Source organism: Weissella kandleri (assembly GCF_045504165.1).
GTDB classification, from domain to species: domain Bacteria; phylum Bacillota; class Bacilli; order Lactobacillales; family Lactobacillaceae; genus Weissella; species Weissella kandleri_A.
Genome location: NZ_JBJJNY010000004.1, coordinates 1 through 115,169 on the forward strand (window position 1 = coordinate 1; position 115,169 = coordinate 115,169).

General features: G+C 39.4%; 99 protein-coding genes, 2 tRNA genes and 1 other annotated feature. Of the genes, 11 read left to right on the top strand and 90 right to left on the bottom strand.

Annotated features, from left to right (window positions below):
• Positions 1–134: 134 nt before the first annotated feature.
• From ACJQWY_RS03025 to ACJQWY_RS03055, 7 genes are all read right to left on the bottom strand, one after another.
• Positions 135–4,709: a PolC-type DNA polymerase III gene (locus tag ACJQWY_RS03025; RefSeq protein WP_407076280.1), complete on the bottom strand. Its 4,575-nt coding sequence runs from the start codon at positions 4,707–4,709 to the stop codon at positions 135–137.
• A 9-nt stretch (positions 4,710–4,718) separates the two neighbouring features.
• Positions 4,719–5,351: a DUF1361 domain-containing protein gene (locus ACJQWY_RS03030; RefSeq protein WP_407076281.1), complete on the bottom strand. Its 633-nt coding sequence runs from the start codon at positions 5,349–5,351 to the stop codon at positions 4,719–4,721.
• Positions 5,352–5,572: 221 nt separating this feature from the next.
• A complete protein-coding gene (locus ACJQWY_RS03035; protein WP_407076282.1) occupies positions 5,573–7,291 on the bottom strand; it encodes a proline--tRNA ligase in 1,719 nt (572 codons plus the stop codon).
• Between the two features lie 225 nt (positions 7,292–7,516).
• The gene (locus tag ACJQWY_RS03040; RefSeq protein WP_407076283.1) at positions 7,517–8,317 is read right to left on the bottom strand and encodes a phosphatidate cytidylyltransferase; all 801 of its coding nucleotides are present in this window, start codon (positions 8,315–8,317) and stop codon (positions 7,517–7,519) included.
• A gap of 22 nt (positions 8,318–8,339) precedes the next feature.
• Positions 8,340–9,110, bottom strand: a complete 771-nt coding sequence (locus ACJQWY_RS03045; protein WP_407076284.1) for an isoprenyl transferase — start codon at positions 9,108–9,110, stop codon at positions 8,340–8,342.
• 11 nt (positions 9,111–9,121) lie between these two features.
• Positions 9,122–9,952 carry an HAD-IIB family hydrolase gene (locus ACJQWY_RS03050; RefSeq protein ID WP_407076285.1) on the bottom strand — a complete coding sequence of 277 codons (831 nt, stop codon included), beginning with the start codon at positions 9,950–9,952 and terminating at the stop codon, positions 9,122–9,124.
• Positions 9,953–9,957: 5 nt separating this feature from the next.
• Positions 9,958–10,371 (bottom strand): GtrA family protein, encoded by a 414-nt coding sequence (locus ACJQWY_RS03055; protein ID WP_407076286.1) that lies wholly within the window; start codon positions 10,369–10,371, stop codon positions 9,958–9,960.
• A 207-nt stretch (positions 10,372–10,578) separates the two neighbouring features.
• Between ACJQWY_RS03055 and ACJQWY_RS03060 the strand changes: the two genes are divergently transcribed.
• Positions 10,579–11,379, top strand: coding sequence for a hypothetical protein (locus tag ACJQWY_RS03060; protein ID WP_407076287.1), 801 nt, complete (start codon positions 10,579–10,581; stop codon positions 11,377–11,379).
• 49 nt (positions 11,380–11,428) lie between these two features.
• On the opposite strand, the gene hpt is transcribed toward ACJQWY_RS03060, so the two are convergent.
• Together hpt and ACJQWY_RS03070 are read right to left on the bottom strand one after the other, a co-directional pair.
• On the bottom strand, positions 11,429–11,968 hold the full coding sequence (gene hpt / locus ACJQWY_RS03065) for a hypoxanthine phosphoribosyltransferase (RefSeq protein WP_407076288.1): 540 nt from the start codon (positions 11,966–11,968) through the stop codon (positions 11,429–11,431).
• The gene (locus ACJQWY_RS03070; RefSeq protein WP_407076289.1) at positions 11,965–13,263 is read right to left on the bottom strand and encodes an adenylosuccinate synthase; all 1,299 of its coding nucleotides are present in this window, start codon (positions 13,261–13,263) and stop codon (positions 11,965–11,967) included. The genes hpt and ACJQWY_RS03070 overlap by 4 nt, the downstream gene beginning before the upstream one ends.
• Positions 13,264–13,531: 268 nt before the next feature.
• Here ACJQWY_RS03070 and ACJQWY_RS03075 point away from each other — a divergent pair, with 268 nt between their 5' ends.
• Entirely contained in the window at positions 13,532–14,839 is a 1,308-nt protein-coding gene (locus ACJQWY_RS03075; RefSeq protein ID WP_407076290.1) for an NCS2 family permease, read from the top strand.
• A gap of 64 nt (positions 14,840–14,903) precedes the next feature.
• Here ACJQWY_RS03075 and ACJQWY_RS03080 read toward each other — a convergent pair whose 3' ends face one another.
• The 7 genes from ACJQWY_RS03080 to ACJQWY_RS03110 all read right to left on the bottom strand — a co-directional run bounded on the left by ACJQWY_RS03080 (position 14,904) and on the right by ACJQWY_RS03110 (position 22,161).
• Positions 14,904–16,082 carry a DUF998 domain-containing protein gene (locus ACJQWY_RS03080; RefSeq protein ID WP_407076291.1) on the bottom strand — a complete coding sequence of 393 codons (1,179 nt, stop codon included), beginning with the start codon at positions 16,080–16,082 and terminating at the stop codon, positions 14,904–14,906.
• 195 nt (positions 16,083–16,277) lie between these two features.
• The gene (gene rpsD, locus ACJQWY_RS03085) at positions 16,278–16,889 is read right to left on the bottom strand and encodes a 30S ribosomal protein S4 (RefSeq protein ID WP_407076292.1); all 612 of its coding nucleotides are present in this window, start codon (positions 16,887–16,889) and stop codon (positions 16,278–16,280) included.
• A 219-nt stretch (positions 16,890–17,108) separates the two neighbouring features.
• Positions 17,109–17,801, bottom strand: coding sequence for a GntR family transcriptional regulator (locus ACJQWY_RS03090; protein ID WP_407076293.1), 693 nt, complete (start codon positions 17,799–17,801; stop codon positions 17,109–17,111).
• Between the two features lie 11 nt (positions 17,802–17,812).
• Positions 17,813–18,988, bottom strand: coding sequence for an N-acetylglucosamine-6-phosphate deacetylase (gene nagA, locus ACJQWY_RS03095; RefSeq protein ID WP_407076294.1), 1,176 nt, complete (start codon positions 18,986–18,988; stop codon positions 17,813–17,815).
• An 89-nt stretch (positions 18,989–19,077) separates the two neighbouring features.
• On the bottom strand, positions 19,078–19,935 hold the full coding sequence (gene ispE, locus ACJQWY_RS03100; RefSeq protein WP_407076295.1) for a 4-(cytidine 5'-diphospho)-2-C-methyl-D-erythritol kinase: 858 nt from the start codon (positions 19,933–19,935) through the stop codon (positions 19,078–19,080).
• Positions 19,936–20,053: 118 nt separating this feature from the next.
• Positions 20,054–20,614 carry an XRE family transcriptional regulator gene (locus ACJQWY_RS03105; protein WP_407076296.1) on the bottom strand — a complete coding sequence of 187 codons (561 nt, stop codon included), beginning with the start codon at positions 20,612–20,614 and terminating at the stop codon, positions 20,054–20,056.
• Positions 20,615–20,814: 200 nt separating this feature from the next.
• Positions 20,815–22,161, bottom strand: coding sequence for an ATP-binding cassette domain-containing protein (locus tag ACJQWY_RS03110; protein ID WP_407076297.1), 1,347 nt, complete (start codon positions 22,159–22,161; stop codon positions 20,815–20,817).
• Positions 22,162–22,455: 294 nt separating this feature from the next.
• Between ACJQWY_RS03110 and ACJQWY_RS03115 the strand changes: the two genes are divergently transcribed.
• A tRNA-Arg gene (locus ACJQWY_RS03115) sits at positions 22,456–22,527 on the top strand.
• 274 nt (positions 22,528–22,801) lie between these two features.
• Here the strand turns inward: ACJQWY_RS03115 and ACJQWY_RS03120 are convergent.
• The 5 genes from ACJQWY_RS03120 to ACJQWY_RS03140 form a co-directional block, all read right to left on the bottom strand.
• Positions 22,802–22,936, bottom strand: a complete 135-nt coding sequence (locus tag ACJQWY_RS03120; RefSeq protein ID WP_407076298.1) for a hypothetical protein — start codon at positions 22,934–22,936, stop codon at positions 22,802–22,804.
• Between the two features lie 382 nt (positions 22,937–23,318).
• Complete coding sequence (locus ACJQWY_RS03125) at positions 23,319–23,756, bottom strand: GNAT family N-acetyltransferase (protein ID WP_407076299.1); 438 nt, start codon at positions 23,754–23,756, stop codon at positions 23,319–23,321.
• A 60-nt stretch (positions 23,757–23,816) separates the two neighbouring features.
• The gene (locus ACJQWY_RS03130) at positions 23,817–23,972 is read right to left on the bottom strand and encodes a hypothetical protein (protein ID WP_407076300.1); all 156 of its coding nucleotides are present in this window, start codon (positions 23,970–23,972) and stop codon (positions 23,817–23,819) included.
• A gap of 295 nt (positions 23,973–24,267) precedes the next feature.
• Positions 24,268–24,999 (bottom strand): 3-oxoacyl-ACP reductase, encoded by a 732-nt coding sequence (locus tag ACJQWY_RS03135; protein WP_407076301.1) that lies wholly within the window; start codon positions 24,997–24,999, stop codon positions 24,268–24,270.
• 9 nt (positions 25,000–25,008) lie between these two features.
• Positions 25,009–25,500: a QueT transporter family protein gene (locus ACJQWY_RS03140; protein WP_407076302.1), complete on the bottom strand. Its 492-nt coding sequence runs from the start codon at positions 25,498–25,500 to the stop codon at positions 25,009–25,011.
• Positions 25,501–25,718: 218 nt separating this feature from the next.
• On the opposite strand from ACJQWY_RS03140, the gene ACJQWY_RS03145 reads away from it, so the two are divergent.
• Complete coding sequence (locus ACJQWY_RS03145; RefSeq protein WP_407076303.1) at positions 25,719–26,627, top strand: DMT family transporter; 909 nt, start codon at positions 25,719–25,721, stop codon at positions 26,625–26,627.
• 83 nt (positions 26,628–26,710) lie between these two features.
• Here ACJQWY_RS03145 and ACJQWY_RS03150 read toward each other — a convergent pair whose 3' ends face one another.
• The 6 genes from ACJQWY_RS03150 to miaA form a co-directional block, all read right to left on the bottom strand.
• Positions 26,711–27,214: a dUTPase gene (locus ACJQWY_RS03150; protein WP_407076304.1), complete on the bottom strand. Its 504-nt coding sequence runs from the start codon at positions 27,212–27,214 to the stop codon at positions 26,711–26,713.
• On the bottom strand, positions 27,214–28,194 hold the full coding sequence (locus tag ACJQWY_RS03155; RefSeq protein WP_407076305.1) for a hypothetical protein: 981 nt from the start codon (positions 28,192–28,194) through the stop codon (positions 27,214–27,216). Before ACJQWY_RS03155 ends, ACJQWY_RS03150 begins: the two co-directional genes overlap by 1 nt.
• Positions 28,187–29,080: a hypothetical protein gene (locus ACJQWY_RS03160; protein ID WP_407076306.1), complete on the bottom strand. Its 894-nt coding sequence runs from the start codon at positions 29,078–29,080 to the stop codon at positions 28,187–28,189. The genes ACJQWY_RS03155 and ACJQWY_RS03160 overlap by 8 nt, the downstream gene beginning before the upstream one ends.
• A gap of 203 nt (positions 29,081–29,283) precedes the next feature.
• Positions 29,284–30,630 (bottom strand): type I glutamate--ammonia ligase, encoded by a 1,347-nt coding sequence (gene glnA, locus ACJQWY_RS03165; RefSeq protein WP_407076307.1) that lies wholly within the window; start codon positions 30,628–30,630, stop codon positions 29,284–29,286.
• Positions 30,631–30,649: 19 nt separating this feature from the next.
• Entirely contained in the window at positions 30,650–30,985 is a 336-nt protein-coding gene (locus ACJQWY_RS03170; RefSeq protein WP_407076308.1) for a MerR family transcriptional regulator, read from the bottom strand.
• A 100-nt stretch (positions 30,986–31,085) separates the two neighbouring features.
• The gene (gene miaA / locus ACJQWY_RS03175; protein WP_407076309.1) at positions 31,086–32,009 is read right to left on the bottom strand and encodes a tRNA (adenosine(37)-N6)-dimethylallyltransferase MiaA; all 924 of its coding nucleotides are present in this window, start codon (positions 32,007–32,009) and stop codon (positions 31,086–31,088) included.
• A gap of 78 nt (positions 32,010–32,087) precedes the next feature.
• Here miaA and ACJQWY_RS03180 point away from each other — a divergent pair, with 78 nt between their 5' ends.
• Positions 32,088–32,267 (top strand): DUF3042 family protein, encoded by a 180-nt coding sequence (locus tag ACJQWY_RS03180; protein ID WP_407076310.1) that lies wholly within the window; start codon positions 32,088–32,090, stop codon positions 32,265–32,267.
• A gap of 107 nt (positions 32,268–32,374) precedes the next feature.
• Here the strand turns inward: ACJQWY_RS03180 and ACJQWY_RS03185 are convergent, their stop codons facing one another.
• The 48 genes from ACJQWY_RS03185 to ACJQWY_RS03420 form a co-directional block, all read right to left on the bottom strand.
• Positions 32,375–32,755, bottom strand: coding sequence for a rhodanese-like domain-containing protein (locus ACJQWY_RS03185; protein WP_407076311.1), 381 nt, complete (start codon positions 32,753–32,755; stop codon positions 32,375–32,377).
• A gap of 68 nt (positions 32,756–32,823) precedes the next feature.
• Positions 32,824–33,342: an NUDIX domain-containing protein gene (locus ACJQWY_RS03190; protein WP_407076312.1), complete on the bottom strand. Its 519-nt coding sequence runs from the start codon at positions 33,340–33,342 to the stop codon at positions 32,824–32,826.
• Positions 33,343–33,504: 162 nt separating this feature from the next.
• On the bottom strand, positions 33,505–34,857 hold the full coding sequence (locus ACJQWY_RS03195; RefSeq protein ID WP_407076313.1) for a CAP domain-containing protein: 1,353 nt from the start codon (positions 34,855–34,857) through the stop codon (positions 33,505–33,507).
• 33 nt (positions 34,858–34,890) lie between these two features.
• Entirely contained in the window at positions 34,891–35,928 is a 1,038-nt protein-coding gene (locus ACJQWY_RS03200; protein ID WP_407076314.1) for a LysM peptidoglycan-binding domain-containing protein, read from the bottom strand.
• Positions 35,929–36,344: 416 nt separating this feature from the next.
• Positions 36,345–37,319, bottom strand: coding sequence for an ROK family glucokinase (locus ACJQWY_RS03205; protein ID WP_407076315.1), 975 nt, complete (start codon positions 37,317–37,319; stop codon positions 36,345–36,347).
• An 88-nt stretch (positions 37,320–37,407) separates the two neighbouring features.
• Positions 37,408–37,641, bottom strand: coding sequence for a YqgQ family protein (locus ACJQWY_RS03210; protein ID WP_407076316.1), 234 nt, complete (start codon positions 37,639–37,641; stop codon positions 37,408–37,410).
• 23 nt (positions 37,642–37,664) lie between these two features.
• Positions 37,665–38,210 carry a 5-formyltetrahydrofolate cyclo-ligase gene (locus ACJQWY_RS03215; protein ID WP_407076317.1) on the bottom strand — a complete coding sequence of 182 codons (546 nt, stop codon included), beginning with the start codon at positions 38,208–38,210 and terminating at the stop codon, positions 37,665–37,667.
• 224 nt (positions 38,211–38,434) lie between these two features.
• A complete protein-coding gene (locus tag ACJQWY_RS03220; protein WP_407076318.1) occupies positions 38,435–40,480 on the bottom strand; it encodes a peptidoglycan D,D-transpeptidase FtsI family protein in 2,046 nt (681 codons plus the stop codon).
• Positions 40,481–40,668: 188 nt separating this feature from the next.
• Positions 40,669–41,151: a transcription elongation factor GreA gene (gene greA / locus ACJQWY_RS03225; protein ID WP_407076319.1), complete on the bottom strand. Its 483-nt coding sequence runs from the start codon at positions 41,149–41,151 to the stop codon at positions 40,669–40,671.
• Positions 41,152–41,252: 101 nt separating this feature from the next.
• The gene (locus ACJQWY_RS03230; protein ID WP_407076320.1) at positions 41,253–43,925 is read right to left on the bottom strand and encodes a YfhO family protein; all 2,673 of its coding nucleotides are present in this window, start codon (positions 43,923–43,925) and stop codon (positions 41,253–41,255) included.
• 17 nt (positions 43,926–43,942) lie between these two features.
• Positions 43,943–45,535 (bottom strand): endolytic transglycosylase MltG, encoded by a 1,593-nt coding sequence (mltG, locus tag ACJQWY_RS03235; RefSeq protein ID WP_407076321.1) that lies wholly within the window; start codon positions 45,533–45,535, stop codon positions 43,943–43,945.
• Positions 45,536–45,696: 161 nt separating this feature from the next.
• On the bottom strand, positions 45,697–48,126 hold the full coding sequence (gene pheT / locus ACJQWY_RS03240) for a phenylalanine--tRNA ligase subunit beta (protein WP_407076322.1): 2,430 nt from the start codon (positions 48,124–48,126) through the stop codon (positions 45,697–45,699).
• A gap of 6 nt (positions 48,127–48,132) precedes the next feature.
• On the bottom strand, positions 48,133–49,176 hold the full coding sequence (pheS, locus tag ACJQWY_RS03245) for a phenylalanine--tRNA ligase subunit alpha (RefSeq protein ID WP_407076323.1): 1,044 nt from the start codon (positions 49,174–49,176) through the stop codon (positions 48,133–48,135).
• 99 nt (positions 49,177–49,275) lie between these two features.
• Positions 49,276–49,480, bottom strand: a binding site (T-box leader).
• 78 nt (positions 49,481–49,558) lie between these two features.
• A complete protein-coding gene (gltX, locus tag ACJQWY_RS03250) occupies positions 49,559–51,055 on the bottom strand; it encodes a glutamate--tRNA ligase (protein WP_407076324.1) in 1,497 nt (498 codons plus the stop codon).
• A 162-nt stretch (positions 51,056–51,217) separates the two neighbouring features.
• Entirely contained in the window at positions 51,218–52,336 is a 1,119-nt protein-coding gene (locus ACJQWY_RS03255) for a PIN/TRAM domain-containing protein (protein WP_407076325.1), read from the bottom strand.
• A gap of 34 nt (positions 52,337–52,370) precedes the next feature.
• Entirely contained in the window at positions 52,371–53,741 is a 1,371-nt protein-coding gene (gene radA, locus ACJQWY_RS03260; protein WP_407076326.1) for a DNA repair protein RadA, read from the bottom strand.
• Between the two features lie 3 nt (positions 53,742–53,744).
• On the bottom strand, positions 53,745–54,284 hold the full coding sequence (locus tag ACJQWY_RS03265) for a dCTP deaminase/dUTPase family protein (RefSeq protein WP_407076376.1): 540 nt from the start codon (positions 54,282–54,284) through the stop codon (positions 53,745–53,747).
• 15 nt (positions 54,285–54,299) lie between these two features.
• The gene (locus ACJQWY_RS03270; RefSeq protein WP_407076327.1) at positions 54,300–54,596 is read right to left on the bottom strand and encodes a GNAT family N-acetyltransferase; all 297 of its coding nucleotides are present in this window, start codon (positions 54,594–54,596) and stop codon (positions 54,300–54,302) included.
• A gap of 171 nt (positions 54,597–54,767) precedes the next feature.
• A complete protein-coding gene (locus ACJQWY_RS03275; protein WP_407076328.1) occupies positions 54,768–56,822 on the bottom strand; it encodes an ATP-dependent Clp protease ATP-binding subunit in 2,055 nt (684 codons plus the stop codon).
• A gap of 365 nt (positions 56,823–57,187) precedes the next feature.
• Entirely contained in the window at positions 57,188–57,361 is a 174-nt protein-coding gene (rpmF, locus tag ACJQWY_RS03280) for a 50S ribosomal protein L32 (protein ID WP_407076329.1), read from the bottom strand.
• A gap of 390 nt (positions 57,362–57,751) precedes the next feature.
• Positions 57,752–58,531, bottom strand: a complete 780-nt coding sequence (locus tag ACJQWY_RS03285) for an ABC transporter permease (protein WP_407076330.1) — start codon at positions 58,529–58,531, stop codon at positions 57,752–57,754.
• Positions 58,528–59,169: an ABC transporter ATP-binding protein gene (locus ACJQWY_RS03290; RefSeq protein ID WP_407076331.1), complete on the bottom strand. Its 642-nt coding sequence runs from the start codon at positions 59,167–59,169 to the stop codon at positions 58,528–58,530. Before ACJQWY_RS03290 ends, ACJQWY_RS03285 begins: the two co-directional genes overlap by 4 nt.
• Positions 59,170–59,183: 14 nt before the next feature.
• The gene (locus ACJQWY_RS03295; protein ID WP_407076332.1) at positions 59,184–60,122 is read right to left on the bottom strand and encodes a Dyp-type peroxidase; all 939 of its coding nucleotides are present in this window, start codon (positions 60,120–60,122) and stop codon (positions 59,184–59,186) included.
• Positions 60,123–60,777: 655 nt separating this feature from the next.
• Entirely contained in the window at positions 60,778–61,164 is a 387-nt protein-coding gene (locus ACJQWY_RS03300; protein WP_407076333.1) for a hypothetical protein, read from the bottom strand.
• 490 nt (positions 61,165–61,654) lie between these two features.
• Positions 61,655–62,617, bottom strand: coding sequence for a cation:proton antiporter (locus ACJQWY_RS03305; protein ID WP_407076377.1), 963 nt, complete (start codon positions 62,615–62,617; stop codon positions 61,655–61,657).
• A gap of 471 nt (positions 62,618–63,088) precedes the next feature.
• On the bottom strand, positions 63,089–63,679 hold the full coding sequence (locus ACJQWY_RS03310; protein ID WP_407076334.1) for a TMEM175 family protein: 591 nt from the start codon (positions 63,677–63,679) through the stop codon (positions 63,089–63,091).
• A 226-nt stretch (positions 63,680–63,905) separates the two neighbouring features.
• Positions 63,906–63,977, bottom strand: a tRNA-Gln gene (locus ACJQWY_RS03315).
• A 68-nt stretch (positions 63,978–64,045) separates the two neighbouring features.
• Positions 64,046–64,432: an SMU1112c/YaeR family gloxylase I-like metalloprotein gene (gene gloA2, locus ACJQWY_RS03320; protein ID WP_407076335.1), complete on the bottom strand. Its 387-nt coding sequence runs from the start codon at positions 64,430–64,432 to the stop codon at positions 64,046–64,048.
• A 41-nt stretch (positions 64,433–64,473) separates the two neighbouring features.
• On the bottom strand, positions 64,474–64,731 hold the full coding sequence (locus ACJQWY_RS03325; RefSeq protein WP_407076336.1) for a hypothetical protein: 258 nt from the start codon (positions 64,729–64,731) through the stop codon (positions 64,474–64,476).
• A 68-nt stretch (positions 64,732–64,799) separates the two neighbouring features.
• The gene (locus tag ACJQWY_RS03330; RefSeq protein WP_407076337.1) at positions 64,800–65,390 is read right to left on the bottom strand and encodes an ATP-dependent Clp protease proteolytic subunit; all 591 of its coding nucleotides are present in this window, start codon (positions 65,388–65,390) and stop codon (positions 64,800–64,802) included.
• Between the two features lie 62 nt (positions 65,391–65,452).
• Positions 65,453–66,409 (bottom strand): DNA-binding protein WhiA, encoded by a 957-nt coding sequence (whiA, locus tag ACJQWY_RS03335; RefSeq protein WP_407076338.1) that lies wholly within the window; start codon positions 66,407–66,409, stop codon positions 65,453–65,455.
• A 23-nt stretch (positions 66,410–66,432) separates the two neighbouring features.
• A complete protein-coding gene (locus tag ACJQWY_RS03340; protein ID WP_407076339.1) occupies positions 66,433–67,446 on the bottom strand; it encodes a gluconeogenesis factor YvcK family protein in 1,014 nt (337 codons plus the stop codon).
• On the bottom strand, positions 67,443–68,339 hold the full coding sequence (gene rapZ, locus ACJQWY_RS03345; protein ID WP_407076340.1) for an RNase adapter RapZ: 897 nt from the start codon (positions 68,337–68,339) through the stop codon (positions 67,443–67,445). The genes ACJQWY_RS03340 and rapZ overlap by 4 nt, the downstream gene beginning before the upstream one ends.
• Before the next feature lie 117 nt (positions 68,340–68,456).
• On the bottom strand, positions 68,457–69,851 hold the full coding sequence (locus tag ACJQWY_RS03350) for an Nramp family divalent metal transporter (protein ID WP_407076341.1): 1,395 nt from the start codon (positions 69,849–69,851) through the stop codon (positions 68,457–68,459).
• A 414-nt stretch (positions 69,852–70,265) separates the two neighbouring features.
• A complete protein-coding gene (locus ACJQWY_RS03355; protein WP_407076342.1) occupies positions 70,266–70,739 on the bottom strand; it encodes a universal stress protein in 474 nt (157 codons plus the stop codon).
• 56 nt (positions 70,740–70,795) lie between these two features.
• A complete protein-coding gene (locus ACJQWY_RS03360) occupies positions 70,796–72,184 on the bottom strand; it encodes an Nramp family divalent metal transporter (RefSeq protein WP_407076343.1) in 1,389 nt (462 codons plus the stop codon).
• A gap of 478 nt (positions 72,185–72,662) precedes the next feature.
• A complete protein-coding gene (locus tag ACJQWY_RS03365; RefSeq protein ID WP_407076344.1) occupies positions 72,663–73,811 on the bottom strand; it encodes a D-alanine--D-alanine ligase family protein in 1,149 nt (382 codons plus the stop codon).
• 62 nt (positions 73,812–73,873) lie between these two features.
• Positions 73,874–74,857 carry a DUF2785 domain-containing protein gene (locus tag ACJQWY_RS03370; protein WP_407076345.1) on the bottom strand — a complete coding sequence of 328 codons (984 nt, stop codon included), beginning with the start codon at positions 74,855–74,857 and terminating at the stop codon, positions 73,874–73,876.
• Between the two features lie 155 nt (positions 74,858–75,012).
• Positions 75,013–76,845, bottom strand: a complete 1,833-nt coding sequence (locus tag ACJQWY_RS03375) for an APC family permease (protein ID WP_407076346.1) — start codon at positions 76,843–76,845, stop codon at positions 75,013–75,015.
• A 329-nt stretch (positions 76,846–77,174) separates the two neighbouring features.
• Positions 77,175–77,291 carry a putative metal homeostasis protein gene (locus ACJQWY_RS03380; RefSeq protein ID WP_407076347.1) on the bottom strand — a complete coding sequence of 39 codons (117 nt, stop codon included), beginning with the start codon at positions 77,289–77,291 and terminating at the stop codon, positions 77,175–77,177.
• A 122-nt stretch (positions 77,292–77,413) separates the two neighbouring features.
• Positions 77,414–80,266: an excinuclease ABC subunit UvrA gene (gene uvrA, locus ACJQWY_RS03385; protein ID WP_407076348.1), complete on the bottom strand. Its 2,853-nt coding sequence runs from the start codon at positions 80,264–80,266 to the stop codon at positions 77,414–77,416.
• Positions 80,267–80,486: 220 nt separating this feature from the next.
• Positions 80,487–80,804, bottom strand: a complete 318-nt coding sequence (locus ACJQWY_RS03390; protein ID WP_407076349.1) for a hypothetical protein — start codon at positions 80,802–80,804, stop codon at positions 80,487–80,489.
• Between the two features lie 34 nt (positions 80,805–80,838).
• Positions 80,839–81,225: a hypothetical protein gene (locus tag ACJQWY_RS03395; protein WP_407076350.1), complete on the bottom strand. Its 387-nt coding sequence runs from the start codon at positions 81,223–81,225 to the stop codon at positions 80,839–80,841.
• Positions 81,226–81,511: 286 nt separating this feature from the next.
• Entirely contained in the window at positions 81,512–81,868 is a 357-nt protein-coding gene (locus ACJQWY_RS03400) for a TatD family hydrolase (RefSeq protein WP_407076378.1), read from the bottom strand.
• Positions 81,869–81,880: 12 nt separating this feature from the next.
• Entirely contained in the window at positions 81,881–82,096 is a 216-nt protein-coding gene (locus ACJQWY_RS03405) for a hypothetical protein (RefSeq protein ID WP_407076351.1), read from the bottom strand.
• A 154-nt stretch (positions 82,097–82,250) separates the two neighbouring features.
• On the bottom strand, positions 82,251–83,762 hold the full coding sequence (gene xylB, locus ACJQWY_RS03410; protein ID WP_407076352.1) for a xylulokinase: 1,512 nt from the start codon (positions 83,760–83,762) through the stop codon (positions 82,251–82,253).
• A gap of 106 nt (positions 83,763–83,868) precedes the next feature.
• On the bottom strand, positions 83,869–85,254 hold the full coding sequence (xylA, locus tag ACJQWY_RS03415; protein WP_407076353.1) for a xylose isomerase: 1,386 nt from the start codon (positions 85,252–85,254) through the stop codon (positions 83,869–83,871).
• Between the two features lie 120 nt (positions 85,255–85,374).
• A complete protein-coding gene (locus tag ACJQWY_RS03420) occupies positions 85,375–86,811 on the bottom strand; it encodes an MFS transporter (protein ID WP_407076354.1) in 1,437 nt (478 codons plus the stop codon).
• A gap of 295 nt (positions 86,812–87,106) precedes the next feature.
• On the opposite strand from ACJQWY_RS03420, the gene ACJQWY_RS03425 reads away from it, so the two are divergent.
• Positions 87,107–88,285 carry an ROK family protein gene (locus ACJQWY_RS03425; RefSeq protein WP_407076355.1) on the top strand — a complete coding sequence of 393 codons (1,179 nt, stop codon included), beginning with the start codon at positions 87,107–87,109 and terminating at the stop codon, positions 88,283–88,285.
• A gap of 122 nt (positions 88,286–88,407) precedes the next feature.
• Positions 88,408–90,099, top strand: coding sequence for a glycoside hydrolase family 43 protein (locus ACJQWY_RS03430; RefSeq protein WP_407076356.1), 1,692 nt, complete (start codon positions 88,408–88,410; stop codon positions 90,097–90,099).
• A gap of 198 nt (positions 90,100–90,297) precedes the next feature.
• Here the strand turns inward: ACJQWY_RS03430 and ACJQWY_RS03435 are convergent, their stop codons facing one another.
• The 8 genes from ACJQWY_RS03435 to ACJQWY_RS03470 form a co-directional block, all read right to left on the bottom strand.
• Positions 90,298–91,746 carry a sugar porter family MFS transporter gene (locus tag ACJQWY_RS03435; protein WP_407076357.1) on the bottom strand — a complete coding sequence of 483 codons (1,449 nt, stop codon included), beginning with the start codon at positions 91,744–91,746 and terminating at the stop codon, positions 90,298–90,300.
• Between the two features lie 251 nt (positions 91,747–91,997).
• Positions 91,998–92,822: an AraC family transcriptional regulator gene (locus ACJQWY_RS03440; protein ID WP_407076358.1), complete on the bottom strand. Its 825-nt coding sequence runs from the start codon at positions 92,820–92,822 to the stop codon at positions 91,998–92,000.
• A 17-nt stretch (positions 92,823–92,839) separates the two neighbouring features.
• Complete coding sequence (gene yicI / locus ACJQWY_RS03445; protein ID WP_407076359.1) at positions 92,840–94,978, bottom strand: alpha-xylosidase; 2,139 nt, start codon at positions 94,976–94,978, stop codon at positions 92,840–92,842.
• Positions 94,979–95,003: 25 nt separating this feature from the next.
• The gene (locus ACJQWY_RS03450) at positions 95,004–96,413 is read right to left on the bottom strand and encodes a glycoside-pentoside-hexuronide (GPH):cation symporter (RefSeq protein ID WP_407076360.1); all 1,410 of its coding nucleotides are present in this window, start codon (positions 96,411–96,413) and stop codon (positions 95,004–95,006) included.
• A gap of 243 nt (positions 96,414–96,656) precedes the next feature.
• Positions 96,657–98,633 (bottom strand): transketolase, encoded by a 1,977-nt coding sequence (gene tkt / locus ACJQWY_RS03455; protein WP_407076361.1) that lies wholly within the window; start codon positions 98,631–98,633, stop codon positions 96,657–96,659.
• Between the two features lie 3 nt (positions 98,634–98,636).
• Complete coding sequence (locus ACJQWY_RS03460; protein ID WP_407076362.1) at positions 98,637–100,013, bottom strand: PTS ascorbate transporter subunit IIC; 1,377 nt, start codon at positions 100,011–100,013, stop codon at positions 98,637–98,639.
• A 28-nt stretch (positions 100,014–100,041) separates the two neighbouring features.
• Positions 100,042–100,338, bottom strand: a complete 297-nt coding sequence (locus tag ACJQWY_RS03465) for a PTS sugar transporter subunit IIB (protein ID WP_407076363.1) — start codon at positions 100,336–100,338, stop codon at positions 100,042–100,044.
• A gap of 28 nt (positions 100,339–100,366) precedes the next feature.
• Complete coding sequence (locus ACJQWY_RS03470; RefSeq protein WP_407076364.1) at positions 100,367–100,816, bottom strand: PTS sugar transporter subunit IIA; 450 nt, start codon at positions 100,814–100,816, stop codon at positions 100,367–100,369.
• A gap of 170 nt (positions 100,817–100,986) precedes the next feature.
• Here ACJQWY_RS03470 and ACJQWY_RS03475 point away from each other — a divergent pair, with 170 nt between their 5' ends.
• Entirely contained in the window at positions 100,987–102,975 is a 1,989-nt protein-coding gene (locus tag ACJQWY_RS03475; protein WP_407076365.1) for a PTS sugar transporter subunit IIA, read from the top strand.
• 112 nt (positions 102,976–103,087) lie between these two features.
• Here the strand turns inward: ACJQWY_RS03475 and ACJQWY_RS03480 are convergent, their stop codons facing one another.
• The gene (locus ACJQWY_RS03480) at positions 103,088–103,570 is read right to left on the bottom strand and encodes a sigma-70 RNA polymerase sigma factor region 4 domain-containing protein (protein ID WP_407076366.1); all 483 of its coding nucleotides are present in this window, start codon (positions 103,568–103,570) and stop codon (positions 103,088–103,090) included.
• A 211-nt stretch (positions 103,571–103,781) separates the two neighbouring features.
• On the opposite strand from ACJQWY_RS03480, the gene ACJQWY_RS03485 reads away from it, so the two are divergent.
• Positions 103,782–104,543 (top strand): (S)-acetoin forming diacetyl reductase, encoded by a 762-nt coding sequence (locus ACJQWY_RS03485; RefSeq protein WP_407076367.1) that lies wholly within the window; start codon positions 103,782–103,784, stop codon positions 104,541–104,543.
• A gap of 159 nt (positions 104,544–104,702) precedes the next feature.
• Here ACJQWY_RS03485 and ACJQWY_RS03490 read toward each other — a convergent pair whose 3' ends face one another.
• From ACJQWY_RS03490 to ACJQWY_RS03515, 6 genes are all read right to left on the bottom strand, one after another.
• A complete protein-coding gene (locus ACJQWY_RS03490; RefSeq protein WP_407076368.1) occupies positions 104,703–105,452 on the bottom strand; it encodes a sulfite exporter TauE/SafE family protein in 750 nt (249 codons plus the stop codon).
• 47 nt (positions 105,453–105,499) lie between these two features.
• On the bottom strand, positions 105,500–106,381 hold the full coding sequence (locus ACJQWY_RS03495; protein WP_407076369.1) for an aldose 1-epimerase family protein: 882 nt from the start codon (positions 106,379–106,381) through the stop codon (positions 105,500–105,502).
• 85 nt (positions 106,382–106,466) lie between these two features.
• A complete protein-coding gene (locus tag ACJQWY_RS03500) occupies positions 106,467–108,095 on the bottom strand; it encodes a mannitol dehydrogenase family protein (RefSeq protein ID WP_407076370.1) in 1,629 nt (542 codons plus the stop codon).
• 27 nt (positions 108,096–108,122) lie between these two features.
• The gene (uxaC, locus tag ACJQWY_RS03505; protein ID WP_407076371.1) at positions 108,123–109,523 is read right to left on the bottom strand and encodes a glucuronate isomerase; all 1,401 of its coding nucleotides are present in this window, start codon (positions 109,521–109,523) and stop codon (positions 108,123–108,125) included.
• A 32-nt stretch (positions 109,524–109,555) separates the two neighbouring features.
• Positions 109,556–111,094 (bottom strand): MFS transporter, encoded by a 1,539-nt coding sequence (locus ACJQWY_RS03510; protein WP_407076372.1) that lies wholly within the window; start codon positions 111,092–111,094, stop codon positions 109,556–109,558.
• Positions 111,095–111,301: 207 nt separating this feature from the next.
• Complete coding sequence (locus tag ACJQWY_RS03515) at positions 111,302–111,970, bottom strand: GntR family transcriptional regulator (RefSeq protein WP_407076373.1); 669 nt, start codon at positions 111,968–111,970, stop codon at positions 111,302–111,304.
• Positions 111,971–112,251: 281 nt separating this feature from the next.
• Between ACJQWY_RS03515 and gntK the strand changes: the two genes are divergently transcribed.
• Complete coding sequence (gene gntK, locus ACJQWY_RS03520) at positions 112,252–113,790, top strand: gluconokinase (protein WP_407076374.1); 1,539 nt, start codon at positions 112,252–112,254, stop codon at positions 113,788–113,790.
• A gap of 30 nt (positions 113,791–113,820) precedes the next feature.
• Entirely contained in the window at positions 113,821–114,831 is a 1,011-nt protein-coding gene (locus tag ACJQWY_RS03525; RefSeq protein WP_407076375.1) for a D-isomer specific 2-hydroxyacid dehydrogenase family protein, read from the top strand.
• The last annotated feature ends 338 nt before the right edge of the window (positions 114,832–115,169 follow it).

The following is a 115,169-nucleotide window of genomic DNA, read 5'->3' on the forward strand; positions in this document are numbered from 1 at the left end:
GAACGTTTTGTTCGTAATCGACTTAATTAATATACAACATCTCCGAATGTTCGTCAACTCCTAATATTAAAAGATTTACCCGAACAATAAAAAAAGGTCGTGAATTTATCATCCACAACCTAAACCATTTCATTTTAAAACAATGCCATTTGATTCTCATCAGACATGCCATCTACCACACCATTATCTTCAAAGAATTGCATTAAACTTTGCGAAACACCACCACGTTTAGCTAAATCTTCTTTAGACAAAAACTCACCTTCTGCTCGGGCTGCGATAATCCGTTTGGCCACGTTATCCCCCAAACTAGGTACCGCATTAAATGGAGCGATCAACCGTTGTCCATCAATAATCCACTCTTCAGAATCCGACTTATACAAGTCAACCATGCCAAAGGTGATTCCACGCTCAGTCGCCTCGTTTGCAATTTCCAAAACAGTAACTAAGTCGCGATCTTTAGCTGAGGCATCCAAACCTTGTGCTTTAATATCTGTGATTCGTGCTTTTAAGGCCTGACCACCACGGGCCATAGTAACAATATCAAAATTGCTAGCCCGTACTGAAAAGTATGCTGCGTAATACAAAATAGGGAAATAAACTTTAAAGTAAGCAATCCGTAAAGCCATTAAAACATAAGCTGCCGCGTGCGCTAAAGGGAACATATACTGAATTTTTTGTAATGATTCAATATACCACTCCTCCACCCCAGCTTCACGCAACTCAGCTTGGTATGCTTCTGACACACCTTTTCCTTTTCGAACTTTTTCCATAATTTGGAAGGCTGATTCAGAATTAACCCCCCAATTGATCAAGTCCGTCATAATTTTATCACGCGTTCCAATCACCGTTGAAATATCAGCTAGGCCTTGTTCAATTAACTCATCCGCATTTCCACGCCACACATCAGTTCCGTGTGAAAGCCCAGAAATTTGAAGAAGGTCTGCATACGTCTTAGGCTTGGTTTCTTGTAACATTCCCCGCACAAACTCAGTCCCAAATTCCGGCACCCCGAGCGTTCCAGTTTTAGAAAAGATATTTTCTGCTTTCACACCTAAAATATCTGGTGATTGGAACAAACTCATCACACCTTCATCATTCATCGGAATCGTCGTTGGATCAATCCCAGACATATCCTGTAAAGCACGAATCATCGTTGGATCATCATGCCCCAAAATATCCATTTTCAAAATGTTATCGTGAATTGAGTGGAAATCAAAGTGCGTTGTTTTCCATTTTGCTTTAACATCATCTGCTGGATATTGAATGGGTGTAAAATCATAAATTTCCATGTCATCGGGCACAATCAAAATTCCGGCAGGATGTTGCCCAGTCGTCCGCTTCACTCCGGTTGATCCCGCTGCTAACCGCTCAATTTCAGCAGTCTTAAAACTTACGACCTCTTCTTCAGATAAATGCACGTCTTCAAGACTAGCAATCCCCAAATCTTTTTGCTTTTGTTTCCGCACAGCTTCGTTTAGATCACGCTCATATGCTTTAACATATCCAAACGCGGTTTTATCTGCCACCGTCGCAATCGTCCCAGCTCGAAAAACATTATTCTCTCCAAACAATGACTTCATATAATTATGCGCAAACGGTTGATAATCACCTGAGAAGTTCAAATCAATATCTGGAACTTTATTTCCCTTAAAGCCCAAGAAAGTTTCAAACGGAATATTATGTCCATCCCCAATCAAAGACGTCTGATCAATTGGCGAATTTTTCAACGGAATCGAGTACCCTGACCCATACATTCGTGGATCTACAAACTCTACATAATCACCAGCTTTACTATAGTAATGTGGTGCCAATGCATTAACTTCCGTAATTCCAACTAAAAGCGCTACCAAAGAAGAACCGACTGATCCTCGCGAACCAACCAGGTATCCATCTTTATTTGATTTAGCAACTAAGCGCTGTGCCACCAGGTAAATCACCGAAAACCCATTCCCAATGATCGAAGTTAGTTCACGTTCAATCCGGGCTTCAATCTGCAAAGGTAAGGGATTACCATACATCTGATGCGCCGTCGCATAAGTTTTAGCCCGAATTTCTTCTTCAGCGTTTGACATATTAGGTGGATAATTGCCAGTCTTGATCGCTTCAACATCGTCAATTTGATTAGCCACCAAATGCGTATTATGCACGACTACCGCTTGTGCTGTTTGCGCCCCAAGAAAGGCAAAATCATCTAACAATTCTTGTGTCGTCCGGAAATGAACCTCCGGCAAGGGATAGCGATTCAACGAATTCGCACCACCTTGAGAGTTTACTAAAATTTTACGATAAATCGCATCTTGCGGATCCAAATAATGAGCATCACCCGTTACCACAACTGGCTTATTTAATTCTGCCCCAATCTGAACCGCATCAGCAATAATTTCATGGAGCCGTTCTTCACCTTTAATCATTTCACGAGCTAGCTCTTGTGAATAGTTACCCGTCGGCTGAATCTCAATATAATCATAAAATTCAGCTACTTTCTTTGCTGCTGCTGGACCTTTACGTTCCAAAGTTTCAAAGAACTCACCACTCGCATCACCAGTTCCAACTAAAAGTCCTTCTCGATAGTTTTCCAAAACAGCCCGAGGCGTTTTAGGCACGCGATCCAAATAATCCACATTCGCCGCTGAAATCATTTTATATAGGTTCTTAACCCCTACCTGATTTTTCACCAAAACCATCGCATGCATCGGACGTCCACGTCGCCATGGTTCACCCTCTGTGATATGTTGATTTAAATCCAGGGCCGTCTTAACACCATACCGTTCTGCAGCATCTTGGATTAATTTTCGTGCCACTTGTCCCGTTGCCGTCGCGTCGTAAATCGCATTATGCGCGTGATCTAAAGGAATGCCTAATTTTTTAGCCAAAGTACTTAACGTAAAACGTCGCATTTCTGGATGTAAAAAGCGCGCCAAAGGTAACGTATCAATAACTACACTCTCAACTTGGGGCATCCCCAATCGTTGATAAGTGATATTTAACATTGGAATATCAAAATCAATCACGTTATGCCCAACTAAAATCGCATCACCACAGAAAGCCTTAAAATCAGCAAAAACTTCAGCCTCATCCCGCGCATTTTCTAACATTGCATCAGTAATATGCGTAATTTCCATAATAATCGGGCGCAAAGGTTCATGCGGATTCACATATTCGTTAAATTCACCAATCACATTTCCGCGTTGCATCTTCACCGCAGATAATTGAATTACCTTATCATAGCGAGGCGCTAATCCGGTCGTCTCCACGTCAAAAGAAACATATTCAGCCGTATCTAAAATTTGATCATCGGGATTTAGCGCAAAGGGCGTCGAATCATCCACTAAATTTAACTCTAAGCCATAAATCATCTTAAAATGTTTTTGCTTTTTTAATTTAAAATCAGCAAATGCATCTGCTTCATCCTGTAACAACTGTTTCACTGCTGCGTCATCGTTTGGATCAATGGCATGTTCGTGCACAAATTGTTTTTCCGCTTGTTTTTGATATTTTTGATTAATTTTTTTAGCTGCACCTGCTGCCTCAGGGAAAGCTTGTGCGCCCGCAGTATCAGTTACCGCTAAAGCCGGCATACCCCAACCGGCTGCTGTTTGCACATAATCACTAATTCCATTGGTCGCGTCCATGGTCGACATCAACGAATGAACGTGTAGATCAACCCGCTTTTCGGCACCTGGATAAGAATCTTTCCGTGCTTTCTTACCTGGAATCATCTCGATATCACGAAACATCATCGTTAAATCATGCGTAAATGAATCTTCACGGATATTACCGCGAACACGGTACCAACCACCATTCTTCAAATCTTGTAACCATGGTTCTTCCGCTTCTTGATTTAAAAACTTTTTCAAGACAAACGAATCAGTATAGTCCGACATTTTTAAAATGGCGAGTTTCCGACCGTTACGTAATTCCCGAATCTCACTATCAAAAACATAACCTTCAAAAGTTACCAAATCGGCTTCCATGTGTACATCAGTCATTCGCGTGACCACAACGTTATTAGGGATTCCCTTGCCAATCGCCTGATTCGTAACCTTAGAGCGCATATGGCTCTTTTGCCGGTCTTCCGCTTTTTCCACCGCTTGCTGATGCTTACGCGCATTCGCTTGATATTCTGCCATCTGCGCTTGCGCTTTTTGGGCCAAAGCAGCTTCGTCTTCAGCACGTTGCCGTTGTCCCGCTGCCATCGACGCCTGTACTAAATCTTGATCTAAAACTAATTGAAATGGTACGGGTGCCGTAACGCCTAAACTTTGAATTTGTTCTTTAATTAATTGCATCCCTGTATTCTGCGCATATTGTAACCATGGCGTTGAATTAAATTTCAAAATAATTGCCTGATCCGTAAGTTCCGCTTGGACATTTTGAAACGCCGGACGAAAGGCGCCCTGATCATTTTGATGCTGCGCTAAAATCCAAGGCCAATAGGCATAAATTTCGGCGAGCTGCGGTTGACTTTGTAAATTAAACTGCCAACTGGTCTGCGCAATCATTTCAAATTCACGTTGTAACCGTTGGCTAAAAGCTACTGTTTCAGCAACTTTAGGTAATTCTGACAATCCAATTTGAAATTGCCATATCTTTGACTGTTCATGCACAACCAAGCGTTCTAATTCCGCTTGTTGGAAACCATCAGGAATATTTTCAAATTTTAACTGTTGCGCCAAAACTCGAAATTGTTCTGCTGCATTTAATCCCATGTGTTCCTCCTAACTTTGTCGACTTTGCCAAATAATATGAAATGTCAGCATAATAAATAACTGGGCCACCATAAAGCTTAAAACAAAGACTTTAAAATCGGCCGTCAATAACCAGCTGTGTTGACGAACAACGGCCAATGGGTTGGCTAACAAATCCCATGAATTTAATCGAGCAAAGCGCCCAATATACATTGCCGTTGCCGAAATTCCACTCATACCAATATAAAAAAGCACCTGTAAATACCACTTATGTAAAAAGTTAATTGAATCAGCAATCACTTCTAAACTGATTAATCCAATTAAAATTCCCATTATGATTCCAGCACATAAAATCCCGTAATTCATATATTGAATACCCGTTGCCAAAGCGGTTCCAATGGCAGATAAGTGACTAAAATCAGTTAATAAATACATCGCATTGGGGAAGAAAATCAGCCAGAGAACAAACATCACTAACGCCATCACTTTATGCTGTTGCTGTTTCATTTGCTGATATATCAAAGCAAAGTCTAACGGCAGCAAAGCTAAAAAGACATTCCAAATTAAAAAATCAAAGCGCGAAGGTACGACATAGACCATCGCCCAAAATAAAATTACCAACAGATGCAAACCACCTACTAAATATTTTTCTGATTTCTTCATAAAATACCACCATTATTAAATTCATCATGTCTCTTTAGATAACTATCATACCATAATCATTAACATGCCAACACGTGTTTCAAACAATCAAGTTGTCTGTCCCAATATCTCATAAATTTAAAAATTCAAATTAAAAAGAACACCATAAATCTAATGAATTACGGCATTCCAATTAATAAATAATTAACCATCACATCTACTCGGTTAAATGGTCATTAAGACTATTGTTCATCTTCAGCTGGGTGTAATAAAATGGCCACAGTTTCATTTAATTCTTCAACCCGTACTTCAATGGCCTCTTCAGCCGTCCGCACCTTGACTTCAATAATTCCTTCTGCAGCTTTCTTTCCAACCGTCACACGGATTGGCAAACCAATCAAATCTGAATCAGCGAATTTAACTCCTGGACGCTCATTGCGATCATCTAAGAGCACTTCATAACCCGCCGCCGTCAATTGAGCATAAATTTGATCAGCCAAAGCGCCTTGTTCGGCATTAGTGTACTTAATCGGTACCAAATGAACATCCCAAGGAGCAATTGCCTTGGGCCAAACGAGCCCATGTTCATCAGCATTTTGCTCAGCAATCGCTGACAATAAACGTGAAACCCCGATTCCATATGAGCCCATAATGATGTCTTGTTGACGCCCATTAGCATCCAAAACTTGTGCGCCCAACGCCTTAGAGTAGCGAGTCCCAAGCTTGAAGATGTGTCCAATTTCAATCCCCTTAGTAAAGACCAAGTGACCTTGACCATCAATAGTTGGATTACCTTCTAGAGCAACTCGAATATCTGCTACTTCATCAATTCTAAAGTCCCGATCAATATTAGCGTTCAAATAATGGAACCCTGATTCATTAGCCCCCACGGCCACATTAACCATATCTTGAACCCACTCATCAGCAATAATTTTAACATCTTCACCAACACCCACGGGTCCAAGTGAACCAAATGTAGCTCCCAACAATTGTTGAACTTCTTGTTCGGTCGCCATCCGCAATTCAGTTGCTCCAGTAATATGGGTCACTTTCACTTCATTAACTTCATAATCGCCACGTACTAGCAACATCACGGGTTGATCATCAGCCATCATCAAAATCGTTTTCACTAATTGTTGTGGTTCACGTTTCAAATATTGCGCTAATTCATCAATAGTTTTCACTTCAGGTGTCGCAATTTTCTCAAGCTCACCCATTGGCGCATGTGACTTATCTGACGTGTATAGGTCCTTGGCCATTTCTAGATTGGCAGCATAATCCGATTGGTCAGAATAAGCAATAATATCTTCACCCGCACTGGCAGGCGCTGAGAATTCCTTTGAGTCCGATCCACCCATGGCACCAGCATCACCCACAATGACTCGATAATTCACGCCAACGCGATCAAAAATATTAATATACGCTTGTTCCATCTGCTTATAAGCTTCATCTAAACCAGCTTGATCAACTGAAAATGAATAAGCATCCTTCATGATAAACTCACGTCCCCGAAGCAGACCTGAACGTGGGCGCCGTTCGTCACGTAACTTATTTTGAATTTGATAAACCGTCAGCGGCAACCGTTTATAAGATTTAATATCATCCCGAATTAATGAAGTCATTAATTCCTCATGTGTAGGCGCTAAAATCATATTCCGTTCATGCCGATTTTGTAATTTAAACAAATCCGGACCATAGCTTTCATAACGTCCTGATTCTTGCCATAATTCAGCAGGCAACAACGTTGGTGCCAACATTTCAATTGCATCAATGTGTTCCATTTCTTCGCGAATGATGGTCTCAACCTTTTGGAGTACCCGCTGCGCTAATGGCAAATAGGCGTAGACTCCAGCTGAAACGGGCCGAATATATCCAGCACGTAACATCATTTGATGTGAGATTACCTCCGCATCAGCGGGCGCTTCCCGCAATGTTGGAATGAACACTTTTGATTGTTTCATAATTACCTTCCCTCTGCTTCACTAACTAGCATTTTGCTTTAGCCATATTTTACCATATCCCACCAGCCCTTGCTGAAGAACTTCCTGGCGTCAACAGGTCCCACGGCTACAAGTCGCTAAGCGCAATTGTCCGAAAATATGATTTTAAATATCAGTATTTTCAAAGATATTAAAAAGCTATGAATTGGAAAGCATCCTCGTTCATAGCTTCTCATATCACTAACATTACCGCATACCACCTAATAGATATAGTAGGGGCATCACAATTAACATTGAATCAAAACGGTCTAAAATTCCACCGTGTCCTGGTAAGATACTTCCCGAATCTTTAACTTTATAATAACGCTTCAATCCAGATTCAATCAAATCGCCAAACTGTCCAGCGACTGATAAAATCAAAATCAAGCCTAACATAATTGGTAAACTATAAGCTTGTGGGAAAAAGTAAACATAAATCCCCATAATTACAATCGTTGCAAGCGTTCCTCCGACTGAGCCTTCCACTGTTTTATTGGGACTTAAACGAGGAGCCAACGGCGTTTTACCAATTTTACGACCAATCATATACGCTCCAGAATCAGTCAGCCAAACAATCAACATGGCAAAGAAAATCACACTCAAACCAGCCGTCCGGGCTTGAACTAGGAAATGGAACCCCATTCCGATATACATCATTGCTAAGGTAAAGACCCCCGCATCTTCAAAACTAAACTGGTTCTTGCTGATCACGGTATGGAATAACATTAATAAGATAAATACATATAATAATGATGAATAACTTAATTCACCTGGCAAATATTGATCCCATTGTTGCCAAGTTGATGAAGGCAAAGTCATACATACTACTCCCAACATCGAAATAATGGCTTCAAATGAAACTAATAATTTTTTACGCATTAAAATAATTTCACTCATGGCGATGATGGCCAACACAGCCCCCATGATATCTAACCAAATTCCACCAGCTAAGACGGTGGGAATAAAAATCAATAAGGCCACAATCGCCGTAATCACTCGTGTTCGCATAACACTCTCCTCAAATATTTAATTAACTTTCTTTAATTCCACCAAAACGGCGATCCCGCTTTTGATAAATTAAAATCGCTTCTTTTAAAGCCTCAGCTGTCATATCAGGCCAGTGCTGGGGCAAAAAGACAAATTCACTATATGCCAATTGCCACAGCAAAAAATTCGAAATTCGCTCTTCACCACTAGTTCGAATTAAGAGGTCCGGATTCTGATGTGGGCTCAAATCAGCCGTCATCAAATTTTGATCGATCAACGTTTCGCTAATATCAGAGACTTGTAGCTTGCCATCCGCAACCTGTTGAGCAATTGTTTGAATTCCCGTCACGATTTCGGCTCGTCCACCATAATTTAAGGCGAAATTTAAAACCATTCCCGTATTTTGAGCCGTTTTTGCCATCGCATCTTGTACGGCTTTTTGTGTTTCACTCGGTAATTGATCTATGTACCCCATCACATTTACCCGGACATTATTAGCAATCAATTCAGGCACAAAGGTATCAAAAAATTTGGTCGGTAAGCCCATTAAGAATGTCACTTCACTCGCCGGCCGCTTCCAATTTTCCGTGGAAAACGCATAGACAGTTAAGACTTTGACTCCTAAATCACTCGCCGCTTTCGTGATTGTCTTAACAACCTCCATCCCCCGCTGATGTCCAGCAATCCGAGGTAGGCCTTTTGCTTTCGCCCAACGGCCATTCCCGTCCATAATAATAGCGATATGTTGTGGCATTAGATCAGCTCGTAAGGTTTCAGAAGCTGGCTCGCTGGCTGCTTTTTTATTAAAAAACATGCGCTATCCTCCTACTTCTTTTGATTTTCTTGCTCAATTAATCGTTCAATAGTTGCTAGCACTCCATCGTGTTCGTTATCAGCCACAGCTGTTGCTGGAATACGTTCATGCATGAACGCTTCAGCATTTGGCATTACATATGGGTGACCCACATACCGTAACATCTCCAAATCATTGCTATTATCACCAAACGCTGCCATTTCATCGGGCTGAATACCATAAATATCACTTAACGCTTTTAACCCGGTACTCTTATCGGTATGCGCCGCCAAAATTGACACTGATCCAAAACCAGATCCCGTCGTATGTAGTTCTTCGCCAAATGTTTGCCGAAGCTCTTTGACATATTCTTTAACATTGGCATTCTCGGGCCAGATTAATTCCATGACCAAAATATCATCATCAACTTCAACTAACTTATCAACTTGTTCCACACGCGGATAAAATTGACTAACCGCTTGAATCATTTCAGGCGTGGCATGATTAGAAACATAAGCCGCTTTAGCCCCAGAAAGGATAATCAAGTTTTCCATTTTCGCTTTCGTTGAAGCATTCCAATCGACCACTTTTTTGATTTGTGTTTTAGAGACCGGCCGTTCATATAAAATATCTTCATTATCAGAAACCATGGCACCATTACTAGAAATATATAATAGGCGTGTTGGATCGACGGAAGAAAAATACTGTTTAATTTGATCCAGATGATTCCCCGTTGCGACCACCAATTTCATCTCTAAAGCATCCATTTGATCTAACAAAGCGGTAAAGCGTTGATAATCAAATCTTTTGCTGTTGTTTAATAAAGTACCATCTAAATCAGTTGCTACTAATTTAACTGTCATACCATTTACTCCTTACCTTTAAAAATAAACCACTTACTCAATGCATAATTGGCAATAATGACAAAAATATTTTGAATAATATTCCAGATAAAATCATTTTGGTGTAACACGCCCACACCCAGCCCCATAATCGCTGATCCCAACAGACCAGTTAACAACCGAGCCAAATAAAAATTGAACGTCTCTCGTAAAATCGCTAAAAATCCTTGCGCTTGAGAGCGAAAGACCCAGTGCCGGTTAGTTAAATACGCAAACAAAACTGATAAAAACCAAGCACTCCAATAGGCCAATTGGTACGGCCATGCCATCAAATGCAAGGCTCCATAGACAATAATACTCACGAGTGTCGTCAAAACCCCAAAGACTAAATAGATGATTTGTTCCCGATATTTAATTAACAATTGTTCTACCTTTGTCAAAAATTTTTCCTGCCTTATCTCCATTTTTTGAATTTATGACAACTTACCCCATAATTCTATATTTTTTAATTGTACCATTGAATGCATATGGATAACACTCTCGACCTTTCTAAAATTTCTCATAAGGAACAACTTATCCCAATCTTTTCGAGTATAATAAAGAAGATTAGTATTAATTAAAAAAATCAATATTTTAAAGGATTCATCATGCCAAACACAACAAATTCAGCCGGCAATCCTCAAACCGGCCACATCAATCAACCAAAACAGTCCCTTCGTACAAACAAATCCATCAACTGGAAAACTATTTGGATTGCTCCGACCCTTTCGTGCATTGCTCAAATTTTAATCTGGTGGACATACCCGCTGATTTACTCTAAGCAATTAAGTGCTGGACAATGGCAAAACAATCCCTGGTTGATGACCTACTCCATTTTTCTCGCATTAGCCATCTATTACACTTTTAACGATGCTTTTAAAGGGTGGCGCCACTATCTATTGCTCCTCGTCCCCCTCTTCTTGTTATATTTTTTATATCACGAGGTTACAATTCAACAATTTATTTTGCTCTTTCTAATGCCCATATCCCTTATCTTATTCCATTTCAAATGGCTTAATTTACAAAATATTTTTGGCTTAATTTTGTATTCAGGCATCTCAACCCTTTCGATGCCAGTCGTCATCTTTTATCAACAGAACACTTTCTTAACTAAGCCATTCCTGCTTAGTTTACTTCCACTACTGTTAAGCTATCTATTTTATATGAGTATTATTTTCGTACCTAAAGGTAAAAAGAAGCGCATGACCGCCCTCACTTTTGGCGTCATGTTATTATTAAATACCCTCTCATTACCTTGGAACATCTGGACATTTTTAGCAATTATCATTATCGTCTTTACTTGGATGGTCCTCATTAACTTAGATTTGAAACAAAAATTTCGGATGAGCTTCTTTAGTATTTTACAAGCCATCACTGTTTTATTAATCTTTTTACAACAATCACGTTAAACCACAAAAGGTCGCTAAGATTTTAAACATCTTAGCGACCTTTTATATTTTAAATTTCCACTAAATCTAACGTTGCGATATAATTCAAATTTCTAAAATGCTCATTATAATCCATCCCATAACCAACTAAGAAATCGTCTGGTGCGCTTGCTCCGATATAATCAACGGGGAAAGTAATCTGATGAGTTTGGCGTTTATCAAAAGCCACCGCAATTTTCACTGTTTTAGCTCCCCGCGCTTGAAGTAATTCTTTCAACCACACTAACGTCAAGCCGCTGTCAATCACTTCATCAAGTAAGATGACCGTTTTACCCGTTACATCTAAGCGTAAATCATCTAATAAAGTTACTTCGCCCGTTGAACCATCATTCAAATAGCTACCAACCCGCAAGTAATCCATTTGTACATCGCCACCAATTGCGCGTAACAAATCGCCCATCCAAAGGTAGGCCCCCTTCATTACACCGACAAAAATCACCTCCGATAACTGATCTGCATAATCTTTTTGAATTTCAGCGGCCACCCGCGCAACCATTTGACTAATTTGGTCAGCGGTGAAAACTGTTGTTCCTAATTGCGCTCGTTTCATGCTTCTGCTGCCTTCCATAAATCAAATAATGCATGGGTTTGCTCTTTGGCTGGGCCAACCGCAAAGGTATAAAGTGGCACCCCAACTAACGTCTCAACCCGTTGTAAATAACGTTTTGCATTCTCTGGCAAATCAACCCGCTTTGTAATTCCACTAAGATCTTCATTCCACCCAGGTAACTCTTCATAGATAGGTTCTACACGTTTTAAATCACGCATCGATGCTGGATAATTTTCAATTCGTTTTCCATCTAACTGATAAGCCACTGCAATTTTAATAGTCGGTAAACCTGAAAGCACGTCCAATGAATTCAAAGCTAAATCGGTGAACCCACCAATTCGGGCCGCATGTCGCATAATAACGGTGTCTAGCCAACCAATTCGGCGCGGGCGACCAGTTACAACCCCATATTCATGAGCAACTTCCCGAATATGATTACCCGTGGCATCAAATAATTCTGTGGGGAAAGGACCGTCTCCAACCCGTGAAGTATATGCCTTCATCACTCCGACCACCCGTTGAATTGCGGTTGGTCCGACACCACTTCCAATCGTTGCACCGCCACCAACTGGTGAAGATGACGTTACATATGGGTAGGTTCCCTGATCAAGATCTAACATCGCTCCTTGTGCACCTTCAAATAAAATTCGTTGTTGCTTCTGCGCTGCCGTGTTAATTAACGCAGCTGTATCCATAATATAGGGCTCCAACTTTTTTCCATATTCTAAGTATTCTTTCAGCAAGGGTTCTAACGCAAGTGGGGCATGATGATAAATTTTTTCTAAAATTTCATTCTTTTCAGCCAAAACATAACTAAGTTTCGACCGCAATTCAGCTTCATCCAGCAAATCAATCATCCGAATCCCAATGCGTGCCACTTTATCCATGTAAGCGGGGCCGATTCCCTTACCAGTCGTCCCAATCTTTTGGTCACCCTTTTTTTCATCAGCAAGTTGATCTAATAACTGATGATAAGGAAAAATAACATGCGCGCGATCAGAAATTCGTAAGTTGTCAGTTGGCACCCCTTCTTGTTGCAATACCGCTGCCTCAGCCAAAAGCGCCTTAGGGTTAACCACCGTTCCATTGCCTAAAACAGCTAACTTATCCGCCGCAAAGATTCCCGATGGTATCGCTGAAAGTTCGAACTTGTGGTCCTCAACGTAAATGGTATGTCCCGCGTTATTCCCCCCTTGATAACGAACTACCATATCGGCATCTGCTGCCAATAAGTTAGTTAACTTTCCTTTACCCTCGTCACCCCATTGACTACCAACTACTACAATTCCTGCCATGTTGATGTTAACCTCCTGGTTTTAAACCCATTACTAAGATAATGTTCGTATTTTCATTCGTTTGCAAACTTTTACTTAAATATCTTAGCAATTAATTCGGAAATTGGCAATTTTTTTGCATCACCATTAAGCGATTGGCGTAATTATCACATGTTTTATTTGAATTATCTAAAAATAGTTCGGTTTTTACGCTTGACGAAATTTAAAATTCAAGGCATAATTAGAGCCGTTGTTAAAACATTATCTATTATTTTGAGGAGCAGATCATATGTCTTTTATCAATCGGTATTTTCATTTAAATGAACTACATACCACCCACCAGCGCGAATTTGTCGCTGGTTTGACCACTTTCGTAGCCATGGCGTATATTTTATTCGTCAATCCTACCATTCTAAGTGCGTCGGGGATGGACAAAGGTGCTATTTTCACAGCAACAGGTTTAACTGCCGCAATTGCTACTATTTTTATGGGCATCTTCGCCAACTACCCCATCGCTATCGCCCCTGAATTAGGAATTAACGCCTTCTTTTCATATTCCGTGGTCATTGGCATGGGTATTCCGTGGGAAACAGCTTTAGCTGGCGTCTTAGTTGCCGCTTTAATGTTCTTACTACTCACATTATTTAAAGTCCGCGAAAAAATCATCAATCTAATTCCTCAAGACTTAAAAGTGGCGATTGCAGCCGGAATTGGTCTCTTCATCGCTTTTATCGGGCTGCACGAAGCCGGACTAATCGTGGGTAACTCCGAAACGATGGTTTCTTTGGGCCACCTCTCATCGGGAACCTCCCTCTTAGCCATCTTTGGAATTATCATCACTTTTGTGTTAATGTCACGAAATATTCCCGCGGCCATTTTCATTGGGATGATCTTAACTTCAATCGTCGGAATCATTTTTGGTCAAATCGATCTTCCAACTAGCATTTTGGCACCTGCACCATCTTTGGCGCCTACGTTTGGGGTTGCACTTAAGCATTTAGGCGACATTAATTCTCTACAATTAGTCACCGTCGTGCTAACTTTCTTATTAGTTACTTTCTTTGATACCGCCGGAACGATGATCGGGTTAGCAACCCAAGCCGGCTTTATGAAAAATAATGAGATGCCACGTTTAGGTAAAGCTTTAGGGGCGGACGCTTTGGGAATGACCTTAGGTGCAGTCTTAGGAACCTCACCCGCTTCAGCCTTTGTCGAATCTTCAGCTGGAATCGCAGTCGGTGGTCGTTCAGGCCTAACTTCCGTTTATACAGGAATTATGTTCTTCATTGCTTTGTTATTTTCACCCCTACTTACGGTGGTGACACCCCAAGTCACTTCAGCGGCACTAGTCGTTGTTGGAGTCTTAATGGCTCGTAACTTAAAAGATGTTAATTGGCATGACTTCGCAATCGCCGCTCCAGCCTTTCTAATTGTCATCGGTATGCCATTAACTTACTCAATCTCTGATGGAATTGCCTTAGGATTCATTCTCTATCCAATTACCATGATTGCGACCAAGCGCGCGAAAGATGTCCCTTGGATGATGTATGTACTTGGTTTTGTTTTCTTAATCTATCTATTCATCATCGCCCACTAAATGCAATAATATTTTGAACAAATTAAAAATGCGATTGGATTAAATCCAACCGCATTTTTTAGTGTTATTCTTTAATTTCGTCTGGTTCCTCATTCGTTTCGACCGTCACTTTAAATACATCTGTGGTCGATGCTAATCCTCGTAAAATTTGTAATAACAAAATCAACCAGGTAAAAGCAAAACCAAATGCAATCATTTCAAACGCCGTCAAGGAAAGATAGTGTAATTGTGAAAATAAAATATCAGAAACCACAAGCCCCCCCGCCAAGGCATAAGAAACGATCAAAAATTCCCAACTAGCTTTGGGTAACAGCCATCGAACGGCTGCAATCATTACTAAGACCAATGAAACCAAACACTGGGCAATATCATCATGAATCCGATGGAATAAGCCCGGATTATTCGGAAATAGCCCAATCGCGCCCACCGCAATCGCCGTAAGCGAGAAGAGTACTCTTAAAATAAATAAACGCCAATCCCCATGAATTGTGGCATTTAATGTGGAAAATAAATAATCTAAAATCGTCAATAAAATTAACGCCGAAAAAATCAGCGTAAAATTAAAAATCCAACCATTTCCCACATTGTTGGTTCCTAAATAGCTAAAGTTATGTTGCCACCAACCAGCTGAACCGTTCGTAGCCATCGACATCACGACCCCCCCAAATAAGGTCGCAATCAAAATCGAAATAATTCGTTCAAATTGAACTCGCTGGCCCGCAACCACCATCGCATAGCTCATGATTCCCACAAAGCTACCGATAATGATGCTCATAGTATAAATATCAAGGCAAGCACCCGCAAACGCTGATGAAATTAACCGCATCATTAGCGCTAAAATCACATACCCAATCAAGCCATAAGCAATTGTTAGCGTAATCAGATTAATCCAACGACGCATCCCGCCGCGTAATTCTTTCCGTTGCTGAAACAAAGTTACCATAAAGCCTATGACCCCAAAAAAAGTTCCCAAATAAATGGTAATTTGCGTTAACGAATTTGCTCCTGTTAATCCCACCACTTTAGTATGTTGAAATAAAAAATTACCTAAGGCGATTAGTACCGCTAACCCACCAGTAATCATTGCATACCTAAACGCAAATTTTTCATTCTTTTTTTCATGTACAGAATCATTTTTAATCACATATTGATTATTCACATTTTGAATTTCCAGCTGACTATTTTGAGCTAGTCCCAAGTCATTAAATAACTCTTCTGGAATATCCACTACCCTTTTTACCATCTTCCATTCCCCAATTATTTAGGCACACTGCCGATGATTTGATTATTAAATACATCTAACGACCGTCACCACATAAATTTTTAAATGCTCACACATGATTTTTCAAATTAACTTAGAATCCGTGTACTTGGCAAACCACAAAAAAACCAGCACAAACACGTACTGGCTTTTGACATCGCAAATTGTGATAAAAAATTATCCCAACTTGTTGTAGTATTCAACGATAAGAGCTTCGTTAAAGTCACCGTCTAACTCTTCGCGCTCAGGCAAACGAGTCAAGGTTCCTGTCAAAGTGTCCTTGTTAAAGTCCACAAATGGCAAGTGACCAAATTGTGATTCAACGGCGGCCAAGATGTATTCGTTCTTTTGTGACTTCTCACGAACAGAAATTTCTTGTCCAACCTTCACCTCATATGAAGGAATATCAACACGCTTACCATCAACCAAGATGTGACCATGGTTAACTAATTGACGAGCTTGTTGACGTGTAGTTGCCAATCCCATCCGGTAAACGATGTTGTCCAAACGAGTTTCCAACAAGATCAAGAAGTTAACACCGTGCGTACCTTGGCGAATCTTACCCGCTTTGTTGAACAAGTTGTGGAATTGACGTTCTGTCAAACCGTAAGTGAAACGCACCTTTTGCTTTTCGCGCAATTGTGTTCCATAATCTGAAAGCTTTGAGCGACGACCATTTCCATGATCACCAGGGGCGTAGTTACGGCGAGCAATTTCTTTACCAGTTCCTGACAAAGAAACACCCAAACGACGTGAGATACGGTACTTAGGACCAGTATAACGTGACATAATGTATGTCCTCCAGAATTTTTATTTGGTTGAATTCTAGAGAATTATCTCATATTCGTGCAATTCATCCTAACTTTCGCCGCTGCAGCGCGGTTACTAGCGAGGCCTCGCCATCGACTGAAACGAGGACGACAAATTGTTGACGAGCTTACGGATAATCCGCTGCAGTTTTCAACACTTCTCAAATCATAACAACAATTAACAACTTTGTAAAGAATTTTATAATCGAATTTCGTAGCGACTTCCAGCATACTGCGTGCGCACAAACTCAAACGGCCGATTTTGATTATCAATGGTGATTTGCGATAAGACTAATACCGGCTCCCCAGCTCGCAAATCCAATAATCGACCGACCTCTTCGTTGGCAACCCCTGCCGTTACAACACGCTGAGCTTCGCCAATCACTAACCCATTGTTCAACAGTGCTTGATACAACGAGTCTGTAATGGTTGCCTTATCGAGCCCTTTTAAACGACTTTGTGGCACCGTGGCAACTTCAAACGCAATCGGTTCCGCATCACCATACCGCACTCGCTGCATTCTTAAAATATCCGTATCACTCGTAATTTGTAGCGCCTCAGCCTCTTGGGGTGTTGGCTGACCCAACTTATAACTAATCACCCGTGATGATGCTTTCTTACCAGATAACTTCATCGTCTCCGTAAATGACGACGCACTGTCCAAATTTTCTTGTACCCGTGTCGTTGCTACAAACGTTCCTGAACCAACCCGCCGTTCCAAATATCCTTCGTCCACTAATAAACGAATTGCTTGGCGAAGCGTCATCCGTGATACATCAAATTGCAAGGATAGCTCACGTTCAGCTGGAATTCGTTCACCAGCTGTCCACCGACCGGCTTCGATAGCTTCCTTAATTTCATCATGTATTTGAATGTAGATTGGCTCAGTCATATCAATGTCCTTTACTTTTTAATTACCGCATCCGCTGGTGTAAAATTACGGCCCATACTGTAAGTGGCTTCTAGTTCTGTTAATTGTGCATCAAAGAGATTAAAATCAGCATCTTTACCGACTTCTAGCGTTCCCTTGCGATCAAGCAGACCAAATTCAGTCGCTTGATTAACTGAAGCCATATGCACAGCCTCTTCTACCGTTGCACCAGTAAAATGCATCATGTTCAAGAAGGCGTGCTTAAATTGCAAAACTGAACCCGCTAACGTTCCATCTTCCAAACGGGCTTTTCCATCTTTAACCCAAACTTTTTGCCCACCTAATTCTGAAACACCCTCGCCAAGTCCCTTGGCCCGCATTGAATCAGTAATCAAATCAATCTTTTGCGCTCCCTTTAACTTAAATGCTAAGTTTACCATATCAGGTACGATATGGAAGCCGTCAACAATCATTTCAGCATACATATCTTGATCTAACATCGCATGTCCAGTTACACCTGGATCACGATGTTTCATAGGCCGTTGGGCATTATACAAATGAGTCACATGCTTGACTTTCGAATTAGTTTGTAAGAATTCACGCGTTGCATCGGAGTGCCCAACTGATCCAATAATATTATTCTCAATTAAATAATTTTCGAATTCAGGTAAGTTTTCAGCTCGTTCGGGTGCATATGTAATCAACCGCACTCGTCCACCTGAGAGCGCATTCCATTTTTCAACCAATTCAACACTTGGTGCAATAATATATTCTTCCGGTTGTGCTCCCTTATAATGAGGGTTCACAAATGGACCTTCTAGATGCACCCCCATAATGGCTGGCTCTTTTTCAGCCGCCACATTCACGGCTTTCATTGCTTGTGAAATATTCTCGACACTTTGCGTCATAGTTGTTGGAAAAACGGAGGTAATGCCTTCAGTTATCTCATCTTGAACCATTTGCACAATTTCATCAGCGTCCCCATCCATCGTGTCAAACCCATAGGCTCCATGCGTATGTACATCAATAAATCCAGGTACCATGACTGAACCCTTGGCATCCACAACCTCATCAGTCGCTTGCTCTTCATATTGATCCATGGCTCCTAATTGTTCAATCGTTTGATTAAAACGAATAAAGCCATTCTCAACCACTGACCACGCTCCAGTCCCGGTATAAATTTTTGCGTTAATAACTACTTTACTCATAACATATTCCTCCAAATTGGATAATAATGGTCTATACCATTCATTTCTATTATAGGCCTTTTTGGTAAAAATGTATGCGCTTTTTTGAATTACTTTGCCAGACCAACCAGATAGGTTTCACTCACAAACCCCTTAATCCCATTATAAATATGTTTTGCTCGACTTGCTTTTTGAGTAACCCCAAAAACGGTCGGCCCAGTCCCTGACATTTGCGCGCCATCAGCGCCAAATTGTAACATTTTATTTTTGATTCTTAAAATGGCTGGAAATTGCCGTGCAGTGACTGGTTCCAAGACATTATACATTGACTGGACTAAGCCTCTGTAATCGCCTGCCTGTGTCGCTTGCATCACTTTATCCATTTCGCCATGTTGTAAGGTTTTATAATCCACCACCCGGAGTAATTTCGGAGTTGAAACGCTGATATTGGGCTTTGCGATTACAAAATGCAGGGCTGGCATTTTTTGCTTCAAAGGGATAACCTGCTCACCGCGCCCCATCACCCGCGCTGGGCGTGAATAGATGCAAAAGGGCGCATCGGCATCAATCGTCAAAGCTAGTTCTGCCAAATATGCTTCGGAATAATTTAAATTCCAGATGCGATTTAACGCCCGCATCACAGCTGCAGCATCCGCTGAGCCACCGCCCAGACCGGCCGCAATCGGAATTCTTTTTTGAATATGGATTTCAACACCCTCAGTTTGCTCAGCGCATTTTTGCATCATTTGCGCCGCCTGATAAGCCAAATTTCTTTCATTGACTGGTAAAAGCCCTGATGTCGATTCGACAATGATTTTTCTATGCTGGGACGTTGTTTTCACCGTCACCGTATCGGCTAGATCAATCGCCACCATCAGCATATCCCATTCTTGTTGCCCATTGGAATGGATAAACGGCGTATCTAACGTTAAATTTAATTTCGCATACGCCTGTTCCAAGACTTCCATGAAGTGCGACTCCTTTCTATAAGTTAGTTTGTTTACATTATATCAAATTAACTTATGCACTCAAGCAAAAGCGCGCGTCGCCACAAGCTTTACCACCTAGCCGATCTTTACCAAGCGCTTAAATCACGGTACGATTCACCAATTCTTCAAAATAAACCAATTGATCGGTCACATCAACCACTAAATTATCCCGCTTAAATAAGATTAAACGCCACTCTGAAACATGATTATGATCTCGCTCGTTAATAAAATTATTCATGCTACCATCATGATTTAACAAAATATAACCTGCAAACTGTTCTAAAATGGCTGATAAATCGGTGAATTTCTGCGTTATCTGCCCAGTTCCTGGTTCATATAATGCAACACAAAAATCACCTAATTCCGCCCGGGTATTTTCAAAATACCATTTAAAGGCTACTAAATCATTCATTGTGAGCCCTACATTCATTAAATAATCCACACTTAAGCGAAAATGAATAGGCTCAACTTGCTGTTCATCAATTGCAATAACATGAAATTGCTGCGCATAGTATTCGGCTAAAATTTGCCACGTTAAAGGATTGGCCGCCTTCCCTGCTTCTAGCGCTTGTAGTTCTTCAACGTCCCAGCCCAAATCTTCACTAACTTGCTTCAAACTTAATTGAAAAAATTCCCGTACAACTTGCAAATTATTCATTAAATTGCCTCCATTAACGTTTCTCTCATTATTTTTTTAATTATATAACAACACAAGCTTGTAAAAAAGCAACCATCAATAGAATTCGATGTTTTTAAACGAAAACATTGTAGTACTGCATATACATAGATTTTTCTAATCCAGCCATTAAAAAAATCGCCTTAATTAAAAAATTAAGGCGAGCCCATCATTTATGCTATTTAAATAGAAGTCTCCAGGGTTAATTGTCCCGGTTCCATTTCCCATAATTGCCAATTTTGATTCATAGATAAATGTTGCAAAAAAGCTTGATCGTGTGTCACTAAGGTGATTGCACCTGCATAATTTTCCAGAAAATCTTGCAATGCTAGCAAAGCCGGCCCATCCAAATAATTAGTAGGTTCATCTAAAACCAACCAATTCGCTTGCGTTAATAAAGCAGCCACTAAGCTCACGCGAACTCGCTCACCGCCACTCATTTGACCAACTGTTTGTTGCACTTGTTCACGGCGCAAACCAAACGCCCCCAAGAAATCACGGGCGACTTGCTCAGATTCCATGGAATGCTCCAAAACATTCTGCAAAGCAGTCTGCTTTAAATTTAAATTGTTCAGACGTTGATCAAAATAACCGACCTGGGTGTGGGGATGCTGCTGTGCGGCTGTCATTAACAACTGTAACAACGTCGTCTTGCCAACCCCATTGGCGCCCGTCAACATCAATTTATCACGACCTTGAATCGTCATATTAACTTCAGCTATCAATTGTTTGCCATCTGGGGCGAATAATGGTGTTTGCGTCACACGCGTCATAACTTGAGTCGGCCGTGTTTGCTGTTGCATTTGTAACTTCAATGGTTTTGCTTGCTTAGGCCGTTCAGTTTTGCGCACCGTGGAAGCCTTTTGCCGTAGTACTCGTGCGTTCCCCGTTAATTGTGCCTGGACCGTGTCACCTTTTAAAGTATTATTATTGCGCTTCACACGATCACCCGCCTGCACCAATTTCTGTGCCTCAAACTGCAATTTCTTTTGCTGACGCCGCTCTTCACCTGCTTTTTTCAGTTGCTTGGCTTGTTGAACTGCACGCTGTTCTTTATACGTAGCAAAATCAATTTTTTGCGCGCACACTTGACCATTTTCAAACGACCATAATTGGTCTGCCACTTGCTGCAAAAAGTCTTCATCGTGCGAAACCACTAATGCAATTCCTTTAAAACGCCGTAAAATTTGAATTAATTTTTGTTGATGTTTAAAATCCAAATTAGCGGTCGGTTCATCCAACAACAATACGTCCGGTCGATCAATTAAAACCTGTTGTAAACGGGTTTGCATTGCTTGCCCGCCGCTCATATCTTGATAATCACTGTCTAATTGTTGCACATAACCAATTCGTCCTTCCACGATTACTTCCGGTTGTTGTGCAGCTTGAATCTTTTGCAAAAGTGTTGTTTTTCCAGCGCCATTTGGTCCAATAATTCCAACCACTTCGCCCGCTTGAGCTTTCAGTAAATCAGCCGTAAATAACTGCCCTTGTGCATTATTTTGCACTAACTTATTAATTTTTATCATTTAAAAACCACCATCCTCAAAAAAGCCGAGACTGGTGGTTTATTAGCAAACAAAATTCGATTATAAATACGAAATCAAAAAGCTGCCAAACTAACCAGTCTCAAAAATACAGTTCACCTTAAGCCATCTTAAAGTGTTCTATTTTCCTCAAGTCTGATTAGTTGCGCATTGGCCAATTACCCCGTGTTTTTTAATTTCTTAAGATATTAATATCTTATCAAGGCCCAATTTATCTGTCAAATTATTTTTTTATTTGTATTTTTAGACTTTTATTTGTACAATATACTAAGTAATGCCCCTGTAGCATAATGGATAGTGCAAAGGAGTTCTAACCCTGGGATGGGGGTTCGATTCCCTCCAGGGGCATATGTATATTTTTTCAAAACCCTGCTATATCAGCGTAATCGTTGATATGACAGGGTTTTAATATGTTATTTATTACGATAATTCGCCGTTATTTCCCGTTAAAAACCAACAAAAACCACACCATTTGCTACAAATTACTACAATTCTAATTTATCAACAACGTTGACATACCGCTATTTGAATCATTATTTACTCATTACTGTTCGTTTGCTGTACAAAACAAAAAAGCCTACCAACTAGAAATCTAGTCAGTAGGCTTTTTATTTATTCTATTTTAGTGATTAATTACAGCATCAGCGTCAAACCAAGTTCCCCCGTATGCGTTATTCCAAACAATAAATACCCCATTGCTCTCTGCATCGTATTGATCGATAGTTCCGTAGTTATATCCATCATCAAGCCTGACCATGGCCTAGTTAAACGCTTTTGACCTTCATTTAAATTTTCTGCTTTAAGTCAATAGATTTTTCTAGAATCTTTCTTTTTACATCTTATTTTTTACCCAATTTCATGACATATGACAGAACCAAATATACATAATAGCAGCGCCTAACTCTTTAGTTAGACGCTATATCTTAAATATTTTCATCAAGTATTATAGCTTACCTAATATCTTCCAAAGAGTTTCCATCTCCAAAGTTAAATTTAACTGAACCATGCACATTTCAATTCACATCACAGCCACGTAAAACAAGAATATAACTGCTCCAAGCAAAAACATTTTCATTACCTTCATCTACATATAATTTTAAATAAAATGTTCCAATTCTACAAAAACCGCCTGACATCTATCAGACGTTCCTATACTTTAAATGTAAAATTGGATACGGTTTATCAAATCCATCTTTTTCACTTCTTGAATCTATCTCAAATCCCTGCTTCAAATAAAATTTCAATGCATTTTCATTTTGCTCATTAACATCAATACTGCTAATATTTCTATTCATTTTCAGCCAATCTATAATTTGAGTTCCATAATGATTGCCAATAAATTGCGGGTCCAAAAATAGCATTACTAACTCTTGTTTATCTACACCACTAAATCCAATCAACGTTTCATTTTCGTACCATAACATCAATTCAATTTTTTCAAAAAAATTAGGAATAACATTTTGATATAAATCTTTATCCTTCTTTGATAAAAAATGATGAGTCGCCTTAACTGACTGATTCCATATATCAACCACATTTGTATAATCAACTTTTTCAGCTATTCTATTAGTTAACATACCTCACCTCTAAAAACAAATTATAACAAAAAAGCAACAACCTAAGTTGTTGCTTATATATTAATCTTTGTTAAACATTCCTTTGATTTTATCAACAGCGCCATCAATATTATCTTTATTGTCTTCAATAAAGTCCTCGGCCTTGTCCTTCAAATCATCAACGTTAACGTCATGTAAAGCATCTTGTGCTCTATCCTTAATATCATCAAAATTCATAATGCATAACCTCCTTATACATGATTAGGTCGACATACCCAATGATATTATAACAAAAATTTAAATCCCTGAGCCATTACTTTAAATTATAATCTTTAAGCTGTACACCTTACAGCTTGAATCCTCGCATTTTTCATAATCAAAAGGGGACTCGACTCGGTAAAGACATTCTGGCACCTTCGAACTTTACCTATTCCACCACGCCTATAATACCTCCCAACATTGATACTATCGACGTGCGCGATAGAAATTCCATTCTTAAACGCCATTTACCAAAGTTGGTTTAATTTTCAACCTATTGAATCGTCCAACCACCATCAATCACTAATAATTGACCTTGAACGTACCGTGCTTCCGGACTAGTCAAATAAACCGTCGCGTCCGCTACCTCTTGAGCTGAAGCCCATCTTTTTGCAGGAGTCTGCTCAGCCACAGATTTTCCCATTTCACCATCCCCGTCAAAATCAGCTTGATTCATCGGCGTTTTAATAGCACCAGGAGCAATAGCATTAATATGAATTTGCGCCGGGGCGTAATCTAAAGCCAACTGCTTCATCCACCCCAGTAATCCATGTTTAGCCATCGTATAGGCAGCACCACCGCCGCCGGCAATTTGACTGGCAATCGAAGCCATATAAACAATCGTTCCATGACGGCGTTGCACCATACTAGGCAAAAGCGCTAAAGTTAGTTGAACGGATGCCATTAGATCAACTTGCATCAAGTGTTGAATCGTTAAATAATCGGTCGCCAAAGCGGGTTGATAAGCATCTAAAATTCCAGCAGTACTTAAAAATACATCAATTTGGGATAAATCTATCTGTTCAAGAAAATTCGTAATCGCGTCGGTATCTGATAAATCAACTTTATAAGTTGTCAAACACGGATGTTCTAGTGGAACTGTCTGTTGATCTAAAGCCCAAACGGTCGCCCCCATCTCTAAATATGTTTTTACTTGCGCCAATCCAATCCCGGATGCGCCACCCGTAATAAAAACAGTTTGTCCCGTATAATCTTGTGATATCATCCTAATTCCTTATTTTGTTAAATCAATTCGTTTACTTAAGAGCCCAATTAAAATTGCTCCTAAAACCAATGAGGCTAGTTCACCTAACATCAACCAACCATAACTCAGCCAAAATGGTAATTTAAACACTACGACTTGTTCTAAAGCTACAGTCCACATCATCACCGTATCAACAACGGTACTAATAACTAACTTCACCCAAACTTTATCAACGTGCTGCGTCAACCAATATGAAATACTAGTCATCACTAACGTTCCCAAGGTCCCAAAAGCAATATCGATGACCCCCAGTGGCGAAGCTAAATTAGCAATCAAGACACCTAAACTTAAAGCCCAAATGTAACGTTTGTTAAAAACGGCTAAATGATTTAAACCTTCTGACAACCGTAATTGAAATTGGCCATATGCAAAGGGGGCCACTAACCACGTTACAACAACGTACAAAGCTGCCACCATACTAATTAAGGTCAGTTCATAAACTGACCGCTGTTTTATCTCCATTTGATTCACTCCTAGTTTTTTAATTCTAAAATAGTTCCCTATTTTAGGTGTGGGATGGTTTCGAACCACTAGCGTTTATCATAACACAATCAACTCCTGCGCATCAAAGAAGCCCTAGCATTATTAACAAAATTACCTAAGATATTATCATACCGCCGTAATTTAAAATAACTAGGAGATTTGTTACAATGAAACCATAGAACCTTAAGGAGGAGTACATGTCTAAACATCAAAAAGGCTTACTGTTAGCGATGGCCGGTCCCGTGTTTTGGGGGCTCAATAGTATCGCTGTTAAAATTTTATTGGAACTCGGCATTAATTCAGAGTGGTTTGCAACTTTCAGACTGCTAACTGCCGGGGTTCTCATTCTTATTTTCGCTTATTTCACTGAAGGATCAGCCATTTTTAAACCTTTCCACCACCGGCAATCCCTGATTCAATTACTTGTCTTTTCCATTGTGGGGATGCTTTCAATTCAATACGCTTATATTATGGCGATTCATTTTGGAAATGCAGCCACCGCAACGGTCTTGCAGTTTACTAATCCCATTATGATTGTCATCTTCTTAGCTCTCGCCCATCGACGCTGGCCTCGACATCAAGACGTCATTTCAATCTTTATGGCCGTGATTGGAACCTTTTTATTAGCTACTCACGGCCATATTGGCGAGCTAGCGATGTCAAACTTAGCATTAGCCTGGGGACTTATCACTGCCGTCGCCACCGTTTTTTATACCTTATTACCGCAAAAGCTGATTGATGAATTCGGCGCCGTTTCAATATCAGGCTGGGCGATGTTCATTGCGGGGATTTTTGCCAACTTTATTCATCCTGCTTGGCAAAACGTACCAACTTTTACCCCTAAGATTTCTAGTCTATTGATTTTTTCAATTGTCTTAGGAACAGCTTTTGCTTATATGATTTTCATCCAGAGCCTCGCTTGGATTTCTCCTACTACGGCCAGCACGTTAGGCGCCATCGAGCCGCTCATTGCCACAATATTAACTGTAGTGCTCTTCCATGTTGATTTCGGTTGGATTGACTTCTTAGGTGCACTATTGATTATTAGTACCGTCTTTATCCAAGCCTTAAAGCCAAAAAATCAACTCGAAAATAAGTTTACGTAATTTCAAAAAAGACCTAACCAGGTTCCTGTCTGCAGGAAATGCTTGGTTAGGCCTTTTTAGTGCTTTTAAAGTTGTTGCTTAGATTAAGCTTCGTGTAATTGACGCTCCACCGCTTGATTAATTTCTACATCCGTCAACTTCAATTCAAAAAGCCCAAGCTTCAAATATGAGCGCCATGCATGGGCAAAATCGCTTTGACGACGCTGATGATAACTATTTAAAAGCATCGTCAATTCGCCCATGATTTGATGTTGAAGACGGTGCTGGGGAAATTTACCCAATTTTTCCAAATCCGCTGGTTCAAGGACCATCAAATGCGTCCATTGTTGTTTCAAACTAATCATTAAAAATTGAATTAAGCCCTGCCCATAAATATCAACCACCGCGGCTGACTGTGATGTCAGTAGCTTAGGTACATCCGGATTCAATGTATCGGTCGCTTGCATGAGCTCGCCTAAAGTTTGCACCAAATTTAAATAATCATTCAATAATAAATCATCCCGTTTTAATGGTCGTTCCCATTGATTGGCAACCTCCAAAAAATTGGTCCGTGATAACCTTAAATATCTTGCAAAATCAAGTTCCATCAGCCTTCCTCACGGGGGTGTAATACTTCCACCTGAACCTTTGGCATTGGGCGTAATCCATCTTCAAAAACACCTGACTGTGACGCCACTTCAATCGTTCGCCGTTCCTTCAAATACCAAGTTCCAATGAAATCATAATCCAATAAGATATCCATCCATGAATAGGCATCATGCCCATCCAAAACCTTGAAATGCCACTCCTGACCACCAATAGCCCGTGGATTATCATCAAAGAAAATTTGTACCTCAACATTATGATCTAACAGCATTGCTGCTCCATTCTCAACAGCTTGCAAAAAATAATTGGATTCAGCTGAGAGAACAAACAAACGATCTAACATCCCCGCCGGCATTTCAGTCTGCACTAAGTTATATTGATAATCATCAGCTGTTTCCAACACATTATAATCAACTTGATAGTTAAAAGCCGCTTCCATATAACGACCAAAACTCCGTAAGACATCGGCGACAGTCCGAATATTATCTGCGGTATCTTTAGCTCGGTAATTTGATACTAATAAACTCGTTAATGCATGTGAATTAAAGAAGAGTTCTTTACGCTCTAATGACCAATAAAATAATTTTTCTTGGGTACCCATTTCTACAAAGTAAACGCCACCTGCACTCGCCTGATTTTCCACAAATTGAAAAGCCCCTGGCGCTTGTAATTGTTCAAACACCATGGTTAACTCTTCGCGATCTTCCGGAGTTAGAATCGTATAATTTTTTACCCCCGCAAAACTCAAAAAGCGATGCATCGCCAGCAAATACCAATCTTTCCACTGGTACTGACGGGGCACAATCGCCCATTTAGTATCTAAATGGTAGCTCGTCAACGTCTGCAAAACTTGGTGTACAATTTGTGCATCATTATTATGAATTAGCTCATCCACCGCAGCAATACTCTTATTAACGGCCGCAATGTCTACTTTCAATAAATCAGAATAGGCAGTTAGATGTCCTTGAATTCGATCAGTCATGAAGGTTACCCTCCTTTTTCGTTAATGCTACCTCCGGCAATTGGCTGACATAATCATGGTAGAGATTTTGAACAGCTACCTTAAAGGCTTCAAAGTCACCAAATTCATCATTAATGGCCCGTTGTTCATAGATTAAAATCGTATCTTCTTTTGAATAATCGAGAATAATTGCATTATTTTCCGCAATCAACTTTGGGACTTCCAGAGATTTTTCGTCGATTGAACGAAGATTAGCTAATTCTTTTTTCACCGCTTCACGCCGCGCTTTGGTTTCTTGTGATTCAAACATCCCCGCTTTTTCACCTAGACGTTCTAACTCCGCAGATAATTGTTGATATTGTTCATCACGTTCCTTTTGCGTATCAACAATCTTTTGCAATTCTTCATTGGAACGGGTTGTGTCTTCAATCACATCTGTGTGATAGCGCCGTCCACTTTCAGATAATTCAACCGCTCGGCTCAATTTATCATATTCTTCTTCATCAAAAATGAAATTAACGGTCAATGGATCTAACAGCCCAAAGCGCCGCCGGTCCCACCAATTTCCAAAGTACAATTGATACACCCCGTGGGCCTCTTCTTCATAATAAAAGAACGGAAATTTCTCGGACAAATATTCAATTAAGCGTTGTGCTAAATGGTGTGATAAATCTTCCATCAAATTATCAACCATTCGAAAATCCATCTGATTATCTTCAGCTTCGGCAAGATTCATTACAGCTGTTTGGTATTCTTGGTTATTAATCAATTGATATAATACGCGATCATTATCTGTGTCAATCGCCTGTTTAACGTCATTAATATATTGTAATTTTGCATCTAGCGTTTGCTTTAAGTGTTGCTTATCATTGGGAAACTTAGTTTTTAAATACGGTGTCTGTTCCATCACAAACCTCCTGTGTGCTTTATTAACAATTTATAGTTTAATTTTACACTTTTCCAACTCACTTAGCACCAATTAGCCACGAGGTTATCGTTTTCTTAATTCTCAGAAATTTATGGGCAAGCGCTCAGCAGCAAGTAAATCGTAAAGCTCACTGAATATTAAAAAAGCACCTTGATTAAGAAGGTGCCAAATTATCGAACAATTTAATATTGTTGCAAGTAAGTATCTAATTCCCACTGAGACACATTTTGCCGATATGAACGATATTCAACCCGCTTAGCTGCCACAAACGTTTCATACAAATGTTTTCCTAACGCATCTCGCATTAACTGATCAGCTTCCAAATTATCCAAGGCTGCCAACAAAGTATCCGGTAAGTCCGTAATCCCAGCTCTTTTCCGTTCCGCTTCATCCATCAAATAAATATTGCGGTCAACAGCATGATTCGGCGTTAATTTGCGTTGAATTCCATCTAAGCCCGCCGCTAAAATCATGGTAAAGGCAGTATATGGATTTGCCGTTGGGTCAACTGACCGCAACTCCAGACGCGTTGAATTACCCCGCGCTGCTGGTACCCGCACCATTGGTGAACGGTTCGAAGCAGACCAAGCTACATAGACTGGAGCTTCAAACCCAGGGGTCAAACGCTTATAAGAATTCACAGTTGGATTAGTCACTGCCGTAAAGGCCGCTGCATGCTCCAAAATTCCACCTAAGAAATGATAAGCTGTTTGTGACAATTGCACCTCATCATTTTCATCAAAGAAAACATTCCCATCCGTATTAAATAATGACATGTTAACATGCATTCCATTACCATTAATGCCTGTTAATGGCTTCGGCAAAAATGTGGCATACAAGCCATGCTTACGCGCAATCGTTTTAACAATTAACTTGAATGTCTGAATGTTATCCGCCGCCTCCAACGCATCGGCATATTTAAAGTCCACCTCATGTTGGCCAGGTGCAACTTCATGATGAGCCGCTTCGACTTCAAAACCCATTTTTTCCATTTCCAAAACAATTTCCCGCCGCGTATTTTCCCCCAAATCCAAAGGTGCTAGATCAAAATAGCCCCCTTGGTCATTCAATTCCATCGTCGGTTTACCGTTCTCATCCATCTTCAACAAGAAAAATTCTGGTTCGGTTCCTAAATTAAAGGCTTTAAATCCCTGAGCTTCCATCTTACGTAACCAAACTTTTAAATTACTCCGTGGGTCTCCTGCAAAAGGCTTCCGATCGACCGTGTATACATCAGCAATAAAGCGAGCTACTTTTCCACTATGTTCATCGGCGGACCAGGGGAAAATCATAAAAGTAGACAAATCAGGATATAAATACATATCAGATTCTTCAATTCGTACGAATCCTTCAATAGAAGATCCATCAAACATTAAATTATTGGCTAAAACTTTTTCTAATTGTGAAGTTGGTACTTCAACGTTTTTTATTACGCCAAAAACATCCGAAAATTGTAAACGAATAAATTGCACATTTTCTTTTTGAATAATTTCTCGAATTTCACTCTTTTGATAATTTTTGTGACCCATTTTGTCCCCCATCTGATTCCTAGCGTTTCATGCGTCCAATTTGCATGAATTCATTTTCCAAAGACTTCCGCACAACTTTTTGGCTCACGTCTTGCTGAGGCTTTTGTTGCTGTCTGACTTCGACTTCTGCAATCTCGGCGAAACTATACCCCATATCTAAATAATCCGCAATTTCTAAAATTCGCGTAATATGCTTCAAAGAATAACGGCGCTGATTCCCAGAACCACGTTTGGGCTGCACTAATCCTTGCTGTTCATAATATCGAATTTGACGCGCACTCAACCCCGTTAATTGGCAAGCTGCCCCAATCGTTAAAATTGCTAAATCACTCTTTAAGCCGTGTACTTGATGCATGCGTTTGCCTCCTTAGGGAGTATTATAAACAATAATTGGACCTATCGTTGCGGATATGTTAACTTTCCTCACATCGAAACTATTTTTAGCAAAAATCAATTTAAGCTTGGATAAATTCTGTAACATCTCGATTAAGCCGTTGTTGATCATTTGAATTCAAAACTAAGTCGTACCATTGAATCCCTTTTAATTGATGTTTAAACCAGGTAATTTGCCGTTTCGCATAACGGCGAGAAGCCTGCTGCAATCGTTGTTCCCCCGTCAATAATGCCTCCTCACCGCGCAAATAAGGAAATAATTCCTTATAGCCAATCGCTTGTTTGGCCGTAGCTGCAGCGGGTAACTGCTGGACTAACTGTGCTTCTGCTAACAAACCTGTTTGCAACATACTCGTTACCCGTTGATTGATTCGTTCATACAACACTGGACGCTCAGTATTTAAACCAATAATCAACGCATCATAAATTCGATGTGCTGGTAGCTCTTGTTCAGAAAATGGCTTACCAACTGCTTGGGTCATTAACAGCGCCCGAATCAACCGCCGAATTTGACCGGGAACAATCCGCTCCGCACTCACGGGATCAACTTGACGCAAAGCCGCTCTCAATGGCGCTTCACCTTCCAAAGCAACCCGTTGCCGCCAAGCTTGTTCAGCCGCTGCATCCAACGGCTGAGACTCATCCACTAAAGTTCGATCGCCCAGCAGCGCTTGAATATAAAAACCCGTCCCACCTACCACAATTGGAATCTTTCCCCGATTAGCAATTTTTTGAATCACTTGTCGCGCTTGCTGTACGAATTCTGCCACTGAATAATTTACATCTAAATCGACAATATCGAGCATATGATGAGGCGCTTTTGCCTGTTCAGCCGGCGTGGCTTTAGCCGTTCCAATATCTAATCCTCGATAAATTTGCATAGAATCCCCGGAAATAATTTCACCATGATACCGCGCAGCTAAATCTAAAGAAAGAGCGGTTTTCCCCACTGCGGTTGGGCCCACGATTACAATAATTTTTTGCATTTTTTCCATGTCCTTGTCTGAATATTTATTAATAACTATGATAAAATAATAATATCAATTAAAAAAGAGGTAATTCTAATGAAAAAATTTAATATGGGCGTTATGACTGGTATCGCTGGCACATTAGTTAGCTTGCTCGGCGCTGCTAAAGTCTATCACAAAGTAGCCATTGAACCAATTGAAGAAGAAGAAGCTAAGTTTGAAGCAACAGAGTTACGGAGTGCCCGTAAAGCTGGTAATTCACATACCCCTCGTTAAAAGTTAAATTCAAAAAGGACCTAGTTCATTAAAGCGAACTAAGTCCTTTTATTTTCATCGAAAGCATCAAACCCAATACATACTTCCAGATATTTGATATGTCAATATTACTTCGTCCGTCCAGTATATTTAGCCATACCACCTTTTAAAACATAAATATCTTGATATCCTTGCTTTTTGAGCTTGCGCACAATTTTTTCAGCGCCTTGATTATCTTGGTCCACCAAATAAACCGGCTTGTCTTGGCGAACTGCTGTATTATTTTGCAACAAAAATTGCAAGGGAATATTGCGCGCCCCTAAGACATGCTTGAATTTAAAATCAGCAGCGTCGCGTAAATCAATAATTTGGCCATTATGACTATCCTTTTCAAACGCATCACTTTCTAGTAAAGTAGCATTCCGCTTCAAAGACCACTGCGTCCAAGCGCGTAAACCAAATGTAATTAATAAATAAATTACTAAAATTGCTATTAACGTATACCACATACAATTGTGTCCCCTAAATTATTAATAAATTTCCACTTAACATTTTAGCATAAATTTACCAACAACTCCTAATTGATTCGATTCGCGCGCGTTAAAAGTTGAGGTTCTTTCGTTAATTGATATTTTTGATACACCTCAAACACCGCTGCTCCGAAATCAGTCAATTGTAGCTGCGTAATTTCAGCTGGTGTGACCCAGCGTTTACCGTCGATTTCACTCTCATCAATTTCAGCTTGCTCACTTTCTAATTGATTGCTCCAAAAAACATTAGTAAACAACTGGGTCGTATCCCCATTAGGATACTTAGCTCGATAATAGGGGCCTGAAACTGACCCAATCATCTTAACCGCTTCTGGTTTAATCACCACTCCAGCTTCTTCAAATGCCTCACGTACGGCATTTTCAACCCAGGGCAATTCAGGTTCCACATAACCACCTGGAAAAGCCCACGCATCAAAATCACGGTTATAAACCAGCATCAATTTACCTGCATTTTCAATAATCATATCAACTGTGGGCATCACTAACGTAAAATCATGACCAATTTTTTCGCGAATTTTCGCAACATATGAATCTTTGTATGGCATTTTATTTCCCCCATCTGTACATCATTGTCTTAAAAAATTTTATTAATCAAGTTCATCGCAAATATTTTCTAAGTCAATATTTCAAAAATCAATCATCATTTTTAAAACTTTTTTCAAAAAAGACCGAAGCGGCAAAAATCCGCTATCGGTCATATTTTTATATTAACGCGCTTCCCCAACGAAAGTTGCCGTATTAGCATCATAGCCGAATCCGACGTATCGAATAGAAGGGTTCAAAAGCCAATTACGGTGGCCGGGGGCCCCAATCATATTGGTTTCATTGTACCAAGCGCTGATTACACCAGCTCCTGAACCAAATTGAATAGCTACCACTTCATACCCATAAGTTTGTGAGAAGTGGGCTGAATCAAGACCACCAGCTAACATGGCAGCCCGCATTGAGGCAGTCGCAGCCAACCCGCCATCATATGACACTGGAGCTAAACCATAACTAGCCCGCAAAGAATTCATCGCGTTCATTGCATCAGCGTAACTGCCTGCCGTAGCAGTACTATTACCGGCATTATTATTTGAAGCTTGATTGTTGTTAGCAGCAGGGGTATTTTCGGCCGGTGCAGCAGCTTCAGGGCGACCGTTGTTAACCCAGTTGTTATACTCATCAACACTCATGAAGCCATCACCATTGGCATCAGCATTCGCATTGTATTGTAGGTCAGCGATATTTGTCCCATCGACCGCCACCTTATTATTGGTTGCTGGAGTCTCTGTGGTTGCTACATCTGATGCTGGTGCAACAGCTTCAGGGCGACCGTTGTTAACCCAGTTGTTATACTCATCAACACTCTTTAAGCCATCACCATTGGCATCAGCATTCGCATGGTATTGTAGGTCAGCGATATTTGTCCCATCGACCGCCACATTATTATTGGTTGCTGGAGTCTCTGTGGTTGCTACATCTGATGCTGGTGCAGCAGCGTCAGGGCGACCGTTGTTAACCCAGTAGTTATACTCGTCCTCACTCATGAAGCTATCACCGTCAGTATCGGCATTCGCCTTGTATTGTAGGTCAGCGATATTTGTCCCATCGACCGCCACATTATTATTGGTTGCTGGTGTCTCTGTGGTTGCTACATCTGATGCTGGTGCAGCGGCTTCAGGGCGACCGTTGTTAACCCAGTTGTTATACTCGTCAACACTCATGAAGCTATCACCGTCAGTATCGGCATTCGCATTGTATTGTAGGTCAGCGATATTTGTCCCATCGACCGCCACAGTATTATTAGTTGCTGGAGTCTCTGTGGTTGCGGCATCTGAGGTTGGTGCAGCAGCCTCTGGGCGACCGTTGTTAACCCAGTTGTTATACTCGTCAACACTCCTGAAGCTATCACCGTCAGTATCGGCATTCGCCTTGTATTGTAGGTCAGCGATATTTGTCCCATCGACCGCCACATTATTATTAGTTGCTGGAGTCTCTGTGGTTGCGGCATCTGATGTTGGTGCAGCAGCCTCCGGGCGACCGTTGTTGACCCAGTTGTTATACTCGTCATAGCTCATAAAGCCATCGCCGTCAGTATCGGCATTTGCGTTTTATTGTAGGTCAGCGATATTCGTACCATCGACCGCCTCATTATTATTGGTTGCTGTTGCTTCTGTAGTTGCGGCATCTGATGTTGGAGCAGCAGCCTCAGGGCGACCGTTGTTAACCCAGTTGTTATACTCGTCAACGCTCATAAAGCCATCGCCGTCAGTATCGGCATTTGCGTTATATTGTAGGTCAGCGATATTCGTACCATCGACCGCCACATTATTATTGGTTGCTGTTGCTTCTGTAGTTGCGGCATCTGATGTTGGTGCAGCAGCCTCCGGGCGACCGTTGTTAACCCAGTTGTTAAACACGTCAACGCTCATAAAGCCATCGCCATCAGTATCGGCATTTGCGTTATATTGTAAGTCAGCCACATTTGTCCCATCGACAACCACATTATTATTGGTTGCTGTTGCTTCTGTAGTTGCTGCGTTTGATGCTGGCACAGCAACTTCAGGGCGACCATTGTTAACCCAGTTATTATACTCATCAGCACTCATGAAACCGTCACCATTGGCATCAGCATTCGCGTTGTATTGTAAATCAGCGATATTCGTGCCGTCAACCGCCACATTATTATTGGTTGATGATGCTTCTGTAGTTGCAGCGTTTGATGCTGGCGTAGCAGCTTCAGGACGACCGTTATTAACCCAGTTATTATATTCGCTAACACTCATAAACTTATCGCCATTCGCGTCAGCATTAGCATTATACTTCAAATCAGCGATTTTGGTACCATCAACTACCGTGGCCTCTTTTTGCACCAACGTCAACTTTTGGTTGACCATGATAACATTTTCATCTTGCACTTGTTGAGCTAAGGTTTCCAAATCAACCCCAGTTTCACGTGCGATTTTCGTCAATGTATCCCCTGCCTTAACAGTATAGACATTTTGGTTCGCTTTCACATCAGTATCAGCGTTCGCAGTCCCAGTTTTTACATGATTCATTGGGGCTAAAAAGCCAGCTGATAAAGCAGCCGCAGCTGTCACTAAAAACTTTCCATTCTTAGACAAACCTGTTTTACCTGCATTAGTCATAGATTAAATACTCCTCCGAGCGACATGATTAAAAATTTCTTGTTCCACAAATTCAGTTTATCGGCAACCTTAGATCTTTTTATTCGCTTGTTTACCTAAAAAGGTCCAAACATCGGTAGCTACCATACACTAATAAGTGTATTATCGCACGTATATTTAAGAATGCAACGTACCAAAGCGCCCATCTACCGAATTAAATCAACCTAAGGTAGGCCGTCACCCGTTTCTCAGCATCTTTTAAAATTATCTTATTTTTACCTTAAGAAAAGGTTAAAGCCACGCCATTTTAACGGATTATAACAATATAAGTCCATTCACCAACAATAGATAAAACAACTAACATAATATTCTAATATTTAATTAAAATTAAAAAAACTGTTGAAAATAATTCAACAGTTTTTCATATTAAACATTAATTATGAGGCTTGATTTTGCTTAGCCAACAATCCAGCTCCGTAAGCACCCGCATCATTTCCTAATACCGCTAACTTAATCGCTGTCGTCTTACGAACTGGGGCGAAAGCAAATTGTTCAAAATTCGCTTGTACCCGGTTCAACAAGAACGGACCTGCTGCTGAAACCCCACCGCCGATTACGATAGCCGATGGATTCAAAGTATTCGCCAAAATTCCGGCGGCATAGCCCAAGTAAAATGCCACTTCATCAACAACCTTATTGGCTAGGTAATCATCTTCCTTAGCCAAATCAAAGACAATCTTAGAAGTAACCTCTTCACCATCGTCAATCAAAGCCTTCAACTTTGAATTACCAACATACTCTTCAGAAAGATCTTGGGCAATATGCACAACTCCAGTCGCTGACGCATATTGCTCTAAGCAACCTTCATTCCCACAAGTACATTGATAGCCATGGGGCTTCACCACCATATGCCCAACTTCACCCGCCGTTCCAGTTGCTCCGTGCATTAAATGCCCTTCGTGGATAACACCACCACCAACACCTGTTCCAAGCGTCATAAAGACTACTTCTTGCGCATTTTCACCAGCGCCCCGCCATTGTTCACCTAAAGCCGCTGAATTGGCATCATTATCAATTGCCAAAGGTAACCCTGTTCCAGCTTCAATTTGACTTTTCACTTCCACGGGTGTTTCTTTCCAATTCAAGTTATAAGCTGCACGAACCGTCCCTTTTTCAAAGTCAACCGTTCCTGGGGTCCCCATTCCGATTCCAATAATCCGTTCCTTAGGCAAATTATATAAATCTAAATGGTGATTGATTGACCGGATAATATCAGGAACAATATGTGCGCCATCATCCAGCACGTTTGTGCGGATCGACCATTTTTGTTGAATTTCACCTGCTTCAGTCATAATAGCGAATTTAATCGTTGTTCCACCTAAATCAACTCCAATTAACTTATCTTTTTGCATTTTTTTGTCCCCATGAAATTTTTTATTTATAATGTATGCGTTTTCACAACGTCTTATATTATAACTAAAATTATCCCATTTGCCAAATTTATTTATATGCCTCAGCTAATGGATGTTCTAGCTCTTTTCGATGTTCACGTTCTAACACTAACTTCATCTTCAAATATAGGCTATGGTCAATCGCCTGTGCTTTTGCTAAATTATCCACTTCAATCGCAGCTAGCTCAATATCCCATAATCGTTTTCCCAAATGAATATAAACATCGTACATTTTTAAAACATCTAATATATCCATAAACGTCTGCATTTTATGTTCTTGCATATTTAGCCCCTTTTCTAACTCTCTTAATCATCAACCACCAAAACAGCGTCCATTGCCACATCAAACGCATCAACCGGCCAACTGGCTGCGTCATAATAATTAGCTTGAATCGTAATCCCTAACTTATAACCAGCCGTTTGTGGCAAAACTCGATCATAATACCCTGCGCCAAAACCAACGCGCTGTAAATCAGCCGAAAAAGCTAATCCGGGCACCACCCAAAAATCAATTTGTTCCGGTGCAATGGTTTTGGTATCCACTGGTTCTAAAACACCAAACTGGCTCCGTTCATACCGCGTTTTAGCACTAATTTGTTCTAGGCGCATTGTGCGTTTAGGATATACTTTAGGCACCGTCACCGTCTTGCCCTGCTGCAGGGCAATTTGCACGAGTAACAGGGTGGGGATTTCAAACGGATGGGCCATAAATAAAGCGACCGATTGACTTGCCTGCCACGCTGGTAACTGCGTGACTTTTTGCACCAAACGACTCATTAATTGTGCTCGTTGTCCATCGGTTTGTTGTTGGAGCAATTGCTGACTTTGTGCGCGAATCGCTGCTTTTTCCATCCCCTCACCCTACCTTTCTAGCGCCAATTTTTATTCTATATAAAAAGCAAGGTCATCTTCGATAACCTTGCTATCATTATAATTTTTTTCCGTCAGAATGTCGAACCAGTCAACATTTTCTAACGATGANAAAAAGCAAGGTCATCTTCGATAACCTTGCTATCATTATAATTTTTTTCCGTCAGAATGTCGAACCAGTCAACATTTTCTAACGATGACTAATGCTAATCTGTACCAGCATTAGCAACATCTCGCCAATAAGCTTCCCAAATAGCTACAGAAATCGTATTAGCGACCGAATCCTGGTCTTTATTTGAAATTCCAGGCACCACAATAGCTAACGCAACATCCCGATCTTTAGCAAATGAAACTCCAGTTGAACTAAAGGTCTCTTGACCATCGGTGAAGGTTTCCGCCGTCCCAGTTTTGGCAGAAACACTTGGTTTAATACCCTTTAGCTGACTACCTGTGACACGTGATCCACTTCCATGAACCACCCGATCCATTCCGTCATAAATCACTTTCCGTTGGGCATCCGTCCACCCAACTGTCCCCAAGACTTTAGTTGGTATTGTTGTCTGTAGGTGCTCAACATTCGAATCTTTTTGGCGGTTTGAGATTGATTCCACCACGTGTGGTTGTACTCGATAACCACCATTAGCGATGGTTGCCACATATTGTGCCAACTGAATTGGCGTAAAGGTATCATACTGTCCAAAGGATTCGTCTAACGCGTTACCACTATGGGCGGCATCCGTTTTTCCTTTAATTCCAGTCACCTCACCTGGCAAATCAATGCCAGTTGGCACCCCTAATCCAAAGCGAGCAAAACCGTTTCGCATTTTTGACCATACGCTTGGATCTAGGTTTCCCAACGTCATATTTGGATAATAATTCAAGCCACCCATCTTCAGCATTAACTGCATCACATAGGAATTTGATGACGCCTCCAAGGCCGTTTCCGCCGTCAGTGGCACCGACCCATTTTGATTAAACCATGATGACTTAACCGCCGTTCCAGCAATTTGAATAGGCACATCGTTTACCGCACTATTCGTTGGCGTAATGACATTGTTCATCATCGCCGTCGTAATCATGGCCGGCTTAACGACTGATCCAACCACCTGCGCCCGATTAATATTCCCTAAGGCATCAGAAGTCATTTTACCAGTCTTATTATCTCGGTGAACTCCAGCCATTCCATAAAGAGCACCCGTTTTCGGATTAATCATGACCGCATAACCACCCTCAGTTAAGCCGCCTGGAATTTTTTCCTCCAAAATCTTTTGTAAATCTTCTTGGAATTTGGCATTCACCGTTAAAGTCAAGTCCGATCCGGCTTGACCCGGCTGAATAACCTTACTACTTGTTTTGCCAGTGCGATTATCCGTTCCAACTGAGACCTTGCGCTTCGTACCACGCAAAGCAGATTCATAATATTGTTCCAAATATGAAGTCCCAACGCTATCATCACGGTCATATCCCTTCGTCAATAACGAATTAACTTGTGATTCTGGAAGACCGGACTTAGACGTTGACACCGCTCCAATAATTGACGCCATCGCATCCCCGCTTGGATATTCACGCGTATAATACAAACCAACTTTGACTCCTGGCATCTTCGACTGTCGTTCACCAATATTAGCGATTTCTTCAGCGCTAACATCATTCGTCTTTAGATAAACCGTTGACAATGCATAGGCATCTCCCATTTTTTGATAAATCATTGCATTATTTTTTTGAGCATCAGTTAACGGGAAATCATCCTTATGCTGTTTCAAATACTGAGTTAATTGTCGCACCTGCGCATCGGTCCCATCCGAAGCTAAATTGTTAATATGCCGACCGACTTTTTGCGCTCGCTTATCATCTTGAATGTAATACATTGCATAGTTTGTATCTGCCAATTGATCGGTATCAACCTGCAAATATTTCCCAACTTCATTGGCAACCTTATACATTTCAGCTTCAGTAATCGATTTGGGCTTTTGATACGTAATTGCTTGGGAACCTTTATTATCTACCATCACTTTCCCGGTAGAATCATAAATATTTCCCCGTTGCACATTTTCTTTTTCAATACTCTTGGCGCTGGAATTCACCTCAGCTTTAAACTTATCCGCCTTGCGCACCTGTAAATTCAGTAATTGCACACCTAATATTACTAAAATCAAAATGACGATGCCCAACAAGGCATTTAGTCGAACCGGAATTCGGGTTAAGGAATTCGGAGCTCGACGTCTTCTTCTCTTACGACGTGGCTGTTGCATGATTTTATCCTTTTTCTAAAACTATTTTGATTGAGTCAAGTATAATTCATTTTTAACTAATTAAATTTAATTCTAGCACAATCCGGTCCGCTTTTTAACCAGCAAAAAAGGTGCTGCGCCTTTTAAGCACAAACACCTCATCATTCACTCTTCCGATTAACTTAGACAACAAGTTATTTAGAACCACCTTAAGCTATCTCAACAGCAATAATCTTAACTTCAAAACTAAAGCCATTCTCCATCGTAACTTTTACTAAGTCGCCCACTTTATTTCCAATTAAAGCCTTTCCAATTGGTGACTCATTTGAAATCTTACCATCATCTGGATCAGCTTCAATAGAACCAACAATGGTGTATGATTCGGCTGGCTCACCCTCTTCTTGGAACGTCACGCGCTTTCCAACTGAGACTTCATCTTCGGCGATTGAGCTTGAATCGATAATATCAACGTTATCAAGCATATTCTGCAAAGACTTAATTTGTCCCTCTACAAAAGCTTGTTCATCTTTAGCTGATTGATATTCTGAATTTTCAGAAAGATCACCGTGCGAACGCGCCTCTTGGATGGCTGCTGTAATCTCGCCCCGCCGAACTGTAATCAATTCTTCCAGTTCTGCTTCTAACTTTTTCTTGCCCTCAACTGTCATTGGGTAACGTTTTTCATCTGCCATCTTTACTGGCCCCCTAAAAAATCTTTTTAAATTCGGCTTCGTTAATTAAGCCCTGAAACTAAATTTCAAGTTACCACGTTATCCATGGTCTGTAAAGACATTTATTCCATAAAATTCTCTGGTAGCTCATGTAATGAGTGTCGCCGATTCCGACTTTCTGACCAGTTCATTCCCAACAAGAAAATCATGCTCCCGATACTAATTAAAATCCCCTCATGTAACAATGGTACCTGATATTGATATTCTACCTGATGCTCGCCAGGCGCGACAACGGCTCCAAGGAAGAAATCCGCAATTTTAACGGTATTAACTTCGCGTCCATCCACCTTTAACGTCCAACCTGGTGCTGCTGGAATAGTTGACATCAGTGTTGTTTCACCTTTTGGAATATTGATTTTACCACTCAACTTAGTGGCCTGGTGCACACGGGCTTGCAAACCTTGCGTTTGTAAACTCTCACTTTGTTCTTGTAAGGCAGCACGATCTAATTCATACAAAGAAACATTTTGAAGCCAGATATTTGGCTGTTTCAAAGTAAAGGCAATCGTATGCTCGCTCCCAACCTCACCAGTATCAGGTAGGGTATAAATCATCGTATGCCGATGGGCGGGAATCGGTGGCTGCGGTGTTCCATCTAAATCAATATTGACTACATCATCATTGACTGCCGTCCCCAAAGTTAGGTATTTTGGACCGGTCGATGACGTTTGATAAGTGAGCGTTAACCGCGCCGGTTCCTTGCTTGCTTGGCGGGTCAAAACAGCTCCTGTAATCGTTGTGGGTGTCTGCACATTTTCACCCGTGGCTCCCGTAAAATTCGCACTTTTTAATAGCGGTTGATTCGTCCCCGTCATCTTTTGCCACAACTGGTTTTGATTACTCATTGGATCATCTTGCCGTGCTGTAAAATTCAAAATGGCAGGATTAGCCGCAAAAGCCACCGGTAAAGCTTGCTGATTGACTTGCAATTGTGCGCCCCCACGCTGCCCAATCGTAGACGCTGCATACCAATCATAACGGTCATCCGTTTGCATCGTGGGTGGGATCACACTCGGTAAATCATCCTCAGGGCTCTTTTGGCGAATTAAATATTTCACACCAAGCAAATTATCATTGAGCGCCGTGCTCCCCGTATAATCGATATAATTATCACCCTCAGGCTGACCCAAGACCGCCATAATATCACTTTGCTGATGCTCCAACATTGAACTAAAGACAGTTGCGCCACGATAATTAACCTGCAGCGGATCATCTTTGGTGCGTTCAAAATTTTTCGTGACTCGATAGAAAGTCTGATCCTTCGTCTGATTTAAAAGGTTTCGTCCATCTTGCAACATACGTACCACATTTTGGTATTCATTATTACTAAGGTAACTAAACTTATTTAAAGTGACGACCGTATTGACCATTAGCTCGAGCAAAACAAAACTAATTAAGCCCCACCGCCACCACCGGTTGGTACCGACATAATATTGCAAGCATAGAATCATCGCAAAGCAAACCAATCCTGCGGCGAATTGATACCAATTTAAAAAGCTATAAGTATGCATACGATAGGCGACCCAGCCACTAATGGCAACGGCCAGCGCTAATAAACTCCCAACTTGCCAGCGAGAAAGATGCCAAGTTGGTGTCCAAATTGAGCCCGCTAGCCAAATCAACCAGAAAATAAAGACAAATGAGAAACGGTATGGATACCAAACCGGATAAGCCAAACCATGCCAAACGACATTCAACGGATCATACATCATTGAAAAAATTAAAAAGGCGGTGATAAGCAATGTCATAACCCGCGTACTCAATCGAATTTCACGGCTCGTTAGAAAACCAAAGACCACAATTAAAATTAAACTACCTACAAAAATATTAGGCATTCCTGCTTTCATTTGTTCAAAATCAAAAGCGCCCATGAAAGTTTTCGCCCATAAATCCAACGGTTGATAAGTAACGGCATTTTTAACATTTTCAAGCAAATGGGGCCCTTTAGAATTTGTTAGGGTCATTGCTGTAGGCAACCAGACAAACGCCGATAACCCAATACTCATTAATGAACCAAACGCGAACTTAAGCCATAGTTTGATGCGCCCGATAAAACCATATGGCGCCCAACTAGTCCGCCACAACATATACAGCACCAAAAATAACCCCACCATATAAGCCATGTAATAATTACAAATAAAAGCTAAGGCAAGCAACAGTGTATACATCCAAATCCGCTGCCCCGCCAGATAACGCTCTAGACCCGCCACAATTAAGGGCAATAAAATCATCACGTCAACCCAGATTATATTTAATTGATTGGCTACCATCCAGCCACTAAAAGCATAGCTAAACCCAAACAATACCAAGGACCATCCATTTTGCCAATGCATCATATGAAGAGCCTTAGCCATACTCCAACTAGCTAGACCATAACGTAAAATCGTCAGACCTAAAATCCCCATGGGTAAATATAAGTTGGAAACTGGTAATAGCAACAAATTAAGCGGGCTAAAAATATAGTACGACCCATCACTATAAAAATTCCCACCTAATCCTTTACTAAAACTATAGAGCAGTTGCGTCGGATCATGTAGGAGACTCGTACGCAAATACGCTAATAAATCAATATATTGTTGGCCTAAATCGACCGTTAAAATTGAACTACTTCCAAATGGTGCCATACCCCGAAAAGCAAAATAACCGGCCATAAAAATAGCCGGTCCTAAAAAGCTAATCCATAATGCTTGAGTACTTGAACGCCATTTAAACGGATTCATGATCATCTTTCGCATTTGATTTCCTTTATTAATTATTTTTTATTTTGCATCGATTGATTTGTCGCATCCACTTTAGCCACTGCCGCATCATGATCGTTTTGATTGGTGGTATAAGTGATGGCCCCAGTCTTCAAATTAGCCACAAAGTACAAATACTTTTGATCCCGATCCAATGGATTCAATACGGCTTTGATGGCTTGAATGCTTGGGTTATTAAATGGACCTGGTCCATAGCCGGCATTGCGATAAAGATTATAAGGTGAATCAACCATAGTATCATCAACAGTTAAATTAACTTTATTAGTATGCAAAGCGTATTTCACCGCCACGTCCGATTGAATCGGCATTTCGATGTCTAAACGATTCAAAAAGACTCCCGCAATTTTACGCATGTCGGTATCCCCAACTCCTTCAGCTTGAACCAATGACGCAACTGTTAAGATTTGATGGACAGACATATTTGAATCTTTAATCGTTTGGTAATACGGTAACATTTCCGCATTCGTCTTAGCCACCATCGCCGTAATTAATTCATCAACCGACTTATAATTTTCGTAATTATAAGTCGCAGGATACAAGTAGCCTTCTAAACGATAACGCATATCTTTAGCATCTTGATCTGATTTCAACAATTGCGGATATTGCTGCGCTAATTGATCGACAAATTTAGAATCATTAACCTTGGCTAAAAATTCTTTTTTAGAAAACTGCTTGACCTTACCCACTTTATTAGCAAAACTGTCAATTGTCTCTCCCTCAGTCATTGTCAACACTGTCGTTGGATATAACGGCGTATCTGACCCACCGGCTAACAGATTTTCTACTAGCGTTGACATATCCATCGAAGAATTCAATTCATAATAACCTGCCAAAATATTCGTCGCATTGTGTGCCCGCACGTAATGAGTAAATGCTTGGGATGAATGCACTAATTTTTTATTCGCCAAGTTATCCCCAATTTGTTGCAAAGAAGTCCCTTGTGGTACATAGATTTCGACATTCTTCTTATTCTTAGGTTCAACCGCCGTATAATTATTATTTCGCTGATAACTATAAACTCCGTAGCTAATTCCACCGATTAATAAAATTCCAATTAAAATTAATAACCAGTTTTTTGGTAACGTAAACCGAGTTCGTTTCTTTCCTTTACCCCGTGCTTGTTGTGGCGCTTTACGCGGAATATTACCCTTGGGATTTTCATGACGTCGCGATGCCTTTACATTTTTACCGTTAGTTGCCATCTTTCGGTTGGAACGACTTAAGCGTCCTGCCTTGTGGTCCTGGCTTATCTTTGGTTGAGTTTTATCCTCCGCAACTAGTCGTTTAGATTGAGATTGTTGCGTTTCGTTTGCTGACTCACTTTCATACTGCTGGCTTTTTTGGACCGGAGCATTTTGCGTATCGGCATCCTTACGTTGCTTGCCTGGTTTTGGCGCAGCATTAGATTCAGTCACAATATTTCTAACTGATGTTGCACGCTGGACCTTCGCATTTTCTGTCTCTACTGCTTTAGCTGCTTGTTGCGCCTCCCGGTTAGGTTGGGGTTGGCGGCTTTTCTTTTTTTTGCGTCCAAATAAACGCGGCTTTTCTTTTTCATACCGCTTGTTACGTGGTTCAAATGGCATTTATCCAATCCTCGACATTCTTAAACTAATGGTTAAATTGATTTTTTAACATGCATTTTTTTAATTAATAAATTTATTTTGCCCTATTTTTAGCGTCAAAAAAAGGCTGTCTTGGATATTGCTAACAAGACTACCTTCCATTTTATCATCTTAGAACAAATTTATCTAATTTCTGCCGCAAATTCATCACGCAAGGCAGTTTCAATTTGATCCATCGCAGTATTCACAACATCGTCCGTTAACGTTTGTTCACGGTTCACAAATGTCAAAGTATAAGCCAATGATTTCTTACTATCTGGGACGTGCTCACCCGTGTAAACATCGAAAATATCGATTTGATCCAAATACTTGCCACCAGCCTTGACCAATGCTTGGCGCAAAGTTTCGGCCGTTACAGCTACATCAACCAAAATCGCCAAGTCACGAGAAATCGCTGGATATCGAGAAATAGCCTCATACTGATCCGTCACTTTAGGCAAATCCATAATCGTTTGCAAATCTAGTTCAAAACCAAAGACTCTACCAACTTTATAAGCCTTTGCGGTGACAGGGTGAATTTGACCAACCATTCCAATTAAGTTCTCACCAACATAAATATCAGCCGTCTGACCAGGATGCATATCCAAGTGTTGATCAGTCGCCACAAAACGTACGGTATCAACGAAATTATAGTTTGTCAATAATTGTTCAACTAACCCTTTAATCGTGTAAAAGTCTACGTCTTGAGCTGCTTGTGACCAATTCCGTGTCTGCCAAGCACCTGTCATGACTCCAGCTAAATGTTCCTTCTCATTTGGTTGCACGGCCCCAGGCTGCACGTTAAAGACCCGACCTTGTTCATAAAGAGCCACATCATTTTGATTTCGCGCCACATTATAGGCCACATCATCCAAAAGACCCGTCAATAAAGAACTCCGAGTTTGTTGCCGATCTTGTGACATGGGATAAGCCAATTGAATTGGTTCCCCCGTCTGATCCAAATGAATCTTAAAGTTTTGCGCTTTTTGGGGGGTCGTTAAAACGTATGACATCGCTTGATTCAAACCCAAGCCTTCCAAAACATGTCGGCTGGCACGAATCAATTGCTGCTTAGCATTCAATTTCCCTGGCGTTGTTACACCCACAGGTAAAGTCGCTGGCAATCGGTCATATCCATAAATCCGGGCAATTTCTTCCACCAAATCAGCCTCAATGGTAATGTCCCAACGCCGGCTTGGAATAGTCACAACAAACGTATCACCTTGTTGTTCAAAGTCAAATTGTAATTGCTCAAAAATATGGGCCACTTCTTGGGCGGTAATTTCTAAACCTAAGACTGCTTGGAGGTGTGACAGATGCAACGCCACAACGGGCAAATCCAACTTTTGCGCTTGCGCCACAACAGCATCTTGCAAAACTTGACCTTGACCTAATTCAGCAATCAATGCAGCCGCATAATCCAATGCCACCAACGTTTGATTAATATCAACACCGCGTTCTAAGCGTTGTGAGCTCTCAGTATGCAAATTTTGATCACGCGCCGTCCGCCGTACTGCCTTCGCATCAAAAATTCCAGCTTCTAAGACCACTTCTTGGGTCGTTTTGGTAACTTGTGTATTTGCTGTTCCCATAATACCCGCAAACATAACTGATTCTTGACCACTCATCACCAATAAGTCACCTGCATGTGCCGTATGACTCATGCCGTCTTCCGTTACTAGAGTTTCACCCCCACTTGCCATTTGGACATGCAACTCAGCGGCTGGTAAGCGCTGCAAATCATAAGCATGCAATGCTTCACCATAGGTCAAAAGCGTGTAATTAACCGCATCAATCACATTATTGACCGGCTTAATTCCCATATTCCAAAGACGCCGTTGTAACCAGAGCGGAGAATTTTTAACTTGAACTTTTTGAATAACCCGGGCGGCATAAGTTGACGCCATCCGCGCATCGGCCTTTAATGTCAATATATCCTGCGTTAGGATCTGGGCTTCAGTTAACGTAAAGGTGGGCATTGCCACCGACTGATCTAACATCGCAGCCACTTCATATGCCGTTCCATTCATGGATAACATATCGGCGCGATTGGGTGTGATTCCAGTTTCCAAAATATCATCATCGAGGCCTAACACGTGTAGAGCGTCTTCACCAGGCGTCAAGACTTTGGCATCTCCCTCATCAAAGACCCAGATTCCGTCTTCTAAAGGTTGAGGCACAATCGCATCATCCATGCCGATTTCTTGTAAGGCACATAACATCCCGTTAGAGACTTCGCCTCGGAGCTTACCTTTTTTAATTTTAACGCCATCCCCAATCACCGCTCCATGCTTGGCCAAAATGACCATTTGCCCAGCGGCGACATTGGGTGCCCCGGTCACGATCTGAATTGGTTCTGCTTCCCCAGCATCGATTTGCGTAATCACCAAATGATCAGAATCAGGATGCGGAACTACCGATAATACCTTGGCAATTACAATCTTTTTCATCTTTCCTTGTGGTTGATATTGTCCTTCAATTTCAACCGATGTACGTGAGATTTGCTCTGCTAGCTCATTGACTGGCAGTTTCAAATCAACATAATCACGCAACCAATTAACTGATACCTTCATTTCTAATTACCCCTTTCGGTCAAATTGAGTTAGGAAACGGACATCGTTCAAATAAAAATTACGAATATCCTCAACCCCATACTTCAACATCGCAAAACGATCTGGCCCCATTCCAAAGGCAAAGCCACCAAACTCATCGGGATCAACCCCGGCGGCCCTCAAAACATTCGGATGCACCATTCCAGCTCCCAAGACTTCAATCCATTCAATATCTTCTGGCTTCGTATCCTTAGTTACTGGTCCCCATGAAATATCAACTTCAACAGATGGTTCCGTAAAGGGAAAATATGAAGGACGCAACCGAATATCGTGGTCTGCACCAAACAATTCGTGCGCTACCGCTAACAAAGTTCCCTTAAGGTCACCCATCGTGATGTGCCGGTCAATCACCAGCCCTTCAACTTGATGGAATTGATGAGAGTGAGTTGCATCATCCGTATCCCGCCGGTAAACGCGACCGGGAGAAATCATCTTTAATGGCCCTTGGCTAAAATCATGTTGTTCCAATGTCCGCGCTTGTACAGGCGAAGTTTGCGTCCGCATCAACACCTCAGATGTAATATAAAAAGTATCTTGCATATCACGAGCTGGATGATCTTTAGGTAAATTCATCATTTCAAAATTATACCTATCTAATTCAACTTCTGGTCCATCAACCACTTGATAACCCATACCAATGAATTGGTCTTCCAACTCATCAATAATCTGCTGTAAAACATGCGGCTGCCCTTGTTGCACTGGGCGACCGGGTAAGGTTACGTCCAATCTTTCTTGTTCTAATTGCTTGGTCAATTCGGCTGCTTCTAATACTTTTTGCCGATTTTCAATCGCTTCTGTTAAAGTATCGCGCACTTCATTCGCTAAAGCCCCAATTTTAGGCCGTTCTTCGGGAGTTAAATCTTTCATCCCTCGCAAAATTTCCGTCAAAGACCCCTTTTTACCAATCCAACCCACTTGGGCTTGGCGTAAGTCTTTCACACTAGTCGTCGCTGTTTCAATTTCATGCAATGCATTTTCACGTAATTTTTGCAATTCGGCTGCTAAACTCATGTTCCCACTCCTTCACTCTATATAATTTTTAAATCCAACCTATCCCCAATTTTTCAGCCACGCCTTCAATAAAAAAGTCCCTTTAGCGCTAAAAAGCACTAAAGGGACGCTTATCATCAACGTGGTACCACCCAGATTCAGCCATTATGGCTCTCTAACATTTAATAACGAAAATGAACCGGACTAACTTTTAATCATTAGTCAACTCCCGACTGAAATTCTGATTAGCTCCAGACAAGGTTTGCACCATTCCCCCTGCTCTCTGACATTTCACTAATCGTACTAGGTCGCTCTAAGTTTATATATCAAGTATAACGACTTGCTTTAAAAAAACAAGTTGTATTTTGATTCCAACTAATTGCTCAATCAGTAAACAATCCGCTTATAGAAACTCTTTAATATTCTTCAAAGCTTGTTCTCGTCCTAATAACTCCATCACTTCACCCAAGTTTGGACCTTCATTCACACGTGAAGCGGCAATCCGCAATGGCATCCAAAGGTCACGCCCCTTAATCCCCGTTTCATTTTGCAAAGCCCGAATTGAAGCGACAATTTGACCTGCATCAAAGACATCCAAGGCTTTAAGCTTATCCATCCATCGCTGCAAAAGGTCAGGCACATAGTCCTTTTCCATCCACTCCATTGAATCAGCCCCTAGGTCAGCTTTAGCTGTGAGCTCGAAGAAGACTGGCCGCACCAAATCAATAATTTGTGAAGTATATGCAATTCCATCTTGATGTAATTGCATCACTTGGCGTACCCATTGCAACTTTTCAGTTGTTAATTCGGCTGGTTGTACTAAGTCGGCCTTAATTAATTCATGCACCAATTTGTCAAAAAGTACGCCAGAATCAATTTTCTTAATCCATTGGTTATTGACCCAAGCTAATTTCTTATTGTCAAACTTAGCTGGTGACTTTGATAGCCGTTCAGGATCAAACATCTTAATCAATTGTTTCTTCGTAAAGATTTCTGCCTCGCCCACTGGTGACCAGCCTAGTAAGACAATGAAGTTCAACATCGCTTCCGGCAAATAGCCTAATTCACGATATTGCGAAATAAAGGCAATCACATTATTATCACGCTTTGACAATTTCTTTCCGGTTTCAGCATTCAAGATCAAAGTCATATGTCCGTAAACCGGTGCTTCCCAATCAAAGGCTTCATAAATCATCAATTGTTTAGGCGTATTTGAAACGTGCTCATCCCCACGCAAAACGTGTGAGATTTCCATCAAATGATCATCGACGACCACTGCAAAATTATACGTTGGCATTCCATCGGCCTTTTGAATTACCCAATCGCCACCAATTTGCTCAGCGCCAATCTCAACATGCCCTTTAACTAAATCTTCCCAGGCATAAGTTTTCTCTTTTGGCACACGGAAACGTACAACGGCAGGCAATCCTTTAGCTTCAGCCGCTGCTTGTGCAGTCACAATCTCCTCTTCAGTCATTCCTTCATATTCGTAAACATAATGTGGCGCTTGTTTCGCAGCGACTTGTGCCTCACGTTCTGCTTCTAGTTCAGCTGAAGTTTTGTATGACTTATAAGCCAAGCCACGATCCAAGAGCTCTTGAATGTATCGCTTATAAATATCTTGACGTTCTGATTGCCGGTAAGGTCCATACGCCCCCGGATTCCGTGGTGACTCATCCCAATCCAAACCTAACCAAGCTAGATTTTCAAATTGTGAATCTTCTCCATCGGCCACATTTCGCGCTGTATCAGTATCTTCAATTCGCACAATAAAATCGCCACCAAAGTGCCGCGCAAAGAGCCAATTAAACAAGGCGGTCCGTGTATTTCCGATGTGTAAATAACCGGTTGGTGATGGTGCATAACGCACTCGTACTTTTTTATCTACCTTCATATCCATGATGAAACCCCATTCTATAATTTTTCAAACTGATGTTAACCACATCTTCCAGGCTAGTACTAGTCTTTCCAACCCGTATGTCAAATTTTACATTCCCAAAATTCATTGGGTGTCATAAAATCAACAAACCAATTTCTAATTTATACTATTCAGCAGTCAATTTCAACCAACAGTCTCCAAGTAATCCCCAAAAATCATCCGGCCAGCATCGGTCTGCAAACTCGACGTCACTTCTAACCGAACTCGTGCTTGGAGATGCTTTTTACCATCTTCAACCACAACCATCGTCCCATCATCTAAATAACCGACCGCTTGTTGCCGTTCTCGCCCATTTTTAATCAGCGTAACTACTAACTGATCGCCTACCGCCACTTGGGCCCGTAGAGCGCCGGCTAGTTCATTGAGACTCCGCACTGCTACATTTTGGAAACGAGTTACTTTATTTAAATTAAAATCATTGGTAATAAGCACAGCGTCTAATTCTTGGGCTAAGCGAATTAATTTTTCGTCCACTTCTTGCAAATCATCATAATCACCATCCCACATTTCCAAGGCAACTTGTTCATCATTACGCAGGATATTTAATACATCTAGACCCCGGCGTCCACGAACCCGTTTGAGGGAATCACCAGCGTCTGCAATATATTGTAATTCATATAAAACAAAATTAGGCACTAACAAAGTCCCCTCAAGCCAGCCCGTTTTCACCAAATCCAAAATACGTCCATCAATTAAAATGTTAGTATCTAAAATTTTATAATGATGATAATTTTCCTCACGGGCGCCACTAATCGGATTACCTTTAACATGGGCATCATCTCGGGGCAGCTTAATGCGTAAACGAGACGTCAAGAGGGTAATAAAGCGGTAAACCTCATCCATGCGCCCAGTTCCAATTCGATAACCTAAGTAACCCAAGATAATCATCACTGCGATAGGAATCCCCGTGCTCAAAAAAGCGTTTGGCAAGCTCCGTAAGGGGGATGTTATTAAAAAGGCCAAGGCGAGACCAATAATAATACTGATGCTGCCCAAAAATAACTTAAGTGGCGATTCTTTTGTCAAAATCCCCTCCACACGTCTTAAGATTCGATCAAAATATTGCCAAGTGGGAATACTAATTAGGTAAAAAATAATTGCTCCAAGGATTACATCCGTTAACGGATTATTGATCCATAAAATTTGTGAATAACCTAATAGTTGCCACGCTACTGGTAAATAGTTAATCGCCAACGCCGCACCTAACAATACTAAAATACTTTGAATAATAATTTTTCGCATTCGCTAACCTCCTTTATTAAATTTGTAGCCCATCTCAATCCAAGGCTAAGTCCAAAACTTCTCGTAACGTTTTCACCGGCAGGACCTGAATTCCAGGTACCGTTTGATCATTTTTCAAACTATTTTTAGGGACAAAAATGCGTTTAAAACCTAATTTTTGCGCTTCCAGCACTCGGTCAAGGACCCTGGGTACCCGGCGCACTTCACCCGTTAAGCCAATTTCACCCACAAACGCATCGGTGGCTTTAGTAGCGGATTCCCGATAACTGGAAGCAATCGCAATGGCTAAAGCCAAATCAACGGCTGGCTCATCTAGCTTCACTCCCCCCGCTGCGCGCACATAGGCATCTTGATTTTGCAATAACATGTTCGTCCGCTTTTCCAGTACAGCCATCAATAATGAGACTCGACTACGGTCAATTCCAGCACTCGTCCTTTGTGCATTTCCAAAAGCCGTTGGGGTCACTAACGCTTGCACTTCAACTAAAATCGGGCGGGTTCCTTCCAAAGCGACCACCACCGCAGATCCCGTCGCCGTCTCAATCCGTTCCTCCAAGAACATTTCCGACGGATTATCTACTTCGATCAGTCCACTCTGCTGCATTTCAAAAACGCCTAATTCATTAGTTGAACCAAAACGATTTTTAACCGCCCGCAATAAGCGATAGCTGCGCTGATTATCCCCTTCAAAATACAGGACGGTATCAACCATATGTTCTAAAATTTTCGGTCCTGCAATCGTTCCTTCTTTAGTAACATGCCCGACAATGAAGATGGTAATTCCATTGGTTTTTGCGATTTGCAATAACTCCGCCGTCGTTTCTCGAATTTGGGCTACTGAGCCAACTGCCGAATTCACATCCGGCTGTTGCATCGTTTGAATCGAATCAATAATGACATATTCTGGCCCATATTCATCAATCGCCTTGCGAATTTGTCCCATATCCGTCTCTGGATAAATCAAGAAATTTTGTTCATCTTCAACGCCCAAGCGTTCAGCCCGCAACTTAATCTGAGCGGCGCTTTCTTCACCCGAGACATACAAAACAACACCTTCTCCAGCGAGTTGCCCAGATACTTGTAGTAGCAAAGTTGACTTCCCAATCCCTGGGTCACCTCCAATTAACACCAAAGATCCCGGAACCACACCACCACCGAGCACTCGATTAAACTCATCCAATTGGGTTTTTACCCGGGGCACCTCCTCCAAAGTAACTTGCCCAAGGCGTTCGACTTTGGCTTCCTGCCCCGCTAAGTTGACCCGATTTTTACGATCGACTTTTTCACTGGGAATCACCTGTTCTTCCAACGTTCCCCAAGCCCCACAATTTGCGCAGCGTCCTAAATAGCGTTGTGAAATTGCACCACAATTAGAACAAACAAATTGGGTTTTTACTTTCGCCATCTTTTACTCCCCCGTCGAACCAAAACCATTCTTTCGCTCCGCCTTTTGCACTTCAGCGTCATCATCAGTTGTTAAATATGAAGCGAAAATTCCTTGAGCAATCCGATCGCCCTTTTTAATCTGGACGTCCCGAATTCCAAAATTCAGCATTTGAATAAAGAGCTCACCCTCATTATTCGGATTATCAACATAATCACTGTCAATAATACCAATACTATTTGGCAAAACTAAATAGCGTTTTAACGGCCCCGATGAACGGCTCACAATCATCAAATATTCATTTTCATTCATATAAATTTTCAAGCCAGTGGGTACTAATACCGGTCGCAGACTTTTTTCACTAGTTTGAATTTGCTTTTGCGTCAACGGACGCTTTAAAGCTAATGTTTTCAAAACTTTAAACAAACCTTGGTGCCAAATTGAAGGCACAGTAAAGTCCACAGCCGCCTCAATATCATAGCCCGCAGCCTGTTTTGTACTCCGCTTAGGTAATTGTAACCCTGCATCTTGATACTTTTTAACAATTGCAAATTTTCGCACTATTTTACCTCTCTACCCTTAATCTAAAGGATCACCATCATGCCATTCCAATTTTTGATACTCAGCATTTTGCATAAACTTCTTCTTAGCATATGAACAAACCGGGCGCAATTTTATCCCTTGTTGTTGCGCGCGTTCAACCAACAAAGCTAACATTTGACCAGCGACGCCTTGCCCTTGCAATTCCGGACGTACATTGGTGGAATCAATCGACCAGACCCGTCCGTTTTCCAAAGGTTGATACGTTAATTCTGCGTCAACTTCTTGCGTGGGATTTAAATGAAAAATCCGACGATCTTCAATCTCAAATTCCATAAGATAACTCCTTAATTTTTCTAAAGATTATTCCTCCATTTTAGCATTTTTAAGCCATTTCAGATACAAAAAAAGCATATCCACATCAACCTCATGCGAAATTCATCTTCCCGCGAATTGATTATGCATATGCTTTTTTAATTTTGATTTAAACGCGCTAAATTTTAAAAATTACTCGGTAGCTGCTTGCACAACAATTTTATCATCAACCATCTCAGCCGCTAATTCCTTAACATCAGGATTATCCAAATAGAAGTCAGCGATTTGATCTTCAAGCTGATCTTGTATAATACGCCGCAAAGGCCGTGCACCCATAGCTGGGTCATACCCCAAATCAACTAACTTATTCTTAACAGCTTGACTCACAGTAATTGTTAAACCAGTTGGCGCAATCGTTTGTTGCATATCAGCTAACATCAAGTCAACAATCTTCAGCAAATCATCCTTCGTCAAAGCATTAAATTCAACAATCGCATCAAATCGATTTAAAAATTCTGGCTTAAAGAATGGTGCTAAACGTTCCATCAAGCTTGCTTTATCTTCATTTTGATTGTTGGCCTCTGTCATCTTAGTTCCAGCGTTAGATGTCATAATGATAATGGCGTCTTTAAATGATACGGTATGTCCTTGAGCATCCGTCAAACGACCATCATCCAAGATTTGTAAGAACATATTCATGACATCTGGGTGTGCTTTTTCAACCTCATCCAACAAAATCAATGAATAAGGACGACGCCGAACTGCTTCAGTCAATTGCCCAGCCTCTTCATAACCAACATAACCTGCCGGTGCCCCAATCAACTTTGAAACACTATGCTTTTCTATGTATTCCGACATATCAAAGCGAATCATGCTGTCTTCTGTTCCAAAGAGTTCTTTAGCCAATTGCTTAGCCGTTTCCGTCTTTCCAACTCCGGTTGGTCCGACAAACAAGAAACTACCAATTGGTCGATTTGACTTATTGAAACCAACCCGATTACGCCGAATCGCTTGGGCAACCTTTTGCGTAGCTTCATCTTGACCAATCACATGATTTGCCAGGTTAGTAGCTAAGTTCTTCAATTGCTTTTGTTCCGCATTTTGTAAGTCACCAACCGGAATATCAGTCTTAGCTTCAACAATCTTTTCAATGTCAGCCACATCAATTACTTGATCACCACCGCTAACTGGTTGTGAATTCAAAGCCGCTTGCTTTTGCCGATTCAATTGTTCAACTTGATCCTTCCAATAACCCGCTTTCTCAAAATCTTCATCATCAATCGATTTTTGCTTCATATTATCAGCGTAACTAATCTGATTTTCCAACTTCTTTGGATCATCAACCTTAATCGTCAAGTTTTTCTTTGAACCAGCTTCGTCCATTAAATCAATGGCCTTGTCTGGCAAGAAACGTTCAGGAATGTAGTGATCTGAAAGGTCAACCGCCGCCTTCAAAGCATCATCAGTATACTTAACATGATGATAGTCTTCATAACGTCCCCGGATCCCCTTCAAAATATCAAGAGCTTCTTCCTTGCTAGGCTCGTTAACTTGTACCGTTTGGAAGCGACGAGCAATCGCAGCATCCTTTTCAATCCGACGGTATTCATTTAAAGTTGTCGCACCAATCAACTGGAATTCACCACGGGCTAGCGCCGGCTTTAAAATGTTTCCAGCATCCATGCTACCCTCACCAGCTGTTCCAGCTCCCATAATCTCATGAATCTCATCAATAAAGAGAATGACATCATCTCGCTTAGAAACCTCATCCATCAATTGTTGCATCCGCTCTTCGAATTGTCCACGAACCCCAGTTCCTTGAACCATTGAAACAACGTCCAAACGAATGATTTCTTTACCTTGCAACTTGGCAGGCACTTGACCATCAACAATGGCCTGTGCTAAACCTTCAACCACCGCAGTCTTTCCAACTCCAGCTTCACCAATTAACACCGGATTATTCTTTGTCCGACGATTCAAGATCTCAATAACTCGATTTAATTCTTCATCACGACCAATCACTGGATCATACTTACCCTTTCGAGCAATTTCGGTCATATTAATTCCGAATTGTTCCAATAAGCTTTCACCATCTTTTTGGCGTTCGCCGTTTTGTAGACCACTTTGTCGTTGAGCCTGTTGCGCAGCTCGTTGCATTTGTGCCCGTCGCTGTGCATTTAAATCTTTATTCATTGCATTAAAAATATCATCAAAATTCGAGAACCCAAATGAATCATAATTTGCCATAATTAGTATCCTCCATTTTATTTAAGTTTATCTTCATAGCCAGTTAATCCAAGCTCGCTTTAACATCTGCTCTTCTTTAACCTTATCTATATATTAGCACTCTATCGACTAGAGTGCAAGCTTAAATTAGATTTTTTTAATAAAAAGTCGGTATTACGTTTAAATGAAGTATTATTTATGCTTAAATCAACTCCAAACGGATATCAACGTCCGTCTTGATTACATACATTAACCGTCAGCCTGATAAAAATAAACACAGACAGCTTCGTCGTATCTATTTTATATCACAAATCACTGACCTCATAATTTAAAACAAATAAAAAAAGCCCCTGATTTAATAAATAAACCAGACGCTTTTTCTTTAATTACTTATTTTCGGTAACTTGCTTACCCTTATAAGTTCCATCAGTGGCAACGTGGTGATTAAGTACATAAACACCATTTTCGTTCATGTGGATTGCAGGGGTGTTGATACCTCCGCGTCCTCCACGACGTGAACGCTTCTTAGCCTTTGAAGTCTTATGTGTTGGAACTGCCATAATTTAATCCTCCTTTTTAACGCTACCAAGCCTAAATTGAGGAGGCAGCATGAATTAATAATCGATTATTTTCAACTGTTCTAATTTACATGATTTTTATATAAATGTCAAGAGCTAGCCCCAATAAATGCTGAAAGCTCCTCAGAAATCACCAAAGGTCATTAAAATTAATCTAACGCATTCATTTTACAACACACACGATTGTGAAACAACTTAGTATCCATTTTAAATAAAGGATTCAGTACCAAGGGACGCTCGCAGTCATCTCTTTTCAAATGAATTCTCTATCATTTGCGCTCCTCACCGTGAAATCAACAAATAATGAATATCCTCATGTAAGCACAATCTATATATTAATTTAAAACTAATATAATGTCAACTAATTCACTTTTAATTAATTGTCTCATCTTCAGGAAGTTGCAATTGCCAACTACGATTAAAGAATCCACGATAAGCTAAATACGAAGCCCAGACAGAAGCAATTCCAGTAGCGGAAAGCAACATGAAGACTACCATAATTTGATATTTAATCGCGCTAATTGGCGAAACACCGGCCATAATCAATCCAGACATCATCCCAGGCAGTGAAACAATCCCATAAGTTTTTACCGAGTCAATCGTGGGCTGCATCCCCGTCCGGATTGCCTCTCGGAAAATATCGCCCGCCGCTTGTTTCGGGGTTCCCCCTAATGCTAATCGTTCAAAAATTTGAGCTTGTTGATCATTAAATTGTTGCTTCAAGCTCCGGTAAACCAACCCGACCGCTGTCATAGAATTTCCAGCTACCATTCCAGTCACTGGAATGAGTTGGAACGGCTCCATTTTGATCACCCCAGTCACTACTAAAACGCCCATCGTTATAAACGTTGACAGCATTAAGCCCGTCCAAGCAATCCCAAACGCGTGTTCAATCCCGCCTCCACGCTTTTTACCATTCCAAGCCGCGTTAAAAACAATGAATAGTTGCATCATTAAAGTCACAATCCAATTATCAACTTTAAAAATAGCCATCAGAAGATAGCCGACAATAATCAATTGGATTACTGCCCGGACCACTGCAACAATTGTTTCATGCTCTAAATGCAATTTTTGTTTATAACTAATAAATAATGAGACTAACACTAAACTAAACGCTAAAGCTAATGAGCCATTATCTACATTCACGTTCATTTCTTCACCCGCTTTATTTCCGTTCCAAACTCAATCAGATCACGTGCCTCAGCCATTTCCTCGGCATCATGCGTCACTGACAAAACAATGTTACCTTCCGTTTGATGCATCGTTTGAATTCCCTGCCAAATTAACTGCTTCGTTTCAGCATCTAATCCAGCCGAAATTTCGTCCAACAACAAAACTTCTGGAGGAAATAGCAAGTTTCTCAATACTCCCACTCGTTGTCGTTGTCCACCTGACAACTCCGTAATAGGATGATCCAAGTAGGCGACCGGTAAATCCATCTGCTGCAAGCCAGCTTGTTGTTTTTGCACATCAATCGGTTGGTCGCGGACAATAAACGGAAAATCCAAATTATCCCGTACCGTTTTACCAAACAAACTCGCTGATTGCACCGCATATGAAACTTGCTGGCGATAGGTTCCAATCGCTAGTTCCTGAATATCTTCTCCATTAAATATAATGTGTCCACTAGTCACATCCATCAAGCGCGCTAAACTTTTCAAAAAGACACTTTTACCCGTCCCCGATTTGCCAACAATTGTGACCCAATCACCAGCATTGAACTCAAAATTAAGGTTTTGAAACACCACTTGCTCAAAGCTCACTCCAAGCTTTTCGACTTTTAATTCCATAGCTGCTACCTCAACTAAAATAGCTCTCCAGCCGCAATACGTTCCAATAAAGGTCGCGCTGGAATAAAGAACAATTGACCTGTTGTAATTTCAGAAAAAGTTAATAAATAATCACCTTGTTCCAGCATTTGTTCCAACATCCCTTTCGTTACCGTCCAGTGCCGAGCATACCCAATAAAGTATGTTCCAGTATGTTGCGATGCCGGATTTGAAAAAGGAACATTCATTCGAATAATTTTTTGTTCGATGCCGTCCACTTCTAATTTAGAAGCCACATTATGCGCATTATGAAATTTTTCATCATCTTCCAACTCTAAGTCATCAAATTTATGCCGACCAACTGCTTTTTCTTGATCATTAACTCCTAGGCGTTCCCAAAAGTCCATATTATGTGTCCATTTTTGCGCAAAGGCATACGACCCGTTTTCAAATTCGGGATCTTCATCGCCAATAATGGCATAATCAGCCGCATCATCTAGTGCGGGAGCCTCCGTCCCGTCCATAAAGCCAATAATCGAGCGACCTTCCAAAAAGCGGAAGCCTTTAGTCTCATCAAATACATCCGTAATCGGCCGCAAAAAGATCATAAACTGGCGCACAATCTCGTAAACAACCGCTTCTGATGCAGCTCGGACATGTAAGAAAATATCTCCCGCCGTAGCTGGCATAACATATTGGTCACTAGCTAGCGTTTGGTATGTTTCAAGCTCCTTTGGCCTTTTTGCATCAGGGAACAAAATATCCCAAGCGTGATTACTAAAACCAATTGTCACTTGTAGCTGGTCTTGTGGGTTACGAATTCGCATTGATCGAATAATCGCTTGCGAACGATCAGCAAATTCAGCCACCGCTGCTTGCAGTTCATCGCGCGCCAAATCCTTTAAATTTAAAACCACAAACGAAACATTTAATCCGGGATCTTTCCAAACATCTTGCGCTAACTTTGCATCCATGAGAAACTCCTTTGTCTTTTGTATTTTAGAATCATTCTAACCTACCTATATTTTAACGCACTTTAAATCACTTGTCTAATAACTTTACTTTAAATCTTTTATAAATAAAAAAGACATTCTAAAGAGCGATATCTAATTATTCTTAAGCCTATTATTAGCGAAGTCTGCTTAATATGCTTGATAATAAATTAAATCCTCAAATGGGGATCAAATAGGGAGAAGAATAATAAACTAAAACCCAAAATCATGAACACCACACGCCAATATTGTCTATAAAAGCGTTCATGTGCCGGATAGTCACCGAGTGTTTCCAATCAAATTCACTGTAACAGTACCGCCTTCATCAATCCAACCCTTTAACTTTTGATAATTTCTAACAACGTTGACATACTTTTTATAAAGTGACGAAGGCATCCGTATGCTTGATAACCAACCTCTTGCTTATATTGTTATTCCTCATCTAAAACTTTCACATGCGTTTATTAAGTTCCTATCAAAAGCTCGTCATATCAGTATTTCCCAGCAACACTAAATAATAAGACCCCTTAGCTGTCAAAAAATAAACTGCGCCGACCCGACACTTTATTTTCCCATCTTGATCTTGCGCTATATTCGATAAACCAAATTACGCATCAATATACTCCCGCATGTTCCGTTAATCCGGTATATTCCATTCCGAAAAATGATAAATTTGGAAAAATTGATAAAAGTCTACTATATCTTTCAGCGCAAAATAAGCAATCACGTTTAAAGTTATTAAAACGACACTAAAAATCAAAATTCGGTAGACAGATGCACCAACCAATTGTTTCAAATCGGCATAACTCATCGTATGTCCGGTTAAAAGCGTCAAATCAAGACAGGCTACTGTATATAAAACAAACGGACTATAATTACCACTACCTAGCCCATTCCGTAAACCCTTCGACATATATAGATAAAAAGTCCCATGATAACCAGTCATATTCATCCAAATTATTAAAAGCAAAATCAATACACCAAACACAGTCACAAACACACTTGCTTTATTATATTTTCCCATATCATATCCACCCTTGCTGATTAACGAATTATTCTAATCGTTAATTACAACGTCATTCAAGCAACCCACTATATATATTTTTTATTATACCCTGAAAGATTGGGTCAAGTGTTATCGTTTACCACCTTAAAAAATATTTTAATTAATTAAATCCAATTTGATAACCGCTTGAGATTAAATATAGTCCGTCCAAGACCAATTCTTTTCTTAAAAATAACTCGATCGATAAACGTTCGAAAATCGTCTAGACTACCGAAAATGACAAACAGATTTTATCAGAATTTTTACCTGATAATTTCTAATTCTTCGGCGTCTTAGACAGTTAGTAAAGAACAATCCTTCCCTCAGAAGGAATTACTTAGTAACTTCTTGATACTAACCAGCTCTTAAAAGCATAAAACACATTAGTTAGATTAATCCAACTAATGTGTTTACTTGTCGATGAAAAATAATTTATCTGATTAAAATCGTACTCATGCACATTCGTCCATTAAACCTTTTTGAATAAAGGCTTCATAATAATTGGCGCAACTATTGTAGTAATAATGACCGCCACTATAAATTCTGATGATGTATCATCATTTATGATATTTGATGAAATCCCGATTTGAATAATCACCAAAGCCATTTCCCCTCGTGAAATCATCCCCGCACCAACGGCATGCGATATATTGGCACCCAAATCAGATAATCTAGCACCAATATACGAGCCATAATATTTGGTAATAACCGCCAAAACACTAAAAATGATAATCGGTAATATTTTATGACCTAATCCTTGCACTGCCACTTCCAGCCCAATTGAGCCAAAAAATACTGGATAAAAAAACCAATTTCCCAACTTAGTACTAATTGAACCAATTTTTTCAGAAACATCAAATCTTCTCAGTAAGATTCCTAAGGCGAAGGCAATTAATGGTAATAAGCTATTAATACCCAAGCTTCCACCCCCGATAAAAATTGAAAAGAGAGTCACAGCGAACAAAGCGATAATATCATCCAGCACCGCTGCTGATATAATAATTGCTCCCATCGGTGTCGCTAATTTTCTTTGTTCAGCTAACACAGCTAAAGTAATTGAAATTGACGTAGCCGAGAAAACCACCCCTGAAAACATTGCAACTTGCATACTATACCCAAGCAATAAAAATGTAATTGGGAAAACAATGACGGGCAGCAAAACTCCCATTCCTGCGATAAAAGAAGATGCTTTAATATACTTTTTCATTTCTTTTAAATCCGATTCTAGCCCGGAATTTAACATTAACAAAAAAACACCTGTATCAGCAATGATATGAATCAGATGCGTAGGCTGCACCACATTCAACAAACTGGCGCCCAACAGAATCCCCGATAATAGCTGTCCAACCACTTCAGATAAGCCAAAGCGCGTCCCAATCTTCCCTAATACAATCGTCACAATTACTAATAGCAAAATTAATAGATATTCCATTCTTTCTCCTAACATTTAAAAAAGCTCCAAAAATGGTTAGTTCCCCGACTAACAATTCTTGAAGCTTCCGCTCAACCGTCTAAAATTATTTAAATTAATTGTAACATGCTTTCATTAGTAATATAAAGTGTTCTTGCCCGTCATTTTAAAATCTTTACAGGATACACATAGATCCATCACACCATTATTCGTTACTCCCTTAGCCAACCAAAACAAATAACCTTAACAATTAAAATCATAAAAATCAAGGTCATAAACAATAATGCTTGATTCATACTAGGAATACGTGGCTAATTTTACTAAAATGGCTTTTCTACTCCAAACGTTGATATACGGATATTTCGAGCGGTACTTTTTTATAAATTTCATAATCAAGAAAATATGCTCATTAATAATTTGTAAATATGATTACTCAAAAAGCCAATTACTTTAACTTTTGGGTCCACCAAATTAACGACCAACTTTCATTTTTTAAAATATTTTATCCCCATCAGCAGGCGTAGAAATCGCCATAGTAATCAACTCAATTGCCGTCGCAATAATCATAATTGGTGGATAGACAAATGTTAATAAAGCAGATATTATCAGCCCTAACAATAAATACTTATTACTTATTAATCTATGCGCTGACATATTCCTAATTTTTAGCGCTTTATCTGGATTGCTAATATCTAGTTCATTTGCTATTTCGTGGGATAACCAAACATATGCAATTGACCAAACTAAAAATATAAAAAAGTAAAATAGTTCCGGTACAGTCTTATCAAAAAATTCTCCAACCCATGCTGTAGACACAGGAATCAACGACATCGAAAATAACCAAAAATTATTTATCCAATAAATTTTTTTCGAAATACGTTCTGCAACTGCAAACATATAATGATGGTTATACCATGCGACTAGTATGTAAAAAAAACTAATAGCATAAGAAAATAAATATGGAAGTTCTCTTATAATTCCTTCCAATTTATAAGTTTCTGGTGTCTTAAATTCTAACACCATAATAGTTGCAATAATGGCAATAATAGCATCAGTAAATGCTTCTACTCTACCTTTATTCATAAATAAATACCTCGTTTATTGTCTTACATTTTTAATAATACATAATTTCATAAAAAATTTAATAAAAAATCGCCTTAACAATTAGTTAAGGCGAACATGCCAATAGGCAAAAACTTAATTTTCCATGTGCACTCACAATCAAGTTATCCCTAATAGTACTTACGACGGTTAAAACGGGTGCAAGTTATGTTTTAACACCTATGAATGACTATATACAGCCATTTAACTGGGTATGCTGGATTCGAACCAGCGCATGCTAGTACCAGAAACTAGTGCCTTACCGCTTGGCTAATACCCAATCAATGTACTTAATTATACACTGATTAATTTTTTGTTTCAAGTTTTTTATACCAAAACAATCTAACCCTATTCGTGCAACTCCAATGGTTGCTTATCGGGGTCAAAGAAAAAAGTCATCGGCCGTTGCGTTATGTCATCCAAGCGAACTGGCTCATACTTAATTCCGAGCCGATCAAATTCTTGCAAAACATCAGCTAAGCTGTCGACTTTAAACGCTAAATGTCGTAGACCCAACGCTTCGGGATAGCTAGGACGCTTAGGAAAATTATCGGAAATAAAAATTTCTAATTCCTGTTTGCCCATCTGCAAATCTAACTTTACATCGTGTTTATTCGCACGAACAGTTTTTCGAACCACCTTAAAGCCTAATAAATCGACATAAAAATGCCGCGTAGCCTCATAATTTGAAGCATTCAACGCAATATGGTGAATTACGCCTAAATTCAATGCCATTATTCAAACTCCCATAATCCTAAGTAGCCTTTTAAAAATAGCTATTCTACATCCAAATCATTTAAAATCGCCAACAACACCTTTGCATCTTCCAAACGACGTAAACCAACATAAACATCTTGATATGTGGACGACTCAAAAGCACCCCGATTTTGATCTAACAAAACTTGATATACTTGATTGTTTTTCAATAATCGTCCTAATTGTCCCCACGTTAATGGTTGTTGTGGTTGATCACTTGCGACAATTAAAAGATGTTCCCCATTATCCGGCTCTGCCATAACTTTATACTGTCTCATCGCTCCCTCACTTCCATTATTATAAGAAAAGAGCGCAGCCATACCCTGACCGCAGCTCTCCCTAGTTTTTATCGATCACTTGATTTGGTTAAAATCTTATCAATCAATCCATACTCAAGCGATTCATCGGCATCTAGCCAGTGGTCCCGCTCGATATCCTCATTAACACGCTCCAAAGATTGACCAGAATTATCAGCCAAAACTTGTGCCAAACGCTTCCGAGTCTTAAAAATTTGCTCATAAGCAATCTTCATCTCAGTTTCTTGTCCTTGCGTTCCGCCCATTGGCTGGTGAATTAAGAATTCAGAATTAGGCAACATGAAACGCTTACCACGCGCACCAGAAGAGGCCAAGATTGATGCCATTGAGGCAGCCAATCCAACCACGATAGTTTGAACATCGGCGTGCACAAAGTTCATCGTGTCATAAATTGACATTCCAGCCAAAACTTCACCGCCGGGTGAATCAATATACATATAGATATCCTTATCTGGGTCCTGGGCATCCAAGAATAAGAGTTGTGCTTTAATAGTCGCTGCCATCGCCGAATTAATTTCACCTGTCAGCATAATAATTCGATCGATTAACAAACGTGAATAAATATCATATGACCGCTCCCCGCGGGCAGATTGTTCAATAACATATGGAATTGGATTCATTCTTAAATTGCCTCCTAAATTATGTAACCTATATTCTATATTTTATCTTAGATTAGGTCAAACTATTTTATATCTTTAGGTAATTGACCACCCGCTCGTAAAGTTTCAGCTAAGGTTGAAAGCTTTCTTAAGCGATGATTTACCCCAGATTTAGTAATCGTACCGGATTTTACATATTGACCAAGTTCTGATAAAGGATCATCACGATGAGCTAAACGAATTTCCGCAATTTCACGCAATTTAGGTGGCAAACGGTCTAAGCCCAATTCTTCATCCAAAAACTCAATATCCTGTACTTGTTTTTGACTAGCACTCACAGTTTTATCAATATTAGCATTCTCCGCATTGACTAAGCGATTCACCGAATTACGCATGTCACGCATCACTCGAATATCTTCAAATTTCAGCATCGCCATCGTCGCGCCCATCAGATTCAAAAGGTCAACAATTTTGTCTGCTTCCTTTAAATAAACGATATATCCTGAACGGCGCTCGACAATTTTAGGCTTTAATTTAAATTCATCAATTAATTCAGCAATTTGTCGTGCTTGCTCTTCATACAAAGAATAAATTTCTAAATGATACCGCGAAGTTTCAGGATTATTTACAGAACCGGCAGCCAAAAATGCTCCCCGTAAATATGAACGAATCATCCCCTCGTCTGCTAACCAGCTCACATCAACCGTAGTCGTGATTTCACCATTTTCAAAAATATGTAAATCATTTAACAACGCATTAACATCTTGATTAATATGCACTACATATAAATTATTCTTCTTTAATTTCATCTGACGGCGTACTGAAATTTCAGCCACAACATCATAGAACTTTTGCAGTAAAGATAAAATGCGCCGTGCCGTCGCCGCATTTTCCGTCTGTACACTTAAGGTCCATTGCATATTGCTTAAACCTAGCGCCCCGTTCATTCGAATCAAGGCTGACAACTCTGCCTTTGCATTTGTCGCTTTCGTGATTTCAAGCATCGTTAATTCTTTTTTTACATCACTTGCAAACGACATCTTATCTTGTACCCCTCTAAATTCTAACCATTATTTCGTGCATCTTCTTCAATTTGATACAATAAATCAGCCAATTTATTGGCATCATGAAAGACTCCATCATCACGCAAATCCATCAAATCACCCATAATTGGTACCGCACCTAATTTGCGCACCTCATCTGGATCTGATTTAACCTGATGCGAAATTTCATTCCAACGCTGCCAATCGATATAATCTTCTGGTACTTCACCCGTGTTCATAATCACTGCATTAATCGCTTGCTTACCCAGTTGGCGATTAATGACCTTAACATGATCGCTGTCAGAGAAATCATCCGTCTCGCCCTTTTGCGTCATAATGTTAGAAATATAAACAATCTTTGCCTGCGTGACACGCAAAGCCGCTGCCACATTAGGAATGCTAATATTCGGTAAAATACTAGTGTATAACGAGCCAGGACCTAATACAACTACATCCGCACCTAAAATCGAATTAATCACTTCCGAGTCAGCTAACGGCGAGTTTCCGGCGGTATTTTCCACCCAAATATAATCAATTGACTTATGCGCAGCGGTTATTTCCGCTTCGCCCCGTAACACCGAGCCATCTTTAAATCGAGCAATCAAATTCAATGGCTCATTTACCACGGGATAAACATGTCCTTGCACACCCATCATAGTTGATAATTTTTGAATGGCTTCAGAAATATCACCACTTTGTTCAGCCAAAGCGGCAATCATCAAATTACCAATGGTATGATGTGCGAAAAAACCCGCATCATTTGAAAAACGATATTGAAATAGATCCAAGAAATCCTTGGAGGCATTGGACAAGACAGCCAACACATTACGGATATCGCCAGGCGGAACCATTCGAAGATAATCTCTTAGCGTCCCAGAGGACCCGCCATCATCAGCTACCGTAATAATTGCCGTTAAATCAAGCGGATATCGCCGGAGTCCGCCCAGTAAGACTGATTGACCTGTTCCACCGCCAATCACCACAATTTTTCCAGGTACGGGTGAGGCTCCAAAATATCCTTGTTCTTCACTCATACGCGAACCCCATTATCTTTACGGCGCATTAAATCGCGATGATATTCTGAGACTTGCCAATTTAGTGCTAAATCCTGAGCTAAACGGTGCGCAAATGCAACCGAACGATGCTGTCCGCCCGTACATCCAAACGCTATCGTCAGCGTCGACCTACCTTCGTTTTTATAACGTGGTAAAGCCCACTTTAAAATATCAACTTCCCTTTGGTAAAATTCATCAGCACCATCTGACTTCCAGACATAATCAGCCACTGCTTGATCTAGCCCCGTCAAATCACGTAAATGAATATCATAATAAGGATTATCCAAAAAACGAACATCAATCACTAAATCGGCGTCCAATGGTACCCCATACTTAAACCCAAAACTCATAACTTGAACTTTAAACAAATTAGCTTGGGCTTTGGCATCACCATAGTGAGTCAAAATATATTTACGCAATTCCCGAGGACCAAACTTAGACGTATTCACGACATCGGTAGCTAAACGCTTAATCCCCGCAAGCATTTCCCGTTCATGTTCGATATCATCAAGCGTCCCAGACCCTAAGCTCAATGGATGATGACGTCTCGTTTCTTTATAACGAGCCACCAATTCTTCGTCATCTGCTTCTAGGAAAAGAATCCGCAACTGATACGCTTGATTTTCATTCGTGTCTTCCATCTTTTGGATAACTGGCTTTAAATCAGTAAATAATTGTTCTGAGCGCAAATCAATCACAACGGCGGCATTCATTTGTTCGGGCTTATGCAACAAAAGGTCCCAATAAGCTGGCAACATATCCGCTGGCAAATTATCAGTGGTAAAGTAATTTAAATCCTCAAATGCCCGCATTGCAACTGTTTTACCAGCCCCAGACATCCCTGTAATTACAACTAGCTCTGGTTTTTCCATTATTGCCTCCCTGAACTCATTTCTTTCAATTATACCAATTTAAACCTAACACCGTCTATAAATTCCGTAAAAAAGGCTAGTACCTCGTAGTACTAACCTCTTAAGTCTAATTTATCTTCAAGCCACGCCTGGTAACACCATCCCCACGATTAATTTCATATTTAGAATTGTTAAAATCACAAAAACGATCCAAGCCACAATAACCATCCAACGCGGGTTAACAAATTCAGCACCCATAATTTTTTTAGAAGACGTAAAATAGATTAACGGTGCCATCGCAAATGGCAAAGCCACCGACAAAAAGACTTGTGAATACACTAAAAGCTGATCCAGTTTGCGCTCATTTCCACCGTAAATAATGGTAAATGCTAGGACAGGCAACAAAGCCAGCCCTCGTGTGACAACCCTTCGCAACCATAGTGGAACTTTCAGATGTAAGAAGCCCTGCATCACCACTTCACCCGTCAACGTTCCTGTAATAGTTGAATTTTGTCCAGAAGCGAGCAAGGCGACTGCAAACAAAGTTGATAAGACCGGTGACGCCACCGCACCTGCTATTTGATTATTTTTCAAAGCATTATACATATCACCAAAGCCACCTACCTGATCGGCATGACCAAAAAATAGAGCTGCTCCTAAAATCAAAAGCATCGAATTAATCACAAAGGCTACTGATAGCTGCAAATTAGAATCCCAGGTCATAAACCGCACAGCCTCTTTTAAAGCCTTGGGGTCATCACGATTGACTCTGCGTGTTTGAGCCACCGATGAATGTAAATAAAGATTGTGCGGCATGACTGTCGCTCCAATAATTCCAAGTGTCATCATCATCCGTGATTCACCGCCTGGTAAGGTACTTGGTGTATTATCAAAAGCCGCTAAAGATGGTACATATCCAACCAACGTCGCTGCCCAATCTGGCTTAGAGATTACCACTAAATATCCAAAAATCAGCAGAATAGTGACAATCAGCGTCATAACAATCGCTTCAATCTTCCGAAAGCCAAATTTCATCAATAATAAGAGCAAAACCACATCCAATGCTGTAGTAAATACGGACAAAATCATCGACCAACCAAATAATAAGTGCAACGCAATTGCTCCACCAATGACCTCTGCAATATCAGTGGCCATCAAAGCGAGCTCCGTAATAATCCATAAAACAATTCCCATTTTCTGACTTGTATGTTTCCGCGTCGCTTGGGCTAAATCTTCTTGCTTAACAATTCCTAATTTCCCCGCCATATATTGTAAAATCATAGCGATAATTGATGACAACAATACTACCGAAAGTAAAATATAATGATATTGCGCTCCTCCACCAACCGATGTTACCCAGTTACCTGGATCCATATAACCGACGGCCACTAACGCTCCCGGCCCCGAAAACAAAGCCAACTTCCGCCAAAAACTTTGTGCGCCGTCTGTTTCAATTGAACTGTTCACTTCATCCAAACTTAAATCGCTCGTCGCAGGTTCGTACAAGCGATGTTTTTTCAAAAACTCTAACATTCCCATCTCCCCACTTTATTGTCAAATGACTTCAATCCTTCTACAACGTTCAAAATATGCCTGCAGATCGTTTGGTACCACTACCACTCAGTTGACGTTCATTTAACCGGTTAATAAAAAACTGAGTTAAGCTAAATATAATTCATAAAGCTGTCCAAAAGTTTCAATTTTTGAACCTTTATGAATGATACCTAACGTCATATCTCGTACTGCATTTATTTTTACGTGTCTCACATTAAAAGTCAACGTATAAAATGAGGGATTTATGTGAAAAATATTTTCCGCCCTATCTAAACCACGTTATTCTGAGATTCATTCATGAATTTCAAAAACATCAGTGCCATTATTATCGATACATTACAATAAAAAAGACCAAGATATTGAAATCTCAGCCTTTAACATAAAATTAATTTTTTAATGCCGGTATAATTGCCGAGCCACCATTACTGATACCCGAGCATGCCGCGAAACATAAGTTGCTTGTGAGCCCAATGAATCCCAGAAACCTTCCCGAGAGTGCGCTCCAATGATAATCAAGTCCGCTTGAACTTCGGGTGCAATTTCATGCACTAAAATATCACCGGCCTTAGAACCATCTTCAAAGACGGTTTGAACATCTTTGACCCCTTTTGAAAGTGCAAACTCACGATAACGCTTCAAATTTTCTTCATATTCGGCCCGCTTAGCCTTAACCGCTGTTAATGACATGGCTTCGATTGTCGTTAAATCTCCCATTTCTAAAATGGTGGCAATCACTAATTTTGAATCATCTTCACGCGCTTGATGCACCGCGTTTACCAAGGCGAAATAACCTTGTTCCGATTCATCAACCCCAACTAAAATTGTTTTAAATTGGTTTGGTTCAATGTTTAAGTCCAGTTTACTCATAGTATCTCTCCTGACCGCTTTAAGCTAATGTAAACGTTTACCGTTCTATTATACCATTAGAATAATGGGGCGATAATCCCCCAACATAGTTGTAGATTCAAAACTGTTAAGACAGCAAAGACGATCCAAGCTATTACTGTCATCCACTTCGGATTAACGAATTCTTCACCCATCACCTTTTTAGATGATGTGAAATAAATCAATGGTGCCATCGCAAATGGTAAAGCCACTGATAAGAAGACTTGTGAATAAATCAAAAGCTGATCTAACTTATTTTCATTTCCACCGTAAATCAAAGTAAACGCGATAACGGGAGCCAATGCTAACCCACGCGTTACAACACGCCGGAGCCACATTGGCACCTTCAAATGCAAGAATCCTTGCATAATCACTTCACCCGTTAAAGTTCCCGTAATTGTTGAATTTTGTCCTGAAGCTAGCAAAGCCACCGCAAACAAAGTTGACAAAACCGGTGAGGCCACGGCCCCAGCGATGGTATTATCTTGAAGCGCATTATACATAGCGCCAAAAGTTCCAACTTGATCAGCGTGTCCATAGAACAAAGATGCTCCAAGCACTAACAATAATGAATTAATAATAAAGGCTAATGTTAATTGAATATTTGAATCCCAAGCGGTAAACTTAACCGCTTCTTTTAGTTCTTGCTTATCATCTCGATCCACTTTACGCGTTTGTGAAATCGAAGAATGTAGATACAAATTGTGCGGCATGACAGTCGCTCCAATGATTCCCAAAGTCATCATCAAGCGTGAGTCACCACCCCCAGCGGCTGGTGTGTTATCTAAAACTTGTAATTTAGGTAAATAACCTGCAAACATCGCTGACAAATCAGGCTGTGACAAAACAACCAAGTATGTGAAAATAAATAAAATAGTTAAGATTAAAGTCATAACAATTGCTTCAATTTTGCGGAAGCCAAACTTCATCAATAACAGTAACAAGACAACATCAAAAGCTGTTGTCAAAACTGAGGCAATCATTGACCAACCAAAGAGCAAGTGCAACGCAATCGCCCCTCCAATAACTTCGGCAATATCCGTCGCCATCAAAGCCAGCTCAGTAATGAACCAAAGGATAATTCCACCCGTTTTAGTCGTCCGTTCGCGTGTCGCCTGTGCCAAATCTTCTTGCGTAACAATTCCAAGCTTCCCAGCCATATATTGCAATAACATCGCAATCAATGAAGAGAGGAAGACAATTGATAAGAGCACATAATGATATTGCGCTCCTCCACCAACTGAAGTAACCCAGTTCCCAGGATCCATGTAACCCACTGCCACTAAGGCACCAGGTCCTGAAAATGCGGCCAGTTTATGCCAGAATGAGCCAGTCTTGGGTGTTTCAATGGTACCATTGACTTCATCTAAGCTCAATTCATTCTCAGCATCCTCAATTAAGTGATGCTTTTCGTTCGCTTCGACCATACCAAATCTCCTTTTCGGCTCTTTTGAGATAATGCTATCTCTAAGCCTATTAAATTTTAATGTCAAGAAGCAGGGCGCGAGTTCTACCGGTTGCGCTCTAACCTGTCTGATATATTGTGTAATTCACCCATATATCAGTCTTTTTTGAAAACATGATTAAATACAATTCATAAAGGATTTCATTCAACATTTTATGTTAAAAGCTTATGAATAATACCTAACTCGCTCCCGCCCCCCTGGACTCATATATTGTCTATCTTATTAGATAGAAAGTCAATATTATTTTTAAGCTCTATTTAATGTAAGCGTCAACAACGCATACTAGCCCTCATAATTATTTTTTTAAATAAATGATTAAAAATTTCTGCTGAATATTATTAAATTAACATCATATTTTAGTAACCTCATTTTTAACATCAATAAACAATTTAAATATAAAAGCAGCCTGTTTTAAACAAGCTGCTTTTATCTAATTTTATTAATCTTTAACTTCAGCGTTATATTTTTTCTCGCCCACATGTTCTTCCCCAAGCGTGACGAAATCATATGATAACTTGGCATTTCGCTCAAACTCAGCTAGACCGTAATTAATAATTTCATCAATTAATTCCGAATAACCCAAGCCTGAAACTTGCCACATTTGTGGATATAATGAAATATTCGTGAAGCCTGGCAGTGTATTTGGTTCACCCAAATAAGGAACACCATCCGCATCCAGCATAAAGTCCATCCGTGTCAAACCAACTAAGCCCAGGGCTTGATAAGCCTTCAATGCCATTGACTCAATTTCAGCGACCGTATCGACTGGTAGTTCAGCTGGTAATTCAAAGACCATTCCTGAAGCATCCACAAATTTATTATTATAGTCGTACCATTCATCATTTTCAGGGAGCACAATCCCCCCAATTTTTGAAACGCGTGGCTGCTCATTTCCCAAAACAGAAATGAAAACTTCACGCGGACGCTTTAGCCCGGCTTCAACTAAAACTTTATAATCATATTGTAAAGCATCTTGCAATCCACGTTGATACTCTGCTTCATTCGTCACGCGCGAAATTCCAACAGAAGAACCTTGCTTGGCTGCCTTCACAAACAAAACATCACTCTGCAAACGCTCTTGTAATTGCGCAAAGGTGTAATCACTCTGTGTTTGATCCGTCAACAATACATAATCCGTATTACGAATACCGGCTTGATTCAAAATCCGCTTCGTCAAATCTTTATCAAACGACATGGCTGACGCTGCTGTTCCAGCTCCAATAAACGGCTTTTGCAATAGTCGGAACAAAGCTTGGAGTGTTCCATCTTCCCCTAAATTACCATGAACAACGGGATAGAACAAATCAATTGACTCCACCTCACCCAAATTTTGAATAGGAGCTAACGGATTCTTCAAATCCAACTCTTTCATGCCTGCTTCGACGATTGTATCTTCATCTTCACCTTCAAAAACACGCCATGAATCTTGGGGATTCATAATATAACCCGCTTTTGATATTAGAAAAATTGTGACATTATATTTTTCCTTATCCATAGCATCATAGATATTATGGGCGGAGCGTTTTGAAACATCATGTTCTGAGGAATTCCCCCCAAACAACATGGCGATATTTAGTTTCTTTGTCATATCCAAATCTCCTGTCGATTTTTTATTATATTTTACCCTAATATCCAGCCTTAGGATAGTCTTCAAGCTAAAAATTCACTAATTTGCTCCAAATATTCATGAATAGCGATCGGCGCTGTCCGCTGTAAAATAATGGTCCCCATCAAATGTGAGCGATTATAATGTTGCACCCACACCGCACGTGATTCATTTTTTTGTAAAGCACACATCATTTCGGGACGCCATTGCTTTAATTGTGTCAAAAGATAGTTTTCATATATCGAATCTAAATTAGCTAAATTAATGAGATACCGTGCAGTATTGCCAAGTTCACCCATTGTTAAGCTATCTGTTAAGCGTTTGATTCGTTCCATCAAAATCGTTTCTAATAAAATTTTATCCGCGCGATCAATCTCATCTAAAGCGGTAATCATATCTAAAAGCTGACTAATGTGCGTAAACGCCAAGGCCCAGCCTTGTGGTTCTAAATAGCCCCGTCCATCTTGTTCAAAAGCAACATAGACCGCCGTTTGTTGTACCAAACGTTCCCGCCGCTCCAAATTTAGATAACTAACCTTTTGCCGTTTAGCCGCAAACAATACCGATACTAATAAACGCACCGCATATGAACGACCAAAGATTGCTTGATTATGTGGTTCGTCAATATGCGTAAATAAAATTTCATCCTGTAACAAATAATCAAATAGCCAGGCTTGTAACTCTTCATTGGCCAGACCCTCTTTGAGCCACTCATTCAATGTACTAAAAACCGCCTGCTCTCGTAATTCAAAATCAGGTGATTGCAGGCCGGGCAAAAGCGCCTTCAAATAAGCTATCGTAATTTGTGTTGGATCAGTGTCCAATATTTGTTGAAACTGGTCAACTGCTTGCCAAATGCCCTGTTCATCAGCTGGACTGGGCAAGTCGACCGGCTGGCGTGTTACCACCGTCAAACTATCTAGCACCGCCCCAACTTCTAACCCTAACGAGGAAAAAAGCTCACCTTCATGCACTAATTCACGCAATTCTTCGATGACATAACGTACATTATCTATGCGATAATCCATCCCATGCTCCTCTCGTATTCCTTAAATCAAACTATTAATTGAACTTAACACTCTACCTAAGACTTTGTAAAGCATTGTTCAAATATGTCGTTTCTTAAAAACATACAAAAAGAGAGAGAAACACTTTTAATTTCCCTCACTTCATTAATTATTTTTTATTCAGCCAAATGGAAATAATATGTGGCAACTGTCACATCACGTGTGGCTAACGCAGCCTTCAAACGCAAACTATTTTGGTTATGCAAGGCATTTTGCCATGAGGCATGCGGAATAAATTGCGGAATCAAGACCGTTAATGATCGATTCCGCTCTTTTGATCCCCGTGAAATTTCATCCACGAAACGCAATGCAGGTACCGTAATCGAACGATATGATGTGTGTACATCCACATAGCGTACGTCCGGGAATTCTCGCTTGAATTCATTGCTCAAGCGTTGTTCACGCTCGGGGTTTGAATCGAATGAAACATGCAAAGCCATGACATTATCACCAATTGATTTAGCGTAGTCAACGGCCTCAGCGGTGACTTTAGTTAAATTAGAAACTAAAATCAAAACATCGGCGCCATCATAATGATGCCGTTTAATCGGCTCCTTCGATAAGACCCGCAATTGTTTCCCAATTTTGCGATAATGCCCGCGAATAGTAAAGAAGACATACAACAGGACTGGCATAATTACCAAATACGGCCAAACATTGTCAAAGCGCAAAGCAAACAATGTCAAAACCAAAACAGCTGAAATTGCGGCCCCCACGAAATTAATCACGGCTTTGGTAATCCAGTGTCCCTCACGTTCACGCCACCAGTGAATTATCATCCCGGATTGTGACAGGGTAAACGGTACAAAGACTCCCACAGCGTACAAGGGAATTAAAGCTTCCGTTGATCCATGGAAAATCATAATCAACACAATTGAACCTAATGCCAAAGAAATGATTCCATTCGAGTAGCCTAATCGATCCCCTTTATCTAAATAAATATGGGGCATAAATTTATCTTTAGCCAAATTAAAAGCTAATTGTGGAAAAGCTGAAAATCCGGTATTAGCAGCCACTGCTAAGATAGCGGCCGTTGAAACTTGAAAAATATAATACAGCATTCCGTGACCAAAGACTCCTTCGGCAATTTGCGCCAAAACGGTCTCTTCACTACTTGGACGGATTCCCAACCAGTATGACAAGAAAGTCACACCACCAAAGAAAAAGGCCAAAATGATAGCCATCATAACCAAAGTTTTCGCAGCATTCTTAGCTTTGGGTTCCTTAAAATTGGGAACTGCATTGGAAATTGCTTCAACTCCAGTCAATGAGGAAGAGCCACTAGAAAAAGCTCGCATGACCAAAACTAATGACAAGCCACTAAAACTCGTTCCAACCGCTGACGGTGCCTGGAAATCAACGTGTCCTGTCGCAATATTGTAGAGACCATAGGCAATCATCCCCGTCATCATTAAAATGAAAGCATATACGGGAACGGTCAAAAAGCTTGCTGATTCACGAACACCTCGTAGATTAATTCCCGTCAACAATAATACTAACAACACCGCAATTGGCACTGAATATTTATGAATGCCTGGAATGGCCGATGTAATCGCAGCCGTTCCAGAAGTCACTGAAACTGCCACCGTCAACATATAATCAACTAAAAGCGAACCACCAGCCACTAAGCCGGGCGTTTGACCCCAATTTTTAGAGGTAACTAAATAAGCCCCTCCACCCGATGGATAGGCATGAATAATTTGCCGATATGATAGTGTAATTGCTCCTAATAGAACTAACACTAACAAGGCGATAGGAATTTGCAGCCATAAAGCAACCGACCCAACCGCAATCAATGCTGTGGTAATTTGCTCAGTTCCATATGCGACTGATGATAGGGCATCTGACGACAATAGCGCCAAGGCTTTCCCCCGACTTAAATGCTGCGAACCTTCATCTAAAGTTTTTAATGGTTTCCCAATTAATAAACGCTTCAAATAGCGCCACATAATTCCATCTCCTTATTTCCCATATTCAATATTATTTCTAAGCTTACAGCTTGCTATTGTAGCCTTTTTATATTGCTTTGTCTATGAGATTCCGGAACATATTTTCGAACTAAAATTTCATGAAAAGGCTAGTCTTAAAAATTAAGGCTCCCTTATCATAACAAGTTTAATTTTAATTGCAACCACTTGCTTTTTTTCATCAAAAATTCTACAAAAAAGGCCGCAGCTCATACCGCGACCCTTTTATATTTTTAAGCATCAAAAGCAAAAACATCAACAACTAATAATCACTGTCATTAGCCCAATATTTCCGATGCTGAGTTTTTTAATTACTTGCGACTTTGTTTCCGAGCATCATGCAAAGCTTTTAAAGCTCGCTTCCGCGTTTTAATATTAGGACTATGCATCTTCCGCCGTGCACTCGCAACATCCATTCTTTCTGTCATAATTAGATCTCCTATTTGTTTAAATTTAAGCAAAAAGGGACGGGCTCTAAAAGCAAGCCTAGCAATCCTTCACTTACAAGTAGTAAGTATACACCCCAAGTGCCATTTTATCAAGCCGAGCTCTACTTACCAGCTTGTTGGGCTCGCTTTAAATCACGTTTCATCAGCGGTCCTAAGTACTGTCCCGTATATGACTTTTTTGTCTTAGCGATTTTTTCTGGTGTTCCCGCCACCAAAATTTTACCACCGCCTTGACCACCTTCTGGTCCTAAATCAATCACCCAATCCGCCGTTTTAATCACGTCCAAGTTGTGTTCAATCACTAAGACCGTATTTCCGCTATCAACTAAGCGCTGTAACACTGCCAATAAGCGGGAGATGTCATCCACATGCAAACCGGTTGTTGGCTCATCAAGAATATAAATCGTCTTTCCCGTTGAACGCCGTTGCAATTCGGAAGCTAACTTCATCCGTTGTGCTTCACCACCAGAAAGCGTGGTGGCGGCTTGCCCTAATTGAACATAACCCAATCCAACATCCACAATCGTTTGGAGTTTCCGCCGAATTTTAGGAATGGCATTGAAGAAGTCCAAAGCTTGTTCAGCCGTCAAATCTAAAACTTCCGCAATATTTAAGCCACGGTACGTAACTTCCAAAGTTTCAGAATTAAAGCGAGTTCCACCACAAACTTCACAATTAACATAGACATCCGGCAAAAAGTTCATTTCAATCTTAATAACACCATCACCCTTGCAGGCTTCACATCGTCCCCCCTTGGTATTAAATGAGAAACGACCCTTTTTATACCCACGCATTTTAGCTTCATTGGTTTGTGCGAATAGTTCGCGAATATCATCAAAAACGCCCGTATAAGTTGCTGGATTAGAACGTGGGGTGCGTCCAATTGGGCTTTGATCAATATCAACAATTTTATCCAGTTGTTCCCAACCGATTAATTCTTTATAGGCTCCAGGCTTTTCCGTGTTTCGATTAATTTCTCGCTTAAGCGCCTTCTTCAAAACCGCGTTGACCAATGATGACTTTCCAGAACCAGAAACCCCTGTAACCGCGGTAAACGTCCCCAATGGAATATCAACATTAATATTTTTTAAATTATTTTCCGTAGCGCCCTTCACCGTTAAGAACTGACCATTTCCTGGGCGCCGCGTCTTTGGAACAGGGATAAATTGCTCACCATTTAGATATTTTCCAGTCAATGAATTGGGATTCTGGCGTACTTCATCCGGAGTTCCATAGGCCATAATTTCACCACCATGTTCACCCGCACCAGGTCCCACATCAATCAAATAATCCGCTGCCAACATGGTATCCTCATCATGTTCAACCACAATAAGAGTATTCCCCAAATCACGCATTTGCTTTAAGGATGCGATGAGCCGATTATTATCACGCTGATGCAACCCAATTGAAGGTTCGTCTAAAACATACATCACCCCTGACAAATTTGAACCAATCTGGGTGGCTAAACGAATTCGTTGTGCTTCACCACCAGAAAGTGTCCGTGCTGAACGCGACAATGTTAAATAATCTAAACCTACATTTTTCAAAAAACTTAACCGGTCTTTAATTTCTTTTAAAATGGGCCGCGCAATCTCGGCATCTTGTTCACCAAAATCAACTTTTTCAAAAAAGGTTAACTCTTCATCAATAGGTAATTCAGAAACTTGTCCAATGTGCTTGCCATTGATTTTAACAGACAAAGCACCTGGATTTAAACGGTAACCATGACAAGCATTACATGGTAAAGCGGTCATGTATTGCCGCATAACTTCCCGGGTAAAATCTGAAGATGATTCTTTATAACGTCGCTTAATGTTATTAATAACGCCTTCAAATTCGGTATCAATATCACGCACACCACCAAAATCATTTTGATAATGGAAATGGAAGGTCTTTTCACCGGCCCCGTATAGCACCAATTCTTTTTGCTGATCTGTTAAATCATGATATGGAATATCCACGGGAATATCATATTGTTTAGCAAACTGCCGGAGCATCTCAGGATAATACTTTGAAGAAATTGGATTCCATGCTGCAATTGCACCTTGCTCCAAGGTTAAGGTCTGATCTGGTACCACTAAGTCCAAATCAACTTCGACTTTAACCCCTAAACCACCACAAATTTCACAAGCTCCCATGGGGGCGTTAAATGAAAATAGCGCCGGGCTCAATTTTCCAACTCCAAATTCACTCAGAGCCCCAGTATAATGATCAGAAAATTGCAAGGTTGGTCCATCCACTACGGCCACCCCAACCACGCCATCAGCTAATTTCAAGGCCGCTTCAAATGATTCAAAGAGCCGTGTCCGCGATGACTCGCGTAGCACAATCCGATCAACAACGATTGAAATATCATGATATTTATTTTTATCTAAGTTCAGATCATCGGAAACATCATGCATTTCATCATCTACTAAGACTCGAATATACCCCTCCTTTTGAATCCGTTCAAAAATCGAAGCATGTGAACCACGCTTGTGCCGAATCACTGGTGCCAAAATTTGTAATTTGGAACCTTCTGCTAATTCATCATTTAAAGCATTTAACATTTGATCAATCGAGGGTTTAATAATCGTTCCATCCGCCGGCGCATCTGGTTGACCCACTCGCGCATATAACAACCGATAATAATCATTGATTTCAGTCACCGTTCCCACAGTTGAACGGGGATTTTTAGAAGTCGTCTTCTGATCAATCGAAATTGCTGGGCTTAAGCCGTCAATCGAATCCACATCAGGCTTGTCCGCTTGACCCAAAAATTGACGCGCATATGATGAAAGACTTTCAACATATCTTCGCTGCCCTTCCGCATACAAAGTGTCAAAGGCCAGCGAACTTTTCCCCGAGCCTGAAAGACCAGTCATGACCACGAATTTATCCCGCGGGATTTTTACGTCGACGTTCTTTAAATTATGAGTCCTTGCTCCATGAATTGTAATCCATTCACTGACCATATTTGTACCTCTTCCCTTTTTTTATATATTCATATTATAGCAAATTATATCAAAAGTTAAATGAAACCTAATTATTATTCACTTTAATTCAAAACAATCCAGTTTAGACTAAACCCTTTTATAACTATTTTTTAAATATTGCACTTAAAGGTCAAACCGTTAAATGCGTTCAAACAAAAAGCTACTAATACTGTCTTCACAGAATTAATAGCTTAATAAATTATTTTTTTAAATATTGCGCGGTATCATATTCACCTTGATACACAAGGGGATGAAAGACATCCAACAAAGACCAATAGGCCACAATGAAAAAGACGATTAAGAAATGCCACCCCACGACACCGACCGCATTCCCATACACATTGGTATATGTGTTGATCAAACGTCCTTTAACAATAAAAGTAATGACTTCTTCGACAAAAATAATTAAAGCTGTCAGGGCCAATGCTGCAAAAAACACCATCACAATCATTAATAAAATTGAAGCGATATTTTCTAAACTACGCCGCAAAATACTTTTATGAATGGGATTATGCATCTTTTGTTCTCCTTAACTCTAAATAATTCTTTCATTATAATAGTAACTCAAATTCTAAGTTATTATATTGGTCACGTTCCCGAATTTGGCGATAACCAAATTCTTGTTCATGCCGGGCCAAGAGGGGCGTCTCCCAGATGATCTTCTCGGCACTATCCGCAAACATAGCCTCTTTCAAACGATTAATTAATGCCAAAATCTGCTTCCCTGCTTCGGCCGTCATTGAGGTATAGGCCCGCTCATCATTCCCATATTTTTTTGATGTCCGCTTCAAAGTAACGTTTAAAACTTGTCGCGTATATGCTGGGTTGCGGTTCAAACGCACACTAAAATTAATATGATTATAATGTCCATCACGACTATATTGCAGTAACATTGCTAAAAACTCTTCAGCATCAACCTTTTCGTTTTTATTTGCCATCTTGATTCCTCTAATTGTATTATTCCCGGAACATGTGATTTTTAACCCGGTCCTGTTTTTTTAACATTCAGCTTTCATTTTATCATGAAATCACGAATTCTTTCGCCAATTCCGAAATTTATTTATCACACCTAGTTCATAGATTCCCATCAAGCAAAAAAGAAAGGTTATATTATGCCTTTTAACCTTTCCAATTTCATGCTATTTATTCAATTTTAATTTTGTAAAAATATCGCCAAATTTTCCTGCATTTTTTGTTCCAAGACAAAACAGGCAGCTGTTTCATTTAGGCAATGATATTCATATTCCGATTTAATAAGTCAAGGTATTGATTAAAAGAAGCTTTCTGCCCAGCATAAGCCCATTCAATGCTATCAATATCATCACTTTCCATGAAAAGTTGCTCAACGAAAGCTTTTTTAACGATTGCAGTGCTAACCACATCCCCCATTAAATCAATCTCGATTAAAAACCAGCACCCGGCCTGAATATATTCATCAATATACTCTGAACTAGAATACCAATGTACTAAGAAATTCAAATCCGGGTACGCTTTGATCATTTCAAACATTAATCGTTCCGTCCCCTTCATGTGCAAAATCACGAGCTTTTGCCTCTGCCACGCAAACTCTAACTGCTGAATAAAAACAGAGAGTTACTGTGCTAATGGAATTTTAGTCCATACCGTATCCAAACCAATTTCACCCACAATCGGTGCTTGTTGCAAATACAGTCCCATCGTTTCAAACCCTACCTGGTTAACTTTCCAAGGATGAATTCCAGCCGGTAACAATGCACTGGTTGCATCACGTTTTTGGTGATTCAACCATGCTTGATTAACATTCCATTCCGCAACACTGTCGCAATTCACGATAGCTTGAATCTGATGATTTTTTAAAAATTCAATAAACCTATTCGATCATTATGACAATGCTCATCAATTAACATCGCCTTGCAATTCCTTTAATTCAATCATCTCTGCATACAATCTAACAAAAATTTTTTTCTTCTATATATAGTAACACTTATCCTTGTTCTTGCCGCCGATATGCTAATAATTGATGACTGATCTCAACCGTCTGGGGATAAACCTGCCGATAAATTTGATAAACTTGGGCGTATTTCTCAACATTTTCGGCCTTAGGTTCGTAAACTTGACCAAAACTAGCAAATTCCTGAGCTGCTTGCTCAACGCTCTCAAACCAGCCAAGACCAACAGCTGCTAGGATGGCCGCCCCCATTCCAGGACCTTGTTCATTTTCTAAAACAATTACCTTTTTATTAAAAATATCCGCTTGAATTTGCAACCAAAGGGCTGATTTAGCCCCTCCTCCCGACGCAATCACCGTATCAAATTCAACCCCAGCATCTTCATAAATGGCAAAAATATCTTTAAATGAAAAAATAATTCCTTCCAAGACCGAGCGTACAAAGTCCGCACGTTGATGCATGGAATCAATTCCTAACCATGAGCCACGGATATCCCCATCGGCATATGGCGTGCGTTCCCCCACAATATACGGTGTAAATAATAATCCATGCGCTCCGATTGTTGATTGTTCAGCGCTAGCAACTAATTCCGTAAAATCTTCATCAGGAGCAAAACGCTGCTTAAACCAATTTAACGAATGTCCCGCTGCTAAAGTCACACCCATCGAATAATATTTGTTGGGGATGGCGTGATTGAAAAAATGAATCTTGCCGTGATAATTAACATCCGCGTTAGTTTCATATTTTAAGACGACTCCTGAAGTTCCAATTGAAGACCAGACCATATTGGGTTTTAAAATCGCCGAACCAATAGCCCCGGCCGCATTATCAGCGGCTCCACCAAAGACTTCCGTTGCTGTACTTAAACCTGAGAATAGAGCATATGATTCTGTAATATGTCCCGCTGATTGGATACCCTGAATAATTGGCGGGAAAAATGAAGCAGGCAATTCAAAAACTTGTTGAATTGCAGTAGACCATTGACCTTTTTCAACGTCCAGCATTACTGTCCCCGCTGCATCAGAAATTTCCATCGCTAATTGACCGGTCATCCGATATCGCAAATAATCTTTTGGCGTTACAAATGTTTCAGCCGCTGCAAAAATTTGGGGCTCATTTTCTTTGACCCAGAGTATCTTGGGCAAAGTAAAGCCTTCCAAGGCTCGATTACGGGTAATTTCAATAAAATCATCCCCCATTTGATCAGCAATTTCTTGCGTTTGTTGACTTGTCCGCGTGTCATTCCACAAAATGGCTGGCCTTAATACTTGCCGATTATGATCTAATAATACCAACCCATGCATCTGACCAGAATATGAAATTCCCTTAATCGCATCCACTGCAATCCCATCTTTTAAAATCAATTCCACGATGGCGACCGTGGTACCATTCACCCAGTCTTCAGGATTTTGTTCAGAAAATCCTGGTTGCGGTTGTGATAACGGATAATCAAATGAGCGTTGCGCTATAATCTTCCCTTGACGATTAACCGCCGAAACTTTAACCGCTGAGGTCCCTAAGTCCACTCCTAACACTAATTCTTCCATGCCTTTACTCCTATTCGTATCGACTGAATTATCTAAAAAGGGGCCGGACTATCTTATAGCCCAGTCCCTTTACTAATTATTTCATATTTAAACTAATAAATTAAAATTACTTCTTAAATGTATCACCTAAGACTGAATAAATGTAATTATTCAATGAAGCCTTGATTGCTTCCACCCGGCCTGACTTAACGGTGTCAAGAATAGTACTATCTTCTTTATTTAAGATGTACTTTTCCATGTCAGCAAAAGTCAACTTACCAGCCTCAAAGTCAGCTCCGATTCCTGAATCAAATGATGCGTACCGATCTTGCAAAATGTTCTCAAAGAACTTGTCTTGAATCAACTTGTAAGCAACGCGGAATCCGGCTGCATAGACATCCATTCCGGCCATATGTCCATAGAACAAATCTTCAGGCGTAAATGAAGCCCGCCGAACCTTGGCATCAAAGTTTAATCCACCAGTTGGTAGTCCACCGTTTTTGATGAATTCATACATCACCAAAGTAGCTTCATAAATATCATTTGGGAATTCGTCAATATCCCAACCAGTTTGCTTATCACCCATATTGGCATCCAATGACCCCAACAAACCTGCTTCACGAGCAAAGCGAGCTTCATGCTCATACGTGTGTCCAGCTAAGAAGGCGTGGTTCCCTTCCAAATTCAACTTGAAATTATCTTGAAGACCATAAGTATATAGGAAGGAAATGGTCGTTTGCACATCTGTATCATATTGATGTGCCGTTGGTTCCTTAGGCTTTGGCTCCAACAAGAATTGACCTGTGTAGCCAATTTCCTTAGCATAATCAATGGCCAACTTATAGAAGTCAGCGATATGATCTAATTCACGTTTAGTATCTGTGTTTAACAATGAATCATAACCTTCACGTCCGCCCCAGAAAACATATGATTCTGAATTCAAACGCTTAGCAATTTCCAAAGAATGCTTAATTTGGGCTCCCGCATAGGCGAAAACATCGGCGAAAGGTGTTGTTGCTCCACCAGCAACGAAACGCTTGTTAGTAAACAATGAAGAGGTATTCCAAAGAAGCTTTTTACCAGTCCGCTTCATCTCTTCTTCAATCATATCCACAATGACATCCAAATTTGCATTGGTTTCAGCTAAAGTCTTACCCTCAGGCGCTAAATCACGATCATGGAAAGCAAAATATTCAACGCCAAGCTTATCCATGAATTCAAACATGTATTTAACCTTTGACTTGGCATGTTCCATATCGGTCATATCATCTTGACCATTTTCATCCCAAGGCCGCACTGCAGTTCCTTCACCAAATGGATCGACCAAACGTTGATCCATGGTATGCCAATAAGCAACTGAGAACTTCAACCAATCCTTCATCGGCTTAGTTTCACCATTAATGGTGAATTCTTCATCCGAATTATAGAAATTATAGCCCTTAGCTTGCTCAAAATCCAAGCCCTTCTTACCACCAATAAACTCTACCTTAGGAAAATCAAATAAATCTGCCAAAATCTCGTCCTCCAAAATTATTATATTAATTCATTTTTTGTTAGTTGGTTCTTTCGACCAACTAACTTACAAGTTTTATTATAAGCATCTCATTAAGATAATGCAAGCGTTTTCAATTATTTATTTATTATCAACCAACTTCTCATTCATTTCCTTCACATTAGCATCCGTTAAAGGATAGAAAGCCATTACAATCATCGCAATAATAGATAAAATAATTGGTGCCCAAATCATTGATACTTCAATCCCTGTCATAGCACTTTGCGTTTGATGGACAGCTTGTCCATTAAAGTGGGTGGCTGCCAAGATAAATCCAGGTAGGATTCCACCCAAAGCCAATCCAATTTTAAAGAACAATCCCATAATCGCGTTAATAATTCCAGCTACTCGCTTTTTCGAAGTATATTCACCATAAGTTACCACTTCTGGAACCATTGACCACATAAATCCAGTTGCTGAAGTTAAGCCCCATTGTTGTAGAAAACGTCCGACATAACCAATAGCAATGTTATCTGGAGACTTAGTCCAGAACCACAAAATCAATTGACCAATAATAAAGATACCGATAAAGAAGAAGAAGAAACCTTTTTTACCTAAAATATTACGTAATTTAGGCCAGAGGAAAACTAAGAAAATTCCAGGAATTGATCCGATTAATCCAACAGACGCCATCCATTCTTGATGTCCAATTGACGTTTGTATGAAATATGGCCAAACTGTATTACCAAAGAACATGAAGGTAAAGGCAATTAAGAAGAATAACCCCAAAATTTGTAAGGGCTTATTTTGCATAAATTCTTTAAATAAATCAACGAATTTAACCGAATTTGATTCTTCCTTAGAAGGTACAACTCGCTCAGTTATACCAAAGTAAGTAATCATCAATGCAATGAGGCCGAGAATCATGTATACGCCGTAAACTTTGAACCATGCACCTTGGGCTGATTGAATTCCATAGTTTCCTAAATGTAATTTAAGACCAAATAATCCAGTGTCAGTTAATTTACGATCAGGTGAAACTAACTGAACAAAGAGTGGGAATAGTGTATAGACTAGTAGATTTGCTGTATTTGCTAATGTCATACGAACCGAAGTTAAACTAGCAATTTCGTCATTATCACGTGTTAATGATGCCGAAATTGAACCATACGGAATATTCACAAAAGAATAAACCATCGCCGTTGCCATATAAGAAATTGTCGCGTATAAGACATTCCCCTTCGCAAAACCAAGCGGAAGAAACAACGAAGCTGCTAGAATCGTTAACGGAATTCCAAACCAGATTAAATATGGTCGATATTTACCATTCTTAGGTGAAGATTTGTCCACTACCGTTCCAACAAACGGATCCCAAAAAACATTAATCCAACGAACAATTAAGAAAATCGTGGCACCAGTGGCAGCCGAAATTCCATTGATATTCGTCATATAAAATAGTAGGAAACCTCCTACTGTCCCAAAAACCAAATTCTGGGCAAAGTCTCCCAGTCCATAAGCAAATTTTTCACCAAAGGATAATTTAGCGAATTCATTTGTTCGCGTCCCAACATTATTCATAAACCGATACCAATCCTTTCAAAATTAAAAAAATAGCATTTTAGAACGAACACGCTCATGATTGCATAACAACCCAACTCATCCACAATCAATCATGTATCCGCTTTCTTTCGTATTACGAGACTACTATATCATCGTTGGTTGTTCGGCGCAACCATCTTATGTTATCCTTTCCGGAATCTAGTAAAACCGCTATACTTAACATATGTATAATATATTAGGTATTTTGACTATGTCTTTATAGATCAAGCCACCTAGTTAATTCAAATTTCAATACTAGGAGATTTTAATATTTATGGTTTCTAAAATCGATCAAGATTCAATGCGCGAGACCAATCGCAAACTAGTGCTTCAGGTCCTTTTCAATGCTGAACAAACATCTCGGGTTGAGATTGCCGACCAGGTTCACCTACACAAATCCACGATTTCATCTATTTATCGCAATTTGGAGGAAGAAGGTTTTATTGAAGAACTTGGTGATGGCGTGGCCTCCAATGCAGGGGGACGGCGTCCTAAATTAATTCGCTTTAATCATAATTATGGTTACATTGTGACTTTTGATTTAAGCCGTGGTCATCTGCGATATCTTGTTGCCAATATTACCGGCGAAGTAATTCAAAACGGTGAATTTCAAATACGTAATTTACCAATTTTAAATATTCAACAACTAGCCATTGATTTTATCCAAGGATTGAATGATTTAGGTACAGATCATGGTTTAATTGGCATCGGCCTAGGAATTCACGGCGTTGTTTTTAAAAATAAAATTAGGTATGTCCCCTATCACGAAGATTTATTAACTTTAAATATTGTCGAAAATTTAGAAAATCAGTTTCAAGTTCCCGTATACTTAGAAAATGAAGCCAACTTAGCCGCAATCTATACGCGAGATTTTCAAGGCCATTTATTAACCCCCAATATCAGAACATTTAGTACTTTAAATATTCATGATGGAATCGGTTCTGGGATGATCCAAAATGATCGACTCTTTATTGGCAAACATGGCGAAGCAGGCGAAGTTGGGCGTTCTATCACTTTTCAAACTAATTTTAACCAAAATCACTCCCCCGTTCATTTGGAAGATTTATTTTCAGAAGAATCGATCTTACAACGCACAGCAAAAGCCTTAAAAACTGAACAATTAAGTCGTCAAGAGTTTTGTTCCTTAGTAGATCAAAAAAATCCGATTGCGACTGATATGTTACATTATTGGCTCCAAGCCTTAGCAATGATTTGCTACAATATGGCCCAGCAGACTGCCCCAGATGCGATTCTACTTTATTCACGTATTATTGCGTTAAGGCCAGAATATTTCACTTCACTTCAAAATTTTTATCAAGCTATTACACCTAACTCTGACACTAAAATTTTATTTGCCCACCAAACTGTGGATAAAGCAATTTTGCTGGGTGGTGTCGCCTTAGTAACCCGTAAATTACTTAACTTTGATAATTTCAAACTTTCCTTTCATTAGATTTATCCGGACCAATTGTCATTTCAGACATTTGGTTTTTTATGTTGGTTGCATTAAACAACTAACTGCGTTAATATTACTTTGAAGTAAACGTTTTCATATTTTATTCAAAGGAGCTTATTATGCAAATACAAAATCCGGTTTTACCTGGCTTTAACTCAGATCCTTCAATGATTCGAGTTAATGACACATACTACATTGCCACATCAACTTTTGAATGGTTCCCTGGGGTCCGCATTCACGCCTCAAAAGATTTAGTGCACTGGAACTTAGTAACCAACGTGTTAGATCGCGTTGAATTATTGGATATGAAGGGTAATCCTTCATCAGGCGGAATCTGGGCTCCAGATCTCTCATACCATGATGGAAAATTCTGGTTAATCTATACAGATGTTAAAATCACCGATGGTTCATTTAAAGATATGAAAAATTATCTAACCACCGCAGAAAAAATTGATGGACCATGGTCTGACCCCATTTTTGTCAACGGAGTTGGTTTTGATGCCTCACTTTTTCATGACGAAAATGGTAAAAAGTATCTCGTTCAACAAACCTGGGATCATCGTGAATACCGCCATCCCTTTAATGGCATTACTTTAACAGAATTTGACGTCAAGACGATGCAATTAATGCCAGAAACGGCTCGAACAATTTGGGAAGGGACCCCCGTTAAATTAGTAGAAGGTCCTCATATCTACCAAATTAATGGTCAATATTATTTGTTTGCCGCAGAGGGTGGAACTATCTTTACCCATCAAGAAGTTGTCGCGCGTTCAAACAATTTAGATGCTAATTCATTCCAAACTGAGCCAGATGGTCCATTCCTAACTAATTTTGATACCCCAAACACATACCTGCAAAAGCAAGGTCATGGTTCATTAGTTAATACCCCCGGTGGTGAATGGTATTATGCTTCATTAACCGCTCGGCCTTGGAATCATGCCACTGAATCGGCGACCGATCCACGTGGTTGGTCAACTTTGGGCCGAGAAACATCAATTCAAAAAGTGGAATGGGATGCCCAAGGTTGGCCTCGTGTCGTGGGCGGTCACGGTGGAACTACCTTTGTGGACGCGCCAAAAGACGCCATCGAAACTAAAGCCCCCAAGAATCACTCTCAACATGATGAATTTACGGAAAATCAGCTTGATTTAAATTGGAACACCCTTCGAGTTCCATTTAGCGAAAAAATGGGTTCTGTGGGCAATGGATCATTACGTCTAATTGGACAAGGATCATTATCTAATCCATATGATCTATCTCTTATTGCTCGGCGGTGGCAAGCTTTTTATTTTGATGCCACTACTAAAGTAAAATTCTCTCCTTACTCATACCAATCAATGGCTGGTTTAACCAATTACTATAATCATTCTCATTGGTCATGGATCTTCATTACTAAAAATGATGCCGGTCAAGCCGTAATTGAAGTTGCCGAAAATAAAGGTGGTCTTCGCAATGGCCAATATACTTCTTACCTACAGGATGCAGCCATTGTCATTCCTGAGGGTACTGAATACGTATGGTTCAAGTCACAAAATCGTAAAACTTACTACACTTACCAATATTCATTTGATGGTGAAATTTGGTTTGATACAGGGGTTAAGCTGGATGCAGCTGTTCTATCCGACGATTATGTCGTACAAGAATACGGTGGCTTCTTTACCGGTGCCTATATTGGATTGGCTGCTGTGGACTACTCTGGCTATCATTCCACTGCAACCTTTGACTTCTTTGACTACCAGGAGTTAGGGGATGTTCAAATTGGTCCTAATCAATATACGTTTGGTGCTTCTGAAGAACGTCAATTCGACTAATTAAATTCAGTATTAATTAAAACCAGTTCGAATTTACGAACTGGTTTTTTTGATATTATCATTCCTGCTCAATTACATTAAAATGCCACACAACAAAAGTAATAGATAATTTAATTGTTAAAAAAAGAGTCGTAATGCTAGTAAAGACTAACATTACTGACCCTTTTATCAGACTGCATGAACAGTGTATTTGATAAATTACTGTACTTCTGCCCCGTCTTTATATCCATCAGCATGCGCACGCGAGCGCAATGATGCTTCGATTGATTCCAATGAACGATTCCGTGTTTCAATCGTATACTTCTTAATAAACCAGATGGCCAAGAAACATAGAATTCCATAAATAATAAAGAGTTTAGCAATACCTTGACCCTCAGCATTTACAGCATGAGCTGGAGTAAAGGCAATTAATAACATTGGGAATGTTTGTGAAACGGCAAAGTTAGCCGTCCAATTAATTACAGCCCCAAATGAATTACCTAATCCACGAATATTTAATGGGAAGGCCTCACCAATCATAACCCACATAACTGGCCCCCATGTAGCCGAGAAGAAGGCAATATACAAAGTCAAGGCAATTACACAAATCCAAGAACCAAAGTTACCATTCCCTGCCTTTAATACCAACATTGCCGCTGACATCAATAACAACGCCGCTCCCATTCCGAAGGCTCCATAAGTCAACATCTTCTTACGATCAATTTTATCCATAATCTTAACCGCAACCGCCGTTACAATCACATTGAAAATTCCAATTACAATGTGTGATTGTAAAGCGAAGTGTTCGCTAAATCCAGCTGAAACGAAAATTTTTGGTGCATAATATAGGACCGTGTTACATCCCATAACCTGTTGAAAAATCGCTAAACCTAAGGCCATAATCAAAACTGGGCGTGCCATTGGGCCAAAAAGTTCTTTAAATCCACCAGATGGCATTTGGGCTTGCAACTTAATATCATGTAATTCTTCATTAACTACATTTTCATCAGTATTAAACGTCTCTAAAACATGTTTTGCTTCAGCTTCATTTCCCTTTTTAACCAAATAGCGTGGTGATTCTGGTAATGTGAGTCCACCAAAGAACAATAATGCTGCCGGAATAGCTGCAAGACCTAACATCCAGTGCCAACCAATATGTGCTGACAATCCAAACATTCCGTTTGGTGAAAGCCATTCATTCGATACATATGCTAAGAAAATCCCAGTCATAATCATTAGTTGAAATAATGTTCCAACTCCACCACGCTTGTCAGCAGGAGCAAGTTCTGCTAAATATGTTGGAATCAAAGCTGAAGCTGCCCCAACGGCAACTCCCAATACAACTCGAGAGCTAACTAACATTCCGTAATTAAGTCCAATTCCGGATCCTAAAGCACCGACGAAAAAGATGATTGCTGCTGTCAAAAGTAACTTCTTACGACCAAATTTGTCTGACATAGGACCAATAATGGCTGCTCCTAAAATAGCTCCTAATAAGACTGATGCAGTAATAAATCCATCTTCAAATGAACCTGCTTGAATCCCTAATTCTTTTCCAATAAAGAGCATTGCTCCAGAAATAACCCCTGTATCATAACCAAAGAGCAACCCACCAAGGGCCCCGAAAAAATAAATCCAACTAGTTGACATACGCTTTTTACTAGCCATGACCATTTTGCCTCCTAAAATTTAAACGAACATAACGATAATATAGAATTTTTGTAAGCGCTTACTAATTTACAAAATCAATTCTACTCCGGTTGGTTGGTTCTCGCAACCAACTTTTTAAAAATATTAAAAAGCAAGTCTCAAAAATGACTTGAAACTCGCTTCATAGCTTTGATTTAGTATCTTGAAAACTAATTTTAAATTAATTTTATTTGGCATACTTTTCATGATTTTGGGTCCAAAAACAAGCTTTATCTCCGTTGCTTTCGGATTTCTCGAGGTAACGCACCATAATATTGCTCAAATAATTTAGTCCCCAAACGAATATTATGGATGCCATTATCAACAAAAATATTATGGATTCCTTTGTCACTATTTACGATTTCAAAATGAACATGTGAAAGACGCACTAAATAAATATAACGACTTAAAGAAACCCCCGTTTTCTGTTTAAAGATTCGGCTGAGGTAATCAGGATTATAATGAAATTTATGTGCCAGGTCGTTAACTGTCAATGTGGTTGTATACCGTTCATTGATATCTGATAACACCGTCTTTAACCGCTGATCTTGCACCACGTTAATAGGCAAACTATCCTGACCATAATGCGTAAAAATTAAATACAGACAATGGAGCATCAATTCATGGAATTTAAACTGATACCCTTTCAACTTATAGCGATAAACATGCACAATTTGCTGTAACGTTGCAACAATTTCTTGATATTCTGGTGTTGGAATATCCTGTGATTGAATCGTGAACAACATATTTTCAGCATGACTCCAATAACGATCTAAATATGAAATCGGCACTTGTAAAACGACTGAACAATTTTTTTCATGATGCGACGAATGTAACACCCCAGAGCCAACCACAATAAACTCTCCTGAGTGCAAGACCACATTTTGCGCTTCATAACTGAAGGTCACCGTCCCTGACAAAACTAGCACAATTTCAATATGCCGATGCCAATGCAGCGGCTTAAATCCTGGATTATCACGTGATACAAATATTCGCAAATCAACATCCTCATTATTTACGACTATTTCATACTCCCCGCTTTTACCTGTCGCCATAATCTTCATCCCCTTAATCAATCAAGTCTACGCCAAACCGGCAAACTCAAATAATCATAATTTTCAGCCACCCATTGACCATTATCACCAACCGTCATCTCACGACCATCGATAACGTGCTTCCAGTGACCAGCGGGCATATAATAATCTACATCCCCTTCTTCGGTCATAACAGGAGCCACTAATATGTCAGAACCAAACATGTATTGCCGATCAAGGTCAGCACAATTAGCATCTTCTGGGAACTCCAAATACATAGGGCGCATTAGTGGAATACCTGCAGCCACAGACTGTTGCGCCTCACTATAAATGTAGGGCATCATTGCTTGCTTTAACTTAGCAAAATTACGTGTTACCTCAACGGCTTCCTCGTCAAAAAGCCATGGAACCCGATATTGGATGTTACCATGATAACGCGAATGGCTAGACAACAAGCCAAATTGCGTCCACCGCTTATAAATAGCAGCGCTAGCATTTTCTTCAAATCCTCCAATGTCATGACTCCAAAAAGTAAAGCCAGAGGACATTAAACTCAGTCCACCCCGCAATGTATCTGCCATCGAATGAAATTGGCTCAAATTATCTCCGCCCCAGTGCACTGGATATTGTTGTCCCCCAACAGTAGCGGAACGTGCGAACACAACTGCTTCATCATTGCCTTTTTCCTGCTGCAATAGTTCAAAGACGGCTTTATTATAACGATGCGTGTAGTAATTATGTTCACCTTGTGGATTATTCCCATTATGATAAACTGCATCATGCATCGGAATACGTTCTCCAAAATCGGTCTTGAAACAATCAACACCCATATCTAACAAACGTTTAAGCAAATTTTGATACCACTTGACTGCTTCCGGGTTAGTAAAATCGACAACGGCATTTCCAGGCTGCCATAAATCCCACTGCCAAACATTACCATCCTTTTGTTTAATAAAATAATTGTTTTCTTTACCAATTTGGAAAAGCTTTGATTTTTGTGAAATATAAGGGTTAATCCAGACACAGACCTTCAACCCACGCTCATGTAATCGGCGAATGAGCCCTTCAGGATCTGGAAATTGTTCTTTATCCCACTCAAAATTACTCCATTCAAAGCCCTTCATCCAAAAGCAATCAAAATGAAAAACCGACAGTGGAATATCTCGTTCAAACATCCCATCAATAAACTTCATCACCGTTTCTTCAGAATAATCCGTCGTAAATGAGGTTGAAAGCCATAGACCAAACGTCCACTCGGGAGGCAAAGTTGATCCCCCAGTTAATTTATTATACTTGCCTAAAACATCTTTAGGTGTCTGACCAGCAATCACGTAATATTCCAAACTTTCACCACGTGTTGAAAAGCTAACGCGGTCAACCACTTCCGTTGCCACCTCAAAGCTAGTTGGTTGGCTTTCATTCACAAACACACCGTAGTAAGTCCCGTGCGCCTCTTTAGAAATACCTGCTTTAGCCGCAATATAAAACGGAATAGATTTATAACTTTGATCTGAACCAGTCCCTCCATCACGATTAATAATGTCAATTGACTGTCCATTTTTAACAAATGGTCCAAAAGTTTCTCCAAAGCCGTATACTTTAGTCCCTGGCAACAGACTCAACTGTTCCCGCATATAATGATCGGCGCGGGTCACTTGTCGATCACTCGCTAACTCCTGCGCTCCAACTACAGTATTAGGGTGCATCGTTTTTCCCAGTGCCTGTCCAGATAGATCATCAATCGAACCTTGCGCCTTGAATTCAGAACCAGTAATCCGCTTACCTTGATACTTAAAATCCAAGTTGAACTTACTGTGCATATCAACAGTTAGTTCCAGATCACCAGCCTTATAATGGGCTTGCTGCTCATCTATCTTTATTTCTGGTGACACTTCTTGATGCACCAATTCGTACAAAGGATTATGATCATCTTGATCGAAATGCTTCAATTCAACCCCAATGACATCCGGAGCAGGACTAAAAACGGACATCGTTGTATTTCCAACGTCTAACATGTCACTTCGCGAGCGCAATTGTTGATAACTAGCATTTACAACCAATGTCTTACTACTACGCTTCGCATCTTGGGCCGTCAAAATAGAAGCATCAAACGCTTCTATTGGTGAATTAATAATATATTCATCCTTACCTAGCCAATACCCATTTGAAAATTTCATTATCTTTAATTCCTCATCTATCTTTCTAAACTAATTCTTCAGCTTCCCGTTGATGTTTAATATCCAAATCATGGACCATTTGTGGCTCCAACTTATCAACATTATTAAATAATAAGACTAAGCCTGAGACAATATAGCCAATCATTGGAATCCAGATAAATCCTAAACGAATCGCATTCAACGCAGAACTCGTTTGTCCAGATGCGGATCCAGCATTAGCTGCCACATAGCCGCCACCAGCTAAGACCGCTGATAACAGCATACTTCCTAATCCCATTCCTAACTTCGCGCTAAATGAACTAAATGAAGTTACAAATCCTTCTGCTCGAACGCCATTTCGCCATTCTCCAAAATCAACGGCATCCGAAAGCATTACCGCAATTAGCGCACCTACTAATCCATAACTAATATAATAAACTAACATACCAAATAAAATCATCGGTACATTTCCGTTTAATTTATCCGCAAAATGTAAAATCAATTGTGATGAGGCCGTTCCAATCATTCCGATTAACATCGTGTTTCGTTTTCCAATTCGTTTTGAAAAAAATGGCACCATTGCGGTCGAAATTAGCGTAATAATTGTCCCTGCTAACACCGCACTCCCTAGAGTCTCATTATGTAATACATATTTAAAGTAATATGGTAACGAGCTTTGCCGAATCGCAAAACTACCCCAATAAATAAAATTAATGAAGATAATAATGACCCATGGATAATTTCCTTTTAGCGCTTTAATCGACTCACGCATTGGCACTGCACGGTTCGAATCTTTAGTTACCACTCGTTCACGTGTCCCTCTAAAAGCAGTCATTAAACAGATAACCGTCACAATCCCCAAAATTACAGCCCATATAAACCAGCCAATCGCTGAAGTCGATGGGTCACCATTCTTTTTATCAAAAATTCCAGCAAAAAATGCAACGGCTGGTAAAGTTAATGGTAAAAAAATGGCTGCTCCTAAATTACCAAAAAACTGGCGGACGGTTGATAAAGTTACTCGTTCTTGCGGATTACTGGTCATGGCCGTCAAAATTGAAGTCACTGGAATATTAATCCCAGAATACAAAATTTTAGCCCCAATATAAGCCACGTATATCCACACAATCTTCCAAGTCATCGGCAAATTGGGTGCTGTAAATGACATCACACAAAACAGCGCAAAAGGAACTGAAAACCACAGCCAATAAGGACGAGATTTCCCCCATTTAGTATGTGTGCGATCAATAAACTGTCCCCAAATCACCCCATCAACCGAATCAATAATTGCTGTTACTGCAAATAGCCCAGCCACCACTGAGGCTTTGATTCCCACTGTATCAGTACTAAATACCATAAAATAAGTCCCGACGATTTGGAAAATTGTATTACAACCAAAATCAGACATGGCATAAGCAAGCCTTTCTGGCCACTTCACTTGATTACCATCATTCATAACTGCTCTCCTTTAAAATTATCAAATCACAACCAACTGATTCCTCGTTTAATGCAAGCGCTTACAAAACATAATATTAAGTCGCTATTTTTAATAATCAATTTAATTCCGGGAACACGTCAGGAAACGGACAGTTAAAAGTAAGATTTGTGCACGAATTTATTTTTTAAAAAAATTAACTTGAAAATAAAAAAGAGGCTATGATAGCCTCTTTTTCATATAAATTACAAAGTGTTCATACATTTATCGGTTATTATTTTGGAATGCTTGAATAAACTGTTGAACGATATACTCCGCTGTAAAATTAAAGTACTTAAGCACCTGTTCTGCCTTACCACTTAAGCCAAAACGATCTACGCCAACATTCACTCCCCCTAAGCCTGTATACTTTCCCCAGCCAAAGGTCGCCCCCATTTCAACTGAAACCCGCGTAACAATTTTTTTAGGTAATACAGTCTCTTGGTAGTCCAGTGACTGCGCATCAAATAATTCCATTGACGGCATTGAAACTACTTTCACATCATATCCCTCAGTTAGGAGTTTCTGTTGAGCTGCTAATACTAATTGAACTTCTGACCCGGTTCCAATTAAGATACCATCAGGATCATCAGTCTTTGACTTCGCGATAGTATAGGCCCCTTGCTGAACAGCCTGAGCTTGCGAATTTTTCAAATCAGGCACATCTTGGCGCGTTAATACCAAAACTGAAGGACCTTCTGTATTTCGAGCAATTGACTGCCAGCTACCCAAAACTTCTTGGGCATCCGCTGGACGATAAACCGTAACATTCGGAATAGCCCTTAAGGCAGATAATTGTTCAATTGGTTCATGGGTTGGACCGTCTTCACCCACAGCTAATGAATCATGCGTATAAATATAAACGACTGGTAATTTTTGAATTGCTGCTAGCCGAATAGCCGCCTTCATATAATCACTAAATGCAAAGAATGTTGAAACAAATGTTCGGGTATGACCATGCAAAGCAATTCCATTAGCGATCGCAGCCATTCCAAATTCGCGCACGCCATAATAGATGTTTTTGCCTTCAGGATTCAAATCAGTAAAGGCCTTGCTGTCGGCTAAATGTGTTTTATTAGAAGACGAAAGGTCGGCTGATCCACCCCAAAAATTAAAGTTATTGGCACTAATTTCTTGCATCACCGCGTGGTTCGTAACACGGGTGGCTTGATTTGACAGATTTGTATCAATTTTGTTTGGTACAATTAAATCATTTTGCGTCAATTTACGATATAAATCTGGGTATTCTTGCTGATACGCCTCCAATTGATCTTGCCATTGCTCATAAACACTTTCCTTACTTGATACAATTTTATGGAAATAATCATATATTTCATCAGATATTTCAAATGGTTGCGCATCCCAATTATAAAATTCTCGAGTTGCTTGGACGTTAGCAGCTCCCAATGCACTACCGTGAACTCGATTAGTCCCTTGTTGCGGTGAGCCATAGCCAATTACTGTTTTAACTTCAATCATCGCTGGCCGATCTGTTTGTTTGGCCGCCATAATCGTTTCTCTTAAAGCATCTAAATCATTTCCATCTTTGACCAAGAAATAATCCCAATTGTCTGCTTGGCAACGTTGTTTCAATGCTTCATTCGTTGAAAGGTTTAAAGCTCCATCTAAAGTGACGTCATTAGAATCAAATAATACAACCAACTTATCTAGTCGTTTATCACCAGCAATTCCCATGACTTCATGACTCAATCCTTCCATCAAATCCCCATCACCTACTAATGCATACGTATAATGATCAAAAATTTCATAACCTGGACGATTATATAATTTAGCTAAATGCTTTTCCGCCATTGCCATACCAACAGCCATGCCTAGACCTTGCCCCAATGGTCCTGTTGAAGCATCCACTCCGGCAGTTTCTTGCCATTCAGGATGTCCCGGGGTTTTAGAATCTAGTTGACGGAATTGCTTTAAGTCATCAATCGAGACATCAAACTCCATTAAATGCAACATTGCATATAACATTGACGAACCATGCCCAGCACTCAAAACAAAACGGTCTCGATTCATCCATTCTGGATCATGCGGATTGACCTTCATTTCATTTTTCCACAAAGCGTAAGCCATGGGAGCTGCGCCCAAAGGTAGCCCAGGATGGCCACTGTTAGCCTTTTGAATCATATCAATACTTAAAAAACGAATTGCATTTATTGCTTTTTGATTCATTACTGAAAAACTCATAATTTAGACCTCATTTTCTCCTGTCATCATTTTTTTATCGCGTAGGTTTAACATCACACTTGTCAAAACTACCAAAACAAGGAAGCCGAGAATTCCTATCGTCAAAACGGTTGCGCCACTTTGACCCAAAGTACCCAACATTATTCCCGGAATCAAGTAATCAGTATCAGCAAAGGTTGACGATGCCAATGATAATGATCCCAGAACAGGTAAGATAAACAATGGCAACCATGAAATCAATAAACTATTAACAGCTGACCCGATAATAGCTCCTCGTTTTCCACCCGTTGCATTTCCAAAAATTCCCGCAGCTGCACCACAGAAGAAATGACCAACTACTCCTGGAATAATAACAGTGGTCTTCATACCAATCATAATAAACATACTAATCGTTCCCACAATAAATGAAACGAAGAACCCAATGAGGACAGCATTTGGTGCATATCCAAAAATGATGGGCACATCTAAGGCTGGCTTAGAATTAGGTACTAACTTCTTCGCAATTCCTTGGAAGGCTGGAACAATTTCTCCCAAAATCATCCGCACACCTTGTAAGACCACCACAAAGCCAGCTGCAAAAGTTCCGGCTTGAATCAATGAATAAATAATAAAGTTAGTGCCACCACTTAACTTACCTTCAACAAATGTTGGACCAGCTGCAAATGCTAATACAACATATACAATTGCCATCAATAAAGTAATTGAAATCGTTGAATCACGTAAAAATCCTAATGATTTAGGGACATTGATATTTTCAGTTGAATCTTCAGCGTTTCCGACCCAACTTCCAATTAATCCCGATAAAGCATAGCCGATATTACCAGTATGTCCCATCGCAACGTTATCAGATTTAGTTATTTTACGCATAAAAGGCTGACATAATGCTGGCGTAACAGTTAATAAGGTCCCTTCAAAAATCCCACCTAAGATGATGGTTACCCATGATTGACCAAGCCCTGCGCTGGTCAACACTACGGCTGATAAACATGAAACATATAACATGGCTTGTCCAGTTAAGAACACATATTTAAATCGGGTAAAGCGAGCTAAAGCAATGTTTACAACCATTCCGACTAGCATAATTAAGGCCGTTGATGACCCAAATTTAGTCAATGCCATCGCAACCACCGCTTCATTACTTGGGACGACTCCTTGAACGTTTAAAGCAAACTTAAACATTTTGGCAAATGGATCTAACGAAGCAACTAGAATCCCGGCACCACCGGTTAACACCAAAAATCCGACGAACGTTTTAATCGTTCCAGAAATTAATTCAGTAGATTTCTTTTTTTGCAAAGCCAAACCTAAAAATGCAATCAGTGACACTAAAATGGCTGGTTGTGTCGCAATTGACACAAATAAACTCAATATACTTTTCATATTTCAATACCATCCCTTAATTTAATGACTAAGCATGTACAATACTTTCTTGATCAAGCACTTTAACAACCGCTGCCTTAATTTCATCTGCATCAATGATTGATTTCAATAAGACCAAACGTTCTTTAGGCAAATTTGATACGGCCTCCGCTAAGGTACTTTCAATAAAGAAGTAATCTGCCGAACCAGCGGTCGCACTACCGACATCTACGTGATCCACTGCTATATCTTCACTAACGTTTAAGTCACTCAAAACTTGCTTAATATTCATTTCAACCATAAAGCTCGTTCCAAGACCTGATTGACATACTGCTAAAAATTTCATTTTTAATTCTCCTAATGGTTTTATTCAACTAAACGTTTTCTACAACATTTAAAATTTCTTGTACCGTTTGCGCATTATTCAACCGACCTAAAGCCTCCTGATTCATTAATAATTGCGTTAATTCTTGCAACATTTTTAAATGGGCTGTACTATCAGGTGCTGCTAAAACAAACCATAAACTAACTGGATGTTGCTCATCGACTAAATTTACATCCCGCTTAGTTTTCAACAAGGCAATCCCTACATCACTAACATCGTCACTCGATTTGGCGTGAGCAAGTGCAATTTTTGGACCAATATTAATATACGGGCCTGATTCTTCGACATTTTTTATCATGGCATCCACATAAGTGCTTTTAATTACATCATTATCCAATAATGGTTTCGCCGCCAAAGCTATAGCCGTCCTCCAATCTTCTATTTTTGACATATCATCCGCAATTCGAATTGTATTTTCATTTAGTGACTTACTCAACATATTCTGCATCTCCCTATCAATACTGGTACAACCAATATACTAATACAAAATGTAAGCGCTACCAAGACGCGGTGTTGCAGTCAAGTAAAGTGCAATTTTTACACCATCATTTTTTTAACATTATGCTATACTTTGGCTGTAGCTTACTTTTTGAATGAAGGAGTTTTTTTATGTCTAATTTTAAATCTAAAATTTTAACACCTCTCCTAAATGCCTCACACTTTTTAACAATTGAAGAGATTATTGCCCATAACCAAATCACCAAACGTACTTTTTTCTATCAACTTAAGCAATTAAATAACTGGCTAGCAGACGATTTAAATCTTGAGCCTGTCGAATCGATCCGCAATATTGGATATTTTTTGCCCGAAAGCACGAAAAAAGCTTTAAACGACCAAATGAACACGGTCAATTTAAAGCCACAACTATCGATTAAGATTCGGCAAAACAATATTATTTTTATGTTAATTAATAACGATAACCCAATCAGTTTGAATAATTTTGCGGAATTTTATCAAGTATCAAAAAAAACAATCATTTCTGATTTCAAGACGATTGAAGCCAATTTACCAAATACTTTAACAATTGAAAAATCAAATAAAGGACACACTCTTTTAGGCTCCGAGCAAGATAAACGCAGCTTAATTTTTCAATTTATGGGGTCCATCAACTCAACACAATATAATCAATTTAATAAAAAAAGCATTTCCAATATGTTGCTTGATTTTGAAAAAGCAACTGGAAATAAGTTAAGTCAAGCATCACAATCTTTATTAGTCAAATATTTTAGCTGGTATTTTATGTATATTTCTAATGAATCACACCGCCTAACCACGATCGTATCGCCATCAAATAACATTTTAGGCATTCAATGGGCTAATAAAATTCTCAATAAATATGTACACATTAGCTCATTGCCCGAAGCCAATTATTTAGTTAATACCATTTTCCAAACACAGCTAACCATCGCTAATGAAGATTATGGTTACAAACAAGAAATGACACAAATTGCTGAAAAAATAGTCCATCGTTTTAGTAATATCTCTGGCATCGAATTTAAAGACCTTACCTTAATCAACCATTTAGCTACCCACCTCATTACTGCTTACTACCGCATTAATAATCAACAACCCGTCAATGATTTAGAACTAAAAAGTGTTTTCATCAATTATCGTCAATTAATTAGGTTGACAGACTATGCTATTATGCCTTTTAGAAAAATCGTTAATTATCCAGTTAGTCAAAATGAATTAGCTTTAATTAGTTTATATTTTGGTGGAGCTTTAGAAAATCAAGTCCTGCCAACTGATTTCGATCAATCATTAATTTTAGTCGTGTGTGGGAATGGCTTAGGCACATCACAAATTCTGCGGCAACAATTACAAAAACTATATCCGTATTTATTTTTTAAAATTTCCTTCGATGATTTATCTGAAAATTCAAAAGATATCAAACAAGCTAAATTAATTATTTCCACCGTTACCATCGAAAAAAGTTACGATGTTCCAGTGATTATTGTGCATCCCCTCCCCACTGAGCAAGATTTATATACAATTAGACAAAAAATGATCCAGTTAAAACTGATTCACAATAATAACGTTGAGACTTTACTAGATATTATTGATACATACTGTAAAGTCATTGACTATAACGGGCTTCGCGAAAGTTTAAATGACTATCTCAATCCTATCGATAAGCCCCGTCTAAAAATTATTAAATCTCATAAATACAGTTTAATTGACCTCTTAGGGAGCAGAATTCAGCATAAATCCGAAGTCCTCACACTCCCCAATGCCCTTCAATTAGTTAATAAGCCCTTAGTTCGTGATAAAATTACCACTGACCAGTATGCGAATGATATTTTGCAACTAATCAACACTAAAGGTCTTTATATGATGTTAAACAAAAATATCCTTTTAGCTCATGGACAAACTAATGCTTCAGTTCTTGGTACAGGCTTTAGCATTCTAACACTGGACCAACCGATTATGATAAATCAAAATAATTACACCATAGATATAATTATCTGTTTTGCAACAATCAATGAATCAGCCCATCTGCAAGGACTCTCTGATCTGTTAAAAATTATAACTGATCCTCAAAAGGTTGCGGCCCTCCGAAATAGTGTTAATCAAAATGACATTTTAAACCTTTTATAAAAATTAATATAATTACAATAAAGCCCACACTGCTTAGTTTCATAACATAGGATGGGCTTTTAATTTGTTTTATTGGCAATATAATTTTTAATAACATAATATTAATAATTAACTATTTTTGCGTCCATTGTAGCCATTGAAAGAGGTCACGCTGATGTCTTGTAAAAGTTGAAATAGAAATTTTTAATCGTTGACAACGTTCCGTAATTTTAGCATCTGGGTAAATCAACCAATCATGCAATATATTTTTTTGATGACCAAGCGGTAACTCCTTCCAAAGCTGCCATAAAGTTATCATCAATTCACAATCAATTCCGATGGTATAAAATTGTTCATCAGGATTCCAAAAGCTCTGTAATCTTACATTTAACCTATCAATCCGTTGTTGCTTTCGCCCATAATCACAAATCACATTACATAATATGCGAAATAAATAAGAATTCTTTTCTGAAGCTAACTGCGGATCTTTTTTCAATTCTTCGATGATTCGCATCCGACAAATTTGTCGATAATCTTCATAGTCGACCGAATGCGGGTAAATGTGTCGTGCTTTTAATGCTCCACCAATTAAACGTTCAAATTCCATTATACGCATACCATCTCTCCTTAAACTTGATATTACTAATAACGTTTTGTCGTTCAATTTTTGTTCATTTTCGTTGAATTCAGCCTTGCATTTTCAACAAAATATCACGTATTGTTTAAAACCGTTTTCATTATTGCTATTGCTAGCTTATCATTAAAAATGGTAGTAGAATAGAGGTGTAGTCATGTTAATGTTTTATCAATGCAAAAGGAGCAAAATTATGTCAAAAGTTGCTATTGTTACTGGAGCTGCCCAAGGAATTGGTCTAGCTATTGCTACGCGTCTATATCAAGATAATTTTAAAGTTTCATTAGTCGATCATAATATTGAAAAAGCTCAAACCGCTGCTAATAATTTAGGTGATAATGCGATTGCCTTACAAGCTGACGTTTCTAAACGGGAAGATGTCTTTAACGCAGTTCAAAACACTGTCGACCACTTTGGCGATTTAACGGTACTCGTTAACAATGCTGGCTTAGGCCCAACTACCCCCATTGATACCATTACAGAAGAACAATTTAAAAACGTTTATGGTGTCAATGTAGGTGGTGTCTTATGGGGAACACAAGCTGCTCATCAAGCTTTTAAGCAACTAGGCCATGGGGGTAAAATTATTAATGCTACCTCGCAAGCTGGAGTAGTTGGTAATCCTGAATTAGCTTTGTACTCTGGTACAAAATTTGCGGTACGTGGAATCACGCAGGTAACGGCTCGTGATTTGGCAGAAGAAGACATCACAGTGAATGCTTATGCACCCGGAATTGTCAAAACCCCTATGATGTTTGATATTGCGCACGAAGTTGGACAAAATGCTGGTAAAGATGATGATTGGGGAATGCAACAATTTGCTAAAGACATCGCCATGAAACGTTTGTCTGAACCAGAGGACGTTGCTAATGTCGTCGCCTTTCTAGCTGGACCAGATTCAAACTACATTACTGGTCAGACAATTATTGTTGACGGTGGTATGCAGTTCCATTAATAATATTTCTATCGTTTATTGTATACATTTACAAAATTATTAATATATATGTCTATTCATGCAATGGTGCTGGAAATTTTCCAACATCATTTTTATTTTAAAGAAAATAAAAATTCTCCCTTTGATATATTTCAAATCAAAAAGAGAATTTTATATTAATTACTTATTTTGTATAAATAAATATACTGATAATCCTAACGCACATATAGCAATGAAAATTTTTAACTTACGGTCTGGAAATAACAAAATTATTTTAGGACCTATATAACCACCGATAAACATTCCTATACCTAAATATATTACGGTTGACCAATCAATCGAAACTGCCGACTGATATATTATAAAAGATAATACATTAGTAGCTAATGTGCTTACATTTTTAATGGCATTAATTTCTACAAATGGTAAATTCAAAATCATTAACAAAATTGATACCAACATCAATCCCGAACCCGATCCGAAATATCCAATATAAGTCCCTATCAAAATGCCAACTATTAACAATAATAAATAATTTACTTTAGTTTTTTCGAATGCTAAACTCGTTTTTTTAGATGAGTAAATTGATATAAATAATAACATCGCCGATAATAAAATAAAATAAGGTACTAGATGCTCAAAATTGTCCTTTGGTAATTTTAGTAATAGGTAGCTTCCAAATATTCCTCCTAATAATGCGGATAAAATCACTACACTAGCTACTTTTATATTCTTTTTTATTAAGTCATACGATGAGAAAAATGAACCCGCTCCTGAAAAAACCAATGAGCCAGTACTTAGAATATTAGCCATCACCGGAGGATATCCTAAAAAAATTAATACTGGATATGAGACAATGGATGCCATTCCTGCCACTGACGCAAAAATTCCAGAAATAATTCCAGTCAGAACTAAAATTCCAATCAACATTTTCATACCTTCTTATTTCATAATCATCGTTTATTTTTATCAATATGTTATTTAAACTCAATTGAATAGGTCAACATTTTATTTTCATTTGGCTCAAGAACAACATTTGCTTCCTTACCTAACAAATCACTCATTTTATTATCTATATCTGGTAATCCTTGGAATGGTTCTATACACAAGAAGGGCGCATTTGCACCTTCTTTAGTCCACAAGCAAAGATACCTAAAGTCTTTAATATTCATTTTAATTTGATGTTGTGATTTATCAGAACACAAAATAATATGATCTAAACCTTGATTTTCAATAATAACAAGCCCCGCTTCAAACATTTCATGATTTAAATTAATCGTACCGTTAGAATAATTTTTTAATTGTAGCAAATTGCCGGTTCGGTAAGGATACGGATTTTTAATAATCTCATATTGATTTAACTCATCAAGCTTTGGCGTAAACAACAATTGATAATCTTCAAACCTACCCACTCCATCAATAGGAACATTAAAGGCTGGATGGGCCCCCAAAGAAAAACTAAATGTTTTTTGATCAAGATTATTTACATTAAAACTAACGCTCAAATGTCCACCCTGTAGCTCATACTGAACTTGTAAGCTAAACTTAAACGGAAACGACTTTTCTGTTTCTGAATTATTGTCTAATTCAAACAATACCTTATTGTTTTCATGTTTAATTACATCAAATTTTTGTCCTTGTGCAAATCCATGTTGATCCATGGGATACTCATCCCCATCATACATATATTTGTCTTGAACTGACCTACCAATCGAAGGGAATAGAATAGGAGCATGCTTCGGCCACAGGCTATCATTCCAAATATAATCAAAATTACCATTTTTGTTCCAAATATGAGTAATTTCTGCACCTAATTCGTTAATTTCCACCCGTAATTGATCGTTCTCAATAGTTAGCATATTTCACCTCATCACTATCTAAAAAAAACAAACCTAATGTCTATTTTGATTTAAAATCATTACACTAGATTTGTTTTCACTATCATTAATACTTCTTACTGAACTCTTCTAAAGTACTCTTGATGCTTCCTTTACCTTCAATTAACGATAAGAAATATCGTTCAATTTTATCCATCAACGGCGTGTCAACAAGATTAACACCAAAGATTGATTCATTAGCTAAAATCTCTTGCAAAGATTGATGTACAACTTCACGATTAGGTGAACCAAATTCTATATTAGACAACATTGACTGCATTTGATCTTTTAATGGATCTGGACTTAGCTCCAAAGACTGGCCATCATCATCCACAGCTAACAAATATCGAAGCCACCCAGCAATAATTAATGGTATTGCTTCTAACTGATTAATATCCAAAACATCTGATTTTAGATAATTATTAATTGTCACACCATAACGTACTGAAATTTTTTGGGAAGTATCTGTGGCAATTCGTTGTGGACGATCTGGTACATTCTTATTTGGTAATCGCTTTTGAATAAGTTGATCAATAAATGTCTTAGGATTAATAACTCCTGGGTCAACAACCACCGGAAGATCTTCACCATAACCCAGACGTTTTACTAGACTTAGAAGTAACGGATTATTAATTGCTTCAGCAATGGTATCTATTTTGAGCAAACTTCCATAAATAGCCAACGCTGTATGCAATGGATTCAAAAGAGCCGTAACTTTCATCTGATCAACATTATTAACCGTATCTCGATCAGTTAAAATTACACCTGCCTTAGTCAAATCCGGACGACCATTTGGGAAGTCATCTTCAATAACCAAGTAATGAACTTCTTCAGTATTTCCAAAAGGTGCAATATTTGTATGCTTATGGGTATGCAAAATATCATTATCTTCAAACCCATCTTCTTTTAACTTTTGAGCAACCACTTCTGATGGATTAGGTGTAATTCGATCAATCATCGTCCATGGGAAACTTACTTTTCCAGACTCAAACAAATAATCCAAGAAATCAGCCTCAACGATATTATTAGCTACCCATCCTTTTGCAATTACACGAACTGCCTCTTCCAATTTTTTACCATTTTCAGAGAAATTGTCTGTACTTACCATTGCAATAGGCGCGGAACCATTCTTAAATCGTTCAAATAATAGATGTGTAATGGCTCCTATATTAGTTTTAGCATTGTCTGGACCATTTTTAATGTCATCTTTTGCCATATCATTAATCGTTCCATCAATATTGGCAATAGAGTATCCTTTTTCAGTAATAGACATCGTCACAAATTGTAATGAAGGATTTTTAAAAATATTTGTTAATTTATCCCAACCTTGGTCATTCTCCTGATTAAAATAAATGCTATCCGCAACACTACCAATCAACTCTTTATCAAAACTATCATCGCTCTTCATTACAACACTTAAAAAGCGATTATTATATGGATGGTAAATTTTTTCAATAACTTCGTCATCATATGTCTCAGCTACAATCACTCCACTCATCATCAATCCTTGATTAATTAGATCTTGAGCGATTTTTGCATGAAAACTACGAAATAGATTCCCACCTCCGAAATGAACCCAAATGGGATTCACTTCAGCATTTTGTACAATTTCATCTTGATTATATTGTGGAACTACAATTCCCGCTTTTTCAAATATCACTCGATTATTTTTATAATCATCAGTAACCTTAACCATTTTAATTCCCCTCAGATCTTTCAATTATCATTCAAAAAAACCGAAATAAGATTGCGCATTTTGATAACTAATGTTTTGTGCCATCTCACCTAAACGATCCATATCCTCTGGAACTCTTCCTTGCTCGCTCAGTTTACCCAAATAATTAGCCAAAACACGTCGGAAATATTCATGACGCGTGTAAGATAGGAAGCTTCGTGAGTCCGTTAACATTCCAACAAAATTACTTAACAAACTTTGCGAAGCAAAAACTTCCAACTGACGGGTCATACCATCAGCAGTATCATTAAACCACCAACCAGCACCTAATTGTAATTGTTGGACACCATGTGTTTGGAAGCTTCCCATCATTGTAGCTAATTGCATCCAATCATTTTGATTTAACGAGTAGAAAATCGTCTTAGGGATACGATCATCTTTTGATGCTTGCTTATATAACTTGGTTAGTTCTTGCACCATATCTGGTTGCGTACCCATACTATCAAATCCTGTATCAGGACCAAGCTTTTCAAACATTGGCACATTAATAGAACGATTAACATTTACATGCAATTGCATGGTCCAATCATGATTCTTATTCATCGTCATTAATTCTAATAAAAGCATTGTCAAGTATTGATCAACTTCATTTTCCGACAATTCATCATTCTTAATAGCCTTAGTTACAATTTGATTCAATTTATCAGAATCTGCCATCTTAAAATGATATGTTGATAGCGAATGATCTGAAATTTTGCCACCAATTGAATTAAAGAAATCATACCGCATCTTTAAGGCTTCAATAATTCCTTCAAAACTGTTAATTTCAAATCCTACGACTTGTGACAGCTTTTCTAGATATGATCCAAATCCCTCTGCATTAATATTTGTTAAATTATCAGGTCGAAGAGCTGGCAAAACCTTAAACCGGTCTTCTTCTTTTGCTAATAATTTGTGATATTTCAAATCAGATGCAGGGTCATCAGTTGTCGCAACCAATTCAACCTTTGAATTGCTAATTAATGATCGTGGTGAAAAAGCATCTTCTTGCAACTTTGCATTAGCTTGGTCCCAAATTTCCTTAGAGTTAGCGTGATTAATTTCTAAATCAATTCCAAAGAACCGCTTCAATTCTAGATGCGTCCATTCGTAGATTGGATTACCAAATGCTGATTCCAGCATCGTAGCAAATGCATCAAACTTTTCAAAATCATCACCGTCCCCAGTAATTAATTCTTCGGGCACTCCATTAGCACGCATAAGACGCCATTTATAATGATCTCCACCTAGCCAAGCTTGTGTAATATTTGCATATTTTTTGTCTTCGTAGATTTCTTGCGGATCAAGATGACAATGGAAATCAATAATTGGCAAATTTTCAATATAATTATGAAAAATATCTTTAGCAGCATTATTCTCTAACAAAAAATTTTCATCAAGTAATTTCATTTGTATGCCTCCACAAAATTTAATCGACAATTCTAAATTTGCACGTCATCGGGCCACAAAGTTGCATATTCATGACCCGTCAATTCTTCAACGACTTTTTGTGTCTCAGGATCAACATCATCCTTTGACCCACCTGCCTCAAGACGATTAATTTCTGCCTTCAAGACCGCATGTGTCTTTTTATTTAACTTAAGCGTCAAAGATTCAATTAAAGCCACCACTAGCAATACAGTTGGTCCCACTAAGAAAATCCATGTAATCGCGTTACGCACACCAAGGGAAGGATGTAAATTACCTGCGGTATATCCAACTGCCTGCAAAAGAGCTCCCGCCACATATGTTGCTAACGCTCCTGTTGATTTACGGAAAAATGTCATAACGGCTGCATAAGTTCCAGCCTTATCTTCGCGCGTGATTATATGATCAACATCTGGAATAAATGGGAATACGTTCCATGGAGTAAATTCCAAAATTCCACGACCCATTTGATAAATAGCTGTAATAACCATCAAAATAACAATTGGATTGCTAATATGCATAAAGTAAACTACAGCATAGCCAATCATAGCAACAATAATACTGAAGTAAGAAAGTTGATAAAGGTACTTAGGACCTTTAGTAATCATTAAGCGCGCAGCTAATAAAGTAGATAAAATACCAAATGCAGCAAATGCATTTAATACCCAAGGAATATTATCCTTTAATCCAAGCGCCACGATAATAAACGTTGGTAATAATGTTGCATAGAAATCCTTTCCAGTAAATGAAAACAGATAAATAACCAAATGTTTCCGGAATGATGCATTACGGAATGTTGTGGCATAATCATGTACAGTTTGTAATAAGAATTGTCCTAAGGTCAAACGTGGACGAGAATCAAGTTCCTTAACGAATTCTTCTGTTAAAGGACGCTCCCATGTTGAACGATAAGAAATAAAGATGGCAACTACGAACATAATTGTCCAAAAAACACCAGCCAACAAATAAGCATTTTTCTTTGCTTCCGCAGATGGCAAAGATTGTAAGAACGCCAGGATAAAGAACACTAAAGTAGTACCAGTTGCTGAGATAAACATGCGCGATCCTGATAAAATAGTTCGCTTATTATAGTCGTCGGTCATCTCTGTCGGCAAAGTTTCCCAAGGAATTAAAATCATTCCTACGAAAATTTCAGTAAGTGAATAAACAATCAAATAGTAAATAAAATCGTGCCCTGGTCCGAAGATAGCCGTTGCTGGAATCCAAAAACTCATAAATGAAATGGCAAATCCAATCATTCCAACAAACATCCAAAAATGTCGTCGTCCAAAACGTTTTCCAAGTTTTGTTTTATAGAATCCATCAGTAATCGCACCGAAAAGTAATGAAAAAATTGCATCCACAATTCGTGCAATTCCAGTAATGGCTCCGGCCATAGCTGGATCTAAACCAACCGAAAGTGTCAGGTAAGCAAAAATAACACCGGAAACAATATTATTCCAACCACCTCCCATCAAATCGGTTAGTCCATATTCAATCCCCCGTTTTACATTAATATCCTTAGGGGTATATACCCAATTAGTCTGTTCCATATCCAAACTCCTATATAAATAGATTAAAGCAATAAGTTAAAATGAAAGCGCTTTCTGTTTGTACGAGACTAATATATCACATAACCTAAAAAATTGATATATTAATTTTAAATATTCATTTATCTCTTAACCATAATCACTAAATAGGGCAATTAAAAAAGGCTATGATGTTAGTAAAAACAGCCATAGCCTTTTAATTTAAATTTATTATTCGAAATAATCCGAATACTCCGCAATCACATCGTCTTTCTCTTTTAGCATCAATTCTTCATGCGTATGAATTAATTCAATTAATTGGTCTGTATCTTTCGCCTTAATGGCATCTAAAATACGCTGATGTGCTTGCGTCAATAAATCCCACGATAACGTTAACACTTTTAACCGTAACCACCTAAACCGAATCAAATGTTTCGTGAAATCTTCCACCCACTCCCATATTTGTAAATGATCAGTAATTTCATAAACTTTGCGATGAAACATTTCGTCCTGCTTGAAGAAAAGGTCAAATTGCGTTGTACCTTCCAACTCTCTTCCGGCGTCTATCAACTTTTGTAATTCATTGATATCCTCTTCCGTAACCATCTCAATACTCTGAGCGAAAATTTGCTGTTCAATCGTTCTTCGCGCATACATTCCTTGCTCCGCCATAGACAAATTTATTTTTGAAACATATGTTCCGGACTGGGGAACCGTTCTTATTAACCCATCATTGCGTAACTTTAACAATGCTTCTCGTATTGGTGTTCTACTAACCCCTAATTCTACTATTAAATTCTTCTCGTTGATCTTCTCTCCGGGCTTAAATTCCAAAGTCATAATTCGGTGAAAAATATCACGATATGCATCGTACTGTAACGTTGACATATTGTCTTGCATAATTCTTCCTCAATTTTAAATTTATATTCTCTTTATAATACCATAAATTAAGTGGATCAAGCCTGATTCTAAGGTATTTATTTCATAGCTTTATTTTAAATAAAATTGATGATTTAGAGTCAAAAACTATCCCCAAATTTTTTAAGCATCCTACTTACTAAATATGTAAAATACAATATTGCAAAGAAATCGAAAACATTATTTGACAGCGCTTACAAAAATACATATAATAATCTTGTGAAATACTAATATATCAATATAAGCTATTAAAGGAGCTTCTTATGGCAAGTTACATTGGAGTAGACATTGGTACCACCAGTACTAAAACAATTATTTATAGTGAAAATGCAGAAATTTTAGGTACGGCTACTGAATATTATCCTCTTATCACAGATCGACCTGACAAAGCTGAAGAAAATCCAGATACAATTTTTCAAGCAGTTTTAACAAGTATCAAAAAAGTTGTTCTACAAATAAATCCCAAAGATCACCCCATTAAAGCTGTTTCTTTTTCAGTTCAACAACATAGTTTAATGGCGGTAGACAAAAATGGTGAACCCCTAACTAATATCCTTACATGGGCAGATAATCGCTCTGAAAAAATTGTTGCTAATCTTAAAAAGCAACATCCAGAATTTGCTAAGACATTATTTCAACGCACAGGTGTCCCTACACACCCCATGGCTCCAATTTTTAAACTAGTTTGGTTAAGAGAAACCACTCCAGAAATTTTCAAAAAAACCGCTTATTGGCTTGGTATCAAGGAATATATTTTTTATAAGTTATTCAATCGTTATATTACTGACTATTCTGTAGCATCCTCTACCGGATTCTTAAACCTTAATGACTTAGACTGGGATGAAGAAGCGACTAAGTTTGCGGGGATTTCACCTGCGCAATTACCAAAACTTACAAGTAGCACCGACTTTATTACTGGTATAAATCCCGAATATGCAAAGCAAATGGGGCTACCTGAAGATATTAAATTTGTCTTAGGCGCTTCAGATGGTGTTCTATCCAATATCGGAGTAGGTGCAACTGAGGAGGGAACTTTAGCTGTTACCATCGGAACGTCTGCAGCTATCCGTTCATTAGTTGATAAACCTCTTATTGATGAAAAAGGACGTGTATATTGCTATCCCATTTTACCAAATAAAAAGTGGATTGTTGGTGGACCTATTAATAATGGTGGTGTTATCTTCCGTTGGGTTAGAGATTACTTATTTAACGATTTAAATAAAGAAAAAATGGAAAATGACCCTTATGATTTCTTAACTGACTTAGCATCAACCGTCCCTGCAGGAGCTAATGGCTTACTATTTCTACCATATTTTGAAGGTGAGCGCGCCCCAATTTGGGATGCTAATGCTCGCGGTACATTTTTCGGATTAACTGAATCTCATACACGTGCAGACATGGTCAGAGCCGTACTTGAAGGTATTATTTTTAATATTTATTCAGTTATGCTAACTATGCGTGAAGTTACAGGGGAACCGAAGACAATTATGGCCACTGGTGGTTTTTCACGTTCTAAAGTCTGGTGTCAAATGATGGCTGATATATTTGAGACACCCGTAAATGTGCCAGTAGCATTTGAATCCGGAACATTAGCCGCCATGTTCTTAGCTAAAATGGCATTGGGTGAGGCTAAAGATTTATCAGAAATCAATCAATATATTGGAAAAGTTACAACGTATACGCCAAATCCTAATAACTTCGCTCGATATAGGGCTATGATGAAAATCTTTATTAACGTCACTCGTGACCTTTCAGATGATTTCTCATCAATTGCCGATTTTCAACGAGAATTTTTAAATTAAAAATATATATTAAATAAACTGGAGAATATTATGACAGATTATAAAATTGCATTAGTAAATTCAAACAGTTTTGGTCAGGTTTATCCTGAGCATATCCAACGACTTGAAAAAATTGGAACCGTTCAACGTTTCATGGTAGATCAACAGATTCCTGGTAAAGAGTTGGCTAAATTATTACATGGCTTCAATATTATTATTGCGAGCGTTACCCCTAACTTCACTCGTGAATTTTTTGAGAATAAAGACGATCTATTTCTATTATCACGTCATGGAATCGGCTATAATAACGTAGACGTAACTGCTGCTCGGGAACATGGTACATTGGTCACCTTAGTATCTCAATTAGTCGAACGAGATGCCGTGGCCGAAAATGCATTTACCAATTTACTCGCTGTAACTCGTCGTACCGTGGCTGCAGATGCAGCTACCCATAAAGGTGATTGGTCTAATCGTGCGCAATTTCAAGGAACAAATTTCACAGGAAAAACTTTTGGGGTCATTGGTTGTGGAAATATCGGAAGTCGTGTAGCTGAATTATTCCTTTATGCATTTAATGGTCGCGTCTTAGTTGCTGATCCAGAACCACATGCGGCTGATGGATGGTTTGAAAAAAATCCGAAAATTGAGCACGTTTCACTAGATACCTTACTTAAGGAGTCAGATTTTATCTCTTTAAATGCATCATTAAATGATACCTCAAAAGAAATTATCAACGATAATTCCATTAAACAAATGAAAGATGGCGTATATATCACAAATGCTGCACGTGGTGCTCTTATTAATGAACAAGCTGTACTCAATGCTATTGAATCAGGTAAAATTGCTGGATACGGTACCGATACCATGATTGATGAACCCGTTAATAAAAATCATCCATTTTTAAAGAATGATCATATCATCGTCACCCCGCATACATCTGCTTATACCAACGATTGTCTGCATGCTATGGGCGAAAAATGTGTCAGCGATGTTGAAAATTTCATTAATAAAAAACCATTAGTTCGTGAAATCACCTTAACTGATGAACTCAAAAACCTATAGAACAATAATGTATTAAATAATAACTAACGCAAATAAATAATTTTGGTAGTATTGAGTCCGTATGTCTCAACACTACCATTTTTTTAACTAAAATACTTACCTAAATTAATAGTCAAGCATTAACTTCACTCTTATTCCTAAAAAAAATGAAGTTCATTTTTACCCCAATATCATCAGTTGTTAAAGAATCCCAAATGATTGTGTAAAGCCAAAAAAGACACAGCTAAAATTATAGCTATGTCTTCATTTAATATTAATTATTTGAATCACTAGGAACTAAAGGCTTACTTCTTAACATCCATAGCGTGTCCACCAAAGCCATTACGCAATGCTGAAAC

Coding starts and splice junctions, on each gene's coding strand:
- ACJQWY_RS03025 (WP_407076280.1), bottom strand. CDS start 4,709: ATGGGATTAAATGCAGCAGAACAATTTCGAGTTTTGGCGCAACAGTTA.
- ACJQWY_RS03030 (WP_407076281.1), bottom strand. CDS start 5,351: ATGAAGAAATCAGAAAAATATTTAGTAGGTGGTTTGCATCTGTTGGTA.
- ACJQWY_RS03035 (WP_407076282.1), bottom strand. CDS start 7,291: ATGAAACAATCAAAAGTGTTCATTCCAACATTGCGGGAAGCGCCCGCT.
- ACJQWY_RS03040 (WP_407076283.1), bottom strand. CDS start 8,317: ATGCGAACACGAGTGATTACGGCGATTGTGGCCTTATTGATTTTTATT.
- ACJQWY_RS03045 (WP_407076284.1), bottom strand. CDS start 9,110: ATGTTTTTTAATAAAAAAGCAGCCAGCGAGCCAGCTTCTGAAACCTTA.
- ACJQWY_RS03050 (WP_407076285.1), bottom strand. CDS start 9,952: ATGACAGTTAAATTAGTAGCAACTGATTTAGATGGTACTTTATTAAAC.
- ACJQWY_RS03060 (WP_407076287.1), top strand. CDS start 10,579: ATGCCAAACACAACAAATTCAGCCGGCAATCCTCAAACCGGCCACATC.
- hpt (WP_407076288.1), bottom strand. CDS start 11,968: ATGAAACGAGCGCAATTAGGAACAACAGTTTTCACCGCTGACCAAATT.
- ACJQWY_RS03070 (WP_407076289.1), bottom strand. CDS start 13,263: ATGGCAGGAATTGTAGTAGTTGGTAGTCAATGGGGTGACGAGGGTAAA.
- ACJQWY_RS03075 (WP_407076290.1), top strand. CDS start 13,532: ATGTCTTTTATCAATCGGTATTTTCATTTAAATGAACTACATACCACC.
- ACJQWY_RS03080 (WP_407076291.1), bottom strand. CDS start 16,082: ATGGTAAAAAGGGTAGTGGATATTCCAGAAGAGTTATTTAATGACTTG.
- rpsD (WP_407076292.1), bottom strand. CDS start 16,889: ATGTCACGTTATACTGGTCCTAAGTACCGTATCTCACGTCGTTTGGGT.
- ACJQWY_RS03090 (WP_407076293.1), bottom strand. CDS start 17,801: ATGACTGAGCCAATCTACATTCAAATACATGATGAAATTAAGGAAGCT.
- nagA (WP_407076294.1), bottom strand. CDS start 18,988: ATGAGTAAAGTAGTTATTAACGCAAAAATTTATACCGGGACTGGAGCG.
- ispE (WP_407076295.1), bottom strand. CDS start 19,935: ATGGAAGTCTTGGAACAGGCGTATGCGAAATTAAATTTAACGTTAGAT.
- ACJQWY_RS03105 (WP_407076296.1), bottom strand. CDS start 20,614: ATGAATAATTTGCAAGTTGTACGGGAATTTTTTCAATTAAGTTTGAAG.
- ACJQWY_RS03110 (WP_407076297.1), bottom strand. CDS start 22,161: ATGATAAAAATTAATAAGTTAGTGCAAAATAATGCACAAGGGCAGTTA.
- ACJQWY_RS03120 (WP_407076298.1), bottom strand. CDS start 22,936: ATGGTCAGGCTTGATGATGGATATAACTACGGAACTATCGATCAATAC.
- ACJQWY_RS03125 (WP_407076299.1), bottom strand. CDS start 23,756: ATGTTAACTAATAGAATAGCTGAAAAAGTTGATTATACAAATGTGGTT.
- ACJQWY_RS03130 (WP_407076300.1), bottom strand. CDS start 23,972: ATGAATTTTGATGATATTAAGGATAGAGCACAAGATGCTTTACATGAC.
- ACJQWY_RS03135 (WP_407076301.1), bottom strand. CDS start 24,999: ATGATATCACAAGATTATACGGGACAAACTGTTTTTATTACGGGTGGC.
- ACJQWY_RS03140 (WP_407076302.1), bottom strand. CDS start 25,500: ATGGAGATAAAACAGCGGTCAGTTTATGAACTGACCTTAATTAGTATG.
- ACJQWY_RS03145 (WP_407076303.1), top strand. CDS start 25,719: ATGTCTAAACATCAAAAAGGCTTACTGTTAGCGATGGCCGGTCCCGTG.
- ACJQWY_RS03150 (WP_407076304.1), bottom strand. CDS start 27,214: ATGGAACTTGATTTTGCAAGATATTTAAGGTTATCACGGACCAATTTT.
- ACJQWY_RS03155 (WP_407076305.1), bottom strand. CDS start 28,194: ATGACTGATCGAATTCAAGGACATCTAACTGCCTATTCTGATTTATTG.
- ACJQWY_RS03160 (WP_407076306.1), bottom strand. CDS start 29,080: ATGGAACAGACACCGTATTTAAAAACTAAGTTTCCCAATGATAAGCAA.
- glnA (WP_407076307.1), bottom strand. CDS start 30,630: ATGGGTCACAAAAATTATCAAAAGAGTGAAATTCGAGAAATTATTCAA.
- ACJQWY_RS03170 (WP_407076308.1), bottom strand. CDS start 30,985: ATGCATCAAGTACACGGCTTAAAGAGTGATTTAGCAATTTTAACGATT.
- miaA (WP_407076309.1), bottom strand. CDS start 32,009: ATGCAAAAAATTATTGTAATCGTGGGCCCAACCGCAGTGGGGAAAACC.
- ACJQWY_RS03180 (WP_407076310.1), top strand. CDS start 32,088: ATGAAAAAATTTAATATGGGCGTTATGACTGGTATCGCTGGCACATTA.
- ACJQWY_RS03185 (WP_407076311.1), bottom strand. CDS start 32,755: ATGTGGTATACGTTAATAGCAATTTTAGTAATTTATTTATTAATTACA.
- ACJQWY_RS03190 (WP_407076312.1), bottom strand. CDS start 33,342: ATGCCATACAAAGATTCATATGTTGCGAAAATTCGCGAAAAAATTGGT.
- ACJQWY_RS03195 (WP_407076313.1), bottom strand. CDS start 34,857: ATGAGCTATGACGAGTATAACAACTGGGTCAACAACGGTCGCCCGGAG.
- ACJQWY_RS03200 (WP_407076314.1), bottom strand. CDS start 35,928: ATGACTAATGCAGGTAAAACAGGTTTGTCTAAGAATGGAAAGTTTTTA.
- ACJQWY_RS03205 (WP_407076315.1), bottom strand. CDS start 37,319: ATGCAAAAAGATAAGTTAATTGGAGTTGATTTAGGTGGAACAACGATT.
- ACJQWY_RS03210 (WP_407076316.1), bottom strand. CDS start 37,641: ATGCAAGAACATAAAATGCAGACGTTTATGGATATATTAGATGTTTTA.
- ACJQWY_RS03215 (WP_407076317.1), bottom strand. CDS start 38,210: ATGGAAAAAGCAGCGATTCGCGCACAAAGTCAGCAATTGCTCCAACAA.
- ACJQWY_RS03220 (WP_407076318.1), bottom strand. CDS start 40,480: ATGCAACAGCCACGTCGTAAGAGAAGAAGACGTCGAGCTCCGAATTCC.
- greA (WP_407076319.1), bottom strand. CDS start 41,151: ATGGCAGATGAAAAACGTTACCCAATGACAGTTGAGGGCAAGAAAAAG.
- ACJQWY_RS03230 (WP_407076320.1), bottom strand. CDS start 43,925: ATGCGAAAGATGATCATGAATCCGTTTAAATGGCGTTCAAGTACTCAA.
- mltG (WP_407076321.1), bottom strand. CDS start 45,535: ATGCCATTTGAACCACGTAACAAGCGGTATGAAAAAGAAAAGCCGCGT.
- pheT (WP_407076322.1), bottom strand. CDS start 48,126: ATGAAGGTATCAGTTAATTGGTTGCGTGATTATGTTGATTTGAAACTG.
- pheS (WP_407076323.1), bottom strand. CDS start 49,176: ATGAGTTTAGCAGCCGAATTGCAAAAATTACGTGAAAATGCATTGCAT.
- gltX (WP_407076324.1), bottom strand. CDS start 51,055: ATGGATATGAAGGTAGATAAAAAAGTACGAGTGCGTTATGCACCATCA.
- ACJQWY_RS03255 (WP_407076325.1), bottom strand. CDS start 52,336: ATGCGAAAAATTATTATTCAAAGTATTTTAGTATTGTTAGGTGCGGCG.
- radA (WP_407076326.1), bottom strand. CDS start 53,741: ATGGCGAAAGTAAAAACCCAATTTGTTTGTTCTAATTGTGGTGCAATT.
- ACJQWY_RS03270 (WP_407076327.1), bottom strand. CDS start 54,596: ATGGAATTTGAGATTGAAGATCGTCGGATTTTTCATTTAAATCCCACG.
- ACJQWY_RS03275 (WP_407076328.1), bottom strand. CDS start 56,822: ATGGCAAATTATGATTCATTTGGGTTCTCGAATTTTGATGATATTTTT.
- rpmF (WP_407076329.1), bottom strand. CDS start 57,361: ATGGCAGTTCCAACACATAAGACTTCAAAGGCTAAGAAGCGTTCACGT.
- ACJQWY_RS03285 (WP_407076330.1), bottom strand. CDS start 58,531: ATGAACGTGAATGTAGATAATGGCTCATTAGCTTTAGCGTTTAGTTTA.
- ACJQWY_RS03290 (WP_407076331.1), bottom strand. CDS start 59,169: ATGGAATTAAAAGTCGAAAAGCTTGGAGTGAGCTTTGAGCAAGTGGTG.
- ACJQWY_RS03295 (WP_407076332.1), bottom strand. CDS start 60,122: ATGGATGCAAAGTTAGCGCAAGATGTTTGGAAAGATCCCGGATTAAAT.
- ACJQWY_RS03300 (WP_407076333.1), bottom strand. CDS start 61,164: ATGGGAAAATATAATAAAGCAAGTGTGTTTGTGACTGTGTTTGGTGTA.
- ACJQWY_RS03305 (WP_407076377.1), bottom strand. CDS start 62,617: ATGGAATATCTATTAATTTTGCTATTAGTAATTGTGACGATTGTATTA.
- ACJQWY_RS03310 (WP_407076334.1), bottom strand. CDS start 63,679: ATGAATAAAGGTAGAGTAGAAGCATTTACTGATGCTATTATTGCCATT.
- gloA2 (WP_407076335.1), bottom strand. CDS start 64,432: ATGGCATTGAATTTAGGCGTAATTCACCATATTGCGTTGAATGCTTCA.
- ACJQWY_RS03325 (WP_407076336.1), bottom strand. CDS start 64,731: ATGAGACAGTATAAAGTTATGGCAGAGCCGGATAATGGGGAACATCTT.
- ACJQWY_RS03330 (WP_407076337.1), bottom strand. CDS start 65,390: ATGAATCCAATTCCATATGTTATTGAACAATCTGCCCGCGGGGAGCGG.
- whiA (WP_407076338.1), bottom strand. CDS start 66,409: ATGTCGTTTGCAAGTGATGTAAAAAAAGAATTAACGATGCTTGAAATC.
- ACJQWY_RS03340 (WP_407076339.1), bottom strand. CDS start 67,446: ATGAGTGAAGAACAAGGATATTTTGGAGCCTCACCCGTACCTGGAAAA.
- rapZ (WP_407076340.1), bottom strand. CDS start 68,339: ATGGAAAAACCAGAGCTAGTTGTAATTACAGGGATGTCTGGGGCTGGT.
- ACJQWY_RS03350 (WP_407076341.1), bottom strand. CDS start 69,851: ATGTTAGAGTTTTTGAAAAAACATCGCTTGTACGAACCTGCGACGAGC.
- ACJQWY_RS03355 (WP_407076342.1), bottom strand. CDS start 70,739: ATGAGTAAACTGGACTTAAACATTGAACCAAACCAATTTAAAACAATT.
- ACJQWY_RS03360 (WP_407076343.1), bottom strand. CDS start 72,184: ATGGTCGAAGCGAACGAAAAGCATCACTTAATTGAGGATGCTGAGAAT.
- ACJQWY_RS03365 (WP_407076344.1), bottom strand. CDS start 73,811: ATGACAAAGAAACTAAATATCGCCATGTTGTTTGGGGGGAATTCCTCA.
- ACJQWY_RS03370 (WP_407076345.1), bottom strand. CDS start 74,857: ATGGATTATCGCATAGATAATGTACGTTATGTCATCGAAGAATTGCGT.
- ACJQWY_RS03375 (WP_407076346.1), bottom strand. CDS start 76,845: ATGTGGCGCTATTTGAAGCGTTTATTAATTGGGAAACCATTAAAAACT.
- ACJQWY_RS03380 (WP_407076347.1), bottom strand. CDS start 77,291: ATGACAGAAAGAATGGATGTTGCGAGTGCACGGCGGAAGATGCATAGT.
- uvrA (WP_407076348.1), bottom strand. CDS start 80,266: ATGGTCAGTGAATGGATTACAATTCATGGAGCAAGGACTCATAATTTA.
- ACJQWY_RS03390 (WP_407076349.1), bottom strand. CDS start 80,804: ATGCATAATCCCATTCATAAAAGTATTTTGCGGCGTAGTTTAGAAAAT.
- ACJQWY_RS03395 (WP_407076350.1), bottom strand. CDS start 81,225: ATGGCAAATAAAAACGAAAAGGTTGATGCTGAAGAGTTTTTAGCAATG.
- xylB (WP_407076352.1), bottom strand. CDS start 83,762: ATGGAAGAATTAGTGTTAGGAGTGGACTTAGGGACCTCAGCGGTTAAA.
- ACJQWY_RS03420 (WP_407076354.1), bottom strand. CDS start 86,811: ATGAATAATGTTGGGACGCGAACAAATGAATTCGCTAAATTATCCTTT.
- ACJQWY_RS03425 (WP_407076355.1), top strand. CDS start 87,107: ATGGTTTCTAAAATCGATCAAGATTCAATGCGCGAGACCAATCGCAAA.
- ACJQWY_RS03430 (WP_407076356.1), top strand. CDS start 88,408: ATGCAAATACAAAATCCGGTTTTACCTGGCTTTAACTCAGATCCTTCA.
- ACJQWY_RS03435 (WP_407076357.1), bottom strand. CDS start 91,746: ATGGCTAGTAAAAAGCGTATGTCAACTAGTTGGATTTATTTTTTCGGG.
- ACJQWY_RS03440 (WP_407076358.1), bottom strand. CDS start 92,822: ATGGCGACAGGTAAAAGCGGGGAGTATGAAATAGTCGTAAATAATGAG.
- yicI (WP_407076359.1), bottom strand. CDS start 94,978: ATGAAATTTTCAAATGGGTATTGGCTAGGTAAGGATGAATATATTATT.
- ACJQWY_RS03450 (WP_407076360.1), bottom strand. CDS start 96,413: ATGAATGATGGTAATCAAGTGAAGTGGCCAGAAAGGCTTGCTTATGCC.
- tkt (WP_407076361.1), bottom strand. CDS start 98,633: ATGAGTTTTTCAGTAATGAATCAAAAAGCAATAAATGCAATTCGTTTT.
- ACJQWY_RS03460 (WP_407076362.1), bottom strand. CDS start 100,013: ATGAAAAGTATATTGAGTTTATTTGTGTCAATTGCGACACAACCAGCC.
- ACJQWY_RS03465 (WP_407076363.1), bottom strand. CDS start 100,338: ATGAAATTTTTAGCAGTATGTCAATCAGGTCTTGGAACGAGCTTTATG.
- ACJQWY_RS03470 (WP_407076364.1), bottom strand. CDS start 100,816: ATGTTGAGTAAGTCACTAAATGAAAATACAATTCGAATTGCGGATGAT.
- ACJQWY_RS03475 (WP_407076365.1), top strand. CDS start 100,987: ATGTCTAATTTTAAATCTAAAATTTTAACACCTCTCCTAAATGCCTCA.
- ACJQWY_RS03480 (WP_407076366.1), bottom strand. CDS start 103,570: ATGCGTATAATGGAATTTGAACGTTTAATTGGTGGAGCATTAAAAGCA.
- ACJQWY_RS03485 (WP_407076367.1), top strand. CDS start 103,782: ATGTCAAAAGTTGCTATTGTTACTGGAGCTGCCCAAGGAATTGGTCTA.
- ACJQWY_RS03490 (WP_407076368.1), bottom strand. CDS start 105,452: ATGTTGATTGGAATTTTAGTTCTGACTGGAATTATTTCTGGAATTTTT.
- ACJQWY_RS03495 (WP_407076369.1), bottom strand. CDS start 106,381: ATGCTAACTATTGAGAACGATCAATTACGGGTGGAAATTAACGAATTA.
- ACJQWY_RS03500 (WP_407076370.1), bottom strand. CDS start 108,095: ATGGTTAAGGTTACTGATGATTATAAAAATAATCGAGTGATATTTGAA.
- uxaC (WP_407076371.1), bottom strand. CDS start 109,523: ATGAAATTACTTGATGAAAATTTTTTGTTAGAGAATAATGCTGCTAAA.
- ACJQWY_RS03510 (WP_407076372.1), bottom strand. CDS start 111,094: ATGGAACAGACTAATTGGGTATATACCCCTAAGGATATTAATGTAAAA.
- ACJQWY_RS03515 (WP_407076373.1), bottom strand. CDS start 111,970: ATGCAAGACAATATGTCAACGTTACAGTACGATGCATATCGTGATATT.
- gntK (WP_407076374.1), top strand. CDS start 112,252: ATGGCAAGTTACATTGGAGTAGACATTGGTACCACCAGTACTAAAACA.
- ACJQWY_RS03525 (WP_407076375.1), top strand. CDS start 113,821: ATGACAGATTATAAAATTGCATTAGTAAATTCAAACAGTTTTGGTCAG.